101 protein-coding genes and 10 tRNA genes (1 of these 111 only partly in view) are annotated in these 112,322 nt (G+C 71.3%); 50 read left to right on the forward strand and 61 right to left on the reverse strand.

Translation table 11 applies throughout. The annotated features are described in order from the left end of the window. A partial coding sequence (locus G408_RS0111370) for an autotransporter outer membrane beta-barrel domain-containing protein (protein WP_028771182.1) occupies positions 1–1,749 on the forward strand: 1,749 nt, incomplete at its 5' end. A gap of 31 nt (positions 1,750–1,780) precedes the next feature. Beyond that, positions 1,781–2,485 carry a PP2C family protein-serine/threonine phosphatase gene (locus G408_RS0111375; RefSeq protein WP_028771183.1) on the forward strand — a complete coding sequence of 235 codons (705 nt, stop codon included), beginning with the start codon at positions 1,781–1,783 and terminating at the stop codon, positions 2,483–2,485. Positions 2,486–2,491: 6 nt separating this feature from the next. Here G408_RS0111375 and G408_RS14520 read toward each other — a convergent pair whose 3' ends face one another. From G408_RS14520 to G408_RS14935, 4 genes are read right to left on the reverse strand one after another with little or no spacing between them, the layout of a single operon-like run. Beyond that, positions 2,492–3,997 carry a serine/threonine-protein kinase gene (locus G408_RS14520; protein ID WP_028771184.1) on the reverse strand — a complete coding sequence of 502 codons (1,506 nt, stop codon included), beginning with the start codon at positions 3,995–3,997 and terminating at the stop codon, positions 2,492–2,494. Continuing rightward, entirely contained in the window at positions 3,994–4,695 is a 702-nt protein-coding gene (gene dnaQ, locus G408_RS0111385; protein WP_028771185.1) for a DNA polymerase III subunit epsilon, read from the reverse strand. The genes G408_RS14520 and dnaQ overlap by 4 nt, the downstream gene beginning before the upstream one ends. Further along, positions 4,692–5,141, reverse strand: coding sequence for a ribonuclease HI (rnhA, locus tag G408_RS0111390; RefSeq protein ID WP_028771186.1), 450 nt, complete (start codon positions 5,139–5,141; stop codon positions 4,692–4,694). Before rnhA ends, dnaQ begins: the two co-directional genes overlap by 4 nt. Continuing rightward, complete coding sequence (locus G408_RS14935) at positions 5,138–5,875, reverse strand: methyltransferase domain-containing protein (RefSeq protein WP_051282938.1); 738 nt, start codon at positions 5,873–5,875, stop codon at positions 5,138–5,140. The genes rnhA and G408_RS14935 overlap by 4 nt, the downstream gene beginning before the upstream one ends. 45 nt (positions 5,876–5,920) lie before the next feature. Between G408_RS14935 and gloB the strand changes: the two genes are divergently transcribed. Both gloB and G408_RS0111405 read left to right on the forward strand, forming a co-directional pair. Further along, complete coding sequence (gloB, locus tag G408_RS0111400; protein ID WP_028771187.1) at positions 5,921–6,670, forward strand: hydroxyacylglutathione hydrolase; 750 nt, start codon at positions 5,921–5,923, stop codon at positions 6,668–6,670. Between the two features lie 94 nt (positions 6,671–6,764). Further along, positions 6,765–7,562, forward strand: a complete 798-nt coding sequence (locus G408_RS0111405) for an enoyl-ACP reductase FabI (RefSeq protein WP_028771188.1) — start codon at positions 6,765–6,767, stop codon at positions 7,560–7,562. A 105-nt stretch (positions 7,563–7,667) separates the two neighbouring features. Here G408_RS0111405 and G408_RS0111410 read toward each other — a convergent pair whose 3' ends face one another. The 21 genes from G408_RS0111410 to G408_RS0111510 all read right to left on the reverse strand — a co-directional run bounded on the left by G408_RS0111410 (position 7,668) and on the right by G408_RS0111510 (position 23,540). Next, the gene (locus tag G408_RS0111410) at positions 7,668–9,659 is read right to left on the reverse strand and encodes a peptidylprolyl isomerase (protein ID WP_028771189.1); all 1,992 of its coding nucleotides are present in this window, start codon (positions 9,657–9,659) and stop codon (positions 7,668–7,670) included. A 68-nt stretch (positions 9,660–9,727) separates the two neighbouring features. Beyond that, positions 9,728–9,804 (reverse strand) — tRNA-Asp (locus G408_RS0111415). Positions 9,805–9,813: 9 nt separating this feature from the next. Continuing rightward, positions 9,814–9,888: transfer RNA gene (locus tag G408_RS0111420), tRNA-Val, on the reverse strand. A gap of 16 nt (positions 9,889–9,904) precedes the next feature. Continuing rightward, entirely contained in the window at positions 9,905–10,177 is a 273-nt protein-coding gene (locus G408_RS0111425) for an HU family DNA-binding protein (protein WP_028771190.1), read from the reverse strand. 192 nt (positions 10,178–10,369) lie between these two features. Beyond that, positions 10,370–12,829 (reverse strand): endopeptidase La, encoded by a 2,460-nt coding sequence (gene lon / locus G408_RS0111430; RefSeq protein ID WP_028771191.1) that lies wholly within the window; start codon positions 12,827–12,829, stop codon positions 10,370–10,372. Positions 12,830–12,947: 118 nt separating this feature from the next. Then, positions 12,948–14,240 carry an ATP-dependent Clp protease ATP-binding subunit ClpX gene (gene clpX / locus G408_RS0111435; RefSeq protein ID WP_028771192.1) on the reverse strand — a complete coding sequence of 431 codons (1,293 nt, stop codon included), beginning with the start codon at positions 14,238–14,240 and terminating at the stop codon, positions 12,948–12,950. Positions 14,241–14,346: 106 nt separating this feature from the next. After that, positions 14,347–14,970: an ATP-dependent Clp endopeptidase proteolytic subunit ClpP gene (gene clpP / locus G408_RS0111440; protein ID WP_028771193.1), complete on the reverse strand. Its 624-nt coding sequence runs from the start codon at positions 14,968–14,970 to the stop codon at positions 14,347–14,349. Between the two features lie 23 nt (positions 14,971–14,993). Next, complete coding sequence (gene tig, locus G408_RS0111445; RefSeq protein WP_028771194.1) at positions 14,994–16,292, reverse strand: trigger factor; 1,299 nt, start codon at positions 16,290–16,292, stop codon at positions 14,994–14,996. 108 nt (positions 16,293–16,400) lie between these two features. Next, positions 16,401–16,485: transfer RNA gene (locus tag G408_RS0111450), tRNA-Leu, on the reverse strand. A gap of 31 nt (positions 16,486–16,516) precedes the next feature. Beyond that, positions 16,517–16,592: transfer RNA gene (locus G408_RS0111455), tRNA-Lys, on the reverse strand. Between the two features lie 54 nt (positions 16,593–16,646). Continuing rightward, a tRNA-His gene (locus G408_RS0111460) sits at positions 16,647–16,723 on the reverse strand. An 11-nt stretch (positions 16,724–16,734) separates the two neighbouring features. Next, a tRNA-Arg gene (locus G408_RS0111465) sits at positions 16,735–16,811 on the reverse strand. Between the two features lie 69 nt (positions 16,812–16,880). Beyond that, positions 16,881–16,957, reverse strand: a tRNA-Pro gene (locus G408_RS0111470). Positions 16,958–17,076: 119 nt separating this feature from the next. Continuing rightward, a tRNA-Arg gene (locus G408_RS0111475) sits at positions 17,077–17,153 on the reverse strand. A 72-nt stretch (positions 17,154–17,225) separates the two neighbouring features. After that, positions 17,226–17,318 (reverse strand) — tRNA-Ser (locus G408_RS0111480). A gap of 52 nt (positions 17,319–17,370) precedes the next feature. Continuing rightward, the gene (csrA, locus tag G408_RS0111485; protein WP_028771195.1) at positions 17,371–17,568 is read right to left on the reverse strand and encodes a carbon storage regulator CsrA; all 198 of its coding nucleotides are present in this window, start codon (positions 17,566–17,568) and stop codon (positions 17,371–17,373) included. Between the two features lie 168 nt (positions 17,569–17,736). Further along, positions 17,737–20,445: an alanine--tRNA ligase gene (gene alaS, locus G408_RS0111490; protein ID WP_051282939.1), complete on the reverse strand. Its 2,709-nt coding sequence runs from the start codon at positions 20,443–20,445 to the stop codon at positions 17,737–17,739. A 97-nt stretch (positions 20,446–20,542) separates the two neighbouring features. Next, positions 20,543–21,124: a regulatory protein RecX gene (locus G408_RS14530; protein ID WP_051282940.1), complete on the reverse strand. Its 582-nt coding sequence runs from the start codon at positions 21,122–21,124 to the stop codon at positions 20,543–20,545. Continuing rightward, on the reverse strand, positions 21,121–22,155 hold the full coding sequence (gene recA / locus G408_RS0111500) for a recombinase RecA (RefSeq protein ID WP_028771197.1): 1,035 nt from the start codon (positions 22,153–22,155) through the stop codon (positions 21,121–21,123). The genes G408_RS14530 and recA overlap by 4 nt, the downstream gene beginning before the upstream one ends. Before the next feature lie 174 nt (positions 22,156–22,329). Beyond that, on the reverse strand, positions 22,330–22,989 hold the full coding sequence (lexA, locus tag G408_RS0111505) for a transcriptional repressor LexA (protein WP_028771198.1): 660 nt from the start codon (positions 22,987–22,989) through the stop codon (positions 22,330–22,332). Positions 22,990–23,030: 41 nt separating this feature from the next. Beyond that, positions 23,031–23,540, reverse strand: coding sequence for a CinA family protein (locus G408_RS0111510; protein ID WP_051282941.1), 510 nt, complete (start codon positions 23,538–23,540; stop codon positions 23,031–23,033). A 49-nt stretch (positions 23,541–23,589) separates the two neighbouring features. Here G408_RS0111510 and mutS point away from each other — a divergent pair, with 49 nt between their 5' ends. Then, complete coding sequence (gene mutS / locus G408_RS0111515; protein WP_028771200.1) at positions 23,590–26,160, forward strand: DNA mismatch repair protein MutS; 2,571 nt, start codon at positions 23,590–23,592, stop codon at positions 26,158–26,160. A gap of 36 nt (positions 26,161–26,196) precedes the next feature. Here the strand turns inward: mutS and G408_RS0111520 are convergent, their stop codons facing one another. From G408_RS0111520 to ffh, 6 genes are all read right to left on the reverse strand, one after another. Then, on the reverse strand, positions 26,197–26,589 hold the full coding sequence (locus G408_RS0111520) for an RNA-binding S4 domain-containing protein (protein WP_028771201.1): 393 nt from the start codon (positions 26,587–26,589) through the stop codon (positions 26,197–26,199). A gap of 129 nt (positions 26,590–26,718) precedes the next feature. Continuing rightward, positions 26,719–27,096: a 50S ribosomal protein L19 gene (gene rplS, locus G408_RS0111525; RefSeq protein ID WP_028771202.1), complete on the reverse strand. Its 378-nt coding sequence runs from the start codon at positions 27,094–27,096 to the stop codon at positions 26,719–26,721. A 94-nt stretch (positions 27,097–27,190) separates the two neighbouring features. Next, positions 27,191–27,943 carry a tRNA (guanosine(37)-N1)-methyltransferase TrmD gene (gene trmD / locus G408_RS0111530; protein WP_028771203.1) on the reverse strand — a complete coding sequence of 251 codons (753 nt, stop codon included), beginning with the start codon at positions 27,941–27,943 and terminating at the stop codon, positions 27,191–27,193. Further along, on the reverse strand, positions 27,944–28,450 hold the full coding sequence (gene rimM / locus G408_RS0111535) for a ribosome maturation factor RimM (RefSeq protein WP_028771204.1): 507 nt from the start codon (positions 28,448–28,450) through the stop codon (positions 27,944–27,946). 41 nt (positions 28,451–28,491) lie between these two features. After that, complete coding sequence (gene rpsP / locus G408_RS0111540; protein WP_028771205.1) at positions 28,492–28,740, reverse strand: 30S ribosomal protein S16; 249 nt, start codon at positions 28,738–28,740, stop codon at positions 28,492–28,494. A 109-nt stretch (positions 28,741–28,849) separates the two neighbouring features. After that, positions 28,850–30,226, reverse strand: coding sequence for a signal recognition particle protein (ffh, locus tag G408_RS0111545; protein WP_028771206.1), 1,377 nt, complete (start codon positions 30,224–30,226; stop codon positions 28,850–28,852). Positions 30,227–30,322: 96 nt separating this feature from the next. On the opposite strand from ffh, the gene G408_RS0111550 reads away from it, so the two are divergent. Further along, positions 30,323–31,141, forward strand: a complete 819-nt coding sequence (locus tag G408_RS0111550) for a cytochrome C assembly family protein (RefSeq protein ID WP_051282942.1) — start codon at positions 30,323–30,325, stop codon at positions 31,139–31,141. A 15-nt stretch (positions 31,142–31,156) separates the two neighbouring features. Here G408_RS0111550 and radA read toward each other — a convergent pair whose 3' ends face one another. The 7 genes from radA to murJ form a co-directional block, all read right to left on the reverse strand. Next, entirely contained in the window at positions 31,157–32,536 is a 1,380-nt protein-coding gene (gene radA / locus G408_RS0111555) for a DNA repair protein RadA (RefSeq protein WP_028771208.1), read from the reverse strand. 52 nt (positions 32,537–32,588) lie between these two features. After that, a tRNA-Thr gene (locus G408_RS0111560) sits at positions 32,589–32,664 on the reverse strand. A gap of 37 nt (positions 32,665–32,701) precedes the next feature. Beyond that, positions 32,702–33,658: a 4-hydroxy-3-methylbut-2-enyl diphosphate reductase gene (gene ispH / locus G408_RS0111565; protein ID WP_028771209.1), complete on the reverse strand. Its 957-nt coding sequence runs from the start codon at positions 33,656–33,658 to the stop codon at positions 32,702–32,704. Then, positions 33,655–34,182 (reverse strand): signal peptidase II, encoded by a 528-nt coding sequence (gene lspA, locus G408_RS0111570; protein ID WP_051282943.1) that lies wholly within the window; start codon positions 34,180–34,182, stop codon positions 33,655–33,657. Before lspA ends, ispH begins: the two co-directional genes overlap by 4 nt. Positions 34,183–34,207: 25 nt before the next feature. Further along, complete coding sequence (ileS, locus tag G408_RS0111575) at positions 34,208–37,087, reverse strand: isoleucine--tRNA ligase (protein WP_028771211.1); 2,880 nt, start codon at positions 37,085–37,087, stop codon at positions 34,208–34,210. Further along, positions 37,084–38,091: a bifunctional riboflavin kinase/FAD synthetase gene (locus tag G408_RS0111580; RefSeq protein WP_028771212.1), complete on the reverse strand. Its 1,008-nt coding sequence runs from the start codon at positions 38,089–38,091 to the stop codon at positions 37,084–37,086. Before G408_RS0111580 ends, ileS begins: the two co-directional genes overlap by 4 nt. A gap of 24 nt (positions 38,092–38,115) precedes the next feature. Next, entirely contained in the window at positions 38,116–39,675 is a 1,560-nt protein-coding gene (gene murJ, locus G408_RS0111585; RefSeq protein ID WP_028771213.1) for a murein biosynthesis integral membrane protein MurJ, read from the reverse strand. Between the two features lie 119 nt (positions 39,676–39,794). Here murJ and rpsT point away from each other — a divergent pair, with 119 nt between their 5' ends. Continuing rightward, positions 39,795–40,064 carry a 30S ribosomal protein S20 gene (rpsT, locus tag G408_RS0111590; protein ID WP_028771214.1) on the forward strand — a complete coding sequence of 90 codons (270 nt, stop codon included), beginning with the start codon at positions 39,795–39,797 and terminating at the stop codon, positions 40,062–40,064. Between the two features lie 122 nt (positions 40,065–40,186). Here rpsT and cgtA read toward each other — a convergent pair whose 3' ends face one another. From cgtA to rplU, 3 genes are all read right to left on the reverse strand, one after another. Next, positions 40,187–41,278 (reverse strand): Obg family GTPase CgtA, encoded by a 1,092-nt coding sequence (gene cgtA, locus G408_RS0111595; RefSeq protein WP_028771215.1) that lies wholly within the window; start codon positions 41,276–41,278, stop codon positions 40,187–40,189. A gap of 146 nt (positions 41,279–41,424) precedes the next feature. After that, on the reverse strand, positions 41,425–41,685 hold the full coding sequence (rpmA, locus tag G408_RS0111600) for a 50S ribosomal protein L27 (RefSeq protein ID WP_028771216.1): 261 nt from the start codon (positions 41,683–41,685) through the stop codon (positions 41,425–41,427). A 25-nt stretch (positions 41,686–41,710) separates the two neighbouring features. Beyond that, on the reverse strand, positions 41,711–42,022 hold the full coding sequence (gene rplU / locus G408_RS0111605) for a 50S ribosomal protein L21 (protein ID WP_028771217.1): 312 nt from the start codon (positions 42,020–42,022) through the stop codon (positions 41,711–41,713). 260 nt (positions 42,023–42,282) lie between these two features. Between rplU and uvrA the strand changes: the two genes are divergently transcribed. The 5 genes from uvrA (at position 42,283) to G408_RS0111635 (ending at position 50,454) form a co-directional block, all read left to right on the forward strand. Then, a complete protein-coding gene (gene uvrA, locus G408_RS14535) occupies positions 42,283–45,147 on the forward strand; it encodes an excinuclease ABC subunit UvrA (protein WP_051282944.1) in 2,865 nt (954 codons plus the stop codon). Further along, complete coding sequence (locus G408_RS0111620) at positions 45,144–45,536, forward strand: acyl-CoA thioesterase (RefSeq protein ID WP_028771218.1); 393 nt, start codon at positions 45,144–45,146, stop codon at positions 45,534–45,536. The genes uvrA and G408_RS0111620 overlap by 4 nt, the downstream gene beginning before the upstream one ends. A 118-nt stretch (positions 45,537–45,654) precedes the next feature. Beyond that, a complete protein-coding gene (locus G408_RS15705; RefSeq protein WP_037413165.1) occupies positions 45,655–48,117 on the forward strand; it encodes a methyl-accepting chemotaxis protein in 2,463 nt (820 codons plus the stop codon). Between the two features lie 104 nt (positions 48,118–48,221). Beyond that, a complete protein-coding gene (locus G408_RS0111630; RefSeq protein ID WP_028771219.1) occupies positions 48,222–49,691 on the forward strand; it encodes a DUF4139 domain-containing protein in 1,470 nt (489 codons plus the stop codon). Between the two features lie 10 nt (positions 49,692–49,701). Then, positions 49,702–50,454, forward strand: coding sequence for an enoyl-CoA hydratase/isomerase family protein (locus G408_RS0111635; RefSeq protein ID WP_028771220.1), 753 nt, complete (start codon positions 49,702–49,704; stop codon positions 50,452–50,454). Positions 50,455–50,482: 28 nt separating this feature from the next. Here the strand turns inward: G408_RS0111635 and G408_RS15710 are convergent, their stop codons facing one another. From G408_RS15710 to G408_RS0111655, 4 genes are all read right to left on the reverse strand, one after another. Further along, entirely contained in the window at positions 50,483–51,823 is a 1,341-nt protein-coding gene (locus G408_RS15710; RefSeq protein WP_084628257.1) for a substrate-binding domain-containing protein, read from the reverse strand. A gap of 146 nt (positions 51,824–51,969) precedes the next feature. Beyond that, complete coding sequence (locus G408_RS0111645; protein ID WP_051282946.1) at positions 51,970–53,250, reverse strand: NAD(P)/FAD-dependent oxidoreductase; 1,281 nt, start codon at positions 53,248–53,250, stop codon at positions 51,970–51,972. Between the two features lie 9 nt (positions 53,251–53,259). Then, positions 53,260–54,486, reverse strand: a complete 1,227-nt coding sequence (locus G408_RS0111650) for a DUF418 domain-containing protein (RefSeq protein WP_028771222.1) — start codon at positions 54,484–54,486, stop codon at positions 53,260–53,262. Positions 54,487–54,562: 76 nt separating this feature from the next. Beyond that, entirely contained in the window at positions 54,563–55,042 is a 480-nt protein-coding gene (locus G408_RS0111655; RefSeq protein ID WP_028771223.1) for an FKBP-type peptidyl-prolyl cis-trans isomerase, read from the reverse strand. 62 nt (positions 55,043–55,104) lie between these two features. On the opposite strand from G408_RS0111655, the gene G408_RS14550 reads away from it, so the two are divergent. Next, positions 55,105–55,734, forward strand: coding sequence for a C40 family peptidase (locus tag G408_RS14550; RefSeq protein WP_084628259.1), 630 nt, complete (start codon positions 55,105–55,107; stop codon positions 55,732–55,734). A gap of 12 nt (positions 55,735–55,746) precedes the next feature. On the opposite strand, the gene G408_RS0111665 is transcribed toward G408_RS14550, so the two are convergent. Further along, positions 55,747–56,112 (reverse strand): YbaN family protein, encoded by a 366-nt coding sequence (locus tag G408_RS0111665; RefSeq protein WP_028771224.1) that lies wholly within the window; start codon positions 56,110–56,112, stop codon positions 55,747–55,749. 88 nt (positions 56,113–56,200) lie between these two features. Between G408_RS0111665 and G408_RS0111670 the strand changes: the two genes are divergently transcribed. The 4 genes from G408_RS0111670 to G408_RS0111685 all read left to right on the forward strand — a co-directional run bounded on the left by G408_RS0111670 (position 56,201) and on the right by G408_RS0111685 (position 60,763). After that, positions 56,201–57,097: a universal stress protein gene (locus G408_RS0111670; RefSeq protein ID WP_028771225.1), complete on the forward strand. Its 897-nt coding sequence runs from the start codon at positions 56,201–56,203 to the stop codon at positions 57,095–57,097. Between the two features lie 225 nt (positions 57,098–57,322). Continuing rightward, on the forward strand, positions 57,323–58,705 hold the full coding sequence (locus G408_RS0111675; RefSeq protein WP_028771226.1) for a DEAD/DEAH box helicase: 1,383 nt from the start codon (positions 57,323–57,325) through the stop codon (positions 58,703–58,705). A gap of 115 nt (positions 58,706–58,820) precedes the next feature. Further along, the gene (locus tag G408_RS0111680) at positions 58,821–59,870 is read left to right on the forward strand and encodes a synaptic vesicle VAT-1 family membrane protein (protein WP_028771227.1); all 1,050 of its coding nucleotides are present in this window, start codon (positions 58,821–58,823) and stop codon (positions 59,868–59,870) included. Positions 59,871–59,878: 8 nt separating this feature from the next. Beyond that, positions 59,879–60,763 carry a bile acid:sodium symporter family protein gene (locus G408_RS0111685; RefSeq protein WP_028771228.1) on the forward strand — a complete coding sequence of 295 codons (885 nt, stop codon included), beginning with the start codon at positions 59,879–59,881 and terminating at the stop codon, positions 60,761–60,763. Here the strand turns inward: G408_RS0111685 and G408_RS0111690 are convergent. Then, positions 60,750–61,232 carry a CopD family protein gene (locus G408_RS0111690; RefSeq protein WP_245584313.1) on the reverse strand — a complete coding sequence of 161 codons (483 nt, stop codon included), beginning with the start codon at positions 61,230–61,232 and terminating at the stop codon, positions 60,750–60,752. The two genes, G408_RS0111685 and G408_RS0111690, sit on opposite strands and share 14 nt — an antisense overlap. A gap of 107 nt (positions 61,233–61,339) precedes the next feature. On the opposite strand from G408_RS0111690, the gene trxC reads away from it, so the two are divergent. The 5 genes from trxC to G408_RS14940 all read left to right on the forward strand — a co-directional run bounded on the left by trxC (position 61,340) and on the right by G408_RS14940 (position 66,402). Beyond that, a complete protein-coding gene (gene trxC / locus G408_RS0111695) occupies positions 61,340–61,786 on the forward strand; it encodes a thioredoxin TrxC (protein WP_028771230.1) in 447 nt (148 codons plus the stop codon). A gap of 83 nt (positions 61,787–61,869) precedes the next feature. Beyond that, a complete protein-coding gene (locus G408_RS0111700) occupies positions 61,870–63,111 on the forward strand; it encodes an ATP-binding protein (protein ID WP_037413096.1) in 1,242 nt (413 codons plus the stop codon). Then, a complete protein-coding gene (locus G408_RS0111705) occupies positions 63,108–63,644 on the forward strand; it encodes a response regulator transcription factor (protein WP_028771232.1) in 537 nt (178 codons plus the stop codon). Before G408_RS0111700 ends, G408_RS0111705 begins: the two co-directional genes overlap by 4 nt. Before the next feature lie 74 nt (positions 63,645–63,718). Beyond that, positions 63,719–65,968 carry a DNA topoisomerase IV subunit A gene (parC, locus tag G408_RS0111710; protein WP_028771233.1) on the forward strand — a complete coding sequence of 750 codons (2,250 nt, stop codon included), beginning with the start codon at positions 63,719–63,721 and terminating at the stop codon, positions 65,966–65,968. Positions 65,969–65,970: 2 nt separating this feature from the next. Further along, positions 65,971–66,402 (forward strand): DUF3592 domain-containing protein, encoded by a 432-nt coding sequence (locus tag G408_RS14940; RefSeq protein WP_051282947.1) that lies wholly within the window; start codon positions 65,971–65,973, stop codon positions 66,400–66,402. A gap of 16 nt (positions 66,403–66,418) precedes the next feature. Here the strand turns inward: G408_RS14940 and G408_RS0111720 are convergent, their stop codons facing one another. Next, positions 66,419–67,228, reverse strand: a complete 810-nt coding sequence (locus G408_RS0111720) for a M48 family metallopeptidase (RefSeq protein ID WP_028771234.1) — start codon at positions 67,226–67,228, stop codon at positions 66,419–66,421. 109 nt (positions 67,229–67,337) lie between these two features. On the opposite strand from G408_RS0111720, the gene G408_RS0111725 reads away from it, so the two are divergent. Together G408_RS0111725 and G408_RS14560 are read left to right on the forward strand one after the other, a co-directional pair. Next, a complete protein-coding gene (locus G408_RS0111725; RefSeq protein ID WP_028771235.1) occupies positions 67,338–69,719 on the forward strand; it encodes a penicillin acylase family protein in 2,382 nt (793 codons plus the stop codon). Positions 69,720–69,831: 112 nt separating this feature from the next. After that, a complete protein-coding gene (locus tag G408_RS14560; protein WP_051282948.1) occupies positions 69,832–70,404 on the forward strand; it encodes a hypothetical protein in 573 nt (190 codons plus the stop codon). Here the strand turns inward: G408_RS14560 and G408_RS0111735 are convergent. Continuing rightward, entirely contained in the window at positions 70,401–71,300 is a 900-nt protein-coding gene (locus tag G408_RS0111735; protein WP_028771236.1) for a DUF808 domain-containing protein, read from the reverse strand. The two genes, G408_RS14560 and G408_RS0111735, sit on opposite strands and share 4 nt — an antisense overlap. A gap of 515 nt (positions 71,301–71,815) precedes the next feature. Here G408_RS0111735 and G408_RS14565 point away from each other — a divergent pair. Further along, on the forward strand, positions 71,816–72,448 hold the full coding sequence (locus tag G408_RS14565) for an META domain-containing protein (protein ID WP_051282949.1): 633 nt from the start codon (positions 71,816–71,818) through the stop codon (positions 72,446–72,448). Between the two features lie 211 nt (positions 72,449–72,659). Further along, positions 72,660–73,622 carry an IS110 family RNA-guided transposase gene (locus G408_RS0111745; RefSeq protein ID WP_028771237.1) on the forward strand — a complete coding sequence of 321 codons (963 nt, stop codon included), beginning with the start codon at positions 72,660–72,662 and terminating at the stop codon, positions 73,620–73,622. Positions 73,623–73,638: 16 nt separating this feature from the next. Here G408_RS0111745 and G408_RS0111750 read toward each other — a convergent pair whose 3' ends face one another. From G408_RS0111750 to asnB, 3 genes are all read right to left on the reverse strand, one after another. Beyond that, complete coding sequence (locus G408_RS0111750) at positions 73,639–74,541, reverse strand: hypothetical protein (RefSeq protein WP_028771238.1); 903 nt, start codon at positions 74,539–74,541, stop codon at positions 73,639–73,641. Continuing rightward, positions 74,538–75,953, reverse strand: a complete 1,416-nt coding sequence (locus G408_RS0111755; RefSeq protein ID WP_245584315.1) for a glycosyltransferase family 2 protein — start codon at positions 75,951–75,953, stop codon at positions 74,538–74,540. The genes G408_RS0111750 and G408_RS0111755 overlap by 4 nt, the downstream gene beginning before the upstream one ends. 127 nt (positions 75,954–76,080) lie before the next feature. Beyond that, positions 76,081–77,778 carry an asparagine synthase B gene (gene asnB, locus G408_RS0111760; RefSeq protein WP_028771240.1) on the reverse strand — a complete coding sequence of 566 codons (1,698 nt, stop codon included), beginning with the start codon at positions 77,776–77,778 and terminating at the stop codon, positions 76,081–76,083. 328 nt (positions 77,779–78,106) lie between these two features. Between asnB and G408_RS0111765 the strand changes: the two genes are divergently transcribed. Continuing rightward, a complete protein-coding gene (locus tag G408_RS0111765) occupies positions 78,107–79,156 on the forward strand; it encodes an OmpA family protein (RefSeq protein ID WP_051282950.1) in 1,050 nt (349 codons plus the stop codon). Positions 79,157–79,184: 28 nt separating this feature from the next. Here the strand turns inward: G408_RS0111765 and dapE are convergent, their stop codons facing one another. Genes dapE through map form a run of 5 tightly spaced genes read right to left on the reverse strand, consistent with a single transcriptional unit; the run spans position 79,185 to position 84,980 of the window. After that, a complete protein-coding gene (gene dapE, locus G408_RS0111770) occupies positions 79,185–80,363 on the reverse strand; it encodes a succinyl-diaminopimelate desuccinylase (protein WP_051282951.1) in 1,179 nt (392 codons plus the stop codon). Continuing rightward, the gene (locus G408_RS0111775; protein WP_028771243.1) at positions 80,360–80,734 is read right to left on the reverse strand and encodes a Spx/MgsR family RNA polymerase-binding regulatory protein; all 375 of its coding nucleotides are present in this window, start codon (positions 80,732–80,734) and stop codon (positions 80,360–80,362) included. The genes dapE and G408_RS0111775 overlap by 4 nt, the downstream gene beginning before the upstream one ends. 10 nt (positions 80,735–80,744) lie before the next feature. Next, on the reverse strand, positions 80,745–81,653 hold the full coding sequence (gene dapD, locus G408_RS0111780; protein WP_037413097.1) for a 2,3,4,5-tetrahydropyridine-2,6-dicarboxylate N-succinyltransferase: 909 nt from the start codon (positions 81,651–81,653) through the stop codon (positions 80,745–80,747). Continuing rightward, on the reverse strand, positions 81,565–84,207 hold the full coding sequence (gene glnD, locus G408_RS0111785; RefSeq protein WP_028771245.1) for a [protein-PII] uridylyltransferase: 2,643 nt from the start codon (positions 84,205–84,207) through the stop codon (positions 81,565–81,567). The genes dapD and glnD overlap by 89 nt, the downstream gene beginning before the upstream one ends. After that, positions 84,204–84,980: a type I methionyl aminopeptidase gene (map, locus tag G408_RS0111790; protein WP_028771246.1), complete on the reverse strand. Its 777-nt coding sequence runs from the start codon at positions 84,978–84,980 to the stop codon at positions 84,204–84,206. The genes glnD and map overlap by 4 nt, the downstream gene beginning before the upstream one ends. Before the next feature lie 305 nt (positions 84,981–85,285). Here map and rpsB point away from each other — a divergent pair, with 305 nt between their 5' ends. Next, complete coding sequence (gene rpsB / locus G408_RS0111795) at positions 85,286–86,140, forward strand: 30S ribosomal protein S2 (protein WP_028771247.1); 855 nt, start codon at positions 85,286–85,288, stop codon at positions 86,138–86,140. Positions 86,141–86,233: 93 nt separating this feature from the next. After that, a complete protein-coding gene (gene tsf, locus G408_RS0111800; protein WP_028771248.1) occupies positions 86,234–87,106 on the forward strand; it encodes a translation elongation factor Ts in 873 nt (290 codons plus the stop codon). Positions 87,107–87,193: 87 nt separating this feature from the next. Here the strand turns inward: tsf and G408_RS0111805 are convergent, their stop codons facing one another. Next, the gene (locus G408_RS0111805) at positions 87,194–88,048 is read right to left on the reverse strand and encodes a hypothetical protein (protein ID WP_156890144.1); all 855 of its coding nucleotides are present in this window, start codon (positions 88,046–88,048) and stop codon (positions 87,194–87,196) included. A 194-nt stretch (positions 88,049–88,242) separates the two neighbouring features. Between G408_RS0111805 and pyrH the strand changes: the two genes are divergently transcribed. From pyrH to G408_RS0111905, 20 genes are all read left to right on the forward strand, one after another. Continuing rightward, complete coding sequence (gene pyrH, locus G408_RS0111810; protein WP_156890147.1) at positions 88,243–88,962, forward strand: UMP kinase; 720 nt, start codon at positions 88,243–88,245, stop codon at positions 88,960–88,962. 65 nt (positions 88,963–89,027) lie between these two features. Next, positions 89,028–89,585, forward strand: a complete 558-nt coding sequence (gene frr / locus G408_RS0111815) for a ribosome recycling factor (RefSeq protein ID WP_028771251.1) — start codon at positions 89,028–89,030, stop codon at positions 89,583–89,585. Between the two features lie 12 nt (positions 89,586–89,597). Next, positions 89,598–90,347 carry a polyprenyl diphosphate synthase gene (gene uppS, locus G408_RS0111820; protein ID WP_028771252.1) on the forward strand — a complete coding sequence of 250 codons (750 nt, stop codon included), beginning with the start codon at positions 89,598–89,600 and terminating at the stop codon, positions 90,345–90,347. Then, positions 90,344–91,168 carry a phosphatidate cytidylyltransferase gene (locus G408_RS15490; RefSeq protein ID WP_028771253.1) on the forward strand — a complete coding sequence of 275 codons (825 nt, stop codon included), beginning with the start codon at positions 90,344–90,346 and terminating at the stop codon, positions 91,166–91,168. Before uppS ends, G408_RS15490 begins: the two co-directional genes overlap by 4 nt. Further along, on the forward strand, positions 91,153–92,346 hold the full coding sequence (locus G408_RS15495) for a 1-deoxy-D-xylulose-5-phosphate reductoisomerase (RefSeq protein ID WP_028771254.1): 1,194 nt from the start codon (positions 91,153–91,155) through the stop codon (positions 92,344–92,346). Before G408_RS15490 ends, G408_RS15495 begins: the two co-directional genes overlap by 16 nt. Continuing rightward, entirely contained in the window at positions 92,343–93,692 is a 1,350-nt protein-coding gene (rseP, locus tag G408_RS0111835; protein ID WP_028771255.1) for an RIP metalloprotease RseP, read from the forward strand. Before G408_RS15495 ends, rseP begins: the two co-directional genes overlap by 4 nt. Positions 93,693–93,739: 47 nt before the next feature. Further along, positions 93,740–96,151: an outer membrane protein assembly factor BamA gene (gene bamA, locus G408_RS0111840; RefSeq protein ID WP_028771256.1), complete on the forward strand. Its 2,412-nt coding sequence runs from the start codon at positions 93,740–93,742 to the stop codon at positions 96,149–96,151. A 6-nt stretch (positions 96,152–96,157) separates the two neighbouring features. After that, the gene (lpxD, locus tag G408_RS0111845) at positions 96,158–97,195 is read left to right on the forward strand and encodes a UDP-3-O-(3-hydroxymyristoyl)glucosamine N-acyltransferase (protein WP_028771257.1); all 1,038 of its coding nucleotides are present in this window, start codon (positions 96,158–96,160) and stop codon (positions 97,193–97,195) included. Next, positions 97,192–97,659 (forward strand): 3-hydroxyacyl-ACP dehydratase FabZ, encoded by a 468-nt coding sequence (gene fabZ, locus G408_RS0111850; RefSeq protein WP_028771258.1) that lies wholly within the window; start codon positions 97,192–97,194, stop codon positions 97,657–97,659. The genes lpxD and fabZ overlap by 4 nt, the downstream gene beginning before the upstream one ends. After that, positions 97,656–98,426: an acyl-ACP--UDP-N-acetylglucosamine O-acyltransferase gene (gene lpxA / locus G408_RS0111855; protein WP_028771259.1), complete on the forward strand. Its 771-nt coding sequence runs from the start codon at positions 97,656–97,658 to the stop codon at positions 98,424–98,426. The genes fabZ and lpxA overlap by 4 nt, the downstream gene beginning before the upstream one ends. Before the next feature lie 2 nt (positions 98,427–98,428). Next, positions 98,429–99,595 carry a lipid-A-disaccharide synthase gene (gene lpxB, locus G408_RS0111860; RefSeq protein WP_037413101.1) on the forward strand — a complete coding sequence of 389 codons (1,167 nt, stop codon included), beginning with the start codon at positions 98,429–98,431 and terminating at the stop codon, positions 99,593–99,595. An 8-nt stretch (positions 99,596–99,603) separates the two neighbouring features. Continuing rightward, positions 99,604–100,239 carry a ribonuclease HII gene (rnhB, locus tag G408_RS0111865; protein WP_051282952.1) on the forward strand — a complete coding sequence of 212 codons (636 nt, stop codon included), beginning with the start codon at positions 99,604–99,606 and terminating at the stop codon, positions 100,237–100,239. 134 nt (positions 100,240–100,373) lie between these two features. After that, positions 100,374–100,565: a hypothetical protein gene (locus G408_RS0111870; protein WP_028771262.1), complete on the forward strand. Its 192-nt coding sequence runs from the start codon at positions 100,374–100,376 to the stop codon at positions 100,563–100,565. Between the two features lie 73 nt (positions 100,566–100,638). Further along, positions 100,639–104,130 carry a DNA polymerase III subunit alpha gene (dnaE, locus tag G408_RS0111875; protein ID WP_028771263.1) on the forward strand — a complete coding sequence of 1,164 codons (3,492 nt, stop codon included), beginning with the start codon at positions 100,639–100,641 and terminating at the stop codon, positions 104,128–104,130. Between the two features lie 118 nt (positions 104,131–104,248). Then, positions 104,249–105,208, forward strand: coding sequence for an acetyl-CoA carboxylase carboxyltransferase subunit alpha (locus tag G408_RS0111880; RefSeq protein WP_028771264.1), 960 nt, complete (start codon positions 104,249–104,251; stop codon positions 105,206–105,208). 170 nt (positions 105,209–105,378) lie between these two features. Beyond that, a complete protein-coding gene (locus G408_RS14570; protein ID WP_051282953.1) occupies positions 105,379–106,518 on the forward strand; it encodes a porin in 1,140 nt (379 codons plus the stop codon). A gap of 13 nt (positions 106,519–106,531) precedes the next feature. After that, positions 106,532–106,936 carry a type 2 periplasmic-binding domain-containing protein gene (locus G408_RS0111890; RefSeq protein ID WP_028771265.1) on the forward strand — a complete coding sequence of 135 codons (405 nt, stop codon included), beginning with the start codon at positions 106,532–106,534 and terminating at the stop codon, positions 106,934–106,936. Between the two features lie 92 nt (positions 106,937–107,028). Beyond that, positions 107,029–108,345, forward strand: a complete 1,317-nt coding sequence (gene tilS, locus G408_RS0111895) for a tRNA lysidine(34) synthetase TilS (protein WP_028771266.1) — start codon at positions 107,029–107,031, stop codon at positions 108,343–108,345. A 9-nt stretch (positions 108,346–108,354) separates the two neighbouring features. Then, positions 108,355–108,597, forward strand: a complete 243-nt coding sequence (locus G408_RS0111900) for an exodeoxyribonuclease VII small subunit (RefSeq protein WP_028771267.1) — start codon at positions 108,355–108,357, stop codon at positions 108,595–108,597. Beyond that, on the forward strand, positions 108,587–109,513 hold the full coding sequence (locus tag G408_RS0111905) for a farnesyl diphosphate synthase (RefSeq protein WP_028771268.1): 927 nt from the start codon (positions 108,587–108,589) through the stop codon (positions 109,511–109,513). The genes G408_RS0111900 and G408_RS0111905 overlap by 11 nt, the downstream gene beginning before the upstream one ends. Before the next feature lie 10 nt (positions 109,514–109,523). On the opposite strand, the gene G408_RS0111910 is transcribed toward G408_RS0111905, so the two are convergent. Then, positions 109,524–109,931: a DUF4870 domain-containing protein gene (locus G408_RS0111910; RefSeq protein WP_028771269.1), complete on the reverse strand. Its 408-nt coding sequence runs from the start codon at positions 109,929–109,931 to the stop codon at positions 109,524–109,526. Between the two features lie 93 nt (positions 109,932–110,024). Then, the gene (gene pmbA / locus G408_RS14575; protein ID WP_037413104.1) at positions 110,025–111,383 is read right to left on the reverse strand and encodes a metalloprotease PmbA; all 1,359 of its coding nucleotides are present in this window, start codon (positions 111,381–111,383) and stop codon (positions 110,025–110,027) included. Between the two features lie 39 nt (positions 111,384–111,422). Between pmbA and yjgA the strand changes: the two genes are divergently transcribed. Continuing rightward, entirely contained in the window at positions 111,423–112,007 is a 585-nt protein-coding gene (yjgA, locus tag G408_RS0111920) for a ribosome biogenesis factor YjgA (protein ID WP_028771270.1), read from the forward strand. A gap of 2 nt (positions 112,008–112,009) precedes the next feature. Here yjgA and tldD read toward each other — a convergent pair whose 3' ends face one another. After that, a protein-coding gene (gene tldD, locus G408_RS0111925; RefSeq protein ID WP_028771271.1) for a metalloprotease TldD crosses the window boundary here: on the reverse strand, positions 112,010–112,322 show its final stretch. The gene runs 1,127 nt beyond the window's last position; 313 of the gene's 1,440 nt are visible here — the last part of the coding sequence; the start codon falls outside the window, past its right edge; it ends in the stop codon at positions 112,010–112,012.

Consider the following 112,322-nt stretch of genomic DNA (forward strand, 5'->3'; position numbering starts at 1 on the left):
ACCCTGGTCTCGCCCACCTCGCCCACCGATGCCGCCGGCCGCGCCCAGACCGGCCTGCAGTTCGGCCCCACCCCTGGCACCGTGGTGGTCCGCGCTGCCCGCAACGACGACCTCTCGGTGTTCGTCGAGTTCAGCCTGACCTCCACTCTGGTGCGCACGGTGAGCATCGTCTCGGGGGCCAACCAGCAGGGCCTGCCCGGCCTGCCCCTGCCCAGTCCGATCGTGGTCGAGGTGCGGGCCAATGGCCTGCCCGAAGCCGGCATCGAGGTCGACCTGAGCGCCAGCGGCAATGCCTCGGTGGCCGGCAGCGGTGCCACGCCGAAGCTGGTGAAGCTCACCGATGGCGCGGGCCGGGCCAGTTTCGTGGTCACCCTCGGACCGAGCCCGGGGCCGGTCACCCTCACCGCCAGCCTGCCCGCCGACCCCAGCGTGAGCGCCAGCACCGTGGTCAATGCCAGCAGCCTGGCGAGCCTGCCCGGGCTGCCACCGGAACTGCAGTCTCTGGGCGAAGTGCTCGAGGGCGCCTGCGCTGCCATTGCCGCCCTGCCGCCGACCAGCCGCAGCCCCGAGCAGGTCGATCTGCTGGCCCGCTGCCAGGACTTCCCCGGCGCGCCACCGGCCGAGGTGATCGCTGCCCTGCGCGAACTGGTGCCCGACACCACGCTGGTGATGGTGAACATCGCCCTGGGGGCCGGCCAGGCCCAGCTCGACAACCTGAAAGCCCGTATCGCCGCCCTGCGCTCGGGCACGCGGGGCAGCGCCTTCGGCGGCCTTGCCATCGCCACGCCCAGCGGGCGGATCCCGGTGAGCGGCCTCGTGGAGAACCTGCTCGGCCCGGCCGCCAGTGATGAGGCCGGGGCGGACTTCGACCGCTTCGGCTGGTTCGTCTCCGGCACCCTGGGCCGCGGCGAATCACGCGAGGGCCGCCTGACGCCGGGCTACGACTTCGACATCAACGGTCTCACCGCCGGCCTCGACTACCGCTTCAGCGACCGTTTCATCGCTGGCGCCTCGCTCGGCCTGACCCGTCAGGACAGCGACCTGACCGGGGCCCAGGGCAAGGTGGAGGCGAGCGGCTGGAGCGTCTCCGGCTACGCCACCGTCTACCAGGCCCATCAGTGGTACAGCGATGTGGTGCTGACCTGGGGCCGCAACGAGTACGACACCCTGCGCCGGGTGCGCTACACCATCACCGGCCCCGGCGGCAGCACCACCATCGACCGCAGCGCCCGCGGCCGGCTCGATGGCGACCTGCTCTCCTTCGCCGCCACCGTGGGCCGCGACTGGCAGGCCGGCGGCTGGACGGTCGGCCCTTACGGGCGGCTGCTCTACACCCGCATCGACTTCGACAGCGCCCGCGAAGTGTTCGAAGGCACCGGCCCCGGTGCCGGGCTGGCCCTGGAGGTCTTCCCCGGTACCCATACCTCGCTCGCCAGCGTGGCCGGGGCGAAGTTCAGCCGCGCCATCAGCCGCGACTGGGGCATCCTCATGCCGCACTTCCAGTTCGAGTGGGAACGCGAGTACAAGGAAGATCCGCAGCGCGTCGGAGCCCGGTTCCTGGCCGATCCTTCGGCGCGCATCTTCACCGTGCAGGGCGATCCCATCGACAACAGCTTCTACCGCCTCGGCGCCGGCCTCTCCGCCCTGTTCACGGGCGGCCGCTCCGGCTTCCTCTACGTCGAGCGGGTGTTGGGCAAGTCCGGCTTCTCGCAGACCAACCTCGCCCTCGGTCTGCGCGGGGAATTCTGAACAGGCGGCCCGGGGGCGGAAGGAACACGCGATGATCGAATTCGGCCACTTGAGCCACGTCGGCCTGCGGCGCGACCTGAACGAGGACACCTACTACGGCGATGCCGAGCTGGGCCTGTGGCTGGTGGCCGACGGCATGGGCGGCCACGATTCCGGCGAGGTGGCGAGCGCGCTGGCGCGCGATACCGTGGTGCGTGAGGTGCGGGCCGGAAAATCGCTGGCGGAAGCCATCCGCAAGGCCAACGAGGAGATCATCCGCCAGTCGGGCCTGCGCGACGACGCCATGCCGATGGGCACCACCATCGTGGCGGTGAAGGTGGCCCCGAACGGACGCTTCGAGCTTGCCTGGGTGGGGGACTCACGCGCCTACCTGTGGAACGGCAGCCTGCAGCAGGTGAGCTCGGACCACAGCTACGTGCAGGAACTGATCGACCAGGGCCAGCTCACTCCGGAGCAGGCCCGGCTGCACCCCTACCGCAACGTGGTCACCAAGGCGCTCGGGGTCACCGAACCGGACAAGCTGAGCATCGAGACCGTGGCCGGCGAACTGCGTCCCGGCATGTCGCTGCTGCTGTGCAGCGACGGCCTGACCGAGGAAGTGGACGACGGCATGATCGCCAAGGCCATGGCGCAGCAGGACATCAGCGCCCAGGAATGCGTCGACCATCTGGTGGCCGCGGCGCTCGACGGCGGCGGCAGCGACAACATCACCGTGGTGCTGGTACGCCGGAGCTGATGGCCGTCACATCCCCCGCCGGGCCGCCTCCGCCTCGGCCTTGAGCCGCCTGAGCTCGGCGTCCTCGGGCGCGGCCTCGAGCCCGTAACCGGCGATCGTCTCGCAGGCCACCCAGCGCTCGGCGGCGCAGAGCCTGGCCGCGGCATCGCGATAGTAGGCGGCGATCGCCGCCACCCCAGCCAGGGCGCGGGCATTGTCCGGATCGGCCGCCAGCACCTCGCGGAAGCGCGCCAGCGCGCTCTCCTCGTCGCCACGCAGGCGGCGGCCGGCATTCACGTTCTCCGGTTCGCCGGGGCCCGGCACATAGGTGCCCTCGCGCACCAGGGCCTCGCCCTGGCGCAGGGCGATCTCGATGGCCTCGGGGCCGAGCGTCGGCACGCGCACCGGCGCACTGCCCGGGCTCTGGAAGGTGGCCACCCCGGGCCCCTCGGCCGGCGGCAGGGCCGCCACCTGCGGGGCCCCGGGCGACGCCGGGGGAACGGCGCGCCAAGGCGCCCAGAGCAGCAGGGCCACGAGGCCGGCGAGGGCGAGTCCGCCCCCGGCCCAGGGCAGCCAGGCCGGCAGGCCGCGCGCCGCCTTCGCCGCCTCGCCGGACACCCGGGTGCGCTGCTGGGTGGCGGAGGCCGGCTGCCGGGCCATGCCCTCGCGGGCTTCGAAGGCCTTGATGTCGACCGCGCCGGGCGGGGCGGTGGGCAGCATGCGCTGCACCGCCTCGACCACCGCGGCGCCGGTGTTGTAGCGCTCGCCTGGCAGCTTGGCCATCAGGCCATTGAGCAGGGGCTGCAGCCAGGCGTGCTGCGGCGGCAGGGTGGGGATCGGTTCGGTGATGTGCGAGAGCGCCACCGAGAAGGCGTCGGGCGCCTCGTAGGGCGGCCGGCCGGTGAGCATCTCGTAGAGCATCACCCCGAGGCTGTAGAGGTCGGAGCGGCCGTCCACCGGCTCGCCGCGGGCCTGCTCGGGGCTCATGTAGTCGGGGGTGCCCACCGACATGCCGGCCATGGTGGAGCCGGTGCCGCCGTCCATCGCCTTGGCGATGCCGAAATCGGCCAGCACGGCGCGGCCGTCCTTGCGGAACAGCACGTTGCCGGGCTTCACGTCGCGGTGCACCACGCCCTTCTCATGGGCGTAGTCGAGGCCGTGGGCGATGTCGCAGAGCACGTTCAGGGCCTCGCCCACCGAGATGCCCTCGCCGGTGATGCGCTCTTTCAGCGTGCCGCGCGGGATGTACTCGGCCGAGAGGTAGTAGATGCCGTTGTGCACCCCGATGTCGTGGATGGTGACCACGTTCGGGTGCTGCAGCTTGGCGGTGAGCCTGCCCTCCTTGAGGAAGCGCTCGGCGAATTCCGGGTTGGCCGCCAGCGCGGGGGCCATCACCTTCAGCGCGACCTCGCGGTCGAGCGATTCTTGCACCGCGAGGAAAACCGAAGCCATGCCGCCCTGCCCCAGGGTGCGCAGGATGCGGTAGCCCGGGATGGCGATGTCCACCGCCTGCAGCAGCACCGTCGAATTCATGCTTCGGTCTCCCAGAGCAGCTTGCCGCCCGACTTCTTCGCCACGCCGGCGAGGCGCGCGCGGTGCGCCTCGGCCTCCGCGGGCAGGATGCGCCGCCGCACCACCGCCGCCAAGGGGCGCAACTCGCCTTCCTCGGCAGGCCCGCCGCCCTCGGCCTCGGCACCGAGGGCGAACTCGCCCTGGCCCGAGGTCAGAGCGAGGTAGACATCGGCCAGCAGTTCGGCATCGAGCAAGGCCCCGTGCAGGGTGCGATGGCCGTTGTCGACCCCGAGACGCTTGCACAAGGCATCGAGCGAAGCGCGCTGGCCGGGGAAACGCTGCTTGGCGAGCGCCAGAGTATCCAGCACGCCGGCGCAGTGGTCGGCAAGCCGCCCGGCTCCGGGCAGGCGCGCCAGCTCGGCATCGAGGAAGCCGACGTCGAAGGCGGCGTTGTGGATCACCAACTCGGCGCCGCGGATGAAGTCGAGGAACTCCTCCGCCACCTCGTGGAACCGCGGCTTGTCGCGCAGGAACTCGAGGGTGAGGCCGGTCACCTCGGCCGCGCCCGGCTCCATCTCCCGGTCGGGGTTGAGATAGCGGTGGAAATGCCGACGGGTGGGCCGGCGCTCGATGAGCTCCACGCAGCCGATCTCCACCACCCGGTTGCCCTTCTCCCAGGACAGGCCCGTGGTCTCGGTGTCCAGCACCACCTGCCTCATGCCGCCACCCCCCGGCGGAAGCGTTCGGCCACGGCACGGGCGGCGGCGTCCACGCGCTCGTTGTCCGGGTGCCCGGCATGGCCCTTCACCCAGTGCCAGTGCACGCGGTGCGGTGCCGCGGCGGCATCCAGGCGCTGCCAGAGGTCCTGGTTCTTCACCGCGCCGCCGCCGGCCGTCTTCCAGCCCTTGCGCTTCCAGCCCGGCAGCCATTCGCTGATGCCCTGCAGCACGTACTTCGAATCGCTGTGCAGGGCCACCTCGCAGGGGGCCTTGAGCGCCTCCAGCCCGGCGATGGCGGCGAGCAGCTCCATGCGGTTGTTGGTGGTGAGCGGCTCGCCGCCGGAGAGCAGCTTCTCGCTACCGTTCCAGCGCAGCAGCGCAGCCCAGCCCCCGGGGCCGGGGTTGCCGAGGCAGGCACCGTCGGTATGGATCTCGATCGATTTCATCTGCCGATTATGCGGTCGATCACCCGCCCGATGCCGGCCGTGCCGACCCCGCCGGCGGCTCCGGCGGCGCGCCAGCCGGCGCGGGCGAGGCGCAGGGGCGTGCCCGCGGCCTCGCGGCGCAGGGCCAGCACTGCCCAGGCCACCCGGCCGGCGCCCCCCTCCTCCGCCGGCAGGGATTCCGCGGCCAGCCCGCCGCTCGGCCGCCAGCGTGGGCCGAGGCAGGCCTGGCGGAGCGGCACCAGCCCCGCCGTGGCCAGCAGGGCCAGCACCTGCCGGCGCGACAGTGGGCACAGGCCCTGGCCGCGCCAGCGCAGGCGCGCCGGGCTGGCCGGGTTCAGGCCCATCAGCAGCAGCCGGCCTTCCGGGCGCAGCAGGCGCGCGCACTCGGCCAGCAGGGCCGCGGGCGCAGCGCAGGTCTCGAGCACGAAGCGCAGGTCGATGCGGCTCACCGTGCCGCTGGCGAGCGGCAGCGCCGCGGTGGCGCAGCGCCAGTCGCCCGCCCAGCCGCCGGCCTCCGGCACCAGCGTGAAACGGCGGGCGAAGCGTGCCTCGGGCTCGGCCAGCGGCCAGCCCGGGCGCGGCAGCAAGCGCAGCCAGGCCTGCCCGCCGATCGCCGGCACGGGTTCGTGCCAGGCCCCCTGGGCCTCGAGCAGCAGGGCCTCGAGACCGGGACGGGCCAGCCACGCCGCCCGCTCCCGGCCCGCGGCTTGACCTTGGAAACGCAGCCCCGGCATGGTCCCGATTGTGCGGCATCCGCCCGCCCTCCTGGATGACACCCGGTGTTCCGGCTCAGCGCCCTGCCCGTCCTGCGCGACAACCTCGTCTGGCTGCTCGAGGGGCCGCAAGGCCGCCTGGTGGTCGACCCCGGCGATGCCGGCCCGGTCCTCGCCGCCCTCGGCGATCCTGCGCGCCCGACGGCCATCCTCGTCACCCACCACCATGCCGACCATGTCGATGGCGTGCCGGGCATCGTCGAGCGCACCGGCGCCCGGGTGCATGCCCCGGCCGACCCGCGCCTGCGTTTCGCCTACGAGGCGGTCGGCGACGGCCAGTGCTTCGAGGCGGCCGGCTTCCGCATCGAAGTGATCGCCGTGCCCGGCCACACCCGCAGCCATGTCGCCTTCCATGTCGAGGGGCATCTGTTCTGCGGCGATACCCTCTTCAGCCTCGGCTGCGGCCGCCTGTTCGAAGGCACGCCGGCCGAGATGCAGGCCTCGCTCGCCCGGCTCGCCGCCCTGCCCGGCGACACGCGGGTCTGCTGCGGCCATGAGTACACCCTCGCCAACGGCGATTTCGCCCGCGCGGTGGAGGCGGAGAACCCGGCGCGCGAGGCCTGGCTCGCCGAGGCCCGGCGCCGCCTCGCCGAAGGCCGCCCCAGCCTGCCCTCCACCCTCGCCATCGAGCGCGCGGCCAATCCCTTCCTCCGCCTCGACGCGCCCGGCGTGCAGGCCGGGCTCGCCGCCCGCGGCCTCGCCCATGCCGGCATCGAAGGCTTCGCCGCCCTCCGGGCCTGGAAGGACGCGTTCTAGCGCGCCACACCCCGCCGTACAGTTGGCGCACCGCCGGCCTCGCGCCACACTGTCGGGCTTCGGCGCCCCCGGCGCCAGCGACCACGGAGGTTCCATGGGTTTCCTTGCGGGCAAACGCGCCCTCATCACCGGCATCGCCAGCCAGCGGTCGATCGCCAACGGCATCGCCGAGGCCATGCGCCGCGAAGGCGCGGAACTGGCCTTCACCTACCAGAACGACAAGCTCAAGTCGCGCGTGGAGGAGGCCGCCGCCGAGTACGGCAGCCGCATCGTGCTGCCGCTCGACGTCGGCAGCGATGCCGAGATCGAGGCCTGCTTCGCCGAACTCGGCAGGCACTGGGACGGCTTCGACATCCTCGTCCACTCGATCGGCTTCGCCCCGCGCGAGGCGCTCGACGGCGGCTATCTCGACCACCTGACGCGGGAGAACTTCCGCATCGCCCACGACATCTCGGCCTACTCGCTCTCGGCGCTGGCCAAGGCGGCGCGGCCGATGATGGCGAACCGGCGCTCGGCCATCCTCACCCTCTCCTATCTCGGCGCCGAGCGGGCGCTGGCGAATTACAACGTGATGGGCGTGGCCAAGGCGGCGCTGGAATCGAGCGTGCGCTATCTCGCGCTCAACCTCGGGCCCGAGGGCATCCGCGTGAACTGCATCTCGGCCGGCCCGATCAAGACGCTGGCGGCCTCCGGCGTGGGCAACCTGCGCAAGATGCTGAAGCACGTGGAGGAGGTCTCGCCGATCCGCCGCAACGTCACCATCGAGGACGTGGGCAACGCCGCCGCCTTCCTCTGCTCCGACCTCGCGGCCGGCATCACCGGCGAGATCACTTACGTGGATGGCGGCTACAACATCCTCGGCATGGCCGGGCTCGACGGCGACGGGCACTGAGGTCCCGGCGCCGGCAGTCCCTCCGGCAGGAACGGAAAAAGCCCGCGCCAAGGCGCGGGCTTTTTCCGTTTCCGGAGCGCGGCGGGGTGGCCCCCGCCCCTGCCCTCAGAGCCGCTCTTCGGCGATGGTGATCTCGAACTGGCCGCGCAGGGCCTTGACGAAGGCCTCGCGCTCCATGTCGCCGCGCATCCGCGCCACCTGGGCGCGGATCTGCGCCCGCACCTCGGGGCCGAGGCCCTCGAGTTCGCCCGGCTTGCGGCCGGTGGCCACCACCAGCGCGTAGCGGCCATCGCCAAGGGCCGCCAGCCCCACGTCGGCCGGCTTGCCCTCCTCCTGCGGCAGCAGGCGGAAGCCCTCGCGCACGATGGCGGCATCCGGCAGCCCCGCCTGGCGGAACACCCCGCTGCTCTGCTGCACCACGCCGCCCACCTCGGCGGCCAGCGCCTCCAGGGGCTCGCCGGCCCGGGCCCGGGCATGCAGGGCCTCGGCGGCGGCGCGGGCGGCCTTCTCCCGCCGGTCGGCCTGCAGGTCGGCGCGCACCTGGTCGATCACCTCCTCCAGCGGCCGCAGCACCGAAGGGGCATGGTCGGTCACCTGGATCACCACGACATGGTTCGGCCCGACCTCGATGGGATCGCTCACCTGCCGGTCGTCCTTCTGGCCGCGCGAGAAGGCCGCGGCGCGCACCGCCTCCAGCGCGGCGATGCCACTGCCCTGCATCCGCCCGAAGGGCCCCGCGCTGTTCAGCGCCAGCCCCTGCTCGCGGGCCACCGCCGCGAGCGAGTTGGGCTCGCGCAGGATGGCATCCACGAGAGCGCCGCTGCGGTCGTTGAACAGGCGCTCGCGCTCGGTTTCGGCATGCTCCGCGAGAAGCTGCGCGCGCACCGCCTCGAAAGGCTGCACGGTGCCCGGCACCAGCCGGGTCAGCTTCACCACGTGCCAGCCCATGTCGGTGCGGACGGGCTCGCTCACCTCGCCCTCGGCAAGCGCATACACCGCCTCCTCGAAGGCTTTGGGGAACACCCCCTTGCCAATGCTGCCAAGCTCACCGCCCTGTTCGCGGCTGCCGAGATCGTCGCTGTTCGCGGCAGCCAGGGCCGCGAAGTCGGCCCCCGGCGCCCGGGCCTGCGCGGCGAGTTCCGCCGCCTTCGCCCGCGCCGCCTCCACGGCAGCGGCGTCGGCATCGGCCGGCACCTCGACGAGGATGTGCGAGACGATGCGCTCTTCCTCGGTGCCGAAGCGGCCACGCTCGCGCTCGTAGCGCTCGCGCAGCTCGGCCTCGCTGGGCTCGCCCGCCACCTCCAGCGTGGCCGCATCCAGCTCGACGTAGTTGATGGTCACCGTCTCCTCGGTGCTGTAGCGCTGCGGGTTGGCCGCATGCCAGGCCGCCAGCGCCGCCTGCTCATCCTCCAGCGGTGGCAGGGCCGGCGGCGCCAGCTCGAGGAAGCGCAGGTCGCGGGTTTCCTGCTGCAGCGACAGCAGGCGCTCGAGCTCGGCATCGCCGATGAAGCCGGTCTGGGCCACCGCGTCGGGCATGGTGGAGACCAGGATCTGGCGGGCGATCAGGGCCTCGAAGCTGGCGGCCGTGAGGCCGCGGCTCTGCAGCCAGATGCGGTAGGCATCGTTGCCGATGAACTCGCCGTCCACGGTGATGCCATCGACCTCGCGGATGGCCTTGGTGATCGCGCCTGGCTCGGCGGCAATGCCGTCGCGCCGGGCGGCGATCTCGAGGATGGTCTCGTCCACCAGGCCATCGAGCACCAGGCGCTTGCTCTCCAGGCTTTCCACCTGGTCAGGGTCGTAGGCCTCGCCCATGCGCTGGCGGGCCTGTTCGCGGAAGCGGTCGAAACGCTCGCGGAACTGCTGCTGCGAGACCTCGTGCGTCTCCCAGACGAAAGCGCGGGCAAGGCGTCCCAGGGCGCCCTCGCGCGGTGCTCCGCGCCACCAGTCGGGCGGCGATTCGATCTTCGCCGCATAGGTCTCGATGCGGGTCTGGAAGTACTGCTCGATGCCGAAGAAGGTCATCGCGAAGATGATCAGCCCGACGATCGTCCAGACGATCCACCCCGAGGTGTTTTCACGGATTTTCTGCAGCATGGCCGGCTAGGGCTCCAACGCGGGACGTGGAAAAAACAAAGGCGCCTTGCGGCGCCTTTGGAAGAAAGTGGCGGAGTGGACGGGACTCGAACCCGCGACCCCCGGCGTGACAGGCCGGTATTCTAACCGACTGAACTACCACTCCGCCGAAAACTGGTGGGTGCTGAGGGTTTCGAACCCCCGACCCTCGCCTTGTAAGGGCGACGCTCTACCGCTGAGCTAAGCACCCTTGGCGAGCGAGAACGTCAGTTTACAGCATCCTTCAGCGCTTTGCCAGCCTTGAACGCCGGCGACTTCGACGCCTTGATCTTGATGGTGGCGCCGGTCTGCGGATTGCGGCCCTGGCGGGCGGCGCGCTTGCGGACCGAGAAGGTGCCGAAGCCCACGAGCGTCACGGTGTCGCCCTTCTTGAGCGCCTTCTTGATCACTTCGACCATCGCATCGACGGCGCGGCCGGCGTCGGCCTTCGACAGCTCGGCGGAATCAGCGACAGCGTTGACAAAATCAGACTTGTTCATTCTCGACTCCCTGAGCGGGGTTCCCCGCGGATTGTTCTGCCGGCACGCCACGGAGGCGCTTCCGGCCGCGTTCAGCCGGACGGCGGCATGCCGTGGCTGCGCTTCGTTATACCAGTGCCCCCCAGCCCCCGCAATACGCGAAAGCCAGCAATGGCGCGGCTTTCCGGGCTTCGGATGGGTCCCCGCGGCGGCTCAGTGCGCGCGCGGGGCGTCCGGCCCAGCAGCCTCGCCGGCCGCTTTCTCCTTGGGATCCGCGGACTTGCCCTCCGCCCCGGCCTCGGCGGCCGGGCGCAGCGGCCGCTCCAGGGCGACGTCGAGCACCTGGTCGATCCACTTCGCCGGAATGATCTCGAGGCCCTCCAGCACCGGCTTCGGCAGGTCGGCGAGGTCCTTGCGGTTCTCCTCCGGGATCACCACCGTGCGGATGCCGCCACGCAGGGCGGCGAGCAGCTTCTCCTTCAGCCCGCCGATCGGCAGCACCCGCCCGCGCAGGGTGATCTCGCCGGTCATCGCCACGTCGGCGCGCACCGGCACCTTCGCCAGCGCCGACACCAGCGCCGTCACCATGCCGATGCCGGCGCTCGGGCCGTCCTTCGGCGTGGCGCCCTCGGGCACGTGCACGTGGGTGTCGAATTTCTGGTGGAACTCAGGATCGATGCCGAGCGCAAGGCTGCGCGAACGCACCACGGTATAGGCCGCCTTCACCGACTCCTGCATCACCTCGCCGAGCTGGCCGGTGAGCAGCAGGTTGCCCTTGCCCGGGGTGAGGCTGGCCTCGATCTGCAGCAGGTCGCCCCCCACCTCGGTCCAGGCCAGGCCGGTCACCAGGCCGATCTCGTTCTGCGCCTCGGCACGGCCGAAGTCGTAGCGGCGCACGCCGAGGTACTTGTGCACATTGCCGGAATCCACCCGCACCGGCTTGCGCGCCACCGGCTTGCCGGTCTTCTTCGAGACCTTCGGCGGCCCGGCCAGCGCGATCTCCTTCACCACCTTGCGGCAGATCTTGGCGATCTCGCGCTCCAGCCCGCGCACGCCCGACTCGCGGGTGTAGTAGCGCACCACGTCCTGCAGCGCCGATTCCGCCACCTCGAGCTCGCCATCCTTCAGGCCGTTGGCCTTGAGCTGCTTGGGCAGCAGGTAGCGCTTGGCGATGTTGAGCTTCTCCTCCTCGGTGTAGCCGGGGATGCGGATGATCTCCATGCGGTCCAGCAGCGGGCCGGGGATGTTCAGCGAGTTCGAGGTGGCGACGAACATCACCTCGGAGAGGTCGAGGTCGACCTCTAGGTAGTGGTCGTTGAAGGCATGGTTCTGCTCGGGATCGAGCACCTCGAGCAGGGCCGAGGAAGGATCGCCGCGGAAATCCATGCTCATCTTGTCGATCTCGTCGAGCATGAACAGCGGGTTCTTGCTGCCCACCTTGTTGAGGTTCTGCACGATGCGGCCCGGCATCGAGCCGATGTAGGTGCGGCGATGGCCGCGGATCTCGGCCTCGTCGCGCACCCCGCCCAGCGCCATGCGCACGAACTTGCGGTTGGTGGCCCGGGCGATGCTCTGCCCGAGCGAGGTCTTGCCCACGCCAGGCGGCCCGACGAGGCAGAGGATCGGGCCTTTCATCTTCGCCACGCGCGACTGCACGGCGAGATACTCGAGGATCCGCTCCTTCACCTTCTCCAGGCCGAAGTGGTCGGCATCCAGCACCTGCTGCGCCAGCTTCAGGTCCTTGCGCACCTTGCTGCGCTTCTTCCACGGCACGCCGACCAGCCAGTCGATGTAGTTGCGCACCACGGTGGCCTCGGCCGACATCGGCGACATCTGCTTTAGCTTGTTGAGCTCGGCCCGGGCCTTGGCCTCGATGGCCTTGGGCATGCCGGCGGCGGCGATCTTCTTGCCCAGCTCCTCCACCTCGTTCGGCGAGTCGTCGAGGTCGCCCAGCTCCTTCTGGATCGCCTTCATCTGCTCGTTGAGGTAGTACTCGCGCTGGCTCTTCTCCATCTGCGACTTGACGCGGCCGCGGATGCGCTTCTCGATCTGCTGCACATCGATCTCGCCCTCGACGAGGCCGATCAGCATCTCGATGCGCTCCATCACCCGCAGCGTCTCCAGCACCTTCTGCTTGTCGGCGAGGCGGGCACCGACGTGGGCCGCGATGGTGTCGGCGAAGCGGTCGGGATCGTCGATGCCGGAAAGCGTGGTCAGCAGCTCCGGCGGCAGCTTGCGGTTGGTCTTCAGGTACTGCTCGAACAGTGCCAGCAGCGAGCGCCTTGCCACCTCGGCCTCGTGCTCGTCCTCGCCGAGCTGCGACTCGACCACGAGACCCTTGCCCATCAGCGCGCCGCCCTGCTCGCGCACTTCGGAAACCTTGAAGCGGGCCACGCCCTCGACCAGCACCTTGATGGTGCCGTCGGGCAGCTTGAGCAGCTGCAGCACCTGGGCCAGGGTGCCGATGCGGTAGAGATCGCCGCCGGCGGGGTCGTCGGTCTCGGGGCTGGTCTGGGCCACCAGCAGGATCTGCTTGTCGGCCGCCATGGCGAGGTCGAGGGCGCGGATCGACTTGTCGCGCCCCACGAACAGCGGGATCACCATGTGCGGGTACACCACCACGTCCCGCAGGGGCAGGATCGGGAGGTCGTGGGTGGGGGTTTCGCGGCTCATCGGAAGCTCCTTCCCGGAGGGGATGGCGGGAGGATGGGGGCGGCAGCCCCCGGAAACAACGAGCCCCGCCACGGCAACCGGGCGGGGCTCGGGGTGGCGTTCATGGCCCGCCGGGCCTTCAGTCGCCCGAGGCGGCCCGCTGCTGCTGCTGCTGCGCCGGGGTGCTGTAGATCAGGTAGGGCTCGGACTTGTGCTCGATGACCGACTCGTCGACCACCACCTTGCTCACGTTCTCCAGCGAGGGCAGCTCGTACATGGTGTCGAGCAGCACCGACTCGAGGATGGTGCGGAGACCTCGGGCGCCGGTCTTGCGCTTCAGCGCCTTCCTGGCCACCGCGGCCAGGGCATCGGGGCGGATCTCCAGCTCCACCCCCTCCATCTCGAACAGCTTCTTGAACTGCTTGGCGATGGCGTTCTTCGGCTCGGTGAGGATCTTCACCAGCGCGGCCTCGTCGAGTTCCTCGAGCGTGGCCACCACCGGCAGGCGGCCGACGAACTCGGGGATCAGCCCGAACTTGATCAGGTCCTCCGGCTCGACCTCGGCCATCAGCCTGCCCACGTCGGCCTTGTGGCTCTGGCTCTTCACCTTGGCCGAGAAACCGATGCCACCGGCCTCGGTGGTGCGCTGCTGGATCACCTTCTCGATGCCGGCGAAGGCGCCGCCGCAGATGAACAGGATGTTCCGGGTGTCGACCTGGAGGAACTCCTGCTGCGGATGCTTTCTACCGCCCTGCGGCGGCACGCTGGCCACCGTGCCCTCGATCAGCTTCAGCAGGGCCTGCTGCACGCCCTCGCCGGAGACGTCACGGGTGATCGAGGGGTTCTCGCTCTTGCGCGAGATCTTGTCGATCTCGTCGATGTAGACGATGCCCTGCTGCGCCTTCTCGACGTCGTAGTCGCACTTCTGCAGCAGCTTCTGGATGATGTTCTCGACATCCTCGCCGACGTAACCGGCCTCGGTGAGGGTGGTGGCGTCGGCGATGGTGAAGGGCACGTTGAGCAGGCGGGCCAGGGTCTCGGCCAGCAGGGTCTTGCCCGAGCCGGTGGGGCCGATCAGCAGGATGTTCGACTTCGAGAGCTCGACCTCGTCGCCCTTCTGCCGCGATTCGATGCGCTTGTAGTGGTTGTACACCGCCACGGCGAGGGTCTTCTTGGCCCGCGCCTGCCCGACCACGTACTGGTCGAGCACCTCGAGGATCTCGCGGGGCTTCGGCAGGTGGCTGCGCGCCGCCTGCGACTTGTCCTCGAGTTCCTCGCGGATGATGTCGTTGCAGAGCTCGACGCATTCATCGCAGATGAACACGCTGGGGCCCGCGATCAGCTTCCGCACCTCGTGCTGGCTCTTTCCGCAGAAGGAGCAGTAGAGGATCTTGGAGCTGTCGGAGGGGCGGCTGGGTCGGTCGTCGGTCATTGCTCGGGAAACCCCGGGGAAGCGGGCTCGGCCCGAGAATAGCACCCGGGCCCCGGTGCGGAAGCCCCGGGGGCGGGTTCGGGCGTGAAAGGGAGGGCCAGGGCGTTCAGCCGGGCTGGACCGTCTCGTCGGGGCGGCGCTCGAGGACGGCGTCCACGAGGCCGTAGGCCTTGGATTCCTCGGCGTTCATGAAGAAGTCGCGCTCCACGTCCTTCTCGATCTGCTCGAGCGGCTTGCCGGTATTGGCCGCCATCTCCTTGTTGAGCTTCTCGCGAAGGTAGAGGATCTCCTTGGCCTGGATGGCGATGTCGGTGGCCTGGCCCTGAGCGCCGCCGGAGGGCTGGTGGATCATCACCCGGCTGTTCGGCAGGGCGTAGCGCTTGCCCTTGGCGCCGGCGGCGAGCAGGAAGGCGCCCATCGAACAGGCCTGGCCCACGCAGATGGTGCTCACATCGGGCTTGATGAAGCGCATCGTGTCGTAGATGGCAAGACCGGCGGTGACGACGCCGCCCGGCGAGTTGATGTACAGGCTGATGTCCTTCTCGGGATTCTCGGCCTCGAGGAACAGCAGCTGGGCCACCACCACATTGGCCATGTAGTCGTCGATCGGCCCGACCAGGAAGATCACCCGCTCCTTCAGCAGGCGCGAGTAGATGTCGTACGCGCGCTCGCCGCGGGCGGTCTGCTCGACCACCATCGGCACGAGGTTGAGGCTCTTGGTCGGTTCCATGGGACGCTCCGGTTCGGTTCGGGTCAGGCGTTCGGGCGCAGCGCGTCGGTGAAGGACATCGCCACCTCGGTTGCCCGGGCGCGCTCGGCGATCCAGTCGATCACCTGCTCTTCCATCACGCGCGCCTGCAGGCCCTGCATCAGGTTGGGGTCGTTGCGGTAAAGATCAACCACCTGCTGCGGGTCCTCGTAGGTGGAGGCGATCAGGGCGATGGCCTCGTTCACCCGCTTCGGATCGAGCCGCAGCTCGTTCTGGCGCGCCACCTCGCCCACCAGCAGGCCGGCGGCCACGCGGTTGCGGGCGGCCTCCATGAACGGGGCATGATCGACCTCGCCCACCGCCTGGCCCTGGCGACGGGCGTTCTCGGCGGCCTGGGCGGCCATCGCCCGGGCCTCGGCCTCGACGAGGCGCGGCGGCAGCTCGACATGGGCGTAGGCGGCCACCAGCTTTTTCGCCACCTCGACGCGCAGCCGGGCGGAGAGCGCGCCCTTCAGCTCGCGGGCGAGGTTGCTGCGCACCTCCTCGCGGAACTGCTCGAGCGTGCCCGACTTCACACCGAAGCTCTTGATGAAGGCCTCGTCCACCGCTGGCAGGTGCGGCTCGGACACCTTCACCACCTTCACCGATACCTGGGCGGTCTTGCCGGCGAGCTCCGGCACCCGCCAGTCGGCCGGGAAGGCGACCTCGACGAGCTTCTCCTCGCCGGCGCGCATGCCCACCACGGCCTGTTCGATGGCCGGGAACAGCATCTGGCTGCCGACCACGGTGGCGCCGCGCTCGACGCCTTCCGCCGGGAAGCGGGCGCCCTCGACCAGGGCGAAGTTCTCGACGTTGACGAGGTCGCCTTCGGCGGCGGCGCGCTCGACCACGTTCCAGCTGCGGCGCTGCTGGCGCAGGGTCTCGATCATGGTGTCGATGTCCGACTCCTCGACCTGCGCCACCGGGCGCTGGATCTCGAGCGCGGAGACATCGATGGGGCCGAAGTCCGGGGCCACCTCGAAGGTGGCGGTGTAGCGGATCTCCTCGGCCGGGGCGCCCTCGGCGGTGATCTCCGGCTGGCCCACCGGCTGCAGGTTCTGCTGGCGCAGGGCCTCGCCGAAGGAATCACGCACCACGTCGGAATAGACCTCGGAGCGCACCTGCTGGCCGAAGCGCTGCTCGATGACCTTGACCGGCACCTTGCCCGGGCGGAAGCCGTTCAGGCGCACGGTGCGCGAGAGCTCGCGCAGGCGGTGGCCCACCGCGCTCTCGAGGCGCTCGGCCGGAACGCTGACCGAGAGCTTGCGCCCGAGGCTGCCGATGGTTTCGACGGAAACGTGCATGGTGACTCCTGATGTGTCGCGTGTTGTGCCGCGCCGCCCAGGGGCGCGCGCCGAAAACGAAAAAACCCGCGGAGCCTGGCCTCACGTCCTCCGCACCGGGATGCTGCTTGGTGCGAAAGGAGAGACTCGAACTCTCACGGGTTGCCCCACTGGAACCTAAATCCAGCGCGTCTACCAATTTCGCCACTCTCGCAGGCTTGGAGCAGGCGGAGCGGCTTCGAGGTTGGTGGGCCGTCTAGGATTCGAACCTAGGACCTACGGATTAAGAGTCCGCTGCTCTACCAGCTGAGCTAACGGCCCGGGAACCTCGCCGCCGACGCGACTGCGAAGGCGGATTATGCCCTACCGGAGGGCTGGGGTGGAAGACGGGATTTGAACCCGCGACCCCTGGAATCACAATCCAGTGCTCTAACCAACTGAGCTACATCCACCACGTCGGAACTGGCGCGCCCGGCAGGGATCGAACCTGCAACCGCCGGCTTAGAAGGCCGGTGCTCTATCCGGTTGAGCTACGGGCGCTCATGAACCGGGCGGAACCCCTGCCCTCGACGCCGGGAACAGCGTATCTGCGCCACCGGGCCATGCAACTGGTCGGGGCAGAGGGATTCGAACCCCCGACATCCAGCTCCCAAAGCTGGCGCTCTACCAGACTGAGCTATACCCCGGAGGAACCGGTCGGGCGAACGAACCTTGCCGCGCGAATTGTGATGGCCAGATGGAGCGACGCGCTGCCGCGTCTCCCACCCTCGAACAAAAAAGGTGCCGAAGCACCCTGTCTGTCCGATGGCGCGCCCGGAAGGATTCGAACCTCCGACCCCCAAGTTCGTAGCCTGGTGCTCTATCCAACTGAGCTACGGGCGCGTAGAAGCGAAAGTATGCGGCAGGTTTGATCGTTCGTCAAGCCCCGCCGCACTGGAACCGCGGCATCCGACGTGGCGGAGTGAGAGGGATTCGAACCCTCGATAGAGCTTTTGACCCTATACTCCCTTAGCAGGGGAGCCCCTTCGGCCTCTCGGGCATCACTCCGTCGGACCGCCCTTCGAAAAGAGCGGGCGCGAAGCGTACCGGATCGTCCGGCTCAGGGCAAATCGCCGCCCGCCTTCTTGCCCGCCTCGTCGCGCTGGATGCGCTGGAAGATCTCCTCGCGGTGCACCGCCACCTCCTTCGGCGCGGTGATGCCGATGCGCACCTGGTTGCCCTTGACGCCGAGCACCGTGACGGTGACGGAATCACCGATCATCAGGGTCTCGCCCACCCGCCTGGTCAGAATCAACATGGTTCTCGTCCTCGTCCGGGGTTCTTCCTACACCGGACCACGGGGGCGTCCTCGCCCTCCGCGGCCTGCGCGGCCTCCAAACATCCGCTGATGGTAGGCGTGACCGGGTTCACGCGCAATGCGCGAAACCCGGCACGCGATGGAATACGCGGGGTGCAGGAGCGCCGTTCAGGCGCCCAGCTTCGCCGCCACCCAGGCCGGCACGCCGGCCAGCGCGGCCACCAGGGCCTCGCCGTCGTTGCCGCCGCCCTGGGCGAGATCGGGCCGGCCGCCGCCCTTGCCGCCCACCTGCTGCGCCACGTGGGCGAGCAGCTCGCCGGCCTTGATCTTCGCCAGCGCGGCGCCATGGCTGCCGGCGATCAGGCTGGCCTTGCCCTCGTTCGCCGCGGCGAGCACCACCGCCACGTCGCCCAGCTTCTGCTTCAGCACGTCCACCGCCTCGCGCAGGCCCTTGGCATCGAAGCCCTCGAGGCGGGCGGCCACCACCTTGATGCCGGCCACGTCCACCGCCTGGGCGGCGAGGTCGGCGCTGGCGCCGGCCGCGGCCCTGGCCTTGAGGGCCTCGAGCTCACGTTCCAGCTTCTTCTGCCGCTCGAGCAGGCCGCGCAGCTTGTCGAGCAGATCGTCGGCGCGGCCGCCGACGAGCGCGGCGGCCTGTTCCAGCAGCGCCTCCTGTGCCGCGACCTCGGCGAGCGCGCCACGGCCGGTGACCGCCTCGATGCGGCGGATGCCGGCGGCCACGCCGCTCTCCGAGACGATCTTGAACAGGCCGATGTCGCCGGTGCGATGCACATGCGTGCCGCCGCAGAGCTCGGTGGAGAACTCGCCCATGCGCAGCACGCGCACGCGTTCGCCGTACTTCTCGCCGAACAGGGCGAGCGCGCCGAAGTCCAGCGCCTCCTGCATGCCCATGTGGTGCACCTCGGCCTCGGCGTTGCGGCGGATTTCCTCGTTCACCATCGCCTCGATGGCAGCAAGCTCGTCCGGCGTGAGGGCGGCGAAGTGCGAGAAATCGAAGCGCAGACGGTCCGGGGCGACGAGCGAGCCCTTCTGGGTGACATGCGGTCCCAGCACCTTGCGCAGGGCGGCATGCAGCAGGTGGGTGGCGGAATGGTTGAGCACCGTGTCCTGGCGGCGCTCGGCATCGACCCGGGTGGCGAGGTGGTCGCCGACCGAGAGCGTGCCTGCCGAAAGCCGGCCGAGGTGGGCGTGGAACTGGCCGGCGAGCTTCAGGGTGTCGCGCACCTCGAAGCGGTCGCCGCGGGCATCGACGAGCACGCCGGTATCGCCCACCTGGCCACCGGATTCGGCGTAGAAGCTGGTGCGGTCGAGGATGACCACGCCCTCCTCGCCGGCCCCGAGGCGCTCCACCGGCCGGCCGTCGCGCAGCAGCCCCACCACGCGGCAGTCCTCGGCATCGAGGGTTTCATAGCCGAGGAAGCGGGTAGGCGGCAGGCGCGCCGCCAGTTCGGCCGGCAGCACGAGGCCGCCGCCGAACTTGCCGGCGGCGCGGGCGCGTTCGCGCTGTTCTTCCATGCGCGCCTCGTATACCGCCATGGCATCGGCGGCCGGAGAGAGGCCGCGCTCGCGCAGGATGTCGAGGATCAGGTCCGGCGGGCAGCCGTAGGTGTCGTGCAGCTGGAACAGGGCCTCGCCATCCAGGGCCGCGCCGCCCTTCGCGAGCGTGGCATCGAGCCGCTGCATGCCGGCGTCCAGGGTCTGGGCGAAGGCCGCCTCCTCCGACTTCAGGGCCGCCTCGACGGTGGCGCGCTGGGCCACCAGCTCGGGATAGGCCTCGCCCATCGCCTCGGCGAGCGGAGCGACCATGCGCCAGAACACTCCGCCCTCCTTCAGGGCGCCGAGCTTCCAGACATGGCGGATGGCGCGGCGGACGATGCGGCGCAGCACATAGCCGCGGCCCTCGTTGGACGGCAGCACGCCATCGACGATGAGGAAGCTGGCGGCGCGGATGTGGTCGGCGATGACGCGCAGCGACTTGTGCTCGAGGTCCTTCGTGTCCGTCAGGGCGGCAGCGGCCCTGATCAGGTGCTGGAACAGGTCGATCTCGTAGTTGCTGTGCACGTGCTGCAGCACCGCCGAGAGGCGCTCGAGGCCCATGCCGGTGTCCACGCAGGGCGCCGGCAGCGGCAGGAGGCGGCCATCGGGCTGGCGGTCGAACTGCATGAACACCAGGTTCCAGATCTCGATGAAGCGGTCGCCATCCTCCTCGGGACTGCCCGGCGGGCCGCCGGGGATGTGCGGGCCATGGTCGTAGAAGATCTCGGTGCAGGGCCCGCAGGGGCCGGTATCGGCCATCTGCCAGAAGTTGTCCGAGGCGTAGGGCGCGCCCTTGTTGTCGCCGATGCGGATGATGCGCTCGGCAGGCAGGCCGACCTGCCTGTGCCAGATCTCGAAGGCCTCGTCGTCGGTGTGGTAGACGGTGACGAGCAGGCGCTCCTTCGGCAGCTTCCAGACCTCGGTGAGCAGTTCCCAGGCCCAGACGATGGCGTCCTTCTTGAAGTAGTCGCCGAAGCTGAAATTGCCCAGCATCTCGAAGAAGGTGTGGTGGCGGGCGGTGTAGCCCACCTGGTCGAGGTCGTTGTGCTTGCCGCCGGCGCGCACGCAGCGCTGCGAGGAGGCCGCCCGGGTGTAGCTGCGCTTCTCGGCGCCAAGGAACACGTCCTTGAACTGCACCATGCCGGCATTGGTGAACAGCAGGGTGGCGTCGTTGCCGGGGACGAGCGGGCTGGAGGGCACGATGGCGTGGCCCTTCGAGCGGAAGAAATCGAGGAAGTCGCGGCGGATCTCGGCGCTGGTTTTCATCGGGGACCTGAAGGCGGATCGGGGGCGCGGGCACGGGGCCACCCCCCAGGGCATGGAGTCGGGAAATCAGCCTTCAAGGGTAGCAGGGCGGAACCGGGCACGGCGGGCACGGCCGCCCCGGGCAGGCCATGCCCCCGCCCCGGGGCGGTGCTCAGGCCCCGTCTTCCGGAAGGCCGCCCGCGTCCTCCGCCATCCATTCGTCGGCATCGACGCCCTCCCCGGGGGGCAGGGCCAGCGCCTGCCGGGCCAGGGCCTGGGGGAAGCCCCGGCGTAGCAGGAAGGCCAGGGCGCGCTGCCGCTCGCGCCGGGCATCGGGGCCACGGGCGCGGCGCAGGCCCGGAATGAAACGGGCGGCCACCCGGGCCGCCAATGCCTGCCAGTCGAGCCCCTCGGCCGCGGCCGCGGCGAAAGCCGCCTCGATGTGCCCGGCCGCCACGCCGTTCTGCCGCAGCTCGGCGCGGATGCGCAGCGGTCCTCGGCCGGCAGCGGCGCGGCTGCGCAGCAGGGCCCCGGCATAGCGGGCGTCGTCCTGGAAGCCCTGGCGTTGCAGGGTCTCGAGGGCGGTATCGAGCTCGTCTGCCGCCAGCCCCCGCCCGCCGAGCCGGCGCCGCAGCTCGGCCGCGGAATGCTCGCGCCGCACCAGCAGGCGCAAGGCCTGCTGGTAGGCCGCCGGTGCCGGCCGCGCCCGGCGGCCGCGGCCGCCGGGCGGGCTGCCGCCTGCCGCACCGCTCATGCGTCGGCGAAGTCTTCGGCCTCCTCGCCGCGGCTCTCGGCCGGCACGTAGAGCTCGCGCAGCCGGGCCTCGAGTTCGGCGCACTGCTTGGGGTTGTCCTTGAGCCAGGCGCGGGCGTTCTCCTTGCCCTGGCCGATGCGCTCCGAGCCATAGCTGTACCAGGCGCCGGACTTCTCGATCAGCTTGGCGTCCACCGCCATGTCGATGATCTCGCCCTCGCGGCTGATGCCCTCGCCGTAGAGGATCTCGGTGACGATCTGCTTGAAGGGCGGCGCCAGCTTGTTCTTCACCACCTTGATCTTGGTCTGGTTGCCGATGATGTCGTCGCCCTTCTTCACCGCGCCGATGCGGCGGATGTCGAGGCGCACCGAGGCGTAGAACTTGAGGGCATTGCCGCCGGTGGTGGTCTCGGGGTTCTGGCCCGGCATCATCACGCCGATCTTCATGCGCAGCTGGTTGATGAAGATCACCATGCAGTTGCTGCGCTTGATGTTGCCGGTGAGCTTGCGCAGGGCCTGGCTCATCAGCCGGGCCTGCAGGCCGACCTGCATCTCGCCCATCTCGCCCTCGATCTCGGCCTTCGGCACCAGCGCGGCCACCGAGTCGACCACCACCACGTCGACGGCATTGGAGCGCACCAGCATGTCAGCGATCTCGAGCGCCTGTTCGCCGGTGTCGGGCTGGCTGACGAGCAGATCGTCGAGCTTCACCCCGAGTTTCTGGGCATAGACCGGGTCGAGGGCGTGCTCGGCATCGATGAAGGCGGCGGTACCCCCGGCCTTCTGGCACTCGGCGATCACCTGCAGGGTGAGTGTGGTCTTGCCGGAAGATTCCGGCCCGAAGATCTCGATGACGCGGCCCTTGGGCAGGCCGCCGATGCCGAGCGCGATGTCGAGCATCAACGAGCCTGTGGAAACGACCTCGGCGGCCTCGGCCTGGCGGTCGCCGAGGCGCATCACGGTGCCCTTGCCGAACTGGCGCTCGATCTGGGTCAGGGCGGCGGTCAGGGCGCGCTTCTTGTTCTCGTCCATCGCGGTCATCGTCGGGGTCTCGTCAGGGAAGGTGGAGGGAAGGATGGCAGGGGCGTTTCGCACGGCCTGAGACGGCGGTGGAAAGGAAGCCCAGGATGGCCGGGGCCGCGTCCGGCCGGCAGGCGCGACCGGCGCATGGCGGGGTAGGAAGGCCGCGGCGGGCGGGGTCGGCCCTCACCGGGCCGGCCTCAGGAGACCGCAGAACAGGCCTTCGATGGCGAAGTCCTGATCCTCGGCCACCTCGATGGGAGGATGCGCGGGGTTGCGCGGCACGAGGCGCAGGCCCTCGCTGCCGAAGTGCAGCACTTTCACGGTGATCTCGCCGTCCACCCGGGCGATCACCACCTGGCCGTGTCGGGCATCGCGGGTACGGCGCACGCCGATGAGATCGCCGTCGAGGATGGCCTCGTCGCGCATGGAATCGCCCTGTACGCGCAGGAGGTAGTCGGGCGTGGGATGGAAGAGGTGGCGGTCGAGGACCACGGTGGCTTCGCCCCCGGCATCGAAGCCCTCGTTGCCGGCGCCGATGGGCTGGCCGGCGGCCACCCGGCCCAGCACCGGCAGGCGTACCGCGTCGTCCTCCACCGGCGGCACCAGGGGCAGGGCCGGCTGCGCCCGCACCGGGGCCTGCAGCAGGCGCAGGCCGCGGGCCTTGCCGGGCAGGCGCTCGATCGCCCCTGCGGCCTCGAGGGCCTCGAGGTGGTACTGCGCGGCGCGCACGCTCTTGAAGCCGAAGGCGCGGGCGATCTCGGTCTGCGAGGGCGGCACGCCCTCGGCCTCGATGCGCTCGGCGATCAGTTCGAGGATGGCGGTCTGGACATCGGTGAGCGGCATGGTGGTAGTAATACTACTAACCACCCTGCCCCGCAAGGCCCTCAGTCGCCTGCCAGGGCCACCAGCCCACGCAGGGCGGCGGCGATGGTCTGGCGCCGCACCGCCTCGCGGTCGCCGGCGAAATGGAAGACCTCGGCTCTGGGGTAGCCGCCGCGCCGCTTCCAGCCGATCCATACCGTGCCCACCGGCTTTTCCGGGGTGCCGCCGCCGGGACCGGCGATGCCGGTGACTGCCACGGCCAGGGTGGCCGCGGAATGCACGAGGGCACCGGAGACCATCTCGATCACCGTTTCCCGACTGACCGCGCCCTCCTTCTCGAGGGTCTGCGGGCGCACGCCGAGCATGGCCTGCTTGGCCTCGTAGCTGTAGGCCACCATGCCGCAGTCGAACCAGGCCGAACTGCCGGGAATGTCGGTGAGGGTCTTGGCGATCCAGCCGCCGGTGCAGCTCTCGGCGGTGCAGACGAGCTGGCGGCGGGCCAGCAGGATCTCGGCCAGCGCCCGCCCCTGGGCGGCCAGCGCGGCATCGTCGGGAATGAGGGTCGTGTCCATGCCGCTAGACTAGCCGGCCCTCGCCCCGGCCGGCAGCCACGCCTTCGCCATGAGCACCGAAGCACCGCAGCACACCCCGCTGATGAAGCAGTTCTTCGCCGCCAAGGCGGAGCATCCGGACCTGCTGCTGTTCTTCCGCATGGGCGATTTTTACGAGCTGTTCTACGACGACGCCCGCAAGGCGGCGCGGCTGCTCGACCTCACCCTCACCCAGCGCGGCCAGTCGGCAGGCCAGCCGATCCCGATGGCCGGGGTGCCGGTGCATGCCTGCGAGGGCTACCTCGCCCGGCTGGTGGCGCTGGGGGAATCGGTGGCGATCTGCGAGCAGATCGGCGACCCGGCGCAGGCCAAGGGCCTGGTGGAACGCAAGGTGGTACGCATCGTCACCCCGGGCACGGTGACCGACGAGGCCCTGCTGCAGGAGCGCCGCGACACCCTGCTGATGGCGGTGGCCCGGGGGAAGGCGGGCTTCGGCCTTGCCTGGGCCGATCTCGCCGGAGGGCGCTTCCTCGCCAACGAGGTGGCGGACGAGGAGGCGCTGGCCGCCGAGCTGGCGCGGCTGGAGCCGGCCGAGCTGCTGGTGCCCGACGAGGAGGGCTGGCCGGTGGCGGTCCTGCAGCGCAGCGGCCTGCGCCGCCGCCCGCCCTGGCTGTTCGATGCCGACAGTGCCCGCCGCGCCCTGCTGCGCTTCTTCGGCCTGCACGACCTCGGCGCCTTCGGCCTCGAGGACCGGCCGCTGGCGGTGGCGGCGGCCGGGGCCCTGCTCGGCTATCTCGAGGAAACCCAGAAACAGCGCCTGCCCCACCTCACGGCCATCGCCGTCGAGGCCGCGGACGAGGCGATCGCGCTGAATGCCGCCACCCGCCGGCACCTCGAGATCGATACCCGCATCGACGGCAATACCGCGCATACCCTGCTCGGGGTGGTGGACAGCACGATCACACCGATGGGCGGCCGGCTGCTGCGGCGCTGGCTGCACCGGCCGCTGCGCCACCAGCCGACGGTGGCGGAGCGCCATCAGGCGGTGCGCAGCCTGCTGGAGTCGCGGGCCTTCGAGCCACTGCGCGAGACATTGCGGCAGGTGGGCGATCTGGAACGCATCCTCGCCCGGGTGGCGCTGCGCTCGGCGCGGCCGCGCGATCTCGCCACCCTGCGCGATGGACTGGCGCTGTTCCCGGCCCTGAAATCCACGCTCGCCGCACTCGATTCGCCCAGGCTCTCTGCCCTGCTCTCGACGCTGGGCGAACACCACGAGACCGCCGACTGGCTGGCGCGGGCGGTGGCGCCGAGCCCGCCGCTCAAGCTGGCCGATGGCGGGGTGATCGCCGAAGGCTTCGATGCCGAGCTCGACGAGCTGCGCGTGCTCTCCACCAACGCCGACCAGTTCCTGCTGGAGCTGGAGGCCCGCGAGCGCGCCGCCACCGGCATCCCGACGCTGAAGGTGGGCTACAACCGCGTCCACGGCTTCTACATCGAGATCAGCAAGGCGCAGGCCGACAAGGCCCCGCTGCACTACAGCCGGCGCCAGACCCTGACCGGGGCCGAGCGCTACATCACCGAGGAGCTGAAGCAGTTCGAGGACCGGGTGCTCTCGGCGCGCGAGCGGGCGCTTTCGCGCGAAAAGCAGCTCTGGGAGGACCTGCTCGATGGCCTCAACACGGTGCTCGGGCCGCTCAAGCAGGCCGCCGGGGCGGTGGCCGAGATCGACGTGCTCGCCGCCTTCGCCGAGCGGGCGCTGGCGCTCGACTGGGTCGAGCCGCAGCTGGTCGCGGAACCCGGCATCGCCATCGAGCGCGGCCGCCATCCGGTGGTGGAGGCGGTGCGGGAAGCGCCCTTCGAACCGAACGACCTCATGCTGCATCCGGAGCGCCGGATGCTGGTGGTCACCGGCCCGAACATGGGCGGCAAGAGCACCTACATGCGGCAGGCGGCGCTGATCGTGCTGCTGGCCCATGCCGGCAGCTTCGTACCGGCCGCGCGCTGCGTGCTCGGCCCCATCGACCGCATCCTCACCCGCATCGGCGCCGGCGACGACCTCGCGAAGGGCCAGTCCACCTTCATGGTGGAGATGAGCGAGACGGCCTACATCCTGCACCATGCCACGCCGCACTCGCTGGTGCTGATGGACGAGATCGGCCGCGGCACTTCCACCTACGACGGCCTGGCGCTGGCCCAGGCGGTGGCCCTGCACCTCGCCAACGTCAACCGCAGCTTCGTGCTGTTCGCCACCCACTACTTCGAACTCACCGCCCTGGCCGGCGAAGGCCGGGGCATCGCCAATGTCCATCTCGACGCGGTGGAACACGGCGAGAAGCTGGTGTTCATGCATGCGGTGAAGGACGGCCCGGCCAACCGCAGCTTCGGCCTGCAGGTGGCGGCGCTGGCCGGCCTGCCGCGGACGGTGCTGGGCGAAGCGCGGCGCACACTGGCCGAACTGGAGCAGCGCAGCCGCGGGCTGCCGCCCGCCGCCACCTCGCCATCGGCGCTGGAGCAGCCGGCGCAGCTGGCCCTGTTCCGCAGCCCGCCGCCGGCCCTCGACGCGCTGGCCGCCCTCGATCCGGACGAGCTCACGCCGAAACAGGCGCTCGAGGCGCTGTACCGGCTGAAAGGAATGCTCTAGGCGCCGCGGCGCCGGCGGTCATCCACGCCCCGGAGGCTAGAGGGCGTCGAGATCGCCCAGGGCCTGGATGAGCCGGCGCTGGCGCTTGTTCGGCCGCGTTTCCGGCGGCCGGTAGCCCTGGGCCTCGAAACGCCGCCGCTCGCGCTCGGCCAGACGTGCCGCCACCGACGCTTCCGACTCTGCATAGAGCTGCTGGGCCACGCTGGCCGGACCGCGCTGCTCGGCAAGCCCGCGCACTTCCACCTCGTAGCGCTCGCCGGCACGCTCGATCTGCAGCACGAGGCCGATGCGCACGCTGCGGCTGGGCTTCAGCGCCTGGCCCTCGATCCGTACCTGGCCGCGCTCGATGGCCTGTTTGGCGAGTGCCCGGGTCTTGAAGAAGCGCGCCGCCCAGAGCCAGAGATCGAGACGTACCGAAGGCTCGGCCACTCCCCCTGCCCCGCCGGGACCGGCAGGCGCTTCGAGGCGGCGGGGAAGGGGGCGAGGCATGGCGTCAGGGCGTCCGGGAAACGCGAACGGCCGCGCGAGGCGGCCGTCCGGGGCGGAACTCGGAGGGGATTACTCGGCCGACTTGCGGGCGGCCAGGTCTTCCTTGATGCGGGCCTTCTTGCCCTCGAGGTCGCGCAGGTAGTAGAGCTTGCCGGCGCGCACCTTGCCGTGGCGCTTCACTTCCAGCGAGTCGATGACCGGGCTGTAGGTCTGGAAGACGCGCTCCACGCCGAAGCCATGCGAGATCTTGCGCACGGTGAACGAGGAGTTCAGGCCGGCGTTCTTCTTGGCGATCACGACGCCCTCGAAGGCCTGCACGCGCTCGCGGTTGCCTTCCTTCACCTTGACGTTCACGACCACGGTGTCACCGGGGCTGAACGCGGGCAGCTGGCGCTGCATCTGCTCGGCCTCGAACTGGGCGACGATCGACTTGTTGAGCTGGCTCATGGCTTGAAAACCTGTGTAGTTCTTCTAGATGCCGCGCCACGCAGGCGCATGCCCGGGCGAGTCGGCAAGTATATCCCGGTCTTGACAGCCGGCGCTAGGGGGCATCCGCCCGGGAAGCTTGACGGGCGATGAACTCCTCGAGCAGGCGGCGGTCCTCCGCCGAGAGGGCGAGGCGGGCGAGCAGGTCCGGCCGCCGCCGCCAGGTGCGCCCGAGGGCCTGCTGGCGACGCCAGCGGGCGATCCTGGCGTGATCGCCGGAGAGCAGCACCTCGGGCACCCCCGCGGTGCCGAGGCGCTCGGAGCGGGTGTAGTGCGGGCAGTCGAGCAGGCCGTCCTCGAAGCTGTCCTGGGCGGCCGAGGCGGCATCGTTCAGGGCGCCGTCGAGCAGGCGCCCCACGGCGTCCACGACCACGGCCGCAGCGAGCTCGCCGCCGGAGAGCACGTAGTCGCCGATCGACAGTTCCTCGTCGACATGGGCCTCGATGAAGCGCTCGTCCACACCCTCGTAGCGGCCGCAGAGCAGGAGGAAGCCCGGGGTGGTGGCCAGCGCCCGCGCCCGGGCCTGGGTGAAGCGCGCCCCCTGGGGCGAGAGGTAGATGAGCGGCCCCATGGCACCGTCGGCGCGGGCGGCGGCGAGGCAGGCCTCGAGGGGCTCGGGCAGCATCACCATGCCCGGCCCGCCGCCGAAGGGCCGCTCGTCCACCCGGCGGTAGTTGCCGGCGGCGTACTCGCGCGGGTTCCAGGCCTTCACCGCGACCAGCCCACGCTCGACGGCGCGGCCTACCACCCCGACCCCGGCCGCCTGGGCGATGAACTCGGGGAACAGGGTGAGCACGTCGATGCGCATTCAGAACTCCGGGTCCCAGTCGACGCGCATGCGCCGGGCCTCGAGATCGACCTCGCGCACCACGTCGGGGGAATACGGCAGGTAGCGCTCGCGCTCGCCCGCCACCACGATCACGTCGTTGGCGCCGTTGTTGAACAGATGGGAGATGGTGCCGAGCTCGACACCCTCGAGGGTGGAGACGGCCAGTCCCTCGAGATCGACCCAGTAGTACTCGCCGGGGCCGGGCGGCGGCAGCTGCGAGCGCAGCACGAAGATCTCGGCCCCGACCAGGGACTCGGCGGCGGTGCGGTCGTCCACCCCGGGCAGGCGGGCGATGACCGCCCCATTGGGCGCGAGCCGGCCCTTCGCCCCGCGCAGCGACCGCTCCTCGCCCCGGTGGACGAGAAGCCAGGGCTGGTAGCGGAACAGCGCGTCGCGGGGATCCGTCCAGGACTCGAGCTTCAGCTCGCCCCGAACGCCGAACGCGCCGACCACCCTGCCCACCAGGATGCGGCGCTCGGTGCTCATTGCGGCATGCCCTGGCGCCGCCGGACGGCGGCGCCGCAGGCTCAGGCGGCCTTGGCCGCTTCCTTCACCAGCTGGGCGACCTTGTCGGTCATCTGGGCGCCATGCGAGACCCAGTGCTTCACGCGCTCGGCATCGATCTCGACGCGCTTCTCGGCGCCGCGGGCAACCGGGTTGTAGTAGCCGACGCGCTCGATGTTGCGGCCATCGCGGGCATTGCGGCCGTCGGTGACGACGACGTGGTAGAAGGGGGCCTTCTTGGCGCCACCGCGGGCCAGACGGATCTTGACCATTGTGCTTTGCTCTGTCGTTCTTGGGGTCATGCCCGCCATCGGGGCGGGGAATCGCAAAGTGTAGTCCGGGGCGGCCAAAAAGGCAAAAGCGCGCCTGAACCGGGGCCTTTCAGCGGCGGAAGCCGCCGCCGGGGAAGCCCCGTCCGCCCATCAGGCCCTGCATGCCGCGCAGCATGCCCTTCATGCCGCCGCGGGAGAGCTTCGACATCATCTTCTCCATCTGCTGCCACTGCTTGATGACCTGGTTCACCTGCGCCGGGGTGGTGCCCGAGCCGCGGGCCACGCGCGCCCGGCGCGAGCCGTTCAGCAGGTCGGGGTTGCGGCGCTCCTTCGGGGTCATCGAGTTGATGATGGCGATCATGCGCGGGATCTCCTTGCCGGTGACCTGCGCCTTCACGCTGTCGGGGATCTGCCCCATGCCCGGCAGCTTGTCCATCAGGCCGGCAAGGCCGCCCATGTTCTGCATCTGCAGCATCTGGTCGCGCAGGTCGTTCAAGTCGAAGCGCTTGCCCTTGGCCACCTTCTCGGCGAGCTTCGCGGCCTTGTCCCGATCGACGCTGCGCTCCACTTCCTCGACCAGCGACAGCACGTCGCCCATGTCGAGGATGCGCCCGGCGGCGCGGTCGGGATGGAAGACATCGAGGCCGTCGGTCTTCTCGCCCACGCCGACGAACTTGATCGGCTTGCCGGTGATGTAGCGCACGGAAAGCGCCGCGCCGCCGCGGGCGTCACCGTCGGTCTTGGTCAGCACCACGCCGGTGAGCGGCAGGGCCTCGGCGAAGGCCTTGGCGGTGGCGGCGGCGTCCTGGCCGGTCATGGCATCGACCACGAACAGCGTCTCTGCCGGATCGAGCGCGGCGTGCAGGGCCTGGATCTCGGCCATCATCGCCGCATCGATGGCGAGGCGGCCGGCGGTATCGACGATCAGCACGTCGGCGACGTTGCGCCTGGCCGCATCCAGCGCGGCGCGGGCGATCTCGACCGGGACCTGGCCCGCCTCCGAGGGATGGAACAGCGCGCCGACCTGCCCGGCCAGGGTTTCGAGCTGGGCGATGGCGGCCGGACGGTAGACGTCGCAGCTCACCACCATCACCTTCTTTTTCTTGCGCTCCCTGAGGAAGCGGGCGAGCTTGGCCACCGTGGTGGTCTTGCCGGCGCCCTGCAAGCCGGCCATCAGGATCACGGCGGGCGGCTGCCGGGCCAGCGAAAGCTCGGCGCCCTGCCCGCCCATGACCAGGGCGAGCTCGTCGCGCACCACCTTGATCAGCGCCTGGCCCGGGGTGAGCGACTGCAGCACCTCCTGGCCGATGGCACGCACCTTGATGCGCTCGATCAGCGCCTGCACCACCGGCAGAGCCACGTCGGCCTCGAGCAGGGCGATGCGCACCTCGCGCAGGCTCTCGCGGATGTTCTCCTCGGAGAGCCGGCCGCGGCCGCGCAGGCGCTGCAGGGTGCCGGAGAGGCGCTGGGTCAGGGACTCGAACATGGGGCAGGCGGGCGTACGGAAACCGGGCGCGAAGTATAGCCCCCGCGCCGTTGCGAGGCGTTCTCGATTCCCGCGCCGCTGTGCGACACTGGCGCGATGCCCGCCCCTTCGACCACCGCCCTGCTGTTCGCGGCCCCGGCCGCGCTCGCCTACGCGCTCGCCGCCCTCGGACTGGCGCGCCGTCTGCGCGCGGGCGAGCCGGCGAACGGCATGGCCGCCCCCCTGCTGCTCGCCGGCCTCGGCGCCGGGCTGCAGCTCATCCTGCATGTCTGGGCGGGCACGCTCGGCGGCGCGCCGGACCTGCACTTCTTCGCCGCCCTCTCGCTGGTCAGCCTCGGCATGGCCGTACTCAGCCTCGCGGCGGCGCGGCTCGAGCGTCTCGAGGCCCTCGGGGTGCTGGTGTTCCCGGTGGCCGCGGCCTGTGCGCTCGCCTACGCCGTGGGCGGCCGGCCGGGCAGCGGTGGCGGCGCGCTCGCCTGGCCGATCCTGATGCACGCCTGGCTGGCCCTGCTGGCCTATGCGGCCCTGGCCCTGGCCGCCCTGTTCGCCGCCGGGCTGTGGTGGCAGGAACATGCCCTGCGGCAGCGGCGGATCACCCCGCTGCTGCGCGCCCTGCCCCCGCTCACCCAGACCGAGAGCCTGCTGTTCCGCACCCTCGTCGCTGCCTTCGCCCTGCTGACCCTCGCCCTCGCCATGGGCCTGGTGTTCGTGGCGGACCTCTTCGCCCAGCACCTCGCGCACAAGACCGTGCTCTCCTTGCTGGGCTGGGCCGTGCTGGCCACCCTGCTCTTCGGCCACTGGCGCTGGGGTTGGCGCGGCGCCCGGGCGGCACGCTGGACCCTCGCGGCGATGGTCTTGCTGGCCCTCGCCTTCTTCGGCAGCCGCTTCGTCTACGAGTTCCTGCTGGGCCGCTGATCGGCCCGCCGCGGCTCAACCAGCCGCCTGCTCCAAGGCGTCGGCGAGGCGCTCGACACCGAGCACCTCGAGTTCGCCCACTCTCCCCGACTTCGGCGCATTGGCCTTCGGCACCACGGCGCGGCGGAAGCCGTGCGTGGCGGCCTCCTTCAGCCGCTCCTCGCCGTTCGGCACCGGACGCAGCTCGCCCGACAAGCCGACCTCGCCGAAGGCGACGGTCTTCTCGGGCAGGGGGCGGTCGCGCAGCGAACTCAAGACGGCGAGCAGCACCGGCAGGTCGGCGGCGGTCTCCTGCACGCGGATGCCGCCGACCACGTTCACGAACACGTCCTGGTCGAACACCGCCACGCCCCCATGCCGGTGCAGTACGGCGAGCAGCATGGCAAGCCGGTTCTGCTCGAGGCCGAGGGCCACGCGGCGCGGATTGGCGAGCGGAGACTGGTCGACCAGTGCCTGTACCTCGACCAGCAGCGGCCGGGTGCCCTCGCGGGTGACCATCACCGCGCTGCCGGGCTGCGGCGAGCGCGCGCCGGAGAGGAAGATGGCGGAGGGGTTGGCCACCTCGCGCAGGCCCTTGTCGCCCATGGCGAACACACCCAGCTCGTTGACCGCGCCGAAGCGGTTCTTGAACGCGCGCAGCACGCGGAAGCGGCTGCCGGCCTCGCCTTCGAAATAGAGGACGGCGTCGACCATGTGCTCGAGCACGCGCGGGCCGGCGATGCCGCCCTCCTTGGTGACGTGGCCGACGAGGAAGACTGCCGTGCCGGTTTCCTTGGCGAAGCGCACCAGTTTCGCCGCGCTCTCGCGCACCTGGCTCACCGAGCCCGGCGCTGCGGTGAGCAGCTCCGACCACAGGGTCTGGATGGAGTCGGCGATCATCAGCCGCGGCCTGGCCCGCGCCGCCTGGGCGAGGATGCGCTCGACGCAGGTCTCGGCGAGCGCCTGCACGCCCTCGATGCCGAGGCCGAGGCGCTGGGCGCGGCCCGCCACCTGCGAGAGGCTCTCCTCGCCGGTGACGTAGAGGCCCGGCACCCGCGGCGCCATGGCCGAGACGGCCTGCAGCAGCAGGGTGGACTTGCCGATGCCAGGATCGCCGCCCACCAGCACCACCGAGCCTTCCACGAGGCCGCCGCCGAGCACCCGGTCGAGCTCGCCGATGCCGGTGGACAGCCGCGATTCCGCCTCGTGCTTGACCGCGGCAAGCGGCGTGATGCGCGCCTGCTCCGGCGAGCCGGCCCAGTTCCCGTGGCGCGGCGAGGCCTTCGCAGCCGCCGGCTCGAGCACGATTTCGGAGAGCGTGTTCCAGGCCCCGCAGGCCTCGCACTGGCCCTGCCACTTCGGGTAGCTGGCGCCGCAGTCGGCGCAGACGTACGCGGTCTTGGCTTTGCCGGCCATCGGGGCTCCTGCCTGTCGGAAACGCGAAGGCCGCCCGGAGGCGGCCTTGCGATGGTGCCGGAGAAGGGACTCGAACCCCCGACCTACGCATTACGAATGCGCCGCTCTACCAACTGAGCTACACCGGCAGCAGGGGCGGGATTCTAGGCCCGCCCCCGGGGGCGGTCAATCGACGAGGCGGACCCGCAGCTCCTTCGGCAGGGCGAACACCATGTCCTCCGGCTTGCCGGCGAGTTCGGTGGCCGGGCCGCCGCCCAGCTCGCCCAGACGGGCCACCACGCCCTGCACCAGCAGCTCCGGAGCCGAGGCCCCGGCGGTCACGCCCACGCAGCGCTTGCCTTCGAGCCAGGCAGGATCGATGTGCTCGGCCCCGTCCACGAGATAGGCCTCCACTCCGTTCTTCTCCGCCAGCTCGCGCAGGCGGTTGGAATTGGAGCTGCTGGGGCTGCCCACCACGAGGATCAGGTCGCAGCGGGCGGCCAGGCCGCGCACGGCATCCTGGCGGTTCTGGGTGGCATAGCAGATGTCGTCGTGGCGCGGCCCCTGCATGGCCGGGAAACGCCGCTGCAGCACGGCGATGATGTCCTTGGTGTCGTCCACCGAGAGCGTGGTCTGGGTGGTGAAGGCGAGGTTCTCCGGCTGCGAGACCTGCACCGCCTCGGCCTGTGCCACGTCCTCGACGAGGTAGAGCCGGCCGCCGCCCTCCTCCTGGCGCCACTGGCCCATCGTGCCTTCCACCTCGACATGCCCGGCATGGCCGATCAGCACCACGTCGCGGCCGGCGCGGCAGTGGCGGATGACCTCCATGTGCACCTTGGTCACCAGCGGGCAGGTGGCATCGAACACCCGGAAGCCGCGTTCCGCCGCCTCCTGGCGCACGGCCTGGGAGACGCCATGGGCACTGAACACCAGGGTGGCGCCGGGCGGCACCTCGGCGAGGTCCTCGATGAAGACCGCGCCACGGGCGCGCAGGTCGTCGACGACGTAGCGGTTGTGCACCACCTCGTGGCGTACGTAGATCGGCGCCCCGAGCTGTTCGAGCGCGCGTTCGACGATCTCGATGGCGCGGTCGACGCCGGCGCAGAAACCGCGGGGGTTGGCGAGCAGGACCTCGAAGCTCATCGCCGGCCTCCCGGAAGCAGACTGAACAGCACCATCGACACCGCCCCGGCCACGATCGCCGAATCGGCGAGGTTGAACACCGGCCAACTGTACGCCTGCCAGTACCAGTGGATGAAATCGACCACGTAGCCGAAGCGCAGGCGGTCGACGAGGTTGCCGATGGCCCCGCCGATGATCAGGGCGAAGGGCAGCGCCTCGCGCCAGTGGCCACGCGGCAGGCGGGCGAGCCAGTAGGCGAGCAGGCCGCTGATGGCGAGCGCCAGCAGCGAGAAGAACCAGCGCTGCCAGCCCCCCGCCGCGGCAAGGAAGCTGAAGGCGGCGCCGTGGTTCTTCGCCAGCTTCCACTCCCAGAAGCCCTCGATGACGGGGATGGCAGGACCGCCGTAGTCGAGCACGGACAGGAAGTAATGCTTGCTGGCCTGGTCGAGCAGCAGCACGAAGAGCGAGAGCCAGAGCCAGACGAGCGCGTTCGGACGCACGGCGGCAGGGCGCTCGGTGGCGGGGACGGGATCGGCAGGGCTCACGCGGGCGTACCAGGCAGTTGGGGGATCAGAAGAAGCGGCGGTCCTCGCCGCCGCCTTCCACGTTCTCCACGCAGCGGCCGCACAGCTCCGGGTGTGCGGCATGGCGGCCCACATCGGCCCGGTAATGCCAGCAGCGCACGCACTTCGGATGCGGACTCGCCACGGCGCGGATGGCCGCCCCCGGCACGCCCTCGGCGGGAACGGCCCCGGCCGGCGCCGCGCTGGCGGGATGCAGGCGCAGCTCGCTGGTGAGGAACAGGAAGCGCAGCTCGCCGGCCACCGGCGCCAGCATCGTGAGCATGGCCTCATCGAGGTACAGATCGACCTCGGCCTCCAGCGAGGCGCCGATGGCGCCGCCGGCGCGCATCGGTTCCAGCACCTTGGCCACGGCCTCGCGCAGGGCCAGCAGGTGCGCGAAGCCCTCGGCGGACAGCACGCCGCCCGCGGGCAGCGGATCGAGATCACCGCTCCAGGTGGTGAACAGCACGTGCCCCTCGCGCTCGCCCGGCAGGTGCTGCCAGATCTCGTCGGCGGTGAAGCTCAGGATCGGGGCGATCCAGCGCGTGAGCGCATGGACGATGCGGAACATGGCCGACTGCGCCGAGCGGCGGCCGCGGCTGTCCACCGGCATGGTGTACAGGCGGTCCTTGGTGACATCGAGGTAGAGCGCGCCGAGATCGTTGGTGCAGTAGTGCTGCAGGGCGGCGACGACGGCAGCGAAGTCGTAGCGGGCGTAGGCCGCGATGATCTCGGCCTGCACCTCGCCGGCGCGGGCCACGGCCTGCGCATCGAGCCACAGCAGCCCGCCGTTCGGCAGCAGGTGCCGGGCCGGATCGAAGCCGGCGAGGTTGGCGAGCAGAAAGCGCGCGGTGTTGCGGATGCGGCGGTAGGCGTCGGCGGTGCGCTTGAGGATGTCCTCGGAGACCGACATCTCGTTGCGGTAGTCGGCGCTGGCGATCCACAGCCTGAGCACGTCGGCGCCCATCTGGTCGATCACCTTCTGCGGCTCGACCACGTTGCCGAGCGACTTCGACATCTTCCGGCCCTGCGCGTCCACGGTGAAGCCGTGGGTCAGCACCTGGCGGTAGGGCGCGGCCCCGTCCATCGCCACCCCGGTGAGCAGGGAGCTCTGGAACCAGCCGCGGTGCTGGTCGGAGCCTTCGAGGTAAAGGTCGGCGGGCTTGGCAAGCCCGTCGGCGCCGCGGGCGGCGAGCACCGCCTCGTGGGTGACGCCGGAATCGAACCAGACGTCGAGGATGTCGGTGACCTTCTCGTACTCGGCGGCCTCGGCGCCCAGCAGCTCGGCGGGGTCCAGCGCATACCAGGCATCCACCCCGCCCTGCTCGATCCTCTCGGCCACCGCCTGCATCAGCTCGACGCTGCGCGGGTGTGGCTCGCCGGTGATCCGGTGGGTGAACAGCGCGATCGGCACGCCCCAGGTGCGCTGGCGCGAGATGCACCAGTCCGGGCGGCCCTCGACCATGGCGCGGATGCGCGCCTCGCCCCAGTCGGGGAACCAGGCAACGCCCTTGATCGCGTCCAGCGCATCGGCGCGCAGGTTCGCCTGCGTCATCGAGATGAACCACTGCGGGGTGGCGCGGAAGGCCACCGGCGTCTTGTGCCGCCAGCAGTGCGGGTAGCTGTGCTGCAGCCTGCCCGAGGCCAGCAGCACGCCGCGGGCGGTGAGCGCCGCGACGATCAGGTCGTTCGCCTTCCACAGATGCGCGCCGGCGATCGCGACCTCGCCCTCGGGTGTCGGGATCGGCGGCGTGCCCGGCAGATAGAGGCCCTTGCCATCGACCGGATTGATCTGCGCCGCGGTGTAGCGCTCGGTGAGGCCGTAGCGCCTGCCGACCGCGAAGTCCTCCTGGCCGTGGCCGGGCGCCGTGTGCACCGCGCCCGTGCCGTCCTCGGCGGTGACGTGCTCGCCGAGGATCAGCGGGATCTCGCGCTCGTAGAACGGATGGGCGAGCACGACGCCTTCGAGCGCCCGGCCCTCGGCGCGACCCAGCACCCTGGCTTCGGCCACGCCATAGCGCGCCAGCGCCTTCCCGGCCAGGGCCTCGGCCAGCACCAGCAGCACGCGCGTCCCGTTGCGGGCCGGCCCCTCCACCAGCACATAGCCGAGTTCCGGGCCAAGGGTGACGGCCAGCGAGGCCGGCAGGGTCCACGGCGTGGTGGTCCAGATCGGCACGGCGACGATGGCGTCACCGGAGTCCACACCGAACTTCGCCGCCAGCGCCTTCGGATCGCGGGCATCGTAGGCCACGTCGATCATCGGCGAGGTCTTGTCGGCGTATTCGATCTCGGCCTCGGCCAGGGCCGAGCCGCAGTCGAAGCACCAGTGCACCGGCTTGGCGCCGCGCACGAGATGCCCGCGCCCGACGATCTTCGCCAGCGCGCGGACCATGTCGGCCTCGAAGCGGAAGTCCATGGTGCGGTAGGGATGCTCCCAGTCGCCCAGCACGCCGAGGCGCTGGAAATCCCGCGACTGGCCGGCGATCTGCTCGGCGGCGTACTCGCGGCACTTCTGGCGGAAGGCGGCGGCGTCGAGCCTGTCGCCGACCTTGCCGAACTTCTTCTCGACCGCGAGTTCGATGGGCAGGCCATGGCAGTCCCAGCCGGGCACGTAGGGCGCATCGAAGCCGGAGAGCAGCTTCGACTTCACCACGATGTCCTTCAGCACCTTGTTGACCGCATGGCCGATGTGGATGCTGCCGTTGGCGTAGGGCGGGCCGTCGTGCAGTACGAAGCGCGGGCGGCCGGCGGCGCGGGCGCGTACCTGCTCGTAGAGGCGGCCCTCCTGCCAGCGGGCCAGGGTGGCCGGTTCGCGCTTCGGCAGGTCGCCGCGCATCGGGAAGGCCGTTTCCGGCAGCGAGAGGGTGGACTTGTAATCGATGCTCACGGCGTCGTCGGGCTCAAGGAATGGGAGGGCGCGCCCGCGGGGCACGGCGTCTCGGCGATGGCGCGGGCCGGGGCCGCTGCGGCCAGCAGGGCGCGCGCCTCGGCGGCATCGCGGTCCATCTGCTCCACCAGGGCCGGCAGACCGTCGAACTTCAGCTCGTCGCGCAGCCTGGCGACGAACTCGACCTCGATGCGGCGGCCGTAGAGGTCGCCCGCGAAGTCGAACAGGTGGGCCTCCAGCAGCGGCTCGGTGCCGTTCACCGTAGGCCGGGTGCCGAGGCTGGAGACACTGGCCATGGGCCGATCGCCCACGCCATGCACCCAGGTGGCGAAGATGCCCTGCATCGGCGGCCGGCGGCCGCCGAAGCGCAGGTTGGCGGTGGGATAGCCCAGCGTGCGGCCGAGCTGGCGGCCGCGCACCACGCGGCCGGGAATGGCATAGGGGCGCCCCAGCAGCCGCGCGGCGCGGGGAAAATCGGCGGCAGCCAGCGCGGCACGCACCGCGGTGCTGGACACCCGCTCCCCCGCCGCCTCCACCAGCGGCAGGCCGTGGGTGCTGAAGCCGAGCTCGCCGCCCATGCGCTCGAGCAGGGCGACATCGCCGCCGCGGCGGTGGCCGAAGCGGAAATCGGGGCCTACCCAGACCTCGCGGGCGTGGAGCTTGGCCACCAGTACCTCGTGCACGAAGGCCTCGGCCGGCATGGCCACCATCGCCGGGTTGAAGCGCAAAAGGCCGATCACATCGACCCCGAGGGCGGCAAGCCCGGCCAGCTTGGCCGCCGGCAGCAGCAGCCGGGCCGGCGGCTCGGCGGCCATGAAGTACTCGCGCGGCAGGGGCTCGAAGCTCAGCACCACGAGCGGCAGCCCGAGTTCGCGCGCACGGCCGCGGGCGCGGCCGATCAGCGCCTGATGACCCCGATGCAGGCCGTCGAACGCACCGATACAGACCACGCTGCCGGCGGGGGTGGGCGAGGCGCCCCCGATGTCACGGAACAGCAGGCTCATGGAGACGCCGAGTATACCGGCCCTTCAGTGGGCCCAGACCTGCCGCGGCCTCACCCCGAGGGCCAGCAGGACGAGTCCGTACACCGCCGCCCCGGCCGCCACGCAGCCGAGCACGGCGCCGATGCGCGGCCACAGGGGCATGGCGGTGAAGTCACCGAGCCAGGCCCGAAGGGCCCCGAGCGCCAGCGCCATCGCCAGCGAGGCGAGAACGAGGCGCAGGAGATAAGCCGCCCAGCCCGGCTGCGAGCGGTATGCGCCCCCGCGGTGCAGCCAGCGCCAGAGCAGGGCCGCATTGGCGATGCCGGCGAGTGCCGTGGCGAGCGCGATGCCGGCATGCGCGCCGGGCACCCCGAGCTTCCACAAAGGCGTGGTGATGGCGGCGATCAGCACCACGTTGAGCAGCACCGTCGCCACCGCAGCGCGCATCGGCGTCCTGGTGTCCTGCCGCGAGTAGAAGGCCGAGAGCAGCACCTTGGTGAGCATGAAGGCGGGCACGGCGATGGCGGTGGCCGAGAGCGCCAGCCCGGTCATCCGCGCGTCCTCGGCGGTGAAGGCGCCGTGCTGGAACATCGCCGCGGCCAGCGGTTCGGCCAGCATCAGCAGGCCCACCCCGGCCGGCAGGCCGACCAGCATCACCATCCGCAGGCCCCAGTCGATGGCCCGGGCATAGCCCTCGGCATCGGCGGCGGCGTGGCGGGCCGCGAGGTGCGGCAGGATCACCGTGCCGATGGCCACGCCGAACAGGCCGAGCGGGAACTCCGAGAGCCGGTCGGCGTTGTACAGCCAGGTCTGGCTGCCCTGCGCCACCAGCGAGGCGAAGACGGTGCCGACGATCAGATTGAGCTGCGCCACCGAGGAGGAGAACAGCGTGGGCAGCATCAGGCCGCCCACCCGGCGCACCGCCGGATGGCGGAGGTCGAGGCGGAAGCGCGGGCGCAGCCCCAGCCGCCCCAGCGCCGGCCAGAGCAGGGCGAACTGCAGCAGCCCGGCCAGCAGCACGCCCCAGGCGAGCGCCATCGGCGGCACCTCGAACAGCGGGGCCAGGGCCAGCATGGCGGTGATCATGGCCACGTTGTGCAGCACCGGGGTGAGGGCGGCGAGGCCGAAGCGGCCATGGCTGTTCAGCACCGCCCCGGCCAGCGCGGTGAGCGAGATGAACACCAGGTAGGGGAAGGTGATGCGCAGCATGTCGGCGATCAGCGCCACCTGCCCGGCCTGGGCCAGGGCCCCGGGGGCGAAGACCGCGGCCAGCCAGGGCGCGGCCAGCATGCCGAGTGCGGCCACCACCAGCACGGCGGCGCAGAGGGCGCCGGCCACGTGGTCGAGGAAGTCGCGCACTGCCTCGCGGTCGGCCTGGTCCTTGATCGCCGAGTAGGCCGGCACGAAGGCCGAGGCGAAGGAACCCTCGGCGAAGATGCGCCGGAGGTAGTTGGGGATGCGGTAGGCCACCACGAAGGCATCGGTGGCGGCGGAGACGCCGAACAGGTTGGCCTGCAGCACGTCGCGGGCGAAGCCGGCGAGGCGGGAGAGCAGGGTCATGGCGCTGAAGACGGCGGTGGACCGCAGCAGGGCGGGGCGCTTCACGTGCGATTCCTGAACGCCGGGCCCGGAAACGGGCTTACTTCTTGACGCAGCAAGGTTTTTCCCCAATACTCCGCGGTCTTTCTTCCCGCATCTTACCCAGTTTCACGCAGGAGCCGTCCGTGGCCAACATCAAGTCCGCCAAGAAGCGCGCCAAGCAGGCCGCTGTCCGCAACGCCCGCAACTCGGCCCAGCGCTCGATGCTGCGTACCGCCGTGAAGAAGGTGGTCAAGGCCATCGCCGCCAAGGACGTGGCCGCCGCCGAGGCCGCCTTCGCCGTGGCCCAGCCGATCCTCGACCGCTACGCTTCGCGCGGCCTGATCCACAAGAACAAGGCGGCCCGCCACAAGTCGCGCCTCAATGCCCACATCAAGGCCCTGAAGGCCGCCTGAGCCCCAGCGGCAGCCCCCCCCCTGCCCGCCCCACGCGGCACGGGAAACACGAAAGAGCCGGCGCCATGCCGGCTTTTTCATTGCCGGCACGGCAAGGCGCCGGGCATGCCCCCGCGCGTCGCTCAGGCCGGCCCGGCGGGCGGGCACTCCCCCGCCAGGCGCTCGGCCCAGGCCGCGTCCTCGGCGGCTTCGGCCGCCGCCTGCTTCTGCTCGTCGAAGAACTGCTGCACCTTGAGGGCCACCGCCCGGGTGCCCTCGCGGCCGATGGCCGAGACCACGAAATGCGGCGCCGTCCAGCCCAGCCGGGCAACGAGTTCGGCCTCACGGGCCCGGACCTCCTCCGGATCGAGCAGGTCGGCCTTGTTCAGCACCAGCCAGCGCGGCTTCTGGAGCAGGGCCGGGTCGTACTTCCCGAGTTCGCGCTCGATCGCCCGCACCTGCTCCACCGGGTCGGTCTCGCCGTCCAGCGGCGCCATGTCGACGAGATGCAGCAGCAGGCGGGTGCGCTGCACATGGCGCAGGAACAGGGCGCCAAGGCCGGCGCCCTCGGCCGCGCCCTCGATCAGGCCCGGGATGTCGGCGATGACGAAGCTCTTGTAGGGCTCGACGCTGACCACCCCGAGGTTCGGGTAGAGGGTGGTGAAGGGATAGTCGGCCACCTTGGGCGTGGCCGCCGAGACGGCGCGGATGAAGGTGCTCTTGCCGGCATTGGGGAAGCCGAGCAGGCCGACATCGGCCAGCAGCTTGAGCTCGAGCCTGAGCTCGCGCTCCTCGCCCGGCCAGCCCGGGGTGGCCTTGCGCGGGGCGCGGTTCACCGAGCTCTTGAAGTGGATGTTGCCCTTGCCGCCGTCGCCGCCCTTGGCCACCAGCAGACGCTGGCCGTGGGCGGTGAGATCACCGATCAGCTCGTCGGTGGCGATGTTGTACACCGCGGTGCCCACCGGCACGCGGATGACCACGTCCTCGCCGGCCTTGCCGTACATGTCGCGGCCCATGCCGTTCTGCCCGCGCTGGGCGCGGAAGACCCGCTGGTGGCGGAAATCGACCAGGGTGTTGAGGTTCTCGTCGGCCACCAGCCAAACGCTGCCGCCGTTGCCGCCGTCGCCGCCGTCCGGCCCGCCGAAGGGGATGAACTTCTCGCGGCGGAAGCTGACGCAGCCGTTGCCGCCGTTGCCGGCATGGACCGAGATCTCGGCTTCGTCGACGAATTTCATGCTGATGCTCCTGTCGGCAGGGCCAGCCTGCCGGATTTTCACCCCGCCGGAAACGACGACGCCCCGCCGGGGCGGAGCGTCGTGCGCTTGCGCTGCGTGGCAGGCGGCGTACCGGCCGGGGGCCGGGGCCGCGACACGGGGCCGGCTTACTCGGCGCCGACCACGCTGACGGTGCGGCGGCGCTTGGCGCCCTTCACCGAGAAATCGACCTTGCCGTCGACCAGCGCGTACAGCGTGTGGTCGCGGCCCATGCCGACGCCCGGGCCGGGATGGAACTCGGTGCCGCGCTGGCGGACGATGATGTTGCCGGCCTCGACGGCCTGGCCGCCGAAGATCTTCACACCGAGGTACTTCGGGTTGGAATCGCGGCCGTTGCGGGTCGAGCCGACGCCCTTTTTACTTGCCATGACGTGTTCTCCTCAGGCGGACGGATCAGGCCGAAATGCCGGTGATCTCGAGTTCGGTGTAGTGCTGCCGGTGGCCCATCTGCTTGCGATGGTGCTTGCGGCGGCGGAACTTGACGATGCGAACCTTCTCCAAGCGGCCATGGCCCTTGACGGTCGCGGTGACCTTGGCGCCCGCCACCTTCGGGGCGCCGACGGTGACCTTGTCGCCATCGCCCACCAGGAGCACGTCGTTGAGTTCGATGCTGGCGCCCGGCTCGGCGTCGATCAGCTCGACGCGGAGGGTTTCGCCCTTCATCACGCGGTACTGCTTACCGCCGGTGACGACCACTGCGTACATGTCGCGATTCCTGTGTAGTTCTTCTTGGGAATGGGCGGCCCCGAGCGGCACCGCCACCCGGCGGCGCAACGCGGCACGAGGCCGGGCTGGACGCAGGGAGTCGCAGAGTATGCCAAGCCGCGGGCTTTCCGCGCAAGGAGGCGGCGGGGATCGGTTCAGGCGGGGGGGAGGCCCGCGGGAGGCCGCGGGGGGCGCCCGGGGTCACGGCCCGATGACGGGCTGCCGCTATGCTACCCGATTGCCCCCGCGTCCCGACCCCGATGGACCAGATCCGCCTCCGCGGCGCCCGCACCCACAACCTGAAGAACATCGACCTCGACCTGCCCCGGGACAAGCTCATCGTCATCACCGGGCTGTCGGGGTCGGGCAAGAGCTCGCTGGCCTTCGACACCATCTACGCCGAGGGCCAGCGCCGCTACGTCGAGTCGCTCTCGGCCTACGCCCGGCAGTTCCTCTCGGTGATGGAGAAGCCCGACCTCGACCACATCGAGGGCCTCTCCCCCGCCATCTCGATCGAGCAGAAGTCCACCTCGCACAACCCGCGCTCGACGGTGGGCACGATCACCGAGATCCACGACTACCTGCGCCTGCTGTTCGCCCGCGTGGGCACCCCGCGCTGCCCCGACCACGACCTGCCGCTGGAGGCACAGACCATCGGCCAGATGGTGGATGCGGTGCTGGCCCTGCCCGAGGAGCGGCGGCTGATGCTGCTCGCCCCGGTGGTGCGCGAACGCAAGGGCGAGCATGTCCAGGTGTTCGACGCCCTGCGCGCCCAGGGCTACGTGCGCGTGCGGGTGGACGGTGTGGTGCACGAGATCGACGCCGTGCCGAAGCTGGAACTGCGGGTGAAGCACAGCATCGAGGCGGTGGTGGACCGCTTCCGCCCACGCCCGGAGCTGAAGCAGCGCCTGGCCGAGAGCTTCGAGACCGCGCTGAAGCTGGCCGACGGCCTCGCGCTGGTGGTCGACATGGACGATGCCGAGGCCACGCCGCTCACCTTCTCCAGCAAGTACGGCTGCCCGGTCTGCGACTACTCGCTGCCCGAGCTGGAGCCGAGGCTGTTCTCCTTCAACTCGCCGGTGGGCGCCTGCCCCACCTGCGACGGGCTCGGCATTACCCAGGTCTTCGACCCGGCCAAGGTGGTGGGGCACCCCGAGCTCTCGCTGGCCAATGGTGCGGTGCGCGGCTGGGACCGGCGCAATATCTACTACTTCCAGCTCATCGCCTCGCTGGCCAGGCACTATGGCTTCAGCGTGGACACGCCCTGGCGCGAGCTGCCGGAGAAGGTGCGCGAGGTGATCCTGAACGGCTCCGGGGGCGAGGCCATCGCCTTCCACTACGTCACCGAATCGGGGGCGAGGAGCCAGCGCAAGCATCCTTTCGAGGGCATCCTGCCGAACCTGCAGCGCCGCTACCGCGAGACCGAATCGCAGACGGTGCGCGAGGAGCTGGCGAAATACATCAGCGACCAGCCCTGCCCCGACTGCGGTGGCGCCCGTCTCAACCGCATGGCCCGCCACGTGTTCGTGGATGGCCGCAACCTGCCGGCGGTGGCGAGGCTGCCGGTGGACGCCTGCATGGCCTTCTTCGACGGGCTTGCCCTGCCCGGCTGGCGCGGCGAGATCGCGGCCAAGATCGTGAAGGAGATCCGCGAGCGCCTGCGCTTCCTCGTCGACGTGGGCCTCGACTACCTCACCCTCGACCGCCAGGCCGACACCCTCTCCGGCGGCGAGGCGCAGCGCATCCGCCTCGCGAGCCAGATCGGCGCCGGCCTGGTGGGGGTGATGTACGTGCTGGACGAACCCAGCATCGGCCTGCACCAGCGCGACAACGAGCGCCTGCTCGGCACCCTCACCCGGCTGCGCGACCTCGGCAACACGGTGATCGTGGTGGAGCACGACGAAGACGCCATCCGCCTCGCCGACCACATCGTCGACATCGGCCCCGGCGCCGGAGTGCACGGCGGCGAGGTGGTGGGCCAGGGCACGGTGGAGGACATCATGGCCGCTCCGCGCTCGGTGACCGGGCAGTTCCTCTCCGGCAAGCGCCGCATCGAGGTGCCGGCGAAGCGCCATGCGCCGCGCAAGGGCGAGTGGCTGCGCCTGCTCGGGGCCAGCGGCAACAACCTGAAGGACGTGGACCTCGAGATCCCGGCCGGACTGTTCGTCTGCGTCACCGGCGTCTCCGGCTCGGGCAAGTCCACCCTGGTGAACGACACCCTGTTCGCCCTGGCCGCGCGCGAACTGAACGGCGCGGCGGCCTCGCCGGCGCCCTACCGGGAGGTCCACGGCCTCGAGCTGTTCGACAAGGTGGTGGACATCGACCAGACGCCGATCGGCCGCACGCCGCGCTCCAACCCGGCCACCTACACCGGCCTGTTCACCCCGCTGCGCGAGCTGTTCGCCCAGGTGCCGGAGGCCCGCGCCCGCGGCTATGCCCCGGGGCGCTTCAGCTTCAACGTGCGCGGCGGACGCTGCGAGGCCTGCCAGGGCGATGGCCTGATCAAGGTGGAGATGCACTTCCTGCCCGACGTGTACGTGCCCTGCGATGTCTGCCACGGCAAGCGCTACAACCGCGAGACCCTCGAGATCCTCTACAAGGGCCACTCCATCCACGACGTGCTGGAAATGACGGTGGAGGATGCGCTCTCGCTGTTCGAGCCGGTGCCGGCCATCGCCCGCAAGCTGGAAACACTGATGGACGTGGGCCTTGCCTACATCAAGCTCGGGCAGAGCGCCACCACGCTTTCCGGCGGCGAGGCGCAGCGCGTCAAGCTGTCGAAGGAGCTTTCGCGCCGCGACACCGGGCGCACCCTCTACATCCTCGACGAGCCGACCACCGGCCTGCATTTCCACGACATCGAGCACCTGCTTGCCGTGCTGCACCGCCTGCGCGACGACGGCAATACGGTGGTGGTGATCGAACACAACCTCGACGTGATCAAGACTGCCGACTGGATCATCGACCTTGGCCCCGAGGGCGGGCACCGCGGCGGCGAGATCATCGCCACCGGCACCCCCGAGGCCATCGCCGCCCATCCCCGCTCCCACACCGGCCGCTTCCTCGCCCGCCTGCTCGGCGAGGCCCCGGCCGCCAAGCCCGCCCGGAGGAAGAAGTCTGCATGAAGCCGCTGTTCGAGATCGCCATGGACGTGCGCTGGGGCGACATGGATGCCTTCAACCACGTCAACAACGCGAGCTACCTGCGTTACGTGGAAGAGGCCCGGGTGGCCTGGTTCAAGACACTCACGCCCGACTGGGCCAACGTGGACTGCGCCCCGATCCTGGCTGCCGCCACGGTGAACTACCGTCGTCCGATCGGCTGGCCGGAGCGCCTGCGGGTCTCCCTGCTGGCCGCGCGGGTGGGCTGCAAGAGCCTGACCCTGGAGCACCGCATCGAGAGTGCTACTCAAGACGGCCTGCGATACGCCGACGGCCAGGCGGTGATGGTGTGGGTGGACCGGAGCGGCGCCTCCATCCCCCTGCCCGAGGCCGTGCGCACGGCCTGCGCCTGAGGCCCGCCCCGCCCCCTGCTCCACGGCGCACCGGCCCCGGTTTCATCCGCAACCACCACGCCGCCCTCCGGAGGCCGTGCTAGCGTGATGCCACGGCACTTCGGGGGGAGGGTCGGACATGCAAGGGTTCCGTCGCTGGAGCATCGCCGCCACGTCCGCGCTGCTGATCGGCGCCGTGGCCATCGCCGGCTTCGTGGCCGCCGGCCTGCTGATCTACCAGCGGGCTGCCGGCATCGCCCGTGAGGAGGCGCTGCAGGAACTCCGGGCCACGGCCCGCGCCGAGGCACTGGCGGTGGAGAAGCTGCTCGCCATCGCCCCCACCCTGAACCGCTCGCTGGCCGCCATGCAGCTCGCCGACGTGCTGGCCGGCCGCGCCGACCGCGCGCGCACCGCAGAACAGATGAAGGCGGCGCTGGCCGCCCAGCCACAGCTGATCGGCATGGGCACGGTGTGGGAGCCGGACGCCTTCGACGGTCGCGACGCCCGTTACGCCAATGCCGATGCCATGCACGATGCCTCCGGCCGTTTCGCGCCCTATTTCTTCAACAGCCCGGAGGGCGTGCAGGCCACGGTACTGGAGAACTACGACACGCCGGGCGACGGCGACTACTACCAGCTCGCGAAGGCGAGTGGCACAGAACAGCTGATCGAACCCTACGTCTATCCGGTGAACGGGGTGGAGGTGCTGATGACCACCTTCACCGTGCCGATCCTGCGGAACGGGGAAGTCATCGGCGCGGTCTGTGCCGACATCGGGCTTGCCGACCTGCAGGCCCGGCTGGGTGCGGTGAAGGTGGGCGAAGGAGGCGGAGTGCGTCTCGTCTCGGCCAGGGGCACCCTGCTGGCCGACCGCGATGCCTCGCGCCTCGGCCGGCCCCTCGAGACCCGCTATGCCGCCGAGATGCTCTCCACCATCGCCCGCGACGAGGTGTTCACCGCCGATGCCGAGGGCAGCACCTGGGTCTACGTGCCGATCCGGGTGGGCGATTACGAGGGGCGGCTGGCCCTGGGCGCCGAACTGCCCGATGAGGAGCTGCTGGCGAATGCCCGCGCCATCGGCTGGACCGTGTTCTTCGTCGCCCTCGTCGTGTGCGCCGGCGTGGTGGCCAGCACCGCCTGGCTGCTGCGCCGCCTGGTACGGCAGCCGGTCGAGGCTGCGGTGGGCAGCGTCGAGCAGCTCGCCAAGGGGCAGTTCGATGCCCGCATCCCGCCCGGAGACTCCGAGGAGATGGCCCGGCTCGGCAAGGCGGTGCTCGGCATGCGCGACGCGCTGGTGACCTTCATGACCGAACAGCAGGAGGTGACGCGGCAGCACGATGCCGGCCAGCTCGGAGCCCGCATCGATCCCGGCCACTATCCCGGCGCCTTCGCCGACATGGCCCGCGGGGTGAACCACCTCGCCGAGCAGCACATCGCCACCAGCGAGCGGATCGTCGAGGTGGTGCAGGCCTATGCCAGGGGAGATCTCGCGCCGCGCATGCCGGAACTGCCGGGCGAGAAGCGCCGGATCACCGAGGCGGTGGAGGGCGTGCGCAACAACATGCTGGCCATCCGCGACGAGATCCTGATGCTCTCGCGCGGCGCGGCCGCCGGCGAGTTCCACCTGCGTGGCGATGCCACGCGCTTCGAGTTCGCTTTCCGCGAGATGGTGGAGGCCCTGAACCAGCTGATGGCGAATGCCGACGAAGGGCTGTCGCAGACCTGCCGGGTGCTGTCGGCGGTGGCCGATGGCGACCTCACCCTGACCCTCGACGGCAAGGCCTCGGGGCGCTTCGCCGAGCTGCAGCAGTCGACCAACACCACGGTGATGCAGCTGCGCGGCATGGTGCAGGAGATCCAGCAGGCGGTACTGGCGATCAACACCGCCGCGGGCGAGATCGCCTCCGGCAACCAGGACCTCTCGGCCCGCACCGAGCAGCAGGCGGCCTCGCTCGAGGAAACGGCGGCGAGCATGGAGGAGCTGACCTCCACCGTGCGGCAGAACGCCGAGAACGCCAGGCAGGCCAACCAGCTCGCCATCGGCGCTGCCGAGACCGCGGCGCGCGGCGGCAAGGCCGTGCAGGAGGTGGTGGCCACGATGGGCGAGATCCATGCCCAGTCGCGGAAAGTGGAGGACATCATCACCGTCATCGACGGCATCGCCTTCCAGACCAACATCCTCGCCCTCAATGCCGCGGTGGAGGCGGCGCGCGCCGGCGAGCAGGGCCGCGGCTTTGCCGTGGTGGCGAGCGAGGTGCGCAGCCTGGCCCAGCGCTCGGCGCAGGCGGCGAAGGAGATCAAGGGCCTGATCGCCGAGACCGTGGCCAAGATCGACGGCGGCACGGCCCTGGTGGACGGTGCCGGGGCGACGATGGAGGAGATCGTCGCCGGCGTGCGCCGGGTGACCGACATCATGGGCGAGATTTCCGCCGCCTCGGCCGAGCAGACCAGCGGCATCGAGCAGGTCAGCGCCACCATCGTCCACATGGACAGCGCCACGCAGCAGAACGCCGCACTGGTGGAAGAAGCCACCGCCGCCGCCCATTCGCTGGAAGAACAGGCGACCCGGCTGGCCGAGAGCGTGGCCCGCTTCCGGCTCTAGCCGGCCGCAACCGCGGCTGAATGCAGAAGCCGGATCCTGCGCCGGGCCTTGGCCTCGGCCTGCGGAAAGGGCCACGATCCTTCCTCCCCCTCGGAAGAGACCCCATGACCCCGCGCCGCCCTCCCCTCGCCCTCCCGCTCGCCCTCGCCGCCGGAATCACCGCCATGCCCGTGGATGCCAGCCCGCAACGCCTCACCGTCTACAACGGCGGCTTCGAGGCCCTTTCGCAAGCCCGCGGCCCGTCGCAGGCCGGCTATGCCCTGGTGCAGCGCCCGGTGCGGGTGGCGGGCGGGGAGTGGACGGTGGATGACCTGCCGCTCGCCATCGACCCTTCCACCGCCAGCCTCGCCGGGCCGGGCGTCAGCGTGCGCAGCCAGCGCTACGACTTCGCCACCGCCGACCAGGCGCAACTGCTCTCCCGCTCCATCGGCCGGCCGATCGTGGTCGAGCAGGCGCTCGGCGGGCAGCTGCGCGAGTACCGCGGCACCCTGCTGGCCGCCGGCCAGGGCCTGAGCCTGCGCGAGGCCGATGGCACGGTGCGGGTGCTTTCCGGCTTCACCAGCTTCACCCTCGCCGAGCCGCCCGCCGGCCTGGTGACCCGCCCCACCCTGCGCTTCTCGCTCGACACCGGCGGCGCCACCCGTGACGCCCGCCTCGCCTATGCCACTGCCGGCCTTGCCTGGCGCGCCGAATACCGCGCCCAGCTCACTGGCCGCGACACGGCCTGCCGCATGCGGCTGGAGGGCCATGCGATGGTGGTGAACCGCTCCGGCATCGATTTCAAGGACGTCGCGCTCGAGCTGGTGGCCGGCGAGCCGAACCGCCGCATCGACAGCGTGCAGGTGAGCGGCACCATGATGCGGGCCGCCGCCCCGATGGAGGCGAAGATGATGGCGGCCGACGCCGCCCCCGAGGTCTTGGCCTCCGGCGAGCAGCATCGCTACCGACTGCCCGGCACCGGCGACCTGCCCGAGGGCAGCCTGCAGCACCTGCCGCTCATCGCGCCGGCCGAGGGCGTGCCCTGCGAGCGCCGCCTGGTGGCAGGCCCTGCCGATCCGGGCTGGATGCCGGGCCGCCCGATGACCCATCGCGAGCTCGGCGCCGATGGCGACTTCGAGGTGCGCCAGCGCCTCGTGTTCCGCAACGAGCGCGGCCGCGGCCTTGGCCTGCCCCTGCCGGCGGGCCGCCTGCGCGCCTTCGAAGGCGAGGACTTCCTCGGCGAAGCCGAACTCGGCCACAGCCCGGCCGGGCGCGAGATCGATCTCGATCTCGGCGCCTCCTTCGACGTGCAGGCGCACCGCCGCACCCTCGATTTCCAGCTCGACCGCAGCCGCCGCACGATGACCGAGACGGTGGAATGGACCCTGCGCAACGCCAAGGCCGAGCCCGCCCGCGTGGTGCTCGGCGACCGCCTGCCGCGCTGGACCGACTGGCAGCTGGTGGAGGGCGGCGAGCGCTTCCGCAAGCAGGATGCGCAGCGCATCGAGGCGGTGGCCGAGGTGCCGGCCGGCGGCGAGACGGCACTGCGCTACACCGTGCGCTATCGTTGGGCCGAGGACATCACCATCGACTGAGGCCCGCCCCATGCTGGAACGCATCGTCCACGACCGCCTGCTGGAACTCCGCCTCGCGCGGCCGCCGGTGAATGCGCTCGACCCGGCCCTGCTCGCCGCGCTCACCGAGGCCTTCCAGCCAGCGCCGCTGCGCGGCGTGCAGGGCGTGGTGCTCTCCGGCGGCCCCAAGGTGTTCTCGGCCGGTCTCGACGTGCCGCACCTGCTCGGCCTCGACCGCGAGGGCCTGACCGCCGCCTGGTCGCAGTTCTTCGCCGCGGCCCGCGCCATCGCCCACTGCCCGGTGCCGGTGGCGGCGGCGATCGGCGGCCACAGCCCGGCCGGCGGCTGCGTGCTGGCCCTGTGCTGCGACTACCGGGTGATGGCCCGCGGGGCCTTCCGCATCGGCCTCAACGAGACCCAGGTGGGGCTTGTGGTGCCCGATGCCATCCAGACCCTGATGCGGCGCGTGGTGGGGCCGCATCGCGCCGAACGCCTGATGGTGACAGGAGCGATGATCGAATCCGCCGAAGCCCAGGCCATCGGGCTGGTGGACGAGCTCACCGATGCCGAGCACGTGACCACCCGAGCCCTGCACTGGCTCGGCGAGCTTGGTCAGCTGCCACGCGAGGCCCTGCTCGCCACCCGCGCCATCGCCCGCGCCGACCTGCATGCGGCCCTGGACGGCTTCAGCGAGGACGAACTCGAGGGCTTCATCGACCGCTGGTTCAGCGCCGGCACGCAGGCGGCCCTGCGCGCTCTGGTGGCGAAGCTCGGCAAGGGCTGAACCGGGACCTGCCCCGGAACCCATCGCCTCAAGGGGCGGCGGCGCTCGGCACGGACTCGGCCGGCCGCAGCCAGACCTCGACCCGGCGGTTGCGCTGGCGGCCCAGCGGGGTGTCGTTGCTGGCCACCGGAGCGATCTGCCCGAGGCCGCGCTGGCGCGCCACCTTGAGCCCGCGCGCCCGCAGCTCGGCAGCCACGAGATCCACCCGGTCGTTGCTGAGCGAGAGCGCGAGGTAGGGCGTGGACTCGCTGCGGTCGGCGAAGCCGATCAGCAGCAGCTGCTGTCCGGCATTGGCCGGCTCGGCCATGAAGCGGACGAGGCGCTCGATGTCCTCCACCGCCTTGTTGTCGAGCACCGCCGCGCCCTCGCCGAAGCGGAAGTTGAGGCTGAGCCGGCGCGCCCCCTGCACCAAGGCGCGGTATTCCGGCTCCGTCGGCAGGGGCACGGCAAGGGCCTGCACCTCCTGCGGCACATAGCCCACCTTTGCCACCACCGCCTGCCCGCCGGCGCCGAGGGCGAAGTCGAGGAAGTCCCGCGCCTCGGTGCGGAGGCGTTCGGCGCCGTAGAGGAAGAGGCGGCGCGAGAGCACGTAGTCCTCGGTGGCCACGCTGAGCGGCGTGGGCGCGAGCGCCTGCGTGCCGCGCTCGGAGAGCGCGAGCGCCCGGGCCCGGCCCACGCCCGCCAGACCGACGAAGCCGATGGCCCGCGGGTCGGCGGCGACCGCGGCGGCGAGCTGATCGGTGGATTCATAGCGCAGGGCGCGCGGGCTCAGGGCGGCGTCGCCGAGCACCAGGCTGCGGAAGGTATCGAAGGTGCCGGAACGGTCGTCACGGGCATGCAGGGCGATCGGGCCGGGGGCCAGGCCGAGCGCCGACCAGTCGCCGATGCGGCCGGAGAACACCGCCCGCACCTGCTCGACGGTGAGCGAGGCGAGGGGATTGGCGGGATGCACGATCACCGCAAGACCATCCAGGGCCACCACGTGCTCCTGCCCGCGCTCGAACAGAGGGCCCAGGGCACGCGCGCCCTCGACCTCGTCGCGGCGCACCGGGCGCGAGGCCATCCACAGGTCGCACTGGCCGTCGCGCAGGGCGGCGTAGCCGGTGCTGGTGCCATGCGCCAGCACGTCCACCGTGAGCGGCCCGCGCGGGGTGTCCAGGATGAGCCGGCGCTCGTCGTTGGCCGGCACCGCCTCGCTCCGCAGAGGCCAGCCACGGGTCTCGGCCCAGGCCTTCACCAGGGCCGGCGCCAGGCGCTCACCGATGGTGTTCGAGCCCGACAGGCAGAGCCGCGCCGGCTGCGCCTGCACCCCGCCGCCCAGCAATCCCAGGGCCAGCACCACGCCACCCCATCCCCATCGCCCGACCATCCGCTCTCCCCATCGCCTCGTTCCAGACCGGCCGGGCACGGTGGCGGAGCAGGATGACGGCGCCGTGTCAGGACGGGCGCGATCTGCGCGAAGTTTGCGCGCCTTCGCAGTTCACAGGCGGCCTCCCGCCGCTCAACGCGAACCGCTCAGCGCGAGGCGAAACGCTCGAGGCGGTAGGGCGCGGGGTCGACCACCGGGTCGCGGCCGAGCATCAGGTCGGCGAGCAGCCGGCCGGTGACCGCCGACATGCCCATGCCCATCATGCCGTGCCCCACCGCCAGCCAAAGCCCGGGATGGCCGGGGGCCGCACCCAAGATCGGCAGGTCGTCCCAGGTCATCGGTCGCCAACCGAACCATTCTTCGCGCCGCCCCGGGCCGATCGGCTCATGAAGCCCCTCGCGGGCGCCGCGCTCCAGAGCATCGAGACGGGCGCGGGTCAGGCGCGCATCGTAGCCGGCGAACTCCATGGTACTGCCGAGACGGAACCCGTCGTCCCAGGCGGTGATACAGACCGAGCGTTCCTTCAACACCAGCGGGCGGCGTGGCGCCCGGGCCGGGCGCGCGGTGGTGATCGAGTAGCCCTTGCCCGGCACCAGGGGCAGGCGCAGCCCGAGCGGAGCGAGCAGGCGCCGGGCCCAGGGCCCGGCCGCCACCAGCAGTTCGCGGGCCGTCCAGCACCGGCCATCCGCGCTTTCGAGATACCAGCCGCCGGCCGCCCGTTGCAGGCGCCGTACCGCCACGCCCTCCTCCACCACCCCGCCATCCTCGCGCACCAGGCGCGCCAGCTCGGCGGTGTAGCGCTCCGGCCGCAGGTGGCCATCACCGGGGAAATGCAGGGCCCCCACCACGCCGGGACGCAGGCAGGGTTCGTCGGCCAGAGCCGTCTCGCCATCCCAGACCTGTACCTCGATACCATGCGCGGTGAGCCGCAAATGCTCCGATACCGCCGCCTTGAACGCAGAAAGATCGCGGTAGACATAGGTGAGGCCGTCGCGGCGGTAGCCGCAGTCGAGGCCGCGGCGCTTCACCAGGTCGTCGAGCAGGTCCATCGAGGCGGTGAGCAGGGCGGCCTTTGGCGCGATGGCGCGGGCGAAGGTGTCGGCATCGCAGCGGGCGGCGAAACGCAGCATCCAGTGCCAGAGCTCCGGGTCCCAGCGCGGCCGCACGAGGAAGGGCGCATCGGGGGTGAACATCCAGCGCAGGGCGGTGCCGACCATGCCGGGCGCGGCGAGTGGCAGGGCATGGCTGGGGGTGAGGGTGCCGCAGTTGCCTAGGCTGGTGGCAGCACCGATCCGGTCCCGCTCCAGCACCCGCACCGCCCGGCCGGCCTCGGCCAAGGCCTGGGCGCAGGCCAGCCCGGCCACGCCGCCGCCCAGCACCAGCACCTCGTCGGCGATTTCGGGCGAGGGTCGGGAATGGTCGGGCATGCGCGCAGTCTAGCGCCGCAGCGGCGGCAGGCGCAGGTAGGTGCCGGCGCGCCACAGCCATTCCAGCGGGCCGAAACGGAAGCGCGCAAGCCAGGCATGGCTGAAGAGGAGTTGGGCGGTGAAGACGAGGACGACGAAACCCAGCTGTGCGGTCCGGCCCATGGCATCGAACACGCCGAGCCCATAGCCGTAGAACACCAGCGAGCAGAGCAGTGTCTGGGCGAGGTAGTTGGTCAATGCCATCCGCCCGGCAGGCGCCAGAAAGCCGAGCAGGCGGCGCGGGCCGGGCAGGCTGGCGAGCAGCAGGAACAGCGCGAGATAGGCCAGGCTGAGCGGCAGGTTACCGAGCATCATCAGGCCCGAGGCCAGCGAGGCACGGGGAAACTCGGCCACCGGGTCGAACCGAAGGCCGAGGGAAGCGCCGAGGGCGAGCAGCGCGCCACCGGCCAGCCCGCCGCCGATGGCCAGGGCGAGGAAGAAGCCACGCTGTGCCGAAAGGTCGGCCAGCCGCCCGGAACGCAGCAGCCAGGCCCCGATGAGGAAACAGCCCAGCGCCATCGGCAGGTGGTAGAGCGTGGCCTGCGGGAAGATCCAGCCGAAGTACTCGGCCCAGCGCTGGGCGCTGACGGCGAGGAAGTCCCCCTCGCGGTAGACGGCCGCGGCGGCCTGCCCGGCAGCGGCCAGGGCGCGCATGTCCTCCTGCACCGGCGCCAGGGCCGAGGCCGGGAGCAGGCCGAGGGCGAGCCCGCCGAGCAGGGAGAGCAGCGGCACTGCCACGTACAGGCCGAGTCCGGCGAGCCAGAGCGCGGGCCCGCGCACCGGCAGGAATGCCAGCAGGCCGAGCGAGGCGAGCGCGTAGGTGAACAGCACGTCGCCGGTCCAGACGAAGGCGATGTGGACCAGGCCGAACAGGGCCAGCAGCAGGCTGCGCCGCAGGTAAAGGCCGATGAAGGGCCGCCCGGCTGCCTCTGCCCGCTGGTGCATGAGCGCGAAGCCCATGCCGAAGAGCAGCGAGAAGAGCACCCAGAACTTGCCCTGCACCAGGAGGTAGACGAGAGCGCCGACCTGGCCATCCAGCCCCTCGCCCGGTCCCACGCCGGCGATCATGTCCTGCAGCGGCCGGGCGAACCATTCCACATTGATCAGGAAGATGCCCAACAAGGCGAAGCCGCGCAGCATATCCAGCACCGCGATGCGCTCGCCCTCGGCCACCGGCCCGGACAGCCGCTGCTCCATTCGCTCGTCTCCCCACGAAAAACGCCCCGAGCCTGAGGCATCGGGGCGCCGGTTTCCAGTGCGCAGGTCCGGAGGATCAGTGCTGCACGCCGCCCTCGCCATGCACGTGGCCGTGCTCCTTCTCCTCGGCGGTGGCTTCGCGCACCTCGAGGATTTCGACCTCGAAGCCGAGGGTCTTGCCCGCCATCGGGTGGTTGAGATCGACATCGACCACCGAGAGGCCCACCTTCTGCACCGTCACCGGCCGCGGGCCCATCTGGGTGGGCACCACGATCGTCATGCCCGGGGCGAGCTTCTGGTTCCTGAAATGCTTGCGCGGCAGGCGCTGCACGAGGCCGGGGCGGCGTTCGCCGTAGGCCTGGTCCGGGGTGACGGTGACCTCGAAGCGCTCGCCGGCCTCGCGGCCGAGCAGGGCCGTCTCGAGGCCCGGGATGATGGCGTTGTGGCCGATCAGCACGGCCAGCGGCTCGCGCTCGCGCGAGCTCTCGATGGCCTCGCCGCCCGCTTCGGAGACGGTGTAGTGCAGGCGGACGACGTGGTCTTTCTCGATCTTCATGGGATTCCTGGTTCAGGGACCGGCTGGCCGCCGGCCGGGACGATGGGGCAGACTCCGCGGCCATGACCGGCCGCGTCGACACGATCGCGCATTATCCCGCTGCCGGCGGGCCTGCGCCAAATCCCGAGCCTCGCCACCGCGCCCTGCCGTGGTGGCCGCCCCTGCTGGCGGCCCTGCTGCTGGCCGCCTGCGCCAGCGTGCCGGGCGAAGGCCCGGCCAGCGCCGGGCGCGAGGCCCGCGGCGAGGCCTCGACCCCGCGCCCGCTGCGCAGCCCGCGCACCAGCGCCCCGGTGCCGCTCGACCTGCGCGCCAACGACGTGCTGATGCAGGCCATGGGCCTGATCGGTACCCGCTACCGCTTCGGCGGCAGCAACCCGCAGCAGGGCTTCGACTGCTCGGGCTTCACTTCCTGGGTGTTCCGCGAGGCCGTGGGCCTGGCCCTGCCGCGCACCGCCGCCGACCAGTTCGCCGAAGTAGGCACGCCGGTGCCCAGGGACGCCCTGGCCGCGGGCGACCTCGTGTTCTTCCGCCAGGGCCGCGGGCGCATCGACCATGTGGGCATCTATGTCGGCGAGGGGCGCTTCGTGCACGCGCCGAGCCGCGGCGGGCGGGTGCGCATCGACGTGCTCGACGAACCGCACTGGCAGCGCAGCTACCGGGGGGCGAAGCGCGCCCTCGACAGCCGCCACTGAGTTTTCTTCCCGCTACTCGGGGCGACGCCACAGCCAGAGCGCCACCACCGCCATGCAGGCGGTGCCGGTGGCGGCCATCCACCACTTCGGCGCGGTGGCGAACAGGATCGCGGCACACAGGGCCATGGTGAAGCTGGCGGCGCGCTTGGCCGGCCGGCTGACCGCGCCGCGGGCCTGCCAGTCGCGCACCATCGGGCCGAACAGGCGGTGGGCGAGCAGCCAGGCATGCAGGGTCTTCGAACCGCGGGCGGCCGCCCAGGCGGCGAGCAGCACGAAGGGCGTGGTGGGCAGGCCGGGCAGGAACACGCCGAGGAGGCCGAGGCCGAGCGACAGGTAGGCCACGGCGATCCAGAGCCATCGGCGCAGGTCGGTCCACATCGGGGCGCAGCATACTTGACCGAGGTCATGCCGCCGCCGCCCGCAGGGCGCAGCCTTGGGGGCACCCACCCGACCGGAGCCTGCCGCCATGACGACATCCGCGACCGCGCTGCCCCGCCACCTCGTGGTGGCCACCGATTTCGGTCCTTCGGCCGACAATGCCCTCGCCCGCGCCCTGGCCCTGGCCCAGGGCCTTGGCGCCCGCCTGAGCCTGCTGCACGTGGTGGAGCCCCTGCCCATCGTCTCGGCCTGGGGCGATGCCGGCAGTGCCGCCTGGCTGGGCGTGGAGGCACTGGTGCAGGCCGGCGAGGAGGCCCTGGCGCGGCAGATCGCGCGGGTGCCGGGAGCCGGCGCGGCCGGCGTGGCCACGGCCTGCCGGGTGGGCATGCCGCGCCGCGACCTCGGGCGGATCGCCAGGGAACTCGGCGGCGAGCTGCTGGTGCTCGGCGCCCGCAACGAACGCCGCCTCGGCGACCGCCTGATCGGCAATACCGCGCAGGCGGCGGTGCACCATGCCTGCCTGCCCCTGCTGGTCTGCCGCCGCCCGGCCGCCGCGCCCTGGCGGGAAGTGCTGGCCGCCACCGACTTCGGCGAGGCCGCGGCCCGGGCCGTGGCACTGGCAGAAGCGCTGAGTCCCGGGGCACGGCGCCGCCTGCTGCATGTGCATGCCAGCCTGCCCGAGGCCACCCTGGCCCTGGTGCAGCCCGACCCCGGCCAGCTCGAGCGCTATGCCGCCGCCGCGGAAGCCGAGGCCAGCCAGCACTTCGATGCCCTCTGCGCCGGGCTGCCGGGCTGGACCGGACATTTCCGCCGCGGCCATGCCGGCGAACTGCTGATGGAGGCCATCGCCACCCACCAGCCCGACCTGGTGGCGCTCGGCAGCCGCGGCCACGGCCCCTGGATCGGCGGCCTGCTCGGCAGCCTCGGGCAGCGGGTGCTGGCCCAGGGTGAGGCCGACGTGCTGCTGGCGCTGGCTGCCACCTGAACCGGCGTGCCGGGGCGCTGGTGACGGGCCGCGCCTTCGCGTAGGGTGCGCGGCGTCCGGTGCCGGGTGATTTCCAGGTCCCCCGCCGGCCGCGTGCCTCGGCCCTTGCCGTCGCCCCGGCCCGTCCGCCCACCACAGGCACCGCCGGCGGCCCGTCCGCCCCCGTCTCGCAGCGCGGTTTTCAGGGAACGCTCCGGGGTTTTTCCGTTTTTGGAGTGTTTCCTCATGACATTCGAATCCCTCGGGCTGCGCCCCGAGCTCTGCCGTGCGCTCGACGGCCTTGGCTTCACCACGCCCACGCCGATCCAGGCCGAGGCCATCCCGGCCGCGCTCGCCGGCCACGACCTGCTGGCCGGCGCCCAGACCGGCACCGGCAAGACCGCCGCCTTCGGCCTGCCCCTGCTGCAGAAGCTCAGCACCGGCGAGCGCTCGCGGAACCCCCGCGCCCTCATCCTCGCCCCCACCCGCGAACTCGCCCAGCAGGTGCACGACAACCTGCGCGACTACGCCAGGCACCTCCCCCTGAAGCTGGCCGTGGTCTACGGCGGCGTCTCGATGGTGAGCCAGGCCAATGCCCTGCGCCGCGGGGTCGACATCGTGATCGCCTGCCCGGGCCGGCTCATCGATCATCTGCAGCAGCGCAACGTCGACCTGCGCGAGATCGAGCTGCTGGTGCTCGACGAGGCCGACCGCATGCTCGACATCGGCTTTCTGCCGGCCATCCGCCGCATCCTCGGGCAGCTGCCGAAAGCGCGCCAGACCCTGCTGTTCTCGGCCACCTTCGACAAGGCCATCCGCGAGATCGCCAGGGAAGCCCTGCGCGAGCCGCGGGAGATCCAGGTCACGCCGCCGAACGTGGTCGCCGCCACGGTGACCCACCGCGTGCATCCGGTCACCGCCACGCAGAAGCGCGAGGTGCTGCTGAAGCTGCTCTCGACGCATTACCAGGACCAGACCCTGGTGTTCGCCAAGACCAAGCACGGCTCCGACCGCCTCGCCAGGCAGATCACCGCGGCGGGCATCCGCGCCGAGGCGATCCATGGCAACAAGTCGCAGAACGCCCGCCTGCGCGCGCTCGGCGAGTTCAAGCGTGGCGAGGTGCGCGTGCTGGTGGCCACCGACATCGCCGCCCGCGGCCTCGACATCCCGGCCCTGCCGCGCGTCATCAACTACGAGCTACCGATGGTGCCCGAGGACTACGTGCACCGCATCGGCCGCACTGGCCGCGCCGGCTGCACTGGCGAGGCCATCTCGCTGGTGGCGAAGGACGAGGCCAGGCTGCTGCGCCAGGTGCAGCGCATCCTCAAGGACCCGCTGGAGGTGCGCGGCCTCGACGGCTTCCCGCCGGACTGGAGCTTCCGCGACGGCAACGATCTCGGCGACGACCGCCTCGCCGGGCAGACGCCGGTGCGACGCCCGCCGGGCGCGCCGCGCCGCGACGGCCATGGCCACGGCCAGCGCCGCGACGGGGGACGCCCGCAGGCCCATGCCGGCCCGCCACGCCGCCCATCCGGCACTGGGACGGAACGCAGGGCCGGGGGCAGCGACGAACGCCGCCAGGCCGGGGCTGGGCGCGGTCTGCGCGGCGGGGACTCGCGGCGCCGCTGAGCGGGGCCGCTGAGCGGGGCCGCGAACGGCAGGCATCGGAACGGGCCCTCGGGCCCGTTTCCTTTTTCCGGCCGCACGCGCAGGCTGGCCGCTTCGCAGGTGAGGAGCCGGGCCCATGCCATCGAACGCGGAGCGCGCGCGGCGCATCGTCATCGAACGCCCCGGGGGCTACGAGGCCCTGCGGCTGGTGGAGGGCGAGGTGCCCGCCCCGCGCCCCGGCGAGCTGCGCCTGCGGGTGGCGGCCTGCGGGGTGAACTACGCCGACGGCATCATCCGCATGGGGCTCTACGAGAGCGCGAAGCGCCTGCATGGCTACCCCATCACCCCGGGCTTCGAGGTGGCGGGGGTGGTGGACGCCCTCGGCGAGGGCGTCGAGGGTTGGCGGGTCGGCGACCGGGTGATCGGCCTCACCCTGTTCGGCGGCTATGCGAGCCACCTCTGCCTGCCCGCCGACCGCGTCTTCGCCCTGCCGCCACGCCTGTCTTTCGAGCAGGGGGCCGCCCTGCCCACGGTCTTCCTCACCGCCTGGTTCATGGCCCACCGGCAGGTGCACCCGGAGCCGGGCGAGCGCTGGCTGGTGCATTCCGCCGCCGGGGGCGTGGGCAGCGCTCTCCTGCAGCTGGCGCGGCTGGCCGGGGTCGAGGCCACCGGCGTGGTGGGCGCCGCGCACAAGGTGGAAGCCGCAAAGGCGATGGGCGCGCGCCATGCCATCGTGCGCGGGGAAGGCGACTGGGTGGCCGCCGCCCGCGCCCTCGCACCGTCCGGCTACCACGCGGTGTTCGACGCCAATGGCGTGGCCACCCTCGCCGGCAGCTGGTCGCTTCTTGCCCCGATGGGGAAGCTGGCGGTGTACGGCTTCGCCTCGATGCTGCCGAAGGACGGCCGGGTGAACTGGCTGCGCCTCGCCTGGGACTGGTGGCGCACCCCGCGCTTCAATCCGCTCGAGATGACCTCGACGAACCGCAGCGTGCTGGCCGCCAACCTGAGCTTCCTCTCGGCCGAGGCCCCCTTGCTGCGGCGCGGCATGCTCTGGCTGCTGGAGCGCTTCGCCGATGGCCGCCTGCAGCCTCTGCCGGTGGCGGCTTTCCCGCTCCTTGACGCGGCGCAGGCACACCGGCGCATTGAGTCCGGGCAGAGTGTGGGGAAACTCGTGCTGATTCCCTGAGCTCCGCCATGGCCGAGAACCCCATCTTCAGCCTGTTCCTGCCGCTCGCCCTCGGCATCGTGATGATCGGCCTCGGCCTGCACCTCTCGCTGGCCGACTTCCGGCGCGTGGCGCAGGCGCCGAAGGCGGTGCTGGTGGCGCTGGGCGTGCAGACGGGGCTGCTGCCGCCCGTGGCCTTCGGCTTGGCCTGGGCCTTCGGCCTGCCGCCCGAACTCGGCATCGGCCTCGTGCTGCTGGCCGCCTCGCCGGGCGGGGTCACCGCCAACCTGTTCTCCCACCTCGCCCGCGGCGACGTGGCCCTGAACATCACCCTCACCGCCATCAACAGCCTGCTCGCCCTGCTCAGCCTGCCGCTGTGGACGGCGCTGGCGCTGGCCCTGCTGCTGGGCAGCGACCAGGCCGTGCCCCCACCCACCCGCAAGGTGGTGGAGGTGGGCGTGCTGGTGATCCTGCCGGTGGCGATCGGCATGGGGCTGCGCGCCTGGCGCCCGGCCTTGGCGGCGCGCCTCGACAGGCCGGTGCGCCTTGCCTCCACCCTGGTGCTGGCCGGGCTGATCGTGGCGGCGGTGGTGATCGAACGCCAGACCCTGGCCACCTATGCCGCGGTGGTGGGCCTCGCCGCCCTGCTGTTCAACCTCGCCAGCCTGCTCGCCGGCTACGCCGCCGGGCGGGCGATCCGCCTCGGCGTGCCGCAGGCCACGGCCATCGCCTTCGAGATCGGCATCCACAACGGCACCCTGGCGATCTTCGTCGCCCTGCACGTGCTCGGCATGGCCGGCGCCGCGGTGGTGCCGGCGATCTATTCGCTGCTGATGTACCTCACCGGCGGGCTGTTCGCCTGGTGGGTGCTGAAACGCGCCCTGCCGCGCGCCGAAGGCCTCAGATCGGCTTGAGGAACACCAGCACGAGGATGCCGAGCAGCAGCAGCACCGGCACTTCGTTGAACCAGCGCAGCCAGGTGGCCGAACGCGGGGCGGCGCCCCGGCCGATGGCCTTCACCATGCGCCCGGCCCAGATGAAGTGGCCCAGCATCAGCAGCACCAGCAGGAACTTGGCGTGCATCCAGCCGCGACCGGCGGTGACGTGGGGCCAGAGGGCAGGATCGATGAGCCGGCCGAACCACAGCAGCAGGCCGAACACGAACAGGAAACCGAGCATGACGTGGCCGAAGCGGTAGAGCCGGCGGCCCATCAGCACCAGCCGCGCCTGCACCGGCGGCTGCCCCTCCGCCTCGGCGATGTTGACGAGGATGCGCGGCAGGTAGAACACCGTCGCCATCCAGCTGATGACGAACAGGGTGTGCAGCAGCTTGGTCCAGAGGTAGGTGTTGCCGAGATAGAGGTCCATCGTCGCTGAGGCCATCGCACATGCAGGGCCTACAGCATGCCATGCGCGGGCAGCCGGGCCGTCGCGGCGGCGTGGGCGCGCCGGCAGGTGCAGGCCGGGCCGCGGGCCGCTACCCTCGCGGCATGGACGCCGACACCACCCAGCTCGCCTGCCCGCACTGCCTCACCATCAACCGCGTGCCCGATGCCCGCCTGGGCGAAGGCCCGCGCTGCGGCCGCTGCCACCAGCCGCTGTTCACCGGCCAGCCCGTCGCCCTCACCGCGGGGAATGCCGAGGCCTTCCTGCTGCGCTCCGAGCAGCCGGCGGTGATCGATGCCTGGGCCGGCTGGTGCGGTCCCTGCCGCAGCTTCGCCCCGGTGTTCGCTGCCGCCTGCCAGCGGCTGGAGCCGCAGTTCCGCTTCCTCAAGCTCGATACCGAGGCCGAGCCGCAGCTCGCCGCGCAGTTCCGCATCCAGAGCCTGCCCACCCTGATCGCCTGGCAGGGCGGCCACGAGGTGGCGCGCATCAGCGGTGCCCTGCCCTTGCCGCAGTTCATGCAGTGGCTGGCCAAGGCCTACGGGCTGGCCTGAGCCCTCCTCATCCCCTGCGCTCCGGGGCTGCGACCGATGGTCGCAGCCCACCACTGGCGGGCAACCGTTACCCTGTGCGCCCCATGGCCGGCACCGCGCGCTATTCTGAACTCGAGGGCAGCCTGCACCTGCTGCGCTGGCTGGCGGTGGGCGGCCAGCTGCTGGCGGTCTGGGCGGCCACGGCCGTGCTCGGGCTGGAGCTCGAACTGCCGGCCCTGCTGCTCGGCATCTGCGCCCTGGGGCTTGCCAATGCCCTGCTCGGGCTGTGGCGGCTGCGCCGGCCTGGCACCGAAACGGCGCTGCTGCTGGGCCTCGGGGTCGATCTCGCCGCGCTGACCTGGGCGCTGTACTTCACTGGCGGGGCCATGAACCCTTTCAGCCAGCTCTATCTGGTGCCGGTGGCGCTCACCGCCGCCGTGCTGCCGGCCTCACGGGTGATCGCCCTCGCCCTCGCTTCCGCCGCGGCCTATGTCTTTCTCGCCCTCGAGGCGCCCGGCCTGCGCTTCCACCACCTCGGCAGCGCCTTCGACCTGCACATTGCCGGCATGGCGGTGAATTTCGCCCTGGCCCTGCTGCTGTTCTGCGGCTTCGGCCTGCGCCTCGCGGCCCGGCTGCGGCGGCAGTCGCAGGCCCTGGCCGAGGCCCGGGAGCGCGGCCTGCGCGACGAGGGCCTGCATGCCCTGGCCCTGCAGGCGGCCTCCACCGCCCACGAGGTGAACACTCCGCTGGCCACCGCCCGGCTGCTGCTCGACGAATGGCGTGCCAGCCCCGGTTCGCCACCGCCGGCGGACGATCTGGAGCTGATGGCCCGACAGCTCGATTACGCCCGCGATGCGGTGCGCCGCCTGGTGCGCGACAGCCACGAGACGGCACGCCCGCAGGCCCTTGGCGAGGCGGTGCGCGACCTCGCCGGGCGGCTTGCCCTGCTGCGCCCGGAGACCGGACTCGCCATCCACCTGCCCCCGGTGCTGGCGGCACGCCGGGTGTGCTTCCCCCCGGGTCTGAAGGCCGCCCTGGGGCATCTGCTCGACAATGCCGCCGACGCCGGGCGGCGCAGCGACAAGACAGACGTGGAGCTCAGCCTGGGCGATGCCGGCACGGCCCTTGCCATCGAGATCCGCGACCACGGCCCGGGCTTCGTGGCCGTGGGGTCGCAGCCGCCCCCTTCCGGCCCGCCGCAGGGCCTGGGCCTCGGTCTGCAGCTTGCCAATGCCACACTGGAAACGCTGGGCGGCCGCCTGGAGCATCGGCCGGCCGAAGGCGGCGGGCTGTGCACCCGGGTCTGCCTGCCCTGGTCTGCCATCGTGGCCGGAGACCCGCCATGAACGCCCCCCTGCTGCTCATCGACGATGACGCAGCCTTCGCCACGGTGCTGGCCCGCGCCCTCGGGCGCCGCGGCCATGCCTGCCTGCTCGCCGCCGATGCCGCCACCGCCCTCGCGCTCGCCCGGCAGCCGCTGTCCGGCATCGTGCTCGACCTCCGGCTCGGCAACGACAATGGCCTTGCGCTCGTCGAGCCCCTGCGCGCCCTGCAGCCGGAGGCGCCGATCCTGCTGCTCACCGGTTATGCCTCGATCGCCACCGCGGTCGAGGCGATCAAGCGCGGCGCCAGCGACTACCGGCCGAAGCCGGTGAGCGCCGACGAGGTGCTGCGTGCCCTGTTCGGCGCCGGCGAGGACGAGGACGGCCCGCCGCTGCCGCCCGAGGCGCCGCTGCACCCGCGGCGCCTGGAGTGGGAGCACCTGCAGCGCGTGCTGGCCGAGCACGGCGGCAATGTCTCGGCGGCGGCGCGCGCCCTGGGCATGCACCGCCGCAGCCTGCAGCGCAAGCTGGCGAAGAAACCCCTGCCCGAGCGCTGAGGCCGCCTGCTCCGGGCCGTCCGGCCCGGCCGGGCTAGAATCCCAGCCCCGTTCCACCGGCCCTGCGCGTTCCGATGACCGACCCCGCCCGCCCCGCCTTCCACGGTTTCGAGCAGATCCCGCTGCACGAGTACGCCGAGCGCGCCTATCTCGACTACTCGATGTACGTGGTGCTGGACCGCGCCCTGCCCTTCCTCGGCGACGGGCTGAAGCCGGTGCAGCGGCGGATCATCTATGCCATGAGCGAGCTCGGCCTGAACGCCGGCGCGAAGCCGAAGAAATCGGCGCGCACCGTGGGCGACGTGATCGGCAAGTACCATCCGCATGGCGATTCGGCCTGCTACGAGGCGCTGGTGCTGATGGCCCAGCCCTTCTCCTACCGCTACCCGCTGATCGAAGGCCAGGGCAACTTCGGCTCGCCCGACGACCCCAAGAGCTTCGCCGCCATGCGCTACACCGAGGCCAAGCTCACCCCGATCGCCGAGGTGCTGCTCGGCGAGCTCGGCCAGGGCACGGTGGAGTGGAGCCCGAACTTCGACGGCACGCTGGAGGAGCCTTCATGGCTGCCCGCTCGCCTGCCGCACCTGCTGCTCAACGGCACCACCGGCATCGCCGTCGGCATGGCCACCGACATTCCGCCGCACAACCTCAACGAGGTGGTGAGCGCCTGCGTGCGCCTGCTCGACGACCCGGAGGCGAGCACCCGCGATCTTTGCGAGCACATCCGTGGCCCGGACTACCCCACTGCCGCCGAGATCATCACCCCGGCCGCCGACCTCGTGGCGATGTACGAGAGCGGCAGCGGCAGCGTGCGCGCCCGCGCCACCTACGTGAAGGAAGGGCAGAACATCGTCGTCACCGCCCTGCCCTACCAGGTCTCGCCCTCGAAGATCATGGAACAGATCGCCCAGCAGCTGCGGGCGAAGAAGCTGCCCTGGCTGGAGGACCTGCGCGATGAATCGGACCACCAGAACCCGGTGCGTCTCGTCCTCGTGCCGCGCAGCAACCGCGTCGACATCGACGCCCTGATGGGCCATCTGATGGCGACGACGGACCTCGAGAAGAGCTTCCGGGTCAATCTCAACGTCATCGGCCTCGACGGCCGGCCGCAGGTGCGCGGCCTGAAGGCCCTGCTCGGCGAGTGGCTGCAGTTCCGTACCGATACGCTCAAGCGACGCCTGCGCCACCGCCTCGACAAGGTGGAGCGCCGGCTGCACCTGCTGGAAGGCCTGCTCATCGCCTTCCTCAACCTCGACGAGGTGATCCGCATCATCCGCACCGAGGACGAGCCGAAGCCCGTGCTGATGGCCCGCTTCGGACTCTCGGAGGAACAGGCCGAATACATCCTCGAGACCAGGCTAAAGCAGCTGGCCCGCCTCGAGGAGATGAAGATCCGCGGCGAGCAGGATGAACTCGCCAGGGAGCGCGAGACGCTCGTCGCCACGCTGGGGAGCAGCGCGAAGCTGAAGAAGCTGCTGAAGGACGAGCTGCTGGCCGACGCCAGGAAGTTCGGCGACGCCCGCAAAAGCCCGCTGGTGGCGCGCCAGGCCGCCCAGGCCATCGACGAGACCGAGCTGGTGCCGAGCGAACCGGTCACTATCGTGCTCTCGCAGAAGGGCTGGATCCGCGCCGCCAAGGGACACGACGTGGATCCGGCGGGCCTGAGTTACCGCGAAGGCGATGGCCTGCTTTCCTTCGCCCGGGGCCGCAGCAACCAGCAGGCGGCCTTCATCGACTCGACCGGCCGCGCCTACTCCACGCCGGCGCACACCCTGCCCTCGGCGCGCGGCAATGGCGAACCGCTCACCGGCCGCTTCACCCTGCCCAGCGGGGCGCAGATGGTGGCCACCCTGGCCGGCGAGGCCGAGCAGCGCTTCCTGCTCGTTTCCTCCTTCGGCTACGGCTTCACCACCCGCTTCGAGAACTTCATCGGCCGCAACAAGTCGGGCAAGGCCCTGTTCAATCCCGATGCCGGCGCCAGCGTGCTGCCGCCGGTGCCGGTGAACGACCCGGCCAGCGACTGGGTGGTGGCGGTGACCAGCAGCGGCCACCTGCTCGCCTTCCCGCTGAAGGAGCTGCCCGAACTGGACAAGGGCAAGGGCAACAAGCTGATCCAGATCCCGCCGGCCAGGCTCAAGAGCGGCGAGGAGGTGGTGAGCGCGGTGGCAGTGGTGCGCCAGGGCGGCGAGGCCACCCTCTACTGCGGCGCCCGCAAGCTCGGCCTCTCCTGGCGTGACCTGCAGGCCTACGAAGGCGCCCGCGCCAGCCGCGGCCAGCTGCTGCCGCGCGGCTTCCAGAAGGTCGACCGGATCGAGGTGGCCTGAGCATGGCCGCCCACCCCGCGGCGCCGAAGCGCAACCTCGCCTTCCCCGCCATCGGGGCGCTGATGCTGCTGGCCGGCCTCGGCTTCGGCGGCCTCAGGCTCGCCTTCCTGCTGGGCAGCGAGACGGCCGAGGGCGAGGTGGTGGAGATCGTCTCGCTGAAACCCGCGGGCCAGAGCACCCGCCTCGGCTACCCGGTGGTGGCCTTCACCACGCCCACCGGCGAGCGCGTGCGCTTCACCGGCAGCGAGGGCAGCAGCCCGGCGGCCTACGCCGTCGGCGAGCGCGTCACGGTGCGCTACCGCCCCGAGGCGCCGCACGAGGCGCGGCTGGCGGGCTGGGGCTCGCTGTTCGGCGGCCACCTCCTCGCCATCGGTCTCGGTCTCGTTTTCCTCTGGACCGGCATCAAGGACCTGCGCACGCCGCCCACGGCCTGAGCCGGCGCCCCAAAGCTCACATCCGGCAGGCCGGTCGCCGTCCGCCGGCGCGCGCCTGCTCGGCCACCGGGCGCAGCTCGGGCACCCGCGCCTGCAGGGCGGCGATGCGGTTCTGCGGATCGGGGTGGGTGGAGAGGATCTGCGGCGGCCGGCCACCGCTGCTCGCCCGCAGCATGTTCTGCCAGAGCCGCACCGCGCCCTCGGGGTCGAAGCCGGCCTCGGCCATGTAGCGCTGGCCGAGCAGGTCGGCCTCGGTTTCGTGGGTGCGGGAGAAGGGCAGCATCACGCCCAGCTGGGCCCCGAGGCCGAGGGCCCCCATCAGCAGCCGGGTGTTCTCCGGCGAGCTGCGCGCGCCGCTGTAGGCCTGCGCCGCCTCCAGCGCCACCCCGGCCGCCATCTGCTGCGAGACCCGCTCGGCGGCATGCCGCGCCACCACGTGGGCCAGCTCATGGGCGATCACCGCCGCCAGCTCGTCCTGCGAGCGGGCCACGCTCCACAGCCCGGTGTTCACGCCGACCTTGCCGCCCGGCAGCGCGAAGGCATTGGGGTTGGCATCCTCGAACACCTGTACCTCCCAGGGCAGGCGCTGGGCGGCGGGCGGCAGTACCGGCTTCAGGGCCTCCACCACGCACTGCGCGGTGGCGAGCCTGCGCGGGTCGCGGGCGAGTGTGTCGGCCTGCTTCATCCGCTCGAAGGCGGTGGCCCCGAGCTGGTTCATCTGCGCGTCGCCCACGGCGATGAACTGGCTGCGGCCGGTGGGTGAAGTAGCGCAGCCGGCGAGCAGCCCGGAGGCGAGCACGAGCGGCAGGGCAAGGAAACGGAGCATGGGCATCGAAGGGCCTCCTGGCGATGGACCGGTCCGAGTCTATCGCCATGCCTCGGCAGCCCGCGTCGGCTAGGCTTGCCTGCCATCGCCCTGCCCGCAAGGCCCTCCCATGCGTTCCTGGCTGCTCCGCGGTTTTTTCGCGCTCACCGCCCTGCTGCTCCTCGCCCTGCTCGTGCTCTGGTGGCTGCTGCGCGGCAGCCTGCCCACGCTGGAGGGCGAACTCGCCCTGCCGGGACTCTCGGCGCCGGTCTCGGTGGAGCGTGATGCGCATGGCCGGGTCACCATCTCGGCGGCCAACGAATTCGACATGGCGCGCGCGCTCGGCTTCGTGCACGGGCAGGAGCGCTTCTTCGAGATGGACCTCGCCCGCCGCGTGGCGGCCGGCGAGCTCGCCGCCCTGTTCGGCGCACGGGCGCTGCCCGTGGACCGCAAGAACCGCCTCCACCGCCTGCGTGCCCGCACCGAGGCGGCGCTTGCCGAGATCGCTGGTGAACGCCTGCCCCTGCTCGGCGCCTATACCGAGGGGGTGAACGCCGGCCTCGCCTCGCTGCGCGTGCGGCCCTGGCCCTACCTGCTGCTGCGCCAGCGCCCCGAGGCCTGGACCGAGGTCGACTCGGCCCTCACCGGCTACGCCATGTTCTTCGATCTGCAGGACGAGACCAACTCGCGCGAACTGGCCCTGTGGCGCCTCCGCGAGGCGGTGCCGGCACCGCTCGCCGCGCTCCTGCTGCGCGACGGCACGGTCTGGGACGCGCCGCTGTTCGGCGAGGCCCGCGGCGATGCCGTGCTGCCGCCGCCGGACGTGCTCGACCTGCGCACCCTGCCCCATCCCGAGAACGGCAAGCCCGTGGCCGCCGCCGAGCCCGCCGCGCCGGGCAGCAACAACTTCGCCGCCGGCGCCGCCGCCACCGCCGATGGCCGCGCCATCGTCGCCGGCGACATGCACCTCGGCCTGCGCGCCCCCTCGCTCTGGTATCCGGTGCGCCTGCGCTACGCCGATCCCGCAGCCCCCGGCGGCAGGGTGGATGCCAGCGGCGTGAGCCTGCCCGGCGTGCCCGGCATCATCGCCGGCAGCACCGGCCGCGTGGCCTGGGCCTTCACCAACAGCTACGGCGACTGGCTGGATTTCTTCCGCATCGACTTCACCGATGCCACGCGCAGCCACTACCGCACGCCGGAGGGCGAGGACGCCGTGGTGGTGCACGAGGAGCGCCTGGCGGTGGCCGGCGGCGAGGCCGAGACCCTGGGGGTGCGCGAGACGCGCTGGGGCCCGATCCTGCACGAGGAGGCGGACGGCAGCGCGCTGGCTCTGCGCTGGACCGCGCAGCTGCCGGGCAGCCTGGATTTCGGCCTGCTCGACCTCGTGCGCGCCGAGGGGCTGGACGCGGCGCTCGAGGTGGGGCGCCGCGCCGGCGTGCCGGCGCAGAACATGCTGATCGCCGACCATGCCGGCCGCATCGCCTGGCGCCTCGTCGGCCGCATCCCGGTGCGGGTGGGCGGCTGCGACCCCACGGCCCCGCTGCGGCCGCTGGAGGGCTGCGACTGGGCCGGCTGGCACCCCGCGGACGCCGCCCTGCAGCCGGAGCTGGTGGATCCGCCCTCCGGCCGGCTCTGGACCGCCAATGCCCGGGTGGTGGACGGCGAACTGCTGGCCCTGATCGGCGATGCCGGCTATGCCCTCGGCGCGCGGCAGAAGCAGATCGCCGAGGCCATGCTGGCCACCGCGCCGCTCGACGAGCCCGCCCTGCTCGCCCTGCAGCTCGACGACCGGGCGATCTTCCTCGAGCGCTGGAACCGTCTGCTGCGCGAAGTGGCGACCCGGCTGCCGGATGGAGAGATCGCCGCCGCTGCCGCCGACTGGGACGGCCATGCCTCGGTCGGGTCCGCCGGCTACCGGCTCACCCGCGCCTTCCGGCTGGAGGTGCTGGGCCGGGTGCGCGATGGCCTGCTCGGTCCGGCCAAGGTGGCGCTGGGCGAACGCTTCCTGCTGCCCGACCTGCCGCAGATCGAGGGGGTGCTCTGGCCCCTCCTCGAACAGCGCCCGGCCCATCTGCTGCCGCCGCGGTTCGAGACCTGGGACGCCCTGCTGGCCGAGGCTGCCGAGGCCGCGGCGAAGGGGCTGCGCGAACGCCACCCGGGCCCGCTCACAGAACGCAGCTGGGGCGAGGCCAATACCGCCGCCATCTGCCACCCGCTGGCCCAGGCCCTGCCCGGCCCGCTGCGCCGCCGGCTCTGCATGCCGGCCGAGCCCCTGCCCGGGGATGCGCAGATGCCGCGCGTGCAGGCTCCGGCCTTCGGCGCCTCGCAGCGCCTGGTGGTCTCGCCCGGCCGCGAAGGCGACGGCCTCTTCCAGCTCCCCGGCGGCCAGGCCGGCCATCCGCTCTCGCCCTACTGGGGCGCCGGCCATGCCGACTGGGCGCAGGGCCGTCCCGCCCCCTTCCTGCCCGGTCCGGCACGACACCGCCTCGAACTGCGTCCCGGCCCGCCGTGAAGGCCATCCCGGGCTGCGGGCGGGAATCCGTCAAAGCTGGCGAAAAGCGCTGGCGCCCCCTGCGGGCTTTCGCCACTATGGGCGCACGCAGTGGCATCCGAAGGGGAAAGCAATGGGCACCAACGACGACACGGTGCGCGGCACGCAAGTGCACAACCCGGGCCCGGACTGGAACCACCTGCGTGAAACGGTCCTGATGATGGAGCTGGCGGTGGCCCAGGTGGAGGCGGCCATGACCGACAGCAATGCCTCGGTGGATGCCCTCACCGGCACCTTCACCACCATGGCCAACACCATCAAGCTCATCAACGAGCGCATCGCCGCCCTCGCCGACACCGAGGCCACGGCCGGAGTGAAGATGGAACTGCTGACGGCCACCACCCATGTGGCCGGCATGGTCAACCAGGCCATCATCGCCTTCCAGTTCTACGACCGGCTCTCGCAGCGGCTCTCGCATGTGAACCACGGGCTTGCCTGGCTGGCGGAACTGGTCGGCGACCAGGAGCGCGCCCGCTCGGCCGCCGCCTGGGCCGAGCTGCAGCAGAAGATCCGCGCCCGCTACTCGATGCCGGAGGAAGTGGAGATGTTCGAGGCGGTGCTGCTGCGGGGCCTGACGGTGGAGCAGGCCGTGCGCGAGTTCATGGAGAAGATGAACGACAAGGGCGACGACATCGAGCTTTTCTAGCGCCGGCGCCGGCGCAGCACCTCGACCACGGCCAGCACCAGCGCGCCCACGACCATGCCGACCACCGCCTCGGCAAGCGCGCCGCCCAGGCCGGAAGCGCCGCCGAGAGGCTCGAGCAGGCGCTCCACGACCCGATGCAGCGGCGGGAGGTTGGCCACGAAGATGTGACCGCCCACCAGGAACATCGCGGCGATGCCGGCAACGGAGATGAAGCGCATCAGCAGCGGCGCTCCTGCCAGCAGCGCCCGGCCCAGCGCCCGCGCCGCGCCGCCTCCCTGCCGCAGCAGCCAGAGGCCGGCATCGTCGAGCTTGACGATGGCCGCCACCAGGCCATAGACGCCCACGGTCATCAGTACCGAGATGCCGACCAGCACCCCGAGCTGGCGGGACAGGGACGCACCGGCCACCGTGCCCAGGGCGATGACGATGATCTCGGCCGAGAGGATGAAGTCGGTGCGGATCGCCCCCCGGATCTTGTCGCGCTCGAAGGCCAGCATGTCCACCGAGGCATCGGCCACGGCCTGGCGCAGGGCCTCGGCCTTGGCCTCGCCGGCGTCCGGATGCAGCCAGCGCTGGGCGAGCTTCTCCACGCCCTCGAAACAGAGGAAGGCCCCGCCGAGAACGAGCAGGGGCGCGATCGCCCAGGGCGCGAAGGCGCTGATCGCAAGCGCCGCCGGCACCAGGAGGGCCTTGTTCAGGGCCGAGCCCTTGGCCACGGCCCACACCACCGGCAGCTCGCGGTCGGCGCGCACTCCGGTGACCTGGTTGGCATTGAGCGCGAGATCGTCGCCGAGCACCCCGGCGGTCTTCTTGGCCGCGACCTTGGTCATCACTGCCACATCGTCGAGCAGGGTGGCGATGTCATCGATCAGGGCGAACAGGCTGCTGCCAGCCATGGGCGGCTTCCCGGCGAAAAGGAACGGGAGCCGATTCTCCCATCCCGGCCGGCCTGCCGGGGGCGCAAGACGGCAGAGAGCGGATCGTGGCAGGCTGGACCCTCCCCCACCTGGAGCCTGCCGATGTCCTGGACCCTGCCCGCCCCCCTCGGGGCCGCCCTGGCGGCCGCCCTCGCGCTTGCCGGCTGCCAGCGCGAACCCACCACCGAGCCGCCGGCCACCGAACCGCCCACAGACACGCCTGCCACGGCTGGCCCGGCCGAGGTTCCTCCGGCCGCCCCGTCCCCTCTCCCCACCGGATTCCGCTGCGACGGAGGGGCCCGCTTCGAAGACAGCATCGCCATTGTGACCTTCGAGGGCGAGGAATCGCGCCTTTCGCAGACAGAAGCCGCCTCCGGCGCGCCCGCTACACCGGCACACGCGCCGATGGTGCGACGATCGAACTCTGGACCAAGGGCGACGAGGCGATCTTCCGCATTGGCGATCGCGAGTTCAGTGGCTGCAAGGCCGCAGCGGTGAAGTCCTCCGCCTGGCAGGCACGCGGCAACGAACCGTTCTGGCTGATCCGCGTGGAAGGCGACACGCTCCACTGGGAAACCCCCGGCAGCGAACCCGTGGTCTGGACCGGCCTCACCCGCAGCGAACGCGCCGACGGCTTCGACCTCCATGCCGTGCGCGAATCCCGCCACCTGTCCGTCAGCGCCACCACCTCGATCTGCCGCGACAGCATGGCCGGCATGCCCCACCCCCACACCGTCGCGATCAAGCTCGATGGCAAGCAGCTCGCCGGCTGCGGCGGCGAGCCGATGGCGCTGCTGGCGATCGGTGAATGGACGGTGGCCTCGGTGGACGGCGAGCCCACCGGCGAACGCCCGCCGACGCTCCAGTTCCTGCCCGAGGGCCGCGCCGCCGGCTTCGCCGGCTGCAACCGCTGGATGGGCAATGCCGGCCTCAGCGGCGAGGGCCTCGCGTTCACCCAGGCGGCCACCACCATGATGGCCTGCCCGGAGCCGGCGATGGCGGCCGAACGGCGCTTCCTCGACGTCCTGTCGAGGACCACGCGCCATGACTTCGGCGCCGACGGCTCGCTTCAGCTGATCGCCGGCGACACGGTGATCGCCGTCGCCACCCCGCCCGCGGGCGGCTGAGGCTTGTATGTTCAGGCCAGATCAGCACGGTAGAGTCTGACACGCCGTTGAGGCGGCCAGACCGGTGCGTGCAGTTTGGTAACGGCTGGGGTGTTCGAGCCCGTCTCTGAGTACAGAGCGCACGGCCACCGTGCTGGTCTTCCTGAAGCCCGAACGGTTAGGCGCGCCGGCTTGGCCGAGCGCGCATGCACAAGCAAGGGATCCGAAGACCATGTCTGCTTCCTCAGTGGTGGTCGGCATCGACGTGGCCAAGGCGCATGTCGATGTCGCGGTGCTGGGCGCCCAGTTCGATGCCCAGCGGTTCGACAACCAGGCCGAGGGCCACTCGGCGTTGATAGCGGCCCTCAAGCCGCTGGAGGTGGCGCTGGTGGTGATGGAAGCCACCGGCGGCTACGAGACAGAGCTGGCCTGCGCGCTGCAAGCGGCCGGCCTGCCCGTGGCGGTGGTCAACCCGCGCCAGGCGCGCGATTTTGCCAAGTCGATGGGCCGCCTGGCCAAGACCGACGCGGCAGACGCGCGCATGCTGGCCGAGTTCGCCGCGGTGCTGCTGCGCCGCGACGATCTGGCCCGCTTCCTGCGCCCGCTGGCCGACCCACAGCAGCAGTGGCTGGCCGCGCTGGTCACACGCCGGCGTCAGCTGCTGGCCATGCTGCTGGCCGAGCGGCAGCGGCTGCAGATCACGCCCAAGGCGCTGCACCCGAGCATCGAGGCCATCATCGCGGCCATCCAGGCCCAGCTCGACGACATCGAGGGCCAGATGGTCGGCCACGTGCGTGAGCACTTCGCCGAGCTCGACCGATTGCTGCAATCGGCCAGCGGCATCGGCCCGGTGGCCAGCGCCACGCTGATCGCCGAGTTGCCCGAACTCGGCCGGCTCAACCGGCGCGAGATCGCCGCGCTGGTGGGCGTGGCCCCGATGGCCAACGATTCCGGCGCAAGCCGGGGCCGACGACGCATCCAGGGCGGACGCTTCGACGTGCGCCGTGTGCTGTACATGGCCGCACTGACCGCCAGTCGCCGCAACCCCGTCATCAAGGCTTTCTACGAGCGCCTGATCGCCGCCGGCAAGCTGCCCAAAGTCGCCTTGGTCGCTTGCATGCGCAAGCTGCTGACCGTGCTTAATGCCATGGTCAGAACCAACAAACCTTGGGATAACGCGCTTCACGGCGCTTGACTTCGGAGACGGTTACTCAGAGCGGCAGGCTGCCCTCGAAGGCGGCGTAGCGGAACCGGTAGTCCGGGCCGCCGGCGGCGGCCTGCGGGGCATCGGTGTAGCCCAGGCGCAGGCGGAAGCGCAGGCCCTCCTTCCAGGCCGGGGTCTCCAGCAGGCCTTCGGCGAGCCGCGCCGGTTCACGCCCGCCGCCCTGCACCTTGCGCTGCCCGGCCCCGAGCACCACGCGGGCGCGCAGGCCATGCAGGCGGCGGCTCCAGACCAGGGTGGCGAGGGCCTCGGCGTACTCGCCGGGGGCGAAATAGTCGGCGCGCTCCGGGGCGCTGTCGGCGAACCAGCGGGTGCGCAGCTGGGTCGAGATCCCCTGCGTCTCCGAGAGCACTAGGCTGGCCGTGCCGCGCAGGTGCCGGCGCTGGTTACCGCCGGTGAAGTCCTGCCAACCGGCGACGCCCGTGAACGTGAGCCGATCCCCCACGGGCCAGTCCTGCGCCAGGCCGAGGAAGGTCTGGTAGCGGCCCTCGAGGGCGCCGCGCCGGGTGTCGAGGCGGTCGCGCTCGAGGAAGAATTCGGTGCGCGACGGCCCCTCCCGGTACAGCGTGCCCTCGCCCAGCCAGGTTTCGCCGTTGCCGCCGAGGCGGCCCGACCAGCGCCAGCCGCCGAGGTGCCCGGCCCCGCGCAGGAAGAGCCGGTTCTCGCCCACGTCCCACCCCTCGCCGCGGTAGCGCGCGCGCTCGGCGTTCAGGCCCCACCAGCGGTCCGGCGCCTCGCGCCGCGCCTGCCAGCTCGCGCCGGCGCGTGCGGTCGAGGTGCCCTCGCTGTCCTCCGACCACCAGCTGTCCCAGCCGAGGCCCTGCGCCATCGCGGCGGCGGGAAGGCCGAGGCCGACGGCCAGCGCCAGCAGGCGCGAGGTGATGCGGCTCATTTCGTCCCCCAGGTCTTCTTCAGCTTGAACAACTCGGCAAGGTAGCCCTTCAGGCAGACCGGCTGCAGCACCACGGTGTAGAGGAAGGCATAGAACAGGAAACCCTGCACGTTGCGCCGCACGCTCAGACCCTGCTCGTGGAACATGCGCGCCTGCACGCGGAAGATCACGAAGTTCCACAGCAAGGCCAGCGGCAGCACCAGCAGGGTCATCGGCCCGGCGATCCAGTACAGGCCGAACAGGGCGGCGACGATGCCCGGGATGAAGACCAGGGTGAAGGCGAGGTCCATCGGCAGGAACAGCAGGTTCCACCAGATGAACAGGGTCGACATCCGCGGCTTCCGCAGCAGGGCGCCGTGGCGCTGGAAGGCCTCGATCAGGCCGCGCGACCAGCGCTGGCGCTGGCGCGCGAACTGGCCGAGCGTCTCCGGCACGTTGGTGAACAGGCAGGCGTCCTCGGCGAAGCCCACCCGGTGACCGGCCTTCAGCAGGGCCCAGCTCACCACGATGTCCTCGCCCACGCAGTGCGGCAGGCCACCCACCTCGAGCAGGGCCGAGCGCCGGTAGATCGAGAAGGCACCCTGCGCCACCAGCGTGCCGTGGTACATGCTCTGCATGCGCTTCACCGCGGCGATGCCGTGGAAGTAGTCCCACTCCTGGGCCTTGGTCAGCCAGTTCACCCGCGAGTTGCGCACCAGCACCGCGCCGGCCACCGCGGCCGTACCCGGCGGGTCGGTGAGCAGGCGCTCGACGATGGCCCGCAGCCCGCCCTCGTACACCCAGGAGTCGGCATCCACGGTGACAACGTACTCATGGGTGGTCGACTCGAGGCCGACGTTGAGCACATGCGACTTGCCGCGGTTCACGGGCTGCGGCAACACGCGCACCAGGAAGCCCGGGCGGGTGTGGCGCGCCGCGGCCTTCAGCGCGACGGAGACGCTGGCATCGGTCGAGCCGTCGTCGATCACCAGTACCTCCACCTCGCCCGGATAGGCCTGCAGGGCGAGGCTGTCGAGGGTGTCGCCGATGGTCTTCTCCTCGTTGTAGCAGGCCACCAGCACCGCGATCGGCGGGTAGTGCGCGAGGCGGCGCCGCTTCGGCCGGCGGTCCATCAGGATCGTCGCGCTGAGGAAGGCGTTCATGAAGCCCGGCACCCAGGCGATGAACCCGATGGCGAACAGGGCCAGGGCCCAGCCGGCCGCCGCCGCGAGGTCCCGCAGCCAGGGCAGCGAGAGCGCGATGCTGAGGGCCATCCAGGCGAAGGCGAAGGCCAGGGCCAGGGCGAACTTCGCCCGGACCGGCAGGTACCAGCGCCGGTACTCCCTGCGCGCCGCCGCGCTGGCCACGATCCCGGGATCGATGGCGGCGATCTGCGGCTCGTTGGCGGCCATCGGCTCATCAGGAGGGGGCATCGGTCAACGGTCGCGCCGCTGGGCCGGCGCCTGAACTGTGGAATAGCGTGCATTCTTCATACGCACGCCCCGCCTGCCGCTGAACCTGTGACCGGGTTTGCAGACTTTTGCGTCTTTTTGCGCGGGTTCACATTCCGGAGAGCACCGCCTGCTCGTGCACGCCGGCCACGGCCCGGCCGCTCGGGTCGGCCGCCTTCGCGAAAGCGGCGTCCCAGACGAGGGCCGCCGGCGAGGAGCAGGCGATCGACTTGCCGCCCGGCACCGTGGCCGCGGCCGCTGCCCCGGGGAAGTGCGACTCGAAGAGGCGGCGGTAGAAATAGGCCTCCTTGGTCTGCGGTGGATTGATCGGGAAGCGGCGCTCGGCGCCGGCGAACTCGGCATCACTCACCTGCGCCTCGGCATGGGCCTTGAGGCCGTCGATCCAGCCATAGCCCACGCCATCGCTGAACTGCTCCTTCTGCCGCCACAGGATGCTCTCGGGCAGGCAGCCCTCGAAGGCCGTGCGCAAGAGCCACTTCTCCACCGGCCGGCCACCGGGCTGGCGCGGACGCACCCGCTTCTGTTCCGGATCGATCGCCATCGCCACGTCGAGGAAGGCAAGATCGAGGAAGGGCACGCGCGCTTCGATGCCGAAAGCCGCCATGCTCTTGTTGGCGCGCAGGCAGTCGAACTGGTGCAGGGCGTCGAGCTTGCGCAGCGTCTCGGCGTGGAACTCGCGTGCATCCGGCGCCTTGTGGAAGTAGAGGTAGCCGCCGAACACCTCGTCGCTGCCCTCGCCCGAGAGCACCATCTTGATGCCCATCGAGCGGATGCGCCGGGCCAAGAGGAACATCGGCGTCGAGGCACGGACCGTCGTCACGTCATAGGTCTCGATATGGCGGATCACCTCGGAGAGCGCATCCAGCCCCTCCTCGAAGCTGAAATGGAACTCGTGGTGGGCGGTGCCCAGGGCCTCGGCCGCTACGCGCGCAGCGGCGAGATCCGGCGAGCCTTCCAGCCCCACGGCGAAGCTGTGCAGGCGCGGCCACCAGGCCTCGCTCCGGCCGTCATCTTCCACGCGATTCCGGGCGAACTGCGCCGCGCACCAGGCCACCACCGAGGAATCGAGGCCGCCGGAGAGCAGCACGCCGTAGGGCACGTCGCACATCAACTGCCGGCGCACCGCCTGCATCAGGGCCTCCTTCAGCGCGACGGGTTCGATGCGCTGGCCTTCCACCTTCGCGTAATCGCGCCAGTCACGTCTGCGGTAGGGGCGGATCGTGCCTTCGGCCGAATCCAGCAGGTGGCCGGGCGGGAAGATCGCCACGTCCTCGCACACCCCCATGAGCGCCTTCATCTCGGAGGCCACCCACAGGCGGCCTTCATGGTCGTGGCCGTAGTAGAGCGGAATCACGCCCACCGGATCGCGGGCGATGAGATAGCGCTGCTGCGCGGCATCCCAGAGGGCGAAGGCGAAGATGCCGTTGAGCGAATCGACGAAGCCCGGCCCCTGCTCGCGCCACAGGGCATTGATCACCTCGCAGTCGCTCTGCGTGGTGAAGGCGTACGGCATGGTGAGCGCGGTCTCCAGCTCGCGGTGGTTGTAGATCTCGCCATTCACCGCCAGCGCCAGCGCGCCGTCGGGGGAGCGTAGGGGCTGGGCCCCGCCGTGGATGTCGACGATGGCGAGGCGCTCGTGCGCCAGCACGGCACCGGCATCGGCGTAGACGCCGCTCCAGTCCGGGCCGCGGTGGCGGATGCGTGCCGCGGCCTGCACGGCCTGCCGGCGCAGGGGCTCGAGCTCGGTGCCGGGTTTGAGGCCGAAGATTGCAACGATGCCGCACATGGGGAGTCCTTATGAGCTGAGAGTGAAAAAGACGAGGAACGGGGAGCGAGGGGAAATCGAGAGCGCCAAAAGCGGAAGGCCCGCGCTGTTGCCAGGCGGGCCTTCGTCGGTTCGGTGGGTTCGGTGTGCTGAACGCGCCTAGCGCCGCGGCCGCCTTCCGGCGTTGCGGTTGTTGGCGTTGTTGCGGTTGAGCACGGCGTTCGACATGGCGCCGACGCTAACCCGGCCGCCGCGGGGATGGCAAGCGCCGGTTGCAACGGCAACCAATGCGCTGTCGCCGGGCCCTGCTAGGCTTTCTCTCACCCGAACCACGACGGAGCCCCCCGCGATGTCCCTGCCCCGCCTGCTGGCCACCCTGCGCCCCCTGTTCGCCGGCCTTCTGCTCGGCCTGCCGCTCGCCGCCTCCGCCGCCGACGTGGCCGGCAGTGCCGATCCGCCCGGTTTCAAGCGCATCACCGGCTCGGAGATCTTCTTCCAGAGCAAGGCCGACTTCGCCGCCCTCAGCTTCGCCCTGCAGAAGATCGAGTGGAGCGGCGCGGAATCGAAGGTGAAACCCTTCCGCCGCGTCGATGCCGAAGGCCGGCGCATCACCACCTACTACCGCATCCCCGCCGGCATGGGCGTGATGGAGGTGCTGCGTAACTACGAGCAGGAGCTGCGTGCCCAGGGCTTCGAGATCGCCTTCTCCGGCATCGGCGAGGCAGTGGAGACGGTGGGCTACAACAACCAGATCGCCCGAGAGGTGCTGGGCATGACCGGCACCTATGGCAATCCGGAGGAACGCGCGCAGTGGCCGTTCCAGAACGCTGCCGAGGCAAAAGCCGGCTATCTTGCGGCGAGGAAGCCGGGCGCCTCGGGCAATACCTGGGCCAGCGCCTACATCGTCGAGAACACCGTGGACCGCTGGATGAACCTGCCCGCCGGCCTCACCCTGGTGCGCTTCGATGTGCTCGAGGAGAAGCCGCGCGAGCAGCGCATGAGCCTGGTCCGGAGCGAGGAGATGGCCCGGCGCATCACCGCCGATGGCCGCATCGCGCTCTACGGCATCCTGTTCGACACCGACTCGGCGACGATCAGGCCGGAATCGGAGGCCACGCTGGCCGAGGTGGCCAAGCTGCTGCAGGCCACACCCTCGCTGAAGCTGCTGGTGGTGGGCCATACCGACACCCAGGGCAGCTTCAGCTACAACCGCAGCCTGTCGCAGCGTCGCGCCGAATCGGTGGTGGCGAACCTGCGCGCCAAGGGCATCGCCGCAGACCGCCTGTTCCCGGTGGGCGTCAGCTTCGCCGCGCCGGTGGCCAGCAATGCCAGCGAGGATGGACGGGCGAAGAACCGCCGCGTCGAACTGGTCGACGTGGCCGGCGGCCGCACCGACTGAACACCGCACGGTGCCCGCGGCACGGGCTTCAGCCCCGTGCCGCGTGGCCGGCCCAGACCCGTTCCACCACCTCGGCGAACAGGCCCGGCAGTGCCTCCAGCTCCTCGAGGCGCACGCCCTCGTCGATCTTGTGGATGCTGGCATTGCACGGCCCCAGTTCGACGCACTCGGCGCCGAGCGGGGCGATGAAGCGGGCATCGGAGGTGCCGCCCCTGGTGTTCTCGTCGGGCGTGATCCCGCAGCGTGCCTCGATCGCCGCGCGCGCCGCGCGGCGCAGCACGCCCTCCGCGCAGTGGAAAGGCTCGCCGGAGCGCCGCCAGCGGCAGTCGGCATCGAGGCCATGGCGGGCGAGCGTGGCCTCGAACTCGGCGACCAGGGCATCGCTGGTCCAGTGCGGGTTGAAGCGGAAGTTCGCCACGAACTCGAGCTGGCCCGGGATCACGTTGTCGGCGCCGGTGCCGGCGGCGATGTTCGAGACCTGGAAGCTGGTGGGCGGGAAGCTGGCATAGCCCTCGTCCCAGCGCCGGGCACAGAGCTCGGCGAGCGCCGGCGCCAGCGCGTGGATGGGGTTGAGCGCCTTTTCCGGGTAGGCCACATGGCCCTGCACCCCGCGCACCGTCACCGCCACCGAGAGCGATCCGCGCCGCCCCACCCGCAGCACGTCGCCAAGCCGCTCGGAGGACGAGGGCTCGCCGGTGATGCAGTAATCGATGCACTGGCCGGTGGCGCGGAAATGCTCGGCCACCTTTCGAACACCGTCGATCGCCGGCCCCTCCTCGTCCGAGGTCAGCAGCACGGCCAAGGTGCCGGGATGGTCCGGGTGCGCGGCGACGAGCTGCTCCATCGCCACCACGAAGGCCGCCACGCTGCCCTTCATGTCGGCGGCACCGCGGCCGTGCAGCACGCCCGCGCGGACCGTCGGCACGAAGGGATCGGAGGCCCAGGCCTCGCGCGGGCCGGGCGGCACCACGTCGGTGTGGCCGAGCAGCAGGACCACCGGACTGCCCCGCCCGCGCGTGGCCCAGAGGTTCTTCACTTCGCCGAAGTCGAGCTGGCGGCACTCGAACCCGGCCGCCGAGAGACGCGCCGCGACGAGCGCCTGGCAGCCGGCATCCTCCGGCGTCACCGAGGGCCGCGCGATCAAGGCCTTGGCGAGCGCCAGCACTGGCGAATCGCCCTTGGCCGCCCCCCTCTCCGGCCCGCTCATTTCTTCACCCCGAAGCGGGCCTTGAAGGCATTGTCGGTGAAGCCCACCGAGACCACGCCGTCGGCCGTCACCAGCACCGGGCGCTTGATCAGCGCCGGATGCTCCTTGAGCAGCAGGGTCCACTCCGGGTCGCTGCCCGGCGCCTTGCGCGCCTCGGGTAGCTGCCGCCAGGTGGTGCTGGCCTTGTTGACCAGTTTCTCCCAGCCGCCGAGCTGGACGGCCCAGGCCTTCAGCACCTCGGGCGGCTGGCGCTCGGCGCGGTAGTCGATGAAGACATGGGGGATGCCGAAGCGCTCCAGCCAGTTCCGCGCCTTCCGGCAGGTATCGCAGGTGGGCAGGCCGTAGAGGCGTACCGGTGCCGTGTCGCTCATGGCCCCTCCCTCACTCGCCGCTGCGCAGCAGTTCGTTGATCGAGGTCTTGGCGCGGGTCCTGGCATCGACCTGCTTCACGATCACCGCGGCGTACAGGCTGTACTTGCCGTCTGCGGAGGGCAGCTGGCCCGAGACCACCACGCTGCCGGCCGGCACCCGGCCATAGCTGATCTCGCCGGTCATGCGGTTGTAGATGCGGGTGCTCTGACCGATGAACACGCCCATGCCGATCACGCTGCCGCGCTCCACCACCACGCCCTCGACGATCTCGGAGCGGGCGCCGATGAAGCAGTCGTCCTCGATGATGGTGGGGCTGGCCTGCAGGGGCTCGAGCACGCCGCCGATGCCGGCGCCGCCGGAGAGATGGCAGCGCGCGCCCACCTGGGCGCAGCTGCCCACCGTGGCCCAGGTATCCACCATGGTGCCAGGACCGATATGGGCGCCGATGTTGACGAAGCTCGGCATCAGCACCACGTCCTTGCCGATGTGCGCGCCGCGGCGCACCACCGCGCCGGGCACCACGCGGGCGCCAAGCTCGCGGAAGTCGGCGGCGTCGAAGCCCTCGAAGCGCAGCGGCACCTTGTCCCAGTAGGGGGCGGGCTCGGCCTCGACGAGGCGCATGTCGTTGCAGCGGAAATACAGCAGCACCGCCTTCTTCACCCACTCGTTCACCCGCCACGTGCCGTCGCTGTTCGGCTCGGCCACGCGCAGCCTGCCGGCTTCCAGCTGCCCCACCACGGTCTCCACCATCTCGCGCAGCGAGCCGTCGATCTCGGCCTGCGAGAGCGAGGCACGGCGCTCGAAAGCCGATTCGATGAGAGGCTGCAGGTCAGCGATGACGGGGCTCTTGCGACGGGGCATGCGGTCGGTCTCCTTCGAGGCAGGCGGTGAGCGCGGCGGTGAGCCGCGCGATGGCATCGGGATCGGCGAGGGCGCGGTCGGCCTCGTCCGAGATCAGGAACAGGTCTTCGGCACGCTCGCCGAAGGTGGCGATGCGGGCATCGTGCACCCGCAGGCCGTGCTCGCGCAGGATCCGCGCCACGTCGGCCAGCAGGCCGGGGCGGTCGGTACCGATCAGCACCAGCTGGGTGCGGCGCCCGTCCTCCAGGGCGCGCAGCTCCACCTTGGGCGGCACCCGGAAGTGCTTCAGTGCCGCCGGCAGGGCGCGGCGCGGCGGATGCAGGCTGGCCGCAGGCCGCATCAGCATCTCGGTGATCACCCGCTCGGCATGGCGGGCGCGTGCCTCCGGCGGTTCGCCGGTGTCGTGCAGGGGCAGGAGCTGGAAGGTATCGAGGCTCATGCCCGAGGTCGAGGTGACGATGCGCGCCACCGCCACCGAGAAGCCGAGGCGGTCCAGAGTGGCGGTGATGGTGGCGAACAGGCCGTCGCGGTCGGGCGAGTGCACGAAGACCTCGTACGCCTCGCCCTGCGGGCGCACCAGCACCAGCGGGCGGGTACGGTCGGCATGGCCGAGCACCGCCCGCGCCTGGGTGGCGAGCTGCTCCGGCCGGTAGCGCAGGAAACTCTCGGCGGGGAACTCGGCGAAGGCCCGCTCCACCGCCTCCAAAGGAAGATCGGCAAGCAGTGCCCGCACCTCGGCCTGCACCTCGGCCACCCGCTCGGCGGCGTCCAGCCGGTGCTCCAGCCCGCGCCGCAGGGCGAGCCGGGTGGCCTCATAGAGGTCGGAGAGCAGCCGCTCCTTCCAGGTGTTCCAGAGCTTGGGGCTGGTGCCGGCGATGTCGGCGCAGGTGAGCAGGTAGAGGTAGTCGAGCCGCGTGCGGTCGCCCACCGCGGCAGCGAAGCGCTCCACCACGGCCACGTCGCTGATGTCCTGGCGCTGCGCGGTGGTCGACATCAGCAGATGCTGCTCCACCAGCCAGGCCAGCAGGGCGGTATCGGCCGGCTTCAGGCGGTGCGCCACGGCGAAGGCCCGCACGTCCTCGGCGCCGAGCAGGGAGTGGTCGCCACCACGCCCCTTGGCGATGTCGTGGAACAGCCCGGCCACCAGCAGCAGCCACGGGGCCTTGAGCCGCGCATGCACGTCCTTCGCCTTCGGGAAGCGCTCGTCGCGTCCCTCGGGGAAGCCGGCCATGATGCGCAGCACCTCCAGGGTGTGCTGGTCCACGGTGTAGACGTGGAACAGGTCGTACTGCATGCGCCCGGACACCCGGGCGAAGGCCGGGAGGTAGCGCCCCAGCACGCCGAGGTGGGCCATCCGGGCCAGGGTTTCCACCGGCTGCGGCCCCTGCAGCAGGGAGAGGAAGGCGGCGCGGGTATCGGCGTCCTGGGCCTCGTAGGGGGCGATGCGCGGCAGGGCCTCGGCCAGCGCCCGCGCGGTCTCCGAATGCAGGCCCTTTGCCTCGGGGCAGGCGGCCCAGGTGGCGAAGAGGGCGAAGGCCTCCAGTGCCGAGCCCACCGGGCCCGGCGCCTCGCGGCGCAGGTAGCCGTTCACCCGCTCGAAACCCGGCGCCACCGGCACCCGCTCCACCCGGCCGGCCAGCTGCTCCTCGAAGCGCTGCAGCACCCGCTCGCTGATCCGCTGCACGGTGTGCGCGGCGCGGAAGAAGGCCTGCATCATCTGCTCGACCGCGAGGTTGTCGCTGGCCTCGTCGCGGTAGCCGAGGCGGGCTGCCAGCGGCTTTTGGTAATCGAAGCGCAGCCGCTCCTCGCGCCGCCCGGCCACCAGATGCAGGCCGAAGCGCAGGCGGGCCAGAGTCCGCCAGTCACGCCTGAGGGTGGCCGCCTCGTCGGCCCCGAGCAGGCCGAGCGGCACCAGGGCCTCGAGGCCGGGCACCCGGTAGATGCGGCGCGCCAGCCAGCCCAGGGTATGCAGGTCGCGCAGCGCTCCCGGCCCTTCCTTCAGGTTGGGTTCGAGGTTGTAGGCGGTGTCGTGGTAGCGGGCATGGCGTGCCGCCCATTCGGCACGCTTGGCATCGAAGTAGGCCGCGGCCGGCCACAGCCCCTCGCTGCGCAGGGCATCCTCCAGCCGCTCCGGCGCGGCGGGCGAGCCCGCCAGCAGGCGCGCCTCGGTGAGCGCGGTGAGCGTGCCCACGTCCTCGCGGCAGGCCTGCACGCAGTCGGCCAGCGAGCGCACCGCCGTGCCGGGCTTGAGGCCGATGTCCCAGAGCGCGGCGAAGAAGGCGCCGAGTGCGGCCTCGTGCCGGTGCTGGGCCTCCGCCGGCCCCAGCACCAGCAGATCGACATCGGAGAACGGGTACTGCTCGCCCCGGCCATAGCCGCCGGTGGCCAGCAGGTCGAGCCCGCTCTCCGCGGGCAGGGCCGCGGCCCAGGCCTGGCGCACGGCGGCATCCACCGCGGCCGTCTGGGCGGCGAGCAGGCGCTCGATGGCCTCGCCCCCGTCGAAACGGGCCACGATGCCGGCATGGGCCTGGCGCAGGGTCTCGCGGACCGCCTCCCGCCAGTCGCCAGCGGCCGGCGCACCCTGAGCAGGCGGGGCCGCAGCCTCACTCACAGCTCGTTGTCGTCGCCGGGCAGGCGGGTGAGGATCTCCACGCCGTCGCGGGTCACCGCCACGGTGTGCTCCCACTGCGCCGAGAGCGACTTGTCCCGGGTCACCACCGTCCAGCCGTCCGGCAGCAGCTTGGTGTGCCGCGCGCCGGCATTGATCATCGGCTCGATGGTGAAGGTCATGCCCTCCTGCAGGCGCAGGCCCTCGCCGGGGCGGCCGTAATGCAGCACCTGCGGGTCCTCGTGGTAGATCTGGCCGATGCCATGGCCGCAGTACTCGCGCACCACCGAGAAGCGCTCGCTCTCGGCATAGCTCTGGATGGCATGGCCGATGTCGCCCAGGGTGGCCCCCGGCCGCACCGCACGGATGCCGCGGAACATCGCCTCGCGGGTCACCTCCACCAGGCGCTTCGCCAGCACCGAGGGCGCGCCGACCACGTACATGCGCGAGGTGTCGCCGTGCCAGCCGTCCTTGATCACCGTGACGTCGATGTTCACGATGTCGCCTTCCTTCAGCACCTTGGCCTCGCTGGGGATGCCGTGGCAGACGACATGGTTCACCGAGGTGCAGACCGTCTTCGGGAAGCCCTTGTACCCGAGGTTGGCCGGGATGGCCTTCTGCACGTTCACGATGTGGTCGTGGCAGATGCGGTCGAGTTCGGCCGTGCTCACCCCCGGCTTCACGTGGGGCGCCACCACCTGTAGCACCTCGGCGGCCAGCCGGCCGGCCTCGCGCATCTTCCCGATCTGCTCGGGGGTCTTGAGGGTCACTTTCATTCCCGGGATTGTGCCGACTTGTCCACAGCCCCGCCAGCGGGCTAGAATCCCGCGCTTCACGCACCGGCCACGTCCGGGGCGTGGGCGCCGACCTCCGGCGGCCGCGGCCTTGCCCACCCGGGCGGGGCCGCCGCGAAACGAGGAATCCACACCCGCGTGACCCATCCCGTGCCGGGGTGCCCGCAGGCCCGCCCAGGGCCGCCGGGTTCGGCCACGGACGCGCGGGGAGGCCCAACCCCGGAGCAGACCGCGCCGCGACGCCCGCGAACGGGCCCGGCCGTGCTCCACGTCATGAGGAACGAGCAATGCCCCAGGTCACCATGCGCCAGATGCTGGAAGCCGGCGTCCACTTCGGCCACCAGACCCGCTACTGGAACCCCAAGATGGGCCCGTACATCTTCGGCGCCCGCGGCAAGATCCACATCATCAACCTCGAGAAGACCCTGCCGCTCTTCAACGATGCGATGAACTTCATCTCCGGCATCGCCCAGAAGCGCGGCACCATCCTGTTCGTCGGCACCAAGCGCTCGGCGCGCGACGCCATCAAGGAAGAGGCCACCCGCTGCGGCATGCCCTACATGGCCCAGCGCTGGCTCGGCGGCACCCTCACCAATTTCCGTACCCTGAAGGGCTCGATCGCCCGCCTCAAGGAGCTCGAGGCCGCCGAGACCGATGGCAGCTTCGACCGCCTGGTGAAGCACGAGGTGCTGGCCCTGCGCCGCGAGCGCGAGAAGCTCGAATCCTCGCTGGGCGGCATCAAGAACATGAACCGCCTGCCCGACGCCCTGTTCGTGATCGACATCGGCCACGAGGAGATCGCCGTGCAGGAGGCCCGCAAGCTGGGCATCCCGGTGGTGGCCGTGGTCGACTCGAACTACGACCCGAACCTCGTCGATTACGCCATCCCGGGCAACGACGACGCCATCCGCGCCGTGCAGCTCTACACCCGCGCCGCGGCCGATGCCGTGCTCGAGGGCAAGGCTGCCGCGCCGATCCAGGCCAGCGCCGGCGATGACGAGTTCGTCGAGCTCGATGCCGAGGGCAACCCGGTGGCCAAGGACGCCGAGGCCCCGCGCAAGCCGCGCGGCGAGAAGCGCCCGGCGGCGAAGAAGGGCGCCCCGCGCCGCGGCCGCGCCAGCGCCGAGACCGACGGCGAGTAAGCCCCGCGCCGGCGGCCCACCGTCGCCGGACCGCAACGCGGCCCGCGCATGCTGCGGGCCGCCCCCATACCCAGACACCAAGAGGTTCGTTCCATGGAAATCACCGCTTCGCTCGTCAAGGAGCTGCGCGAGCGCTCCGGCGCCGGCATGATGGAGTGCAAGAAGGCGCTCGCCGAGAACGGCGGCGACATCGAGGCCGCGATGGAGGCCCTGCGCAAGTCGGGCCTGGCCAAGGCCGACAAGAAGGCCGGCCGCGTGGCCGCCGAGGGCCGCATCGCCATGGCCGCCGAGGGTGGCAAGGCCGTGCTGGTCGAGGTCAACTCCGAGACCGACTTCGTGGCGAAGGACGGCAACTTCATCGCCTTTGCCGATGCCGTGGCCAAGGCCGCCCTGGCCTCCGGCGCCGCCGACGTCGAGGCGCTGAAGGCGGTGTCGCTCGGCGATGCCACGGTCGAGGAGGCCCGCGCCCTGCTGGTGGCCAAGATCGGCGAGAACATCCAGGTGCGCCGCATGGTGCGCGTGGCCGGCGGCCACACCGTGGGCGCCTACGTCCACGGCGGCAAGATCGGCGTGCTGGTCGAGATCAAGGGTGGCAACGAGGAGCTGGCGCGCGGCATCGCCATGCACGTGGCGGCCATGAATCCGCCCTACATGACCCCGGCCCACGTGCCGGCCGAGTTCCTCGCCAAGGAAAAGGAGATCGAGCTGGCCAAGATGTCCGAGAAGGACAAGAACAAGCCGGCCGACATCCTCGAGAAGATCATCAGCGGCAAGATCGCCAAGATCGTCAACGAGAACACCCTCACCGGCCAGCCCTACGTGATGGACACCAGCATCACCGTCGAGCAGGCCCTGAAGGCCGGCGGCGCCGAGATGGTGTCGATGGTGCGCCTGGCCGTGGGCGAGGGCATCGAGAAGGTGGTCGAGGACTACGTTGCCGAAGTGGCGAAGGCGATGAAGGTCTGAGGCTGCATTTCAGCCGCCTGAACAGGAAAGCCGCGGCAGAACCGCGGCTTTCCTGCATTCCGGGGACAGAAACGGGGACGCTCCGCCTCACTTCCTGTCCGGCGAAGGCGGCTTTTCCTTCGATTCACAGCCATGGCTGTTGCAGTCGATCCGCCCAAGCTGCCCCACGGTCACCGTACCGCCATGTCGAACCGGCCGCCCCAGTGCCCGGATACGGTTCACCATGCTCTGCTGGTTGACGGCCGAGAGGAAGACGTAGGCATCCTGGAGGCCGGGATTACCCAAGGTCGGGATGGGGTTGCCGTCACTGTCGAAGCACTGGTCCGCGTCGATCACGAGGCCGGTATCCGTCAGCACCCCGATGCAATGAGCCTTCTCCCGACCGCCCGATGCATCATTGTCCAAGACGACCTTGACACGGATCTGCCCCCCATACGTGGCCGAAATACTGGCAACACTGACATTGATGGCCACGGAGAGGGTCAGGCCGCGCGCAACGAGCAGATCCAGAAGACTGAGCTGGTTTGCCAAGCGGTAGCGGTTGTCCAGCAGCCACTGCCTCGCACAGGCCGGGCAGCCCGCGATGTCGTGGATGTTCCCCCCCGGATAGGGAATCGAGACTTCCGCCTTCAGCTCGCGGACGATGTCGACGATCTCCCTGAACGCCTGCTGCGCCTCGGATGAGGCCGGGCCACAAGAAGCCAGGTTGGTGCCAAGTTCTTTCTCGCGAACGACATCGCAACTCCACACCACGGCATTGTGGTAGTCCAGCACATGCACTTTGGAAAGGGCGCTCACCGGGTACCGGGCAGCCCTGGCTTCGACTTGCCACAGGGCACATCCATCACAGACATCCACCCAGTCTCCCCGGGTACTGGCCAGGCCCGACCCGGCCCATACCGCAAAAAAAACCACAGCAATGCGTTTTGCTTGCTCCTTCATGCATCACTCCTTTCATCGGCACTCTCGAGCCGCGCCATCAGGCGCGGCGGGATTCTAGCCCCCCCCCCCCTGATTTTCATGCCAGCACGCGCATCCCGAGCCGGGGCCGCCCCTGCTGCCGTGAAAAGCAGATGACGCCCCATCCTCAAGCCGCTAGAATCCCGCCGTTTGCCCGACGGAGAGCGCGAATGAGCGTGCCTGCACTGAAGTACAAGCGCGTATTGCTGAAACTCTCCGGCGAGGCCCTGATGGGCCGCGGCGACTACGGCATCGACCCGGACGTGCTCTCCTGGCTCGCGCGCGAGGTCATCGAGGTGCAGAAGGCCGGCGCCCAGGTGGGCCTGGTGATCGGCGGCGGCAACATCTTCCGCGGCGCCGGCCTGCAGGCCAAGGGCATGGACCGGGTGACCGGCGACCACATGGGGATGCTGGCCACGGTGATGAACGCGCTGGCCATGCAGGACGCGCTGGAGCGCCTCGGCGCCTACGCCCGCACCATGAGCGCCCTCAAGATCAACGAGGTCTGCGAGGACTACATCCGCCGCCGCGCCATCCGCCACCTCGAGAAGGGCCGCATCGCGATCTTCGCCGCCGGCACCGGCAACCCCTTCTTCACCACCGACTCGGCGGCCGCCCTGCGCGCCATCGAGGTCGGCGCCGAACTGCTGCTCAAGGCCACCAAGGTGGACGGCATCTACGAGGCCGATCCGAAGAAGGTACCGGAGGCCCGGCGCTTCGAGCAGCTGAGCTATGAAGAAGTCATCGCCCGCAACCTACAGGTGATGGACACCGCCGCCTTCGCGCTGTGCCGGGACCAGAACCTGCCCATCCGCATCTACGACATGATGCAGCCCGGCGCCCTGATGCGGATCCTCCGCGGCGAGCCGATCGGCACCCTGGTGCACGCCGGCTGAGCCCGGAGGCCACCTCGCCCCGCCCTATACTCGCGCGATCAACGATCGACCACGGAACCCGCGCCATGATCAACGACATCAAGAAGGACGCCCAGGCCCGCATGCAGAAGTGCGTGGAGGTGCTGAAGTCCGACCTCACCAAGCTGCGTACCGGCCGCGCCACCACCGCCCTCGTCGACCATCTGCAGGTGAGCTACTACGGCTCGAACGTGCCGCTCTCGCAGGTGGCCTCGGTGGCCGTGGCCGATGCCCGCTCGCTCACCATCACCCCGTGGGAGAAGAACATGGTGGCGGCGGTGGAGAAGGCCATCCTGGCGAGCGACCTCGGGCTCACCCCCAACACCGCCGGCACGGTGATCCGCATCAACCTGCCGCCGCTCACCGAGGAGCGCCGCAGGGAGCTCGGCAAGCACGTGGCCCACGAGGGCGAGAACACCAAGGTCGCGATCCGCAACGTGCGCCGCGACGCCATCTCGCAGGTCAAGGAACTGCTCAAGGAGAAGAAGATCTCCGAGGACGAGCAGCGCAAGGCCGAGGAGGACATCCAGAAGCTCACCGACCAGTGGGTGAAGTCCGTCGACGAGGTGGTGAAGGCGAAGGAACAGGAGCTGCTGGCCCTGTAAGGCGCCGGCTGCATGTCCGCCCCTCCCCCCGCGCTGCCGCGCCATCTCGCCGTCATCATGGACGGCAATGGCCGCTGGGCGAAGCAGCGCCAGCGCCCGCGCACGCTCGGCCATCGCGCCGGCGCGCGCGCGGTGCGCACCATCGTCGAGTACTGCCTGGCCCGCGGCATCCCGGCCCTGACCCTGTTCGCCTTCTCCAGCGAGAACTGGAACCGCCCCGAGGAGGAAGTAGGGGCGCTGATGCGCCTGTTCCTGCGGGTGCTGGAATCCGAGGTGGAGGAACTCGCCCGGCGCCAGGTACAGCTGCGCTTCATCGGCGAGCGCTCGCGCTTCCCCGAGGCGATCCGCCGGCGCATGGCCGAAGCCGAGCGCATCCAGCTCCCCGCACCGCGCCTCACCCTGGTGCTGGCGGCCGGCTACGGCGGCCGGGCCGACATCGCGCAGGCCGCGCGCCGGCTCGCCGAGCAGGTCCAGGCCGGGCGCCTGCGCCCGGAGGACATCGACGAGGCGACGGTGGGGGCGGCCATGAGCCTCGCCGACCTGCCGCCCCCCGACCTCTTCATCCGCACCGGCGGCGAGCACCGCATCAGCAACTTCCTGCTCTGGCAGCTCGCCTACACCGAGCTGTGGTTCACCGACGTGCTCTGGCCCGACCTCGACGAGGCCGTGCTGGACGCCGCCCTGGCCGACTACGCGCGCCGCGAGCGTCGCTTCGGCCTGGTGCCCGAACAACTCGCCTCCCCGGCCCCGGAGACCCGATGAGCCGTACCCGCATCCTCTCCGGGCTGGCGCTCGCCCCCGCTGCCATCGCCGCGGTGCTCTGGCTGCCCACGCCCTGGCTGGCTTTCCTCGCCGCCGTGCTGGTGCTGGCCGGGCTCTGGGAATGGAGCCGGCTCACCGGGCTCGCGGAGCGGCCGCCGAGGCTCGCCTATGTCGCCGCCAACGCCCTGCTGATCGCCGCCCTGGCCTGGGGCGCCGGACCGGGGCTGTTCGCCCTGAAGGCCGCCGCCCTGGCCGGGGCCCTGTGGTGGCTGCTGGCACTGGCCTGGCTGTGGCGCTTCGAGTTCGCCCAGGCCGACCGCAACCGCTACCGCGCGCTCAAGCTGCTGGCCGGCAGCTTCTCGGCGGTGCCGGCCTGGGCGGCACTGGTCTGGCTGCATGCCCTGCCCGAGACCGGCCCGCGCTGGGCCCTGTTCGCGGTGATGCTGGTCTGGGCCACCGATTCCGGGGCCTACTTCGTCGGCGTGCGGCTCGGCCGGCACAAGCTCGCCCCGCGCATCAGCCCGAACAAGAGCTGGGAAGGGCTGTGGGGTGGCCTCGCCGGCGCCGCGCTGGTGGCCCTGCTCGGCTTCCCGCTGCTGGGCCTGGGCTGGCCGCAGCTGCCACTGCTGCTGCTGCTCACCCTGGTAGCGGCGTTGATGTCGGTGGCCGGCGACCTGTTCGAGAGCCTGATGAAGCGGCATTCCGGGCACAAGGATTCCGGCCGCCTGATCCCCGGCCATGGCGGCATGCTGGACCGCCTCGACAGCATCCTCGCGGCCCTGCCGGTGTTCGTGGTGGGCAAGCTGTGGCTGGTGCTCTGAGCCGCGTCGCCCTGCTCGGCGCCACCGGCTCGATCGGTGGCTCGGCGCTGGACGTGATCGCCCGCCACCCCGGGCGTTTCGTCGTCGATGCCCTGAGCGCACATGCCCGGGTGGACGAGCTGCTGGCCCTGTGCCGGCGCTTCCGCCCGCGGCTCGCCGCCGTGGCCGATCCGGCGCATTACCCGGCCCTGCGCGACGGGCTCGCCGCCGCGGGCCTGCCGACCACCGCGATGGCCGGGCCGGAGGCCCTGGAGGCGATCGCCGCCGATCCGGGCAACGACACCGTCATCGCCGCCATCGTCGGCGCCGCCGGCGTAGCCTCGACCCTGGCCGCGGCCCGGGCCGGGAAGCGCCTGCTGCTGGCCAACAAGGAATCGGTGGTGCTGGCCGGCGAGCTGCTGATGGCCGAGGTGGCACGCCATGGCGCCCGGCTGGTGCCGATCGACAGCGAGCACAACGCCATCTTCCAGTGCCTGCCTGCCGACGGCGGGCGCGGCGGGGTGCGGCGCCTGCTGCTCACCGCCTCCGGTGGTCCCTTCCGCGGCTGGAGCCGCGAGCGCCTCGCCAGCGTGAGCCCGGAACAGGCCTGCGCCCATCCCAACTGGTCGATGGGCCGCAAGATCTCGGTCGATTCGGCGAGCCTGATGAACAAGGGACTCGAGGTGATCGAGGCCCACCACCTGTTCGGCCTGCCGGGCGAGCGCATCGAGGTGGTGGTGCATCCCCAGTCCACCATCCATTCCCTCGTCGATTACGTCGATGGCTCGATGCTGGCCCAGCTCGGCCAGCCGGACATGCGCACCACCCTGGCGGTGGGCCTCGCCTGGCCGGATCGGATCGAGGCCGGGGTGGCCCCGCTCGATCTCGTGGCCCTCTCCAGGCTGGACTTCGAGCGCCCGGATACCGGGGCCTTCCCCTGCCTGCGCCTCGCCTACGAGGCCCTGGCCGCCGGTGGTAGCCTGCCCGCGGTCCTCAATGCCGCCAACGAAGTGGCGGTTTCAGCCTTTCTTCAGCGCCAGCTGGCTTTCCTTGGCATCCCGGCGCTGATCGAACGCACCATGGAACGCCTGCCCGCCCTGCCCAGCGCCACACTCGCCGACCGCCTCGCCGCCGACGCCGAGGCGCGGCGCGTGGCCGAAGCGCTGCTGGCCTCGGGGGCGGTCTGGGGGGCGGCGTGAGCGAGTTCCTGGGCTCGGCCTTCTGGCTGGTGGTGGCCCTCGGCCTCCTGGTCACCTTCCACGAGTTCGGCCACTACTGGGTGGCCCGGCGCTGCGGGGTGAAGGTGCTGCGCTTCTCGGTAGGCTTCGGCCGGGTGCTGTGGTCGCGGGTGGACCGCGAGGGCATCGAGTGGCGGATCGGCCTGATTCCGCTCGGCGGCTATGTCTCGATGCTCGACGAACGCGAATCCGCGGTGCCCGCGGCACAGAAGGCCCTGGCCTTCAACAACCGCCCGGTGGGCCAGCGCATCGCCATCGTCGCCGCCGGGCCGCTGGCGAACTTCGTGCTGGCCGTGGGCCTGCTCTACCTCATGTTCCTCATCGGCAAGCCCGACTACGCACCGGTGCTGGCCGAGCCGGAGGGCATCGCCCGCGAGGCCGGCTTCCGCGCCGGCGAACGCATCCTCGCCGTCGGCGAGCGGCCCACCCCGACCTGGAGCGAGGCCGCCAATGCCCTGATCGGCCCCATGCTGGACCGCGAGGACGTGCCGATCACGGTGCGCGATGCCGAGGGCGGAACCCACGAACGGCGGCTGCCGCTCTCGCGCCTCGCCCCCGGCCTGCCCGAGGCCGAGGCCTTCCGCGCCATCGGCCTCGTGCCGCGGCCGCCGGTGCCGCCGGCGGTGGTCGGAGCGGTGGACCCGGAAGGCGCCGCGGCAGGGGTGCTGGCCCCGGGCGACCGCATCCTGGCCGTGGACGGCCAGCCGGTGAGGGATTTCGAGGACCTGCGCCGGGCCCTGGCCCGCCATCCGGTCGAAGGCCCGGCCCCGCGCCTCCTGCTCCATCTGGAGCGCCGCGGCGAGCGGATCGAGCGCCACCTGGTGCCCCGGCTCGCCACGCTCCCGCAAGGGGGGCAGGTCTGGCGCCTCGGCCTCTCGCCGGCCGCCGCCCACGACGCCGTCCTGCGCCACGGCCCGCTCGCGGCCCTGCCGGCGGCCGTGAAGGCCACCGGACAGCTCACCGGCGACACCGTGGGCATGCTGGCCCGGATGCTCACCGGAGCCGCCTCGCTGGACAACCTCTCCGGCCCCATCACCATCGCCCAGGTGGCCAACACCACCGCCTCGCGCGGCGTGGCCTGGTTCCTCTATTTCCTCGCCATGCTCTCGGTGAGCATCGCCATCCTGAACCTGCTCCCCATCCCTGTCTTGGACGGGGGGCACCTGCTGTATTACCTTATCGAGCTGGTTCAAGGGCGGCCGCTGGGCGACCGCGTGCTGGTGGCCGGTCAGTACCTCGGTCTCATCCTGCTCGCCTCGCTGATGGGCCTCGCTCTCTTCAACGACGTGCTGAGGCTCGTTCCCTGACCGTCACCCCGCGGGTCCTCCCGGGCCTGCCGCTTTTGGACGCATCCATGACGCATCGCCCCACCCGACGCCTGCTCGCCCTCGCCCTCGCCGCCGCCCTCTCCGGCACGACCCTGGCCCAGGAGTTCGGCGCCTTCCAGGTCACCGACATCCGCGTCGACGGCCTGCAGCGCATCTCCAGCGGCACGGTGTTCTCCTACCTGCCGGTGGAACGCGGCGAGACCCTGACCCGGGCACGGGCCGGCGAAGCGATCCGCGCCCTGTACCGCACCGGCTTCTTCAGCGACGTGTCACTCCACCGCGAGGGCGGCATCCTGGTGGTGAAGGTGGTCGAGCGCCCGGCGATCAACTCGATCAGCATCAGCGGCAACAAGGACATCAAGACCGAGGAGCTGCTGAAGGGCCTGCGCGGCATCGGCCTCGCCGAGGGCGAGACCTACAACCCGCTGAACGTCGACCGTGTCACCCAGGAACTCACCCGCCAGTACAACAACCGCGGCAAGTACTCGGTGACGATCACGCCCAAGGTCACCACCCTGCCGCTCAACCGGGTGGACGTGGCGATCACCATCGTCGAGGGCAAGGCGGCGCGCATCCGCGACATCAACATCGTCGGCAACCGGGTGTTCGGCGATGCCGAGCTGCGCCGCGACTGGGAATCGAACACCAGCAACTGGCTGTCCTGGTACCGCCGCGACGACCAGTACTCGCGCGAGAAGCTCTCCGGCGACCTGGAGAAGCTCACCAACTACTACCTCGACCGCGGCTACGTCGATTTCAACGTCGACTCCACCCAGGTGGCCATCAGCCCCGACAGGCGCGACATGACCATCGCCGCCAGCGTCTCGGAGGGCGAGGTCTACACCATCACCGGCGTGCAGGTGAGCGGCGAGACCGTGCTGCCGCAGGAAGAGGTGGAGCGCATGGTGCTGGTGAAGCCGGGCCAGGTGTTCTCGCGCCGGCTGCTGGAAATGACCTCCGACGGCATCGCCGCGGTGCTGGGCAACATCGGCCATGCCTTTGCCGAAGTGAACCCGGTGCCCACCATCGACCGCGAGAAGAAGGAAGTCTCGATCAACTTCGTGGTGAACCCGGGGCCCCGCGTGCAGGTGCGCCGCATCACCTTCAAGGGCAACGACACCACGCATGACGAGGTGCTGCGCCGCGAGATGCGCCAGTTCGAGGGTACCTGGTACTCGCAGGCGGCCATCGACCGCTCGAAGATCCGCCTGCAGCGCCTCGGCTACTTCGAGAGCGTCGAGATCGAGACCCCGGCCGTGGCCGGCGAGCCGGACAAGGTCGACGTGGTGATCAGCGTCAAGGAGCGGCAGTTCGGCCAGTTCCAGTTCGGCCTGGGCTACAGCCAGCTCTTCGGCGCCACCATCCAGCTCTCGCTGTCGCAGAACAACTTCCTCGGCTCCGGCAACCGCACCTCGATCTCGGTGCAGCGCAACAGCTTCAGCGAGGCGCTGAGCTTCTCCTTCCTCGATCCTTACTTCACCGACAATGGCGTGTCGGTGGGCTACAACCTGAACTACAGCGAGAACGACTACCGCGAGTTCAACATCGCCAACTTCACGACCAGCAATGCCGGATTCGAGGCGGTGTTCGGCCTGCCGCTCTCGGAGACCGATTCGATCTCGGCCTCGATCGGCATCGACAAGGTAGACCTCACCACCAGCGACGGCTCCACGCCGCCCGAGCTGATCGATTACCTCGTCAACACCCTCGGCGACCGCGCCCGCTTCCCGGTGGTCTGCGTCGACGTCGATCTCGATCCCAGCACGCCCTGCGAGGAGCAGGTGGGCGGGAACCGGTTGTGGACCATCAATGCCTGGCGCACCCAGTTCGGCTGGGCACGCGACAGCCGCAACGACTTCTTCGCCCCGACCGCCGGCACCTACAACCGCATCGGCGCGGAGGTGGCGCTGCCGGGCTCGGACCTCGAGTACTACAAGCTCTTCTACGATTTTTCGAAGTTCTGGCCGCTCAGCCGTGCCCTGGTGGTGGAAACGCGGGCCTCGCTGGGCCTGGGCGACAGCTACGGCAAGACCGGCAATGCCGGCCTGCCCTTCTTCAAGAACTTCTATGCCGGCGGCCCGGGCTCGGTGCGCGGCTTCGAGCAGAACTCGCTCGGCCCCACCTCCTCGCTCGAGTTCGTGAACCAGCGCTTCCGCCAGTCGCTGGGCGGCGCGTTCAAGGCCGTGGGCTCGGTGGAGGCTTACTTCCCCACCCTGTTCGATTCCCGCGGCGCCCGTATCTCGGCCTTCATGGACTTCGGCAACGTGTGGAAGGAGGCGCGGGAATTCGGTTCCGGCGACCTGCGCGTGTCCGCCGGTCTTGCCCTGCAGTGGCAGTCGCCGATGGGGCCGATCGCGATCTCCTGGGCCGCCCCGCTGCGCAAGGAGCCCGAGGACCGCATCGAGCGCCTGCAGTTCACCTTCGGCGGCCAGTTCTGAAGGCCGATGGCGGGCCCGGGAGCGCGTTTCCGCCTGTCCGACCTCGCCGCCCGCTTCGGGCTCGAGGTGCAGGGGGATGATGGCTCGCTCGCCATCCAGGCCGTGGCCCCCCTGCAGGCCGCCACGCCCCCCGAGGGAGCGCTCGCCTTCCTCGCCAACCCGGCCTACCGCAGGCACCTCGCCGACACCCGGGTGGCGGCGGTGGTGCTGCACCCGGACGAGGCCGCGCACTGCCCGGTGCCCTGCCTGCTCTCGCGCAATCCCTATGCGGACTACGCCCGCATCGCCGCCCTGTTCGAGCCGCGGGCGGAAGCCCCGCCCGGCATCCATCCCAGCGCCGTGGTGGCTCCCGACGCCGAGGTCGACGCCTCGGCCCACATCGGCCCGCTCTGCGTGGTCGGCGCCCGCAGCCGGGTGGCCGCGGGCGCGGTGCTGGGCCCCGGCTGCGTGCTGGGCGAGGACTGCGTGGTCGGCCCCGGCAGCCGGCTGGTGGCGCGGGTCACCCTGGTCACCCGGGTGCGGCTCGGCGCCCGCGTGCTGGTGCATCCCGGCGCCGTGCTCGGGGCCGACGGCTTCGGCCTCGCCTTCGACGCCGGCCGCTGGCTGAAGGTGCCGCAGCTCGGCGGCGTGGTGGTGGGCGACGACTGCGAGATCGGCGCCAACACCACCATCGACCGCGGCGCCATCGAGGACACCGTGCTCGAGGAGGACGTGCGCCTCGACAACCAGATCCAGATCGGCCACAACGTGCGCATCGGCGCCCACACCGCCATGGCCGGCTGCGTGGCGGTGGCCGGCTCGACCCGCATCGGCCGCGGCTGCCTCATCGGCGGCGCCTCGGGCATCGTCGGCCATGTCGAGATCGCCGATGGCGTCACCATCGGGGCCATGAGCCTCGTCACCCATTCCATCGCCGAGCCGGGGGAGTACGCTTCCGGTACGCCCCTGCAGCCGAAGCGCGAATGGCGGAAGAATGCCGCCCGCTTCGGCCAGCTCGACCGACTCGCCAGGCTCGTCCTCAAGAAGACCGACCCCCGCCCATGACCCTGCCCCCGCTTCCGCTCGACGTGCGCTGCATCGAGCGCCTGCTGCCCCACCGCCACCCTTTCCTGCTGGTCGACCGCGTGCTCGAGGTCGAGCCCCGGCAGCGCATCCTCGCGCTGAAGAACGTCACTGCCAGCGAGCCGCATTTCACCGGCCATTTCCCCGGCAACCCGGTGATGCCCGGCGTACTGGTGATCGAGGCCATGGCCCAGGCCGGCGGCCTTTTGTCGATGCTCTCGGAAGGCACGGCCTGCAGCGACAACTCCGGTCCCAGCCAGTTCTATCTGGTCAAGGTGGACAAGGCCCGCTTCTCGAAGATGGTGGTGCCGGGCGACCAGCTGCTGCTGGAGGTGGTGCTCAGGCGCACCATCCGCAACATGGCGCTGTACGAGGGCCGCGCCCTCGTCGAGGGCAGGGAAGTGGCCAGCGCCGAGATGCTCTGCGCGGAGACCAAGGCCGCATGATCCACCCCAGCGCCCTCATCGACCCCAAGGCCCGGCTGGACGAAGGCGTGTCGGTCGGCCCCTTCGCCGTGATCGGGCCGGATGTCGAGATCGGCGCCGGCACCCGCATCGGTCCTTACTGCCAGATCCAGGGCCCGACCCGGATCGGCCGCGACAACGTGATCCACGGCCACGCCAGCCTGGGCGGCGAGCCGCAGGACAAGAAGCACAAGGGGGAGCCCACCCGGCTGGAGATCGGCGACCGCAACACGATCTTCGAGTTCACCACCTTCTCGCGCGGCACGGTGGACGGCGGCGGGCTCACGAGGATCGGCAGCGACAACTGGATCATGGCCTACGTGCACGTGGCCCACGACTGTCTCGTCGGCAGCCACTGCATCCTCGCCAACAACGCCACCCTGGCCGGGCACGTGGTGCTGGAGGACTGGGTGATCCTCGGCGGCTTCGCCGGCATCCACCAGTTCTGCCGCATCGGCGCCCATGCCTTCATCGGCATGGGCAGCCTGGTGAACGCCGACGTGGCGCCCTTCGTGATCGTGGCCGACAAGTACGCCGTGCCACGCGGCATCAATGCCGAGGGGCTGAAGCGCCGCGGCTTCGGGGCCGAGCGCATCGCCGCCATCAAGCGCGCCTACCGCGCGGTGTTCATGTCCGGGGCACCGCTGGCCGAGGCCAAGGCGCAGCTCGCCGAGGCCGCCGAGGGCTCGGAGGACGTGGCGCGGATGCTCGCCTTCATCGAGAAGAGCGAACGCGGCCTGCTGCGCTGAGCATGGCCCCGCGCATCGCCCTCGTCGCCGGCGAGGCCTCGGGCGACCTGCTCGGCGCCGCGCTGGCCCGCGACCTCAAGGCCCTGTTCCCGGACGCGGAGCTCGCCGGCGTGGCCGGGCCGGGCATGCGCGCCGCCGGCGTGGCGGCCTGGCACGACTGCGAGGAACTCGCGGTGATGGGCCTCGTGGAGGTGCTGAAGCACCTGCCGCGCCTGCTGCGCCTGCGCCGCGCCCTGCGCGAACGCCTGCTGGCCTGGCGGCCGGACGTGGTGGTCGGCATCGACGCGCCGGACTTCAACCTCGGCCTCGAGCGCTGGCTGAAAGCGCGCGGCCTGCGCACCGTGCACTACGTCAGCCCCTCGGTCTGGGCCTGGCGCGAGGGCCGCGCGGCGCGCATGGGCCGCAGCGCCGACCGCGTGCTCTGCCTGTTCCCGATGGAGCCGCCCATCTACGCCCGGCATGGCGTCGAGGCCCGTTTCGTCGGCCATCCGCTGGCCGGCATGCTGCCCCTGCATCCCGACCGCGAGGCCGCCCGCCGCGCGCTCGGCCTGCCGGAGGAAGGCGAGTGGCTGGCCCTGCTGCCCGGCAGCCGCGGTGGCGAGATCGCCCGCCTCGGCCCGGTGTTCCTCGATACCGTGGCGCGGCTGCTCGCCCGCCGCCCCGGCCTGCGGGTGCTGGCGCCGATGGCCAACCCGCGCTGCCGCGCGCGCTTCACCCGGCTGCTGGCCGCGCATCCGCAGTCACTGGTCCTGCATGCCGCGCTGCACCTCGTCGATGGCCGCGCCCGCGAGGCCATGGTGGCCAGCAATGCCGTCCTGCTCGCCTCCGGCACGGCGGCGCTGGAGGCCATGCTGGCCAAGCGGCCGATGGTGGTGGCCTACCGCATCGCCCCGCTCACCCACTTCATCGTCAAGCGCCTCGGCCTGCTCAAAGTCGATCGCTACAGCCTGCCCAACGTGCTGGCCGGCGAGGCCCTGGTGCCCGAGCGCATGCAGGGCGACTGCCGGGCCGAGGTGCTGGCCGCGGACGTGGAGCGCCTGCTGGAGGAAGGCCTGACGCCGGCCCAGCGCCTGCGCTTCGAGGGCCTTCACGAGGCCCTGTTCGCCCCCTCGCCGCGGGCCGCCGCGGAGGCGGTGGCCGGCCTGCTGCCGGGCGCGCCGCCGGCTTGAGCCCGGGCATGCCGCGCCCCCGCGCCCCTGCGAGCGCCTTTCACGATCCGTCCTGGGACGGTCCGGCGCTCGCCGGCGTGGACGAGGCCGGGCGCGGCCCGCTGGCCGGCCCCGTGGTGGTGGCCGCCGTGGTGCTCGATCCGGCACGGCGCATCGACGGCCTTTGCGACTCCAAGCGGCTGACCGAAGCAGCCCGCGAGGCCCTGTTCCCCGAGATCCAGGCCCGGGCCCGGGCTTTCGCCATCGTCGCAGTGGAAGCCGAGGAGATCGACCGGCTCAACATCCTGCGCGCCACCCTCGAAGGCATGCGCCGCGCAGTGGCGATGCTGGCCCCGGCGCCCGAGCGCGTGCTGGTGGACGGCAACCGCCTGCCCCCCGGCCTGCCCCTGCCTGCCGAGGCGGTGGTGAGGGGCGATGCCCGGGTGGCAGCGATCTCGGCAGCCTCCATCCTCGCCAAGGTGGCCCGCGACCGGCGGATGCGCGAGGCCGAGGCCCTCCATCCCGGCTACGGCTTCGCCCTGCACAAGGGCTATCCCACCCCCGCGCATCTCGAGGCCCTGCAGCGCCTCGGCCCCTGCCCACTGCACCGGCGCAGCTTCGCCCCGGTGCGCGAGTACTGCCGCCCGGGGCTGTTCGAGGCCTGAGCGCCGCGCGTGACTTCCGGCACCGGGCCGCTGGTCATGCTGACTTTCGTGACTTACGCCCCCTTTCGGCCCGGCCGCAGACTGCGCGCACATCGCCCCTCCTCCCCTTGCCGGCGATGTGACTGGAGACCGCCATGAACCGCAGCCCTGCCCCCCAGACCCCCGCCGTCCGCACACCGGAGGCTCCCGCCACCCCGGCCGCCACGCCGCTGGAGCGCCTGCAGGCCGAGAAGCAGGCCTTGATGGCCCTGGCCGCCGAGGTGGCGCGGCTCGAGCGCCGCCTGCACCGCGACCGCAGCTACGCTGAGCTGCACTACGCCGCCTGAGCGGGCCTGCAAGTCAAGCCTTGTCCCTCCCCCGGGGGGGACGTAGCCTGCGGCGTCTGTCCCGGACGCCGCCATGCCGCCCCGCTACGTCCATCTCAACGTCCACAGCGAATACGCGCTGACGGACTCCACCATCCGCCTGCCCGCGCTCGCCGCGCGGGTGGCGGCGCACGGGCAGCCGGCGGTGGCACTCACCGACCCGACCAACCTGTTCGGGCTGGTGAAGTTCTACAAGGAAGCCGAGAGCCGCGGCATCAAGCCGGTGGCCGGGGCCCAGCTGCTGGTGGACGACGGCGAGCAGCCCCTGGGCCGGGTGACCGCCTGGTGCATCGACCGCCGCGGCTATCTCTCGCTCTCGCGGCTGATCACCCGCGCCTACGCCGAAGGGCAGCGCGGCGACATCCTCGGCGTGCGCCCGGAGTGGCTGTTCGCCGAGCACGAGGGCCTGATCCTCGCTCTCGGCCACGGCAGCCCGGCAGGAACGCTGATCGCCGCCGGCCGCGAGGAGCAGGCCGCCCACTGCCTCGAGCAGTACGCCCGCCATTTCGATGACCGGCTGTACGTGGAGCTCACCCGCACCGGCAAGCCCGGCGAGGAGGCCTTCAACCGCACCGTGCTGGAACTCGCCGCCGCCCGCGGACTGCCGGCCATCGCCAGCAATGCCGTGCGTTTCCTCGAGCGCGGCGATTTCGATGCCCATGAAGCCCGGGTCTGCATCGCCACCGGCCGCGTGCTCGATGACCCGAAGCGCCCGCGCGAGTTCAGTCCCGAGCAGTACCTGAAATCGACGGAGGAGATGGAAGCCCTCTTCCACGACCTGCCCGAGGCGCTCGAGAACACCGTCGATCTTGCCGCCCGCTGCAACCTCGAGCTCAGGCTCGGCACCTACTACCTGCCGGCCTTCCCGGTGCCGGAGGGCGAGACGCTCGATACCTGGATCCGCGCGGAAGCCGAGCGCGGCCTGGCCCGCCGCCTCGCCAGCCATCCCCCGGCCGCCGGCCGCAGCGAGGCCGACTACGCCGAACGCCTCACCCGCGAAGTCGACGTCATCATCAAGATGGGCTTCCCCGGCTACTTCCTGATCGTGGCCGACTTCATCAACTGGGCGAAGCAGAACGGCATCCCGGTGGGGCCGGGCCGTGGCTCGGGCGCCGGCTCGCTGGTGGCCTATGCGCTCGGCATCACCGACCTCGACCCGCTGGCCTACGACCTGCTGTTCGAGCGCTTCCTCAACCCCGAGCGCGTGTCGATGCCGGACTTCGACATCGACTTTTGCATGGACCGGCGTGACGAGGTGATCGAGTACGTCAGCCGCAAGTACGGCGCCGACCGGGTGAGCCAGATCATCACCTACGGCACCATGGCGGCGAAGGCGGTGGTGCGCGACTGCGGCCGCGTGCTCGGCCACCCCTACGGCTTCGTGGATGGCGTGGCCAAGCTGATCCCGAACGTGCTCGGCATCGGCCTTGCCGACGCGCTCGGCGAGACCGAGAAGGGCAAGACCGACGAGGCCGTACGCTCGACCGAGCTGATCGAACGCTACGGGCGCGAGGACGAGGTGCGCGACCTCATCGACCTTGCCCGCCAGCTCGAGGACCTCACCCGCAACGCCGGCAAGCACGCCGGCGGCGTGGTGATCGCGCCCTCGCCGCTCACCGACTTCTGCCCGCTGTTCTCGGAACCGGGCGGCAAGGGCGCGGTGACGCAGTTCGACAAGGACGACGTCGAGGCCATCGGCCTCGTGAAGTTCGACTTCCTCGGCCTGCGCACGCTCACCATCATCGACTGGACGGTGAAGGCCATCAACCGGCGGCGGGCCGCCGCCGGCGAGCCGCCGCTCGACATCAGCCGCATCCCGCTCGACGACCGCGCCACCTTCGAGCTGTTCAGCCGGGCGCAGACGGTGGCGGTGTTCCAGTTCGAATCCTCGGGCATGCGCAACCTGCTGCGCGAGGCCCGGCCCGACCGCTTCGAGGACCTGATCGCCCTGGTGTCGCTGTTCCGCCCGGGCCCGATGGACCTGATCCCCAGCTTCAATGCCCGCAAGCACGGCAGGGAGGCGGTGGAATACCCCGATCCGCGGGTGGAACCGGTGCTCAGGGAGACCTACGGCATCATGGTCTACCAGGAGCAGGTGATGCAGATGGCGCAGGTGTTGGGCGGCTATTCGCTCGGCGGCGCCGACCTGCTGCGCCGCGCCATGGGCAAGAAGAAGCCCGAGGAGATGGCCAAGCACCGCGCCATGTTCCGCGAGGGCGCGGCGAAGAACGGCCTCGACGAGGCCAAGGCCGACGCCGTCTTCGACCTGATGGAGAAGTTCGCCGGCTACGGCTTCAACAAGTCGCATGCGGCCGCCTACGCGCTGGTCTCCTACCAGACCGCCTGGCTCAAGACCCACTACCCGGCCGAGTTCATGGCCGCGGTGCTGTCCTCCGACATGGACAACACCGACAAGGTGGTGAACTTCCTCGAGGAAGCCCGGGCGATGCAGCTCACCGTGCTGCCGCCCAAGGTGAACGCCTCGGCGACCATGTTCGAGGCCACCGACGCCCGCACCATCCGCTACGGCCTCGGCGCCATCAAGGGGGTCGGCACCGGGCTCTGCCAGGCCATCGTCGAGGCCCGCGAGGCGCGCGGCCCGTTCCGCGACCTGCTGGATTTCTGCGAGCGCGTCGATCCGACGAAGCTGAACCGCCGCGCGGTGGAGGCCATGGCCAATGCCGGCGCGCTCGATGGCCTCGCTCCCAATCGCGCCTCCCTGCTGCTGCAGCTGCCGGAGGCGATGAAGGCCAGCGAACAGGCGGCCCGCGCCGCGGCTGCGGGCCAGGTCTCGCTGTTCGGAGGCTTTGCCGAAGCGCCGGTGGCCAAGGTCGACCTGCCGGTCTGCGAGGAATGGCCGTTGGAACAGCTGCTGGCCGGCGAGCGCGAGACCCTCGGCCATTACCTCAGCGGCCATCCCATCGACCCCTGGCGCGAGGAGCTCGCCGAGCTGGTGCCGCTCCATCTCGGCGAGGTGGAAGCCGCCTGGCAGCAGCGCAAGGACCGCCGCGGCGAAGCCAGCCTGGTGCTGGCCGGCCTGGTGGGCAGCGTGCGCAAGCGGGGGGATGCCATGGCCTTCGCCCAGATCGACGACGGCCGCGGCCAGATCGAACTGGCCTTTTTCCGTGAGGCCAATACCGGCTTCGGCCATCTGCTGACCAAGGACGCCATCCTCGTGGTCGAGGGGCAGGTAGTGGCCGACCGCGTGAGCGGCGCCTTATCGATGCGGGTGAGGCAGGCCTGGGACTTCCGCGCCCTGCTCGACACCCACGCCCGGCAGCTACGGGTGAAGGCCGACCTGCGCGGCCGCGGCAGCAGCGAGCAGTTGCTCGGCCTACTGGCGGAATACCGGCCGGGCGGCACGCCGTTGCGACTCGAGGTACGCCGCCCCGGGATGACAGGCTGCCTCGAGTTCGGTGGCCGGCAGGGGGTGCGGGTGGCCGCCGACCTGCTCTCCCGCCTGCGCCGCCTGCCCTTCGTCGACGAGGTGAAACTGCAGCTGCACCGGCCCTGGCAGACGGCCTGAGAGGTCCGTCACGCTTCCCGCCCCATTCCCACCGTGGCCCCGCCCCCTTCCGCCCGGCTAGACTCTTTGCTCTAGCGTCCGGGCAAACCGCCCCGAACGCCCCCGAGCTTGCCCCCGAATGAACCCGAACTTCCTCGATTTCGAACAACCGATCGCCGACCTCGAAGCCAAGATCAACGAGCTTCGGCATGCCAGCACCGGCCCGGCGGTGGACATCGAGAACGAAATCCGCGGCCTCGAGGAGAAGCTCAAGGCGCGCACGGCCGAGATCTTCGCCAGCCTCAGCCCGTGGCAGATCAGCCAGCTCGCCCGCCACCCGCAGCGGCCCTACACCCTCGACTACCTCGGCCTCATCTGCGAGGAGTTCCATGAGCTGGCCGGCGACCGCGCCTTCGCCGACGATCCGGCGATCGTCGGCGGGCTCGCCCGCATCGATGGCCGCAGCGTGATGGTGATCGGCCACCAGAAAGGCCGCGACACCAAGAGCAAGATCCGCCGCAACTTCGGCATGCCGCGCCCCGAGGGCTACCGCAAGGCCCTGCGCCTGATGCAGATGGCCGAGCGCTTCCGCCTGCCCGTCCTCACCTTCATCGACACCCCGGGCGCCTACCCCGGCATCGGCGCCGAGGAGCGCGGCCAGAGCGAGGCCATCGCCCGCAACCTGATGGAGATGGCCGAGCTCGAGGTGCCCATCCTCTGCACCGTGATCGGCGAGGGCGGCTCGGGCGGCGCGCTCGCCATCGGCGTGGGCGACCTCACTCTGATGCTGGAATACAGCACCTACTCGGTGATCTCCCCCGAGGGCTGCGCCTCGATCCTGTGGAAGAGCGCCGACAAGGCCAAGGAGGCCGCCGAGGCCATGGGCCTCACCGCCCCGCGCCTGAAGGAGCACGGGCTGATCGACCTCGTGGTGAAGGAACCCCTGGGCGGGGCCCACCGCGACCCCGCCGCCATGGCCCAGGCCCTCAAGACCACCCTGATGGCGGAACTGGCCCGGCTGGACCCGGTGCCGGTGCCGGAACTGCTGGAACGCCGCTACGCCCGCCTCCGGCGTTACGGCGCCTTCGCCACGGCGTAAGCTGGCCGGGCCGTGACCGCCGTCCCGGTCACGGCGTGAGCCCCCGCCCAGAACGGCCGCTCTTGTCCCGCCGTTCAGGCTTTTCTGTCGGCGGGCACTAAAGTGCCGCGCGCCTCGAGCGGTCGACGAGGTCGCGCTCCCCTTCCGAGGACTCCCACATGAAAGCAGTTTTGGCAAGCAGCATCGCGGCCCTGCTGGCCGCGGGCGGCCTGCACGCGCAGAGCAGCGTGCAGATCACCGGCTTCGGCCAGGTCGTGGCCGGCACCGTCACCTCCGGCAACAGCCACCCGGGCACCGGCTACGACCGCGACTGGGACTTCAAGGACGAATCCCTCTTCGCCATCCAGTTCCGCGGCGATCTCAACGAGCAGTGGTCGGCCACGGCGCAGATCGTGGCCACCGGCCGCGAGGATTTCGAGCCCGAGTTCGCCTGGGCCTATGTCGGCTGGAATGGCGGCAATGGCTGGTCGGCCAAGCTCGGCCGCCAGCGCATCCCCTTCTACCGCTACTCCGACTTCCTGCAGGTGGGCTATGCCTACCCCTGGCTGCGCCCGCCGCACGCCGTCTACAACCTGCCCTTCAGCAACTTCGACGGCGGCAGCCTCAGCTGGTCCTTCGCCGGCGGCGAGTGGTTCAACACGCTCTCGCTGGTGGGCGGCAAGCACAACAGCGATCTCACGCTCTCCGGCCAGCCGGCCGAGATCGAGCTCAAGGGCCTCGTGGGCCTGACCTACGAGGGCACCTACGCCGACTGGCTCACCCTGCGCGCCGGCTACTTCGAGGCCGACGTCACCATCGATGCCCAGGCCCTGAACCCGCTGTTCGCCACCCTGCGCGGCAACGGCTTCGGCATCGTGGCGGATGCGCTCGACGTGGCCCGTGACCCGGGCTCCTTCCTCGGTCTTGGCGCCGAGATCAACCACGGCAACTGGCTGTTCGTGGCCGAGGCCACCTGGGTCGAGGCCGACCGCACCTACCTCACCGACAAGAAGCAGTTCTACGTCACCGCCGGCCACCGCTTCGGCAGCTGGACTCCCACCCTCACCTACGGCCGCCGCAAGGGCGATGCGAAGACCGGAATCGTCGGCCTCATCCCCAATGTGCCCCCGCTCGTGCCGCTGCGCACCGCGGTCACGCAGGTAGTACTCTCCGACAGCCTCGATGCCGATTACCTCAGCTTCGGCCTGCGCTGGGACCTCTCGAACAACGTGGCGCTGAAGGGCGACTTCACCAAGTACGAGAACAAGGGCCCGGTAGGCGTGACCAACGAATCCGACGCGCTCGCGCTCGGTGTCGTGTTCACCTTCTGACAGGAGGCCGACCATGAACCGCATCCTCGCCATTGCCGCCCTCGCGCTCGCCTTCGCCCTGCCGGCCCACGCCGGCAAGGTAGTGGTGGCCGCCAACTCCAGCCAGGGCCCGCTCAGCAAGGCCGATGTGCAGGCCATCTTCCTCGGCCGCACCCCCACCGTCGGCGGGCAGCCGGCCGTCATCGTGTTCCAGAAGGGGCCGGTGCGGGCCACGTTCGAGAACGAAGTGCTCGGCCGCTCCGGTGCCCAGCTCACCTCGCACTGGTCGCGCCTCGTCTTCACCGGCCGCGCCAAGCAGCCGGAGGAGGTGGCCGACGACGCCGCGGTGAAGGCCAAGGTGGCCGCCACCCCCGGTGCCATCGGCTACATCAGCGCGGGGGCCGTGGACAGCAGCGTGAAGGTGCTCTTCGAGTTCTGAGCCCCGCCACGCGCTTCCTGAATACGCCCGCCGGCCTCCCGGCGGGCGTTTTTCGTTTGCGGGAGGGCGAAGGCGCAGGGCAGGCTTGGCGGATGCCCGAGACCCCGCCCCTACCGCTGCTCGACCCGCCCGCCGGGGCACCGCGGCACTGGCTGCTGGGCTTTTCCGGCGGCCGCGATTCGACCGTGCTGCTGCATGCGCTGGCCCAACGCGCCCGCCACGAGGGCCGGCGCCTGCGGGCGCTGCACGTCCACCACGGCCTGCACCCCGAGGCCGATGCCTGGGCGGCGCAATGCGCGGCCTTCGCCGCGCAGTTCGGAATTCCCCTCGAAGTCCGCCGGGTGACGGTGCGCCCGGCCGGCCGCGGCCTCGAGGACGCGGCGCGGCAGGCCCGCCATGCGGCCTTCGCCGCGGCCCTAGGCGAGGACGAATGCCTGGTGCTGGCCCACCACCGCGGCGACCAGGCCGAGACCCTGCTGCTCGCCCTGCTGCGCGGCAGCGGCGAGCGCGGTCTGGCGGGCATGCGCCCCTTCACCCGCGATGCCCGCGGACCGGTGTGGCGGCCGCTGCTCGCCACACCGCCCGCCGAGGTGCAGGCCTATGCCGAGGCCCATGGCCTGCGCTGGGTGGAAGACCCCGCGAACGCCGAGCTCCGCTTCGACCGCAACCGCCTGCGCCACACGGTGCTGCCCCTGCTGCAAGGCCACTGGCCCGGGGTCGAGGCCGCGCTGGCGCATAGCGCCGCGCATCTCGCCGAGGCCGATGCCCTGCTGCAGGCCCAGGCGCGGGCCGACCTCGCGCCCCTGCTCGGCCTGGACGGCCGCAGCCTAGCCCTCGACGGGCTGCATGCCCTGCCCCCGGAACGGGCCCGCCGCGCCCTGCGCCGCTGGATGGACGAGGCCGGCGTGCGCGCCACCCGCGATGCCCTCGAGCGCGTGCTGGGCCCCTGGCGCGGGCAGCCCGGCGGCCGCGCCCTGCGCCATGCCCAGGGCACGCACTGGCTGCGGCAATGGGGCGGGCGGCTCTGGCTCACGCCGCGCCGCGCCGCGCCCGCGCCCGCGCCGCAGGGTCCAGTGCACTGGGAAGGCCGCACACCACTGCCGCTTCCCGACGGCGGCGAACTTTCCCTGCTCGGCGCCCCGGCGCTCGCCGTGCCGCTGCGCCTCGGTTTCCGGGCCGATGCCCCCGCCCGCGTGCGGCTTGCCGGGGCCGCGCGCCCACGCCGGCTCTCCGACTGCCTCGCCGGCCTCGGCATCCCGCCCTGGCAGCGCGAGAGCGTGCCGCTGCTGCTCGACGGGCAAGGAGACGTGCTCGCGATCGCCGATCTCGCCTACGCCCCGGCCTTCGACGCCTGGCTGCGCCAGCACGGGGCGCGGCTCGCATGGCGGCCCGGCGAGGCCGGCGGGTAGACTTCGCCCATGAGCACGACCCCGACGCCCCCGCAGGACTTCGAGCGTTCGCTGGACGAACTCGAGGCCCTGGTGCAGAAGCTGGAAGCCGGCGACCTCAGCCTCGAAGAATCGCTGGGCGCCTACGAGCGCGGCGTGGCCCTGTACCGCCAGTGCCAGAGCGCGCTGGAACAGGCCGAGCTGCGCATCAAGCTGCTCGTCGACCCCGCCGACCCCGGCAGCGCCCGCGAGTTCCGCCCCGATGGCGAGTGAGCCGGTGCTCGGCGCCTGGCGCCGGCGCATCGACGGCTTTCTCGACCGGGCTCTCTCGGCTCCGGCCCGCGCCACCCGCCTGCACGAAGCCATGCGCTATGCCGTGCTCGGCGAGGGCAAGCGCCTGCGCCCCCTGCTCGTCTACGCCGCCGCCGCCGCCCTCGGCCGTCCGCCGCAGGGGGAGGTCGATGCCCTCGACCATGCCGCCGCCGCGGTGGAACTGGTGCACGCCTACTCGCTGGTGCACGACGACCTGCCGGCGATGGACGATGACGCCCTGCGCCGCGGCCGGCCCACGGTGCACGTGGCCTTCGACGAGGCCATTGCCATCCTCGCCGGCGATGCCCTGCAGGCCGAGGCCTTCGCCCTGCTCGCCGCCGCGCCGGCCCCGGCCGAGGCGCGGGTGGCGGCGCTGGCCGAGCTCGCGCAGGCCGCCGGGCTGCAGGGCATGTGCGGCGGGCAGGCCATCGACATGGCCCTGACCGGCCACGAGGCCTCGCTGGAGGTGCTGGCCGACATGCACCGGCGCAAGACCGGGGCCCTGATCGAGGCTGCGGTGCTGATGGGGGGCCGGCTGGCCGGCGCCGACGCGGCGCGGCTCTCCGCCCTGCGCGAGGTCGGCGCCCTGCTCGGCCTCGCCTTCCAGATCAAGGACGACCTGCTGGACGCCGAGGCCGACTCGGCCACGCTCGGCAAGACCGCCGGCAAGGACGCGGCGCAGGGCAAGAGCACCTATGTGAACCTGCTGGGTCTCGACGGCGCGCGGGCCCGGCTCGAGGCCACCGCCGAGGCCCTGCAGGCGGCGCTGGCCCAGCTGCGCGGCCTGACGGACGGGACCGGTCGGGCCGCGGCCGGAAACGGCGACGGCCAGGCCCTCGCGGACCTGGCCGTCATGGCCGTGCGGCGCGCGCGCTGAAGCGCTTCGCTTACTTCACGAGGCGCAGCGCGAAGGGATAGCGGTAGTACTGCCCCTCGTTGGCCTTGATGGCAGCCATGATCAACAACACCAGCGCAACGAGACCAATGGCTGCCATAAAAAGAAACAGCATGATCGCAATAAGCCAACCGATGACCGGAATCCAGCCAATGGTCGCGCTGATGATCATGCAGGTCACCAAGAGGATAAAAACCGTTAGGGAAAAATTGAGCGCCTCCTTGGCCTGATCGACGACCAAACCCTTGTCGGCTTGATCCTTATGGATCAGCCAGATCAAGAGGGGCCCAAGGAAGGAGAAGAGGATGGCCGACAGATGGGCCAACATCGCCATGGTTCGCTGATCAGAATCCCCGGAAGGATTGCCCGGAGCAGGCGGCGGCGAAAAGGCATCAGACATGAGACTCCCCTTGGTGCGTGGATGCGTGCCGGCACTGTCGTGAATGGGTGAACGCGTGTCAAGGCACGATGGCCCCGCCGCCCGGCACGGGCCTCAGCCGCCGGCTCCCCCGGCCACGGTCATCCGCCCCACCAGCACGCTGCCCACCGCGGTGGCCGAGCGCGGGTCGATGTCGCGGCCGATGGCCTCGATGGCGGCGTACATCTCGCGCAGGTTGGAGGCGATGGTGAGCTCGTCCACCGGGTAGGCGATGGCGCCCTCCTCCACCCAGAAGCCTGCGGCGCCCCGCGAGTAGTCGCCGGTGACGGTATTCACGCCCTGTCCCATCAGCTCGGTGACCACGAGGCCCCGGCGCATGCCGGCGAGGATGGCCTCGAAGCCCTCGGCATTGGCCGAGACCTCGAGGTTGTGCACGCCGCCGGCATTGCCGGTGCTCTCGAGGCCCAGGCGGCGCGCCGAGTAGCTGCCGAGCACGTAGCGGGCGAGCAGGCCATCGTCGATCAGCGGCGACTCGCGGGTGGCCACGCCCTCGGCGTCGAAATCGCCGCTGCGCCAGCCGCGCGGCAGGTGCGGGCGCTCCAGGATCCGCACCCAGTGCGGGAACAGGCGCTGGCCCACGGCGCCGAGCAGGAAGCTGGCCTTGCGGTACAGCGCCCCGCCCGAGACCGCGCCCACCAGGTGCGCCACCAGGCTGCGCGCCACCTCGGGCACGAACAGCACCGGGAATTCGCCGGTGGGCGCCGGGCGCGGATCGAGCCGCGCCAGGGTGCGCTCGGCGGCCTTGCGCCCCACCTGCGCAGCCGGCTCGAGATCGGCGGCGCGCAGCGCGGCGCTGTACCAGTGCTGGCCCTGCATGGCCTCGCCCTCGCCGGCGATCAGGGCCACGCTGATCGAATGGCTGGTGCTCTTCTCGGTGCCGAGGAATCCATGCGAATTGGCGTACACGTGCAGCCCGGCCTGGGTCGAGACGCCGGCCCCGTCGGCATTGCGGATGCGCGGATCGAAGGCACGGCCCGCCGCCTCGGCCTCCAGGGCGAGTTCGATGGCGGCCTCGGCCTCGATCGGCCAGGGATGCCACTGGTCGAAATCGCGCGGCGCACGCGCCAGCCGCTCCGGATCGGCCAGGCCGGCCGCGGGGTCTTCCTCGGTGTGGCGGGCGATGGCGCAGGCCATCTCCACCGTGCGCTTCAGGCTTTCGGGCTTGAGGTCGGCGGTGCTGGCCTGGGCTTTTCGCTTGCCGAAGTAGACGGTGATCGCCACCCCGCGGTCGCGGGTGCGCTCCACCGACTCCACCTCGCCCATGCGCACATTGACATTGAGGCCGCGCTCGTCGTTCGCCGCCACTTCGGCCTGGCTGGCGCCGAGGCGGCGGGCCTCGGCCAGCGCGAGGGTGGCGAGTTCGGCGAGGGCATCGAGGGCGGGACCGGGATCGTCCGGGGCGTGCTGGGTCACTGCGGTATCCTTGGCGTTGTTTCAGACGATGGCAGGCGCATGCGCGGACGCGACCCCGAGACCGGCGAATACCTCGACGAGAGCCGCAGCCAGAAGCGGCGCGAGGCGCTGGACGTGCTGGCCATGGCCGGCAAGCTGATGGAGGCGAGCCGCGCCACCCTGGGGCAGCTGCCGCTGCCGGACGACCTGCGGGCGCTGGTGATCGACTCGCAGCGCATCACCTCGCACATCGCGCGCAAGCGGCAGACGCAGTACCTCGCCAAGCAGATGCGCCGCGAGAGCGAGGAGGTGCTGGACGCGCTGCGCGCCGCCCTCGAGCATACGAAGGAGGATGCGCGCCGCGAGGCGGCGGCCCTGCACCGCATCGAGCACTGGCGGCAGCGCCTCATCGACGAGGGCGATGCGGCGCTCGCCGAGTTCCTGGCCGCCCATCCCGCGGCCGACCGCCAGCAACTGCGGGCCCTGGTGCGCAATGCCCGGGCCGAACGCCTGGCCAACCGGCCGCCGCACAGTTTCCGCGAGCTGTTCCGCGTGCTGCGCGCGCTGATGGCGGAGGCGGAAGAGGCAGCCGAGGACGAGGCCGGCGTGCCCTACGAGGACGGCGACGCGCCGCGCGGGGACTGAGCTCACGCCTTCGTCCCGCCCACCGTCATCTGGGCGATCTTGAGCGAGGGCTGGCCGACACCCACCGGCACGCTCTGGCCCTGCTTGCCGCAGATGCCCACGCCGGCATCCAGCCGCAGGTCGTTGCCCACCATCACCACCCGGTTCATCACCTCCGGGCCATTGCCGATCAGGGTGGCGCCCTTCACCGGCGCCACGATGCGGCCTTTTTCGATGAGATAGGCCTCGCTGGCCGAGAACACGAACTTGCCGGTGGTGATGTCCACCTGGCCACCGCCGAAGTTCGGGGCGTAGAGGCCGCGCTCCACCGAGGCG

It is taken from the genome of Silanimonas lenta DSM 16282 (assembly GCF_000429065.1).
Classification (GTDB): domain Bacteria; phylum Pseudomonadota; class Gammaproteobacteria; order Xanthomonadales; family Xanthomonadaceae; genus Silanimonas; species Silanimonas lenta.

Bases quoted from the DNA above. Each gene is read 5' to 3' on its own strand.
- G408_RS15705 (WP_037413165.1), top strand. From the start codon at position 45,655: ATGCAAGGGTTCCGTCGCTGGAGCATCGCCGCCACGTCCGCGCTGCTG.
- csrA (WP_028771195.1), bottom strand. From the start codon at position 17,568: ATGTTGATTCTGACCAGGCGGGTGGGCGAGACCCTGATGATCGGTGAT.
- G408_RS0111690 (WP_245584313.1), bottom strand. From the start codon at position 61,232: ATGGCCTCAGCGACGATGGACCTCTATCTCGGCAACACCTACCTCTGG.
- G408_RS0111630 (WP_028771219.1), top strand. From the start codon at position 48,222: ATGACCCCGCGCCGCCCTCCCCTCGCCCTCCCGCTCGCCCTCGCCGCC.
- G408_RS15710 (WP_084628257.1), bottom strand. From the start codon at position 51,823: ATGGTCGGGCGATGGGGATGGGGTGGCGTGGTGCTGGCCCTGGGATTG.
- uppS (WP_028771252.1), top strand. From the start codon at position 89,598: ATGTCCGCCCCTCCCCCCGCGCTGCCGCGCCATCTCGCCGTCATCATG.
- G408_RS14940 (WP_051282947.1), top strand. From the start codon at position 65,971: ATGGCCGCCCACCCCGCGGCGCCGAAGCGCAACCTCGCCTTCCCCGCC.
- tilS (WP_028771266.1), top strand. From the start codon at position 107,029: ATGCCCGAGACCCCGCCCCTACCGCTGCTCGACCCGCCCGCCGGGGCA.
- rpsP (WP_028771205.1), bottom strand. From the start codon at position 28,740: ATGGTCAAGATCCGTCTGGCCCGCGGTGGCGCCAAGAAGGCCCCCTTC.
- map (WP_028771246.1), bottom strand. From the start codon at position 84,980: ATGAAAGTGACCCTCAAGACCCCCGAGCAGATCGGGAAGATGCGCGAG.
- recA (WP_028771197.1), bottom strand. From the start codon at position 22,155: ATGGACGAGAACAAGAAGCGCGCCCTGACCGCCGCCCTGACCCAGATC.
- clpP (WP_028771193.1), bottom strand. From the start codon at position 14,970: ATGGAACCGACCAAGAGCCTCAACCTCGTGCCGATGGTGGTCGAGCAG.
- G408_RS0111775 (WP_028771243.1), bottom strand. From the start codon at position 80,734: ATGAGCGACACGGCACCGGTACGCCTCTACGGCCTGCCCACCTGCGAT.
- alaS (WP_051282939.1), bottom strand. From the start codon at position 20,445: ATGCCCTGGGGGGTGGCCCCGTGCCCGCGCCCCCGATCCGCCTTCAGG.
- G408_RS0111700 (WP_037413096.1), top strand. From the start codon at position 61,870: ATGGCCGGCACCGCGCGCTATTCTGAACTCGAGGGCAGCCTGCACCTG.
- dapE (WP_051282951.1), bottom strand. From the start codon at position 80,363: ATGAGCGGGCCGGAGAGGGGGGCGGCCAAGGGCGATTCGCCAGTGCTG.
- G408_RS0111750 (WP_028771238.1), bottom strand. From the start codon at position 74,541: ATGAGCCGCATCACCTCGCGCCTGCTGGCGCTGGCCGTCGGCCTCGGC.
- dnaE (WP_028771263.1), top strand. From the start codon at position 100,639: ATGCCGCCCCGCTACGTCCATCTCAACGTCCACAGCGAATACGCGCTG.
- lon (WP_028771191.1), bottom strand. From the start codon at position 12,829: ATGAGCCGCGAAACCCCCACCCACGACCTCCCGATCCTGCCCCTGCGG.
- radA (WP_028771208.1), bottom strand. From the start codon at position 32,536: ATGGCCGGCAAAGCCAAGACCGCGTACGTCTGCGCCGACTGCGGCGCC.
- dnaQ (WP_028771185.1), bottom strand. From the start codon at position 4,695: ATGAGGCAGGTGGTGCTGGACACCGAGACCACGGGCCTGTCCTGGGAG.
- rnhB (WP_051282952.1), top strand. From the start codon at position 99,604: ATGCCGCGCCCCCGCGCCCCTGCGAGCGCCTTTCACGATCCGTCCTGG.
- G408_RS0111680 (WP_028771227.1), top strand. From the start codon at position 58,821: ATGCCATCGAACGCGGAGCGCGCGCGGCGCATCGTCATCGAACGCCCC.
- ispH (WP_028771209.1), bottom strand. From the start codon at position 33,658: ATGAGCTTCGAGGTCCTGCTCGCCAACCCCCGCGGTTTCTGCGCCGGC.
- G408_RS0111375 (WP_028771183.1), top strand. From the start codon at position 1,781: ATGATCGAATTCGGCCACTTGAGCCACGTCGGCCTGCGGCGCGACCTG.
- G408_RS0111685 (WP_028771228.1), top strand. From the start codon at position 59,879: ATGGCCGAGAACCCCATCTTCAGCCTGTTCCTGCCGCTCGCCCTCGGC.
- G408_RS0111720 (WP_028771234.1), bottom strand. From the start codon at position 67,228: ATGCTCCGTTTCCTTGCCCTGCCGCTCGTGCTCGCCTCCGGGCTGCTC.
- G408_RS0111645 (WP_051282946.1), bottom strand. From the start codon at position 53,250: ATGCCCGACCATTCCCGACCCTCGCCCGAAATCGCCGACGAGGTGCTG.
- G408_RS0111890 (WP_028771265.1), top strand. From the start codon at position 106,532: ATGAACCGCATCCTCGCCATTGCCGCCCTCGCGCTCGCCTTCGCCCTG.
- parC (WP_028771233.1), top strand. From the start codon at position 63,719: ATGACCGACCCCGCCCGCCCCGCCTTCCACGGTTTCGAGCAGATCCCG.
- G408_RS0111650 (WP_028771222.1), bottom strand. From the start codon at position 54,486: ATGGAGCAGCGGCTGTCCGGGCCGGTGGCCGAGGGCGAGCGCATCGCG.
- cgtA (WP_028771215.1), bottom strand. From the start codon at position 41,278: ATGAAATTCGTCGACGAAGCCGAGATCTCGGTCCATGCCGGCAACGGC.
- dapD (WP_037413097.1), bottom strand. From the start codon at position 81,653: ATGCCATCGCGCGGCTCACCGCCGCGCTCACCGCCTGCCTCGAAGGAG.
- yjgA (WP_028771270.1), top strand. From the start codon at position 111,423: ATGCGCGGACGCGACCCCGAGACCGGCGAATACCTCGACGAGAGCCGC.
- G408_RS0111665 (WP_028771224.1), bottom strand. From the start codon at position 56,112: ATGTGGACCGACCTGCGCCGATGGCTCTGGATCGCCGTGGCCTACCTG.
- G408_RS0111755 (WP_245584315.1), bottom strand. From the start codon at position 75,953: ATGCCCCCTCCTGATGAGCCGATGGCCGCCAACGAGCCGCAGATCGCC.
- frr (WP_028771251.1), top strand. From the start codon at position 89,028: ATGATCAACGACATCAAGAAGGACGCCCAGGCCCGCATGCAGAAGTGC.
- G408_RS0111580 (WP_028771212.1), bottom strand. From the start codon at position 38,091: ATGAGCCTGCTGTTCCGTGACATCGGGGGCGCCTCGCCCACCCCCGCC.
- G408_RS0111550 (WP_051282942.1), top strand. From the start codon at position 30,323: ATGCCCGCCCCTTCGACCACCGCCCTGCTGTTCGCGGCCCCGGCCGCG.
- G408_RS0111410 (WP_028771189.1), bottom strand. From the start codon at position 9,659: ATGCTGCAGAAAATCCGTGAAAACACCTCGGGGTGGATCGTCTGGACG.
- G408_RS0111900 (WP_028771267.1), top strand. From the start codon at position 108,355: ATGAGCACGACCCCGACGCCCCCGCAGGACTTCGAGCGTTCGCTGGAC.
- G408_RS14550 (WP_084628259.1), top strand. From the start codon at position 55,105: ATGACCGGCCGCGTCGACACGATCGCGCATTATCCCGCTGCCGGCGGG.
- rpmA (WP_028771216.1), bottom strand. From the start codon at position 41,685: ATGGCAAGTAAAAAGGGCGTCGGCTCGACCCGCAACGGCCGCGATTCC.
- clpX (WP_028771192.1), bottom strand. From the start codon at position 14,240: ATGACCGACGACCGACCCAGCCGCCCCTCCGACAGCTCCAAGATCCTC.
- G408_RS0111705 (WP_028771232.1), top strand. From the start codon at position 63,108: ATGAACGCCCCCCTGCTGCTCATCGACGATGACGCAGCCTTCGCCACG.
- ffh (WP_028771206.1), bottom strand. From the start codon at position 30,226: ATGTTCGAGTCCCTGACCCAGCGCCTCTCCGGCACCCTGCAGCGCCTG.
- G408_RS14935 (WP_051282938.1), bottom strand. From the start codon at position 5,875: ATGCCGGGGCTGCGTTTCCAAGGTCAAGCCGCGGGCCGGGAGCGGGCG.
- trxC (WP_028771230.1), top strand. From the start codon at position 61,340: ATGGACGCCGACACCACCCAGCTCGCCTGCCCGCACTGCCTCACCATC.
- G408_RS0111675 (WP_028771226.1), top strand. From the start codon at position 57,323: ATGACATTCGAATCCCTCGGGCTGCGCCCCGAGCTCTGCCGTGCGCTC.
- lpxB (WP_037413101.1), top strand. From the start codon at position 98,429: ATGGCCCCGCGCATCGCCCTCGTCGCCGGCGAGGCCTCGGGCGACCTG.
- G408_RS0111745 (WP_028771237.1), top strand. From the start codon at position 72,660: ATGTCTGCTTCCTCAGTGGTGGTCGGCATCGACGTGGCCAAGGCGCAT.
- rplS (WP_028771202.1), bottom strand. From the start codon at position 27,096: ATGAGCCAGCTCAACAAGTCGATCGTCGCCCAGTTCGAGGCCGAGCAG.
- G408_RS14520 (WP_028771184.1), bottom strand. From the start codon at position 3,997: ATGAATTCGACGGTGCTGCTGCAGGCGGTGGACATCGCCATCCCGGGC.
- G408_RS0111620 (WP_028771218.1), top strand. From the start codon at position 45,144: ATGAAGCCGCTGTTCGAGATCGCCATGGACGTGCGCTGGGGCGACATG.
- lpxA (WP_028771259.1), top strand. From the start codon at position 97,656: ATGATCCACCCCAGCGCCCTCATCGACCCCAAGGCCCGGCTGGACGAA.
- G408_RS15490 (WP_028771253.1), top strand. From the start codon at position 90,344: ATGAGCCGTACCCGCATCCTCTCCGGGCTGGCGCTCGCCCCCGCTGCC.
- tsf (WP_028771248.1), top strand. From the start codon at position 86,234: ATGGAAATCACCGCTTCGCTCGTCAAGGAGCTGCGCGAGCGCTCCGGC.
- tig (WP_028771194.1), bottom strand. From the start codon at position 16,292: ATGCACGTTTCCGTCGAAACCATCGGCAGCCTCGGGCGCAAGCTCTCG.
- G408_RS14560 (WP_051282948.1), top strand. From the start codon at position 69,832: ATGGGCACCAACGACGACACGGTGCGCGGCACGCAAGTGCACAACCCG.
- G408_RS0111735 (WP_028771236.1), bottom strand. From the start codon at position 71,300: ATGGCTGGCAGCAGCCTGTTCGCCCTGATCGATGACATCGCCACCCTG.
- trmD (WP_028771203.1), bottom strand. From the start codon at position 27,943: ATGCGCATCGACGTGCTCACCCTGTTCCCCGAGTTCATCGCCCAGGCG.
- G408_RS0111655 (WP_028771223.1), bottom strand. From the start codon at position 55,042: ATGAAGATCGAGAAAGACCACGTCGTCCGCCTGCACTACACCGTCTCC.
- G408_RS0111670 (WP_028771225.1), top strand. From the start codon at position 56,201: ATGACGACATCCGCGACCGCGCTGCCCCGCCACCTCGTGGTGGCCACC.
- G408_RS0111510 (WP_051282941.1), bottom strand. From the start codon at position 23,540: ATGGACACGACCCTCATTCCCGACGATGCCGCGCTGGCCGCCCAGGGG.
- G408_RS0111905 (WP_028771268.1), top strand. From the start codon at position 108,587: ATGGCGAGTGAGCCGGTGCTCGGCGCCTGGCGCCGGCGCATCGACGGC.
- rnhA (WP_028771186.1), bottom strand. From the start codon at position 5,141: ATGAAATCGATCGAGATCCATACCGACGGTGCCTGCCTCGGCAACCCC.
- G408_RS0111725 (WP_028771235.1), top strand. From the start codon at position 67,338: ATGCGTTCCTGGCTGCTCCGCGGTTTTTTCGCGCTCACCGCCCTGCTG.
- mutS (WP_028771200.1), top strand. From the start codon at position 23,590: ATGAGCACCGAAGCACCGCAGCACACCCCGCTGATGAAGCAGTTCTTC.
- lpxD (WP_028771257.1), top strand. From the start codon at position 96,158: ATGGCGGGCCCGGGAGCGCGTTTCCGCCTGTCCGACCTCGCCGCCCGC.
- G408_RS0111910 (WP_028771269.1), bottom strand. From the start codon at position 109,931: ATGTCTGATGCCTTTTCGCCGCCGCCTGCTCCGGGCAATCCTTCCGGG.
- G408_RS0111870 (WP_028771262.1), top strand. From the start codon at position 100,374: ATGAACCGCAGCCCTGCCCCCCAGACCCCCGCCGTCCGCACACCGGAG.
- G408_RS0111880 (WP_028771264.1), top strand. From the start codon at position 104,249: ATGAACCCGAACTTCCTCGATTTCGAACAACCGATCGCCGACCTCGAA.
- G408_RS0111425 (WP_028771190.1), bottom strand. From the start codon at position 10,177: ATGAACAAGTCTGATTTTGTCAACGCTGTCGCTGATTCCGCCGAGCTG.
- G408_RS0111765 (WP_051282950.1), top strand. From the start codon at position 78,107: ATGTCCCTGCCCCGCCTGCTGGCCACCCTGCGCCCCCTGTTCGCCGGC.
- lexA (WP_028771198.1), bottom strand. From the start codon at position 22,989: ATGCCGCTCACCGATGTCCAGACCGCCATCCTCGAACTGATCGCCGAG.
- G408_RS0111805 (WP_156890144.1), bottom strand. From the start codon at position 88,048: ATGAAGGAGCAAGCAAAACGCATTGCTGTGGTTTTTTTTGCGGTATGG.
- asnB (WP_028771240.1), bottom strand. From the start codon at position 77,778: ATGTGCGGCATCGTTGCAATCTTCGGCCTCAAACCCGGCACCGAGCTC.
- fabZ (WP_028771258.1), top strand. From the start codon at position 97,192: ATGACCCTGCCCCCGCTTCCGCTCGACGTGCGCTGCATCGAGCGCCTG.
- uvrA (WP_051282944.1), top strand. From the start codon at position 42,283: ATGGACCAGATCCGCCTCCGCGGCGCCCGCACCCACAACCTGAAGAAC.
- G408_RS14530 (WP_051282940.1), bottom strand. From the start codon at position 21,124: ATGAGCGGTGCGGCAGGCGGCAGCCCGCCCGGCGGCCGCGGCCGCCGG.
- bamA (WP_028771256.1), top strand. From the start codon at position 93,740: ATGACGCATCGCCCCACCCGACGCCTGCTCGCCCTCGCCCTCGCCGCC.
- rpsB (WP_028771247.1), top strand. From the start codon at position 85,286: ATGCCCCAGGTCACCATGCGCCAGATGCTGGAAGCCGGCGTCCACTTC.
- rplU (WP_028771217.1), bottom strand. From the start codon at position 42,022: ATGTACGCAGTGGTCGTCACCGGCGGTAAGCAGTACCGCGTGATGAAG.
- G408_RS0111405 (WP_028771188.1), top strand. From the start codon at position 6,765: ATGGGTTTCCTTGCGGGCAAACGCGCCCTCATCACCGGCATCGCCAGC.
- rimM (WP_028771204.1), bottom strand. From the start codon at position 28,450: ATGAGCACCGAGCGCCGCATCCTGGTGGGCAGGGTGGTCGGCGCGTTC.
- G408_RS0111635 (WP_028771220.1), top strand. From the start codon at position 49,702: ATGCTGGAACGCATCGTCCACGACCGCCTGCTGGAACTCCGCCTCGCG.